At 65.3% G+C, this 115,056-nt stretch carries 103 protein-coding genes, 1 tRNA gene and 1 pseudogene (2 of these 105 only partly in view); 48 read left to right on the top strand and 57 right to left on the bottom strand.

All coding sequences use genetic code 11. The features are described from left to right. The 3 genes from D7S89_RS21680 to D7S89_RS21670 form a co-directional block, all read right to left on the bottom strand. Positions 1-1,737, bottom strand: the beginning of a protein-coding gene (locus D7S89_RS21680; protein WP_121280909.1) for a hemagglutinin repeat-containing protein. Its footprint begins 9,969 nt before the window's first position; 1,737 of the gene's 11,706 nt are visible here — the first part of the coding sequence; it begins with the start codon at positions 1,735-1,737; the stop codon falls past the left edge of the window. After that, a complete protein-coding gene (locus D7S89_RS21675; RefSeq protein ID WP_121280908.1) occupies positions 1,734-3,575 on the bottom strand; it encodes a ShlB/FhaC/HecB family hemolysin secretion/activation protein in 1,842 nt (613 codons plus the stop codon). The genes D7S89_RS21680 and D7S89_RS21675 overlap by 4 nt, the downstream gene beginning before the upstream one ends. Before the next feature lie 582 nt (positions 3,576-4,157). Then, positions 4,158-4,409: a hypothetical protein gene (locus D7S89_RS21670; RefSeq protein WP_121280907.1), complete on the bottom strand. Its 252-nt coding sequence runs from the start codon at positions 4,407-4,409 to the stop codon at positions 4,158-4,160. A 173-nt stretch (positions 4,410-4,582) separates the two neighbouring features. Between D7S89_RS21670 and D7S89_RS27555 the strand changes: the two genes are divergently transcribed. Together D7S89_RS27555 and D7S89_RS21660 are read left to right on the top strand one after the other, a co-directional pair. Beyond that, positions 4,583-4,741: a hypothetical protein gene (locus D7S89_RS27555; RefSeq protein WP_183085302.1), complete on the top strand. Its 159-nt coding sequence runs from the start codon at positions 4,583-4,585 to the stop codon at positions 4,739-4,741. Between the two features lie 70 nt (positions 4,742-4,811). Then, positions 4,812-5,132, top strand: coding sequence for a hypothetical protein (locus tag D7S89_RS21660; RefSeq protein ID WP_121280905.1), 321 nt, complete (start codon positions 4,812-4,814; stop codon positions 5,130-5,132). Positions 5,133-5,186: 54 nt separating this feature from the next. Here the strand turns inward: D7S89_RS21660 and D7S89_RS21655 are convergent, their stop codons facing one another. Continuing rightward, positions 5,187-6,578, bottom strand: coding sequence for a pyridoxal phosphate-dependent decarboxylase family protein (locus D7S89_RS21655; RefSeq protein WP_121280904.1), 1,392 nt, complete (start codon positions 6,576-6,578; stop codon positions 5,187-5,189). Between the two features lie 53 nt (positions 6,579-6,631). Then, entirely contained in the window at positions 6,632-7,906 is a 1,275-nt protein-coding gene (locus D7S89_RS21650) for an MFS transporter (RefSeq protein WP_121280903.1), read from the bottom strand. A gap of 219 nt (positions 7,907-8,125) precedes the next feature. On the opposite strand from D7S89_RS21650, the gene D7S89_RS21645 reads away from it, so the two are divergent. Then, the gene (locus D7S89_RS21645) at positions 8,126-9,220 is read left to right on the top strand and encodes a helix-turn-helix domain-containing protein (RefSeq protein WP_220702191.1); all 1,095 of its coding nucleotides are present in this window, start codon (positions 8,126-8,128) and stop codon (positions 9,218-9,220) included. A gap of 46 nt (positions 9,221-9,266) precedes the next feature. On the opposite strand, the gene msbA is transcribed toward D7S89_RS21645, so the two are convergent. Continuing rightward, entirely contained in the window at positions 9,267-11,048 is a 1,782-nt protein-coding gene (msbA, locus tag D7S89_RS21640) for a lipid A export permease/ATP-binding protein MsbA (protein WP_121280901.1), read from the bottom strand. 187 nt (positions 11,049-11,235) lie between these two features. On the opposite strand from msbA, the gene D7S89_RS21635 reads away from it, so the two are divergent. Beyond that, positions 11,236-12,039 carry a glycosyltransferase family 2 protein gene (locus D7S89_RS21635; RefSeq protein WP_121280936.1) on the top strand — a complete coding sequence of 268 codons (804 nt, stop codon included), beginning with the start codon at positions 11,236-11,238 and terminating at the stop codon, positions 12,037-12,039. 43 nt (positions 12,040-12,082) lie between these two features. Here D7S89_RS21635 and D7S89_RS21630 read toward each other — a convergent pair whose 3' ends face one another. The 6 genes from D7S89_RS21630 to dnaE all read right to left on the bottom strand — a co-directional run bounded on the left by D7S89_RS21630 (position 12,083) and on the right by dnaE (position 21,952). Then, positions 12,083-13,267, bottom strand: coding sequence for a glycosyltransferase family 9 protein (locus tag D7S89_RS21630; protein ID WP_245983117.1), 1,185 nt, complete (start codon positions 13,265-13,267; stop codon positions 12,083-12,085). A 27-nt stretch (positions 13,268-13,294) separates the two neighbouring features. Then, a complete protein-coding gene (locus D7S89_RS21625; RefSeq protein WP_121280900.1) occupies positions 13,295-14,554 on the bottom strand; it encodes a glycosyltransferase in 1,260 nt (419 codons plus the stop codon). A gap of 123 nt (positions 14,555-14,677) precedes the next feature. Beyond that, a complete protein-coding gene (locus D7S89_RS21620) occupies positions 14,678-15,823 on the bottom strand; it encodes an O-antigen ligase family protein (protein ID WP_183085301.1) in 1,146 nt (381 codons plus the stop codon). Between the two features lie 301 nt (positions 15,824-16,124). Then, positions 16,125-17,159 (bottom strand): lipopolysaccharide heptosyltransferase I, encoded by a 1,035-nt coding sequence (waaC, locus tag D7S89_RS21615; RefSeq protein ID WP_121280898.1) that lies wholly within the window; start codon positions 17,157-17,159, stop codon positions 16,125-16,127. Between the two features lie 75 nt (positions 17,160-17,234). Beyond that, positions 17,235-18,338, bottom strand: coding sequence for a glycosyltransferase family 4 protein (locus D7S89_RS21610; RefSeq protein WP_121280934.1), 1,104 nt, complete (start codon positions 18,336-18,338; stop codon positions 17,235-17,237). A gap of 35 nt (positions 18,339-18,373) precedes the next feature. Next, positions 18,374-21,952: a DNA polymerase III subunit alpha gene (gene dnaE / locus D7S89_RS21605; RefSeq protein ID WP_121280897.1), complete on the bottom strand. Its 3,579-nt coding sequence runs from the start codon at positions 21,950-21,952 to the stop codon at positions 18,374-18,376. Between the two features lie 119 nt (positions 21,953-22,071). Between dnaE and D7S89_RS21600 the strand changes: the two genes are divergently transcribed. Then, on the top strand, positions 22,072-22,953 hold the full coding sequence (locus D7S89_RS21600; RefSeq protein ID WP_121280896.1) for a sulfurtransferase: 882 nt from the start codon (positions 22,072-22,074) through the stop codon (positions 22,951-22,953). 40 nt (positions 22,954-22,993) lie between these two features. Beyond that, on the top strand, positions 22,994-23,890 hold the full coding sequence (gene gluQRS, locus D7S89_RS21595; RefSeq protein ID WP_121280933.1) for a tRNA glutamyl-Q(34) synthetase GluQRS: 897 nt from the start codon (positions 22,994-22,996) through the stop codon (positions 23,888-23,890). Positions 23,891-23,904: 14 nt separating this feature from the next. Here the strand turns inward: gluQRS and D7S89_RS21590 are convergent, their stop codons facing one another. Next, positions 23,905-24,921: a 1-aminocyclopropane-1-carboxylate deaminase gene (locus tag D7S89_RS21590; RefSeq protein WP_121280932.1), complete on the bottom strand. Its 1,017-nt coding sequence runs from the start codon at positions 24,919-24,921 to the stop codon at positions 23,905-23,907. A 184-nt stretch (positions 24,922-25,105) separates the two neighbouring features. On the opposite strand from D7S89_RS21590, the gene D7S89_RS21585 reads away from it, so the two are divergent. After that, on the top strand, positions 25,106-25,627 hold the full coding sequence (locus D7S89_RS21585; protein WP_121280895.1) for an Lrp/AsnC family transcriptional regulator: 522 nt from the start codon (positions 25,106-25,108) through the stop codon (positions 25,625-25,627). Positions 25,628-25,744: 117 nt separating this feature from the next. On the opposite strand, the gene D7S89_RS21580 is transcribed toward D7S89_RS21585, so the two are convergent. The 3 genes from D7S89_RS21580 to purT all read right to left on the bottom strand — a co-directional run bounded on the left by D7S89_RS21580 (position 25,745) and on the right by purT (position 28,928). Then, positions 25,745-27,199, bottom strand: coding sequence for a DEAD/DEAH box helicase (locus D7S89_RS21580; RefSeq protein WP_121280931.1), 1,455 nt, complete (start codon positions 27,197-27,199; stop codon positions 25,745-25,747). 274 nt (positions 27,200-27,473) lie between these two features. Further along, positions 27,474-27,689: a DUF6726 family protein gene (locus D7S89_RS21575; RefSeq protein ID WP_121280894.1), complete on the bottom strand. Its 216-nt coding sequence runs from the start codon at positions 27,687-27,689 to the stop codon at positions 27,474-27,476. A 24-nt stretch (positions 27,690-27,713) separates the two neighbouring features. After that, positions 27,714-28,928 (bottom strand): formate-dependent phosphoribosylglycinamide formyltransferase, encoded by a 1,215-nt coding sequence (gene purT, locus D7S89_RS21570; protein WP_121280893.1) that lies wholly within the window; start codon positions 28,926-28,928, stop codon positions 27,714-27,716. 166 nt (positions 28,929-29,094) lie between these two features. Between purT and D7S89_RS21565 the strand changes: the two genes are divergently transcribed. Both D7S89_RS21565 and D7S89_RS21560 read left to right on the top strand, forming a co-directional pair. Continuing rightward, positions 29,095-29,634: an META domain-containing protein gene (locus D7S89_RS21565; protein WP_121280892.1), complete on the top strand. Its 540-nt coding sequence runs from the start codon at positions 29,095-29,097 to the stop codon at positions 29,632-29,634. A gap of 48 nt (positions 29,635-29,682) precedes the next feature. Continuing rightward, entirely contained in the window at positions 29,683-33,174 is a 3,492-nt protein-coding gene (locus D7S89_RS21560; protein ID WP_121280891.1) for an FtsK/SpoIIIE family DNA translocase, read from the top strand. 217 nt (positions 33,175-33,391) lie between these two features. Here D7S89_RS21560 and D7S89_RS21555 read toward each other — a convergent pair whose 3' ends face one another. Further along, positions 33,392-33,637, bottom strand: a complete 246-nt coding sequence (locus tag D7S89_RS21555; RefSeq protein WP_121280890.1) for a hypothetical protein — start codon at positions 33,635-33,637, stop codon at positions 33,392-33,394. Positions 33,638-33,826: 189 nt separating this feature from the next. Here D7S89_RS21555 and D7S89_RS21550 point away from each other — a divergent pair, with 189 nt between their 5' ends. After that, the gene (locus tag D7S89_RS21550) at positions 33,827-35,635 is read left to right on the top strand and encodes a glycoside hydrolase family 15 protein (RefSeq protein ID WP_121280889.1); all 1,809 of its coding nucleotides are present in this window, start codon (positions 33,827-33,829) and stop codon (positions 35,633-35,635) included. Between the two features lie 265 nt (positions 35,636-35,900). Further along, positions 35,901-37,178 carry a polyhydroxyalkanoate depolymerase gene (locus D7S89_RS21545; protein ID WP_121280888.1) on the top strand — a complete coding sequence of 426 codons (1,278 nt, stop codon included), beginning with the start codon at positions 35,901-35,903 and terminating at the stop codon, positions 37,176-37,178. A gap of 111 nt (positions 37,179-37,289) precedes the next feature. Here D7S89_RS21545 and D7S89_RS21540 read toward each other — a convergent pair whose 3' ends face one another. Next, positions 37,290-37,922 carry a TetR/AcrR family transcriptional regulator gene (locus D7S89_RS21540; RefSeq protein ID WP_121280887.1) on the bottom strand — a complete coding sequence of 211 codons (633 nt, stop codon included), beginning with the start codon at positions 37,920-37,922 and terminating at the stop codon, positions 37,290-37,292. 151 nt (positions 37,923-38,073) lie between these two features. On the opposite strand from D7S89_RS21540, the gene D7S89_RS27550 reads away from it, so the two are divergent. Genes D7S89_RS27550 through nth form a run of 3 tightly spaced genes read left to right on the top strand, consistent with a single transcriptional unit; the run spans position 38,074 to position 39,719 of the window. Next, positions 38,074-38,211, top strand: a complete 138-nt coding sequence (locus tag D7S89_RS27550; RefSeq protein ID WP_183085300.1) for a hypothetical protein — start codon at positions 38,074-38,076, stop codon at positions 38,209-38,211. A gap of 2 nt (positions 38,212-38,213) precedes the next feature. After that, on the top strand, positions 38,214-39,062 hold the full coding sequence (gene rsxB, locus D7S89_RS21535) for an electron transport complex subunit RsxB (protein WP_121280886.1): 849 nt from the start codon (positions 38,214-38,216) through the stop codon (positions 39,060-39,062). 12 nt (positions 39,063-39,074) lie between these two features. Then, complete coding sequence (gene nth / locus D7S89_RS21530; protein WP_121280885.1) at positions 39,075-39,719, top strand: endonuclease III; 645 nt, start codon at positions 39,075-39,077, stop codon at positions 39,717-39,719. 64 nt (positions 39,720-39,783) lie between these two features. Here nth and D7S89_RS21525 read toward each other — a convergent pair whose 3' ends face one another. Next, positions 39,784-40,716 carry a DMT family transporter gene (locus D7S89_RS21525; RefSeq protein ID WP_121280884.1) on the bottom strand — a complete coding sequence of 311 codons (933 nt, stop codon included), beginning with the start codon at positions 40,714-40,716 and terminating at the stop codon, positions 39,784-39,786. A 205-nt stretch (positions 40,717-40,921) separates the two neighbouring features. Here D7S89_RS21525 and D7S89_RS21520 point away from each other — a divergent pair, with 205 nt between their 5' ends. Further along, on the top strand, positions 40,922-41,356 hold the full coding sequence (locus D7S89_RS21520) for a DUF1841 family protein (protein ID WP_121280930.1): 435 nt from the start codon (positions 40,922-40,924) through the stop codon (positions 41,354-41,356). A 115-nt stretch (positions 41,357-41,471) separates the two neighbouring features. On the opposite strand, the gene D7S89_RS21515 is transcribed toward D7S89_RS21520, so the two are convergent. Together D7S89_RS21515 and D7S89_RS21510 are read right to left on the bottom strand one after the other, a co-directional pair. Then, entirely contained in the window at positions 41,472-41,855 is a 384-nt protein-coding gene (locus D7S89_RS21515) for a c-type cytochrome (RefSeq protein WP_121280883.1), read from the bottom strand. Positions 41,856-41,940: 85 nt separating this feature from the next. After that, positions 41,941-42,309 carry a c-type cytochrome gene (locus tag D7S89_RS21510; RefSeq protein ID WP_121280882.1) on the bottom strand — a complete coding sequence of 123 codons (369 nt, stop codon included), beginning with the start codon at positions 42,307-42,309 and terminating at the stop codon, positions 41,941-41,943. Between the two features lie 290 nt (positions 42,310-42,599). Between D7S89_RS21510 and D7S89_RS21505 the strand changes: the two genes are divergently transcribed. The 5 genes from D7S89_RS21505 (at position 42,600) to tal (ending at position 47,728) form a co-directional block, all read left to right on the top strand. Next, positions 42,600-43,442: an AAA family ATPase gene (locus D7S89_RS21505; RefSeq protein WP_121280881.1), complete on the top strand. Its 843-nt coding sequence runs from the start codon at positions 42,600-42,602 to the stop codon at positions 43,440-43,442. 63 nt (positions 43,443-43,505) lie between these two features. Further along, complete coding sequence (locus tag D7S89_RS21500) at positions 43,506-44,102, top strand: GNAT family N-acetyltransferase (protein ID WP_121280880.1); 597 nt, start codon at positions 43,506-43,508, stop codon at positions 44,100-44,102. Positions 44,103-44,130: 28 nt separating this feature from the next. Beyond that, positions 44,131-45,306, top strand: a complete 1,176-nt coding sequence (locus tag D7S89_RS21495) for a vWA domain-containing protein (protein WP_121280879.1) — start codon at positions 44,131-44,133, stop codon at positions 45,304-45,306. Between the two features lie 69 nt (positions 45,307-45,375). After that, complete coding sequence (locus D7S89_RS21490; protein WP_121280878.1) at positions 45,376-46,599, top strand: benzoate/H(+) symporter BenE family transporter; 1,224 nt, start codon at positions 45,376-45,378, stop codon at positions 46,597-46,599. A 175-nt stretch (positions 46,600-46,774) separates the two neighbouring features. After that, positions 46,775-47,728 (top strand): transaldolase, encoded by a 954-nt coding sequence (tal, locus tag D7S89_RS21485; protein ID WP_121280877.1) that lies wholly within the window; start codon positions 46,775-46,777, stop codon positions 47,726-47,728. A 43-nt stretch (positions 47,729-47,771) separates the two neighbouring features. Here tal and D7S89_RS21480 read toward each other — a convergent pair whose 3' ends face one another. From D7S89_RS21480 to D7S89_RS21455, 6 genes are all read right to left on the bottom strand, one after another. Further along, on the bottom strand, positions 47,772-48,887 hold the full coding sequence (locus D7S89_RS21480; protein ID WP_121280876.1) for an FUSC family protein: 1,116 nt from the start codon (positions 48,885-48,887) through the stop codon (positions 47,772-47,774). A 144-nt stretch (positions 48,888-49,031) separates the two neighbouring features. After that, entirely contained in the window at positions 49,032-50,582 is a 1,551-nt protein-coding gene (mctP, locus tag D7S89_RS21475; RefSeq protein WP_121280875.1) for a monocarboxylate uptake permease MctP, read from the bottom strand. Then, positions 50,579-50,821 carry a DUF3311 domain-containing protein gene (locus D7S89_RS21470; RefSeq protein ID WP_121280874.1) on the bottom strand — a complete coding sequence of 81 codons (243 nt, stop codon included), beginning with the start codon at positions 50,819-50,821 and terminating at the stop codon, positions 50,579-50,581. The genes mctP and D7S89_RS21470 overlap by 4 nt, the downstream gene beginning before the upstream one ends. 249 nt (positions 50,822-51,070) lie before the next feature. Next, complete coding sequence (locus D7S89_RS21465; RefSeq protein WP_121280873.1) at positions 51,071-52,033, bottom strand: class I SAM-dependent methyltransferase; 963 nt, start codon at positions 52,031-52,033, stop codon at positions 51,071-51,073. 68 nt (positions 52,034-52,101) lie between these two features. After that, on the bottom strand, positions 52,102-53,646 hold the full coding sequence (locus tag D7S89_RS21460; protein WP_121280929.1) for a methyl-accepting chemotaxis protein: 1,545 nt from the start codon (positions 53,644-53,646) through the stop codon (positions 52,102-52,104). 163 nt (positions 53,647-53,809) lie between these two features. Then, positions 53,810-54,370 carry a YbhB/YbcL family Raf kinase inhibitor-like protein gene (locus D7S89_RS21455; protein ID WP_121280872.1) on the bottom strand — a complete coding sequence of 187 codons (561 nt, stop codon included), beginning with the start codon at positions 54,368-54,370 and terminating at the stop codon, positions 53,810-53,812. Positions 54,371-54,635: 265 nt separating this feature from the next. Here D7S89_RS21455 and D7S89_RS28385 point away from each other — a divergent pair, with 265 nt between their 5' ends. Beyond that, positions 54,636-55,088, top strand: coding sequence for a toxin-antitoxin system TumE family protein (locus D7S89_RS28385; protein ID WP_220702190.1), 453 nt, complete (start codon positions 54,636-54,638; stop codon positions 55,086-55,088). Further along, on the top strand, positions 55,006-55,374 hold the full coding sequence (locus tag D7S89_RS21445; protein WP_121280871.1) for an HVO_A0114 family putative DNA-binding protein: 369 nt from the start codon (positions 55,006-55,008) through the stop codon (positions 55,372-55,374). The genes D7S89_RS28385 and D7S89_RS21445 overlap by 83 nt, the downstream gene beginning before the upstream one ends. Before the next feature lie 66 nt (positions 55,375-55,440). Here the strand turns inward: D7S89_RS21445 and D7S89_RS21440 are convergent, their stop codons facing one another. From D7S89_RS21440 to D7S89_RS21405, 8 genes and pseudogenes are all read right to left on the bottom strand, one after another. Beyond that, entirely contained in the window at positions 55,441-56,223 is a 783-nt protein-coding gene (locus D7S89_RS21440) for a YkgJ family cysteine cluster protein (protein ID WP_245983115.1), read from the bottom strand. Positions 56,224-56,363: 140 nt separating this feature from the next. After that, a pseudogene (locus D7S89_RS21435) lies at positions 56,364-56,856 on the bottom strand (DNA-deoxyinosine glycosylase). A gap of 141 nt (positions 56,857-56,997) precedes the next feature. Next, positions 56,998-57,525: a hypothetical protein gene (locus D7S89_RS21430; RefSeq protein ID WP_121280869.1), complete on the bottom strand. Its 528-nt coding sequence runs from the start codon at positions 57,523-57,525 to the stop codon at positions 56,998-57,000. A gap of 140 nt (positions 57,526-57,665) precedes the next feature. After that, positions 57,666-59,864: a TonB-dependent siderophore receptor gene (locus tag D7S89_RS21425; protein ID WP_484419720.1), complete on the bottom strand. Its 2,199-nt coding sequence runs from the start codon at positions 59,862-59,864 to the stop codon at positions 57,666-57,668. Between the two features lie 172 nt (positions 59,865-60,036). Continuing rightward, positions 60,037-60,537, bottom strand: coding sequence for a DNA-deoxyinosine glycosylase (locus D7S89_RS21420; RefSeq protein ID WP_121280927.1), 501 nt, complete (start codon positions 60,535-60,537; stop codon positions 60,037-60,039). Then, entirely contained in the window at positions 60,534-61,274 is a 741-nt protein-coding gene (locus D7S89_RS21415) for a chorismate--pyruvate lyase family protein (RefSeq protein WP_121280868.1), read from the bottom strand. The genes D7S89_RS21420 and D7S89_RS21415 overlap by 4 nt, the downstream gene beginning before the upstream one ends. Continuing rightward, complete coding sequence (gene htpG / locus D7S89_RS21410; protein ID WP_121280867.1) at positions 61,274-63,166, bottom strand: molecular chaperone HtpG; 1,893 nt, start codon at positions 63,164-63,166, stop codon at positions 61,274-61,276. The genes D7S89_RS21415 and htpG overlap by 1 nt, the downstream gene beginning before the upstream one ends. A 77-nt stretch (positions 63,167-63,243) precedes the next feature. Next, positions 63,244-64,722 carry an aminotransferase-like domain-containing protein gene (locus tag D7S89_RS21405; protein ID WP_121280866.1) on the bottom strand — a complete coding sequence of 493 codons (1,479 nt, stop codon included), beginning with the start codon at positions 64,720-64,722 and terminating at the stop codon, positions 63,244-63,246. Between the two features lie 120 nt (positions 64,723-64,842). Here D7S89_RS21405 and D7S89_RS21400 point away from each other — a divergent pair, with 120 nt between their 5' ends. The 7 genes from D7S89_RS21400 (at position 64,843) to D7S89_RS21370 (ending at position 73,345) form a co-directional block, all read left to right on the top strand. After that, positions 64,843-65,544, top strand: coding sequence for a VOC family protein (locus tag D7S89_RS21400; RefSeq protein WP_121280865.1), 702 nt, complete (start codon positions 64,843-64,845; stop codon positions 65,542-65,544). A 42-nt stretch (positions 65,545-65,586) separates the two neighbouring features. Next, positions 65,587-66,510, top strand: coding sequence for a DMT family transporter (locus tag D7S89_RS21395; protein ID WP_121280864.1), 924 nt, complete (start codon positions 65,587-65,589; stop codon positions 66,508-66,510). An 82-nt stretch (positions 66,511-66,592) separates the two neighbouring features. Then, positions 66,593-67,789 (top strand): aminotransferase-like domain-containing protein, encoded by a 1,197-nt coding sequence (locus D7S89_RS21390; RefSeq protein ID WP_121280863.1) that lies wholly within the window; start codon positions 66,593-66,595, stop codon positions 67,787-67,789. A 75-nt stretch (positions 67,790-67,864) separates the two neighbouring features. Further along, a complete protein-coding gene (locus D7S89_RS21385) occupies positions 67,865-68,326 on the top strand; it encodes a RidA family protein (protein WP_121280862.1) in 462 nt (153 codons plus the stop codon). A gap of 13 nt (positions 68,327-68,339) precedes the next feature. After that, positions 68,340-69,224 carry a PhzF family phenazine biosynthesis protein gene (locus tag D7S89_RS21380; RefSeq protein ID WP_121280861.1) on the top strand — a complete coding sequence of 295 codons (885 nt, stop codon included), beginning with the start codon at positions 68,340-68,342 and terminating at the stop codon, positions 69,222-69,224. Between the two features lie 441 nt (positions 69,225-69,665). Beyond that, positions 69,666-72,017, top strand: coding sequence for a bifunctional diguanylate cyclase/phosphodiesterase (locus D7S89_RS21375; protein WP_121280926.1), 2,352 nt, complete (start codon positions 69,666-69,668; stop codon positions 72,015-72,017). A 56-nt stretch (positions 72,018-72,073) separates the two neighbouring features. Then, positions 72,074-73,345, top strand: a complete 1,272-nt coding sequence (locus D7S89_RS21370) for a chromate transporter (protein ID WP_121280860.1) — start codon at positions 72,074-72,076, stop codon at positions 73,343-73,345. A gap of 13 nt (positions 73,346-73,358) precedes the next feature. Here the strand turns inward: D7S89_RS21370 and D7S89_RS21365 are convergent, their stop codons facing one another. From D7S89_RS21365 to D7S89_RS21340, 6 genes are all read right to left on the bottom strand, one after another. After that, positions 73,359-73,892, bottom strand: coding sequence for a chromate transporter (locus tag D7S89_RS21365; protein ID WP_121280859.1), 534 nt, complete (start codon positions 73,890-73,892; stop codon positions 73,359-73,361). Next, positions 73,874-74,455: a chromate transporter gene (locus D7S89_RS21360; RefSeq protein ID WP_121280858.1), complete on the bottom strand. Its 582-nt coding sequence runs from the start codon at positions 74,453-74,455 to the stop codon at positions 73,874-73,876. The genes D7S89_RS21365 and D7S89_RS21360 overlap by 19 nt, the downstream gene beginning before the upstream one ends. A gap of 124 nt (positions 74,456-74,579) precedes the next feature. Next, positions 74,580-75,038, bottom strand: coding sequence for a CopD family protein (locus D7S89_RS21355; protein ID WP_121280857.1), 459 nt, complete (start codon positions 75,036-75,038; stop codon positions 74,580-74,582). A 52-nt stretch (positions 75,039-75,090) separates the two neighbouring features. After that, positions 75,091-77,406 carry a DNA topoisomerase IV subunit A gene (gene parC / locus D7S89_RS21350; RefSeq protein WP_121280856.1) on the bottom strand — a complete coding sequence of 772 codons (2,316 nt, stop codon included), beginning with the start codon at positions 77,404-77,406 and terminating at the stop codon, positions 75,091-75,093. A gap of 43 nt (positions 77,407-77,449) precedes the next feature. Then, positions 77,450-79,435 carry a DNA topoisomerase IV subunit B gene (locus D7S89_RS21345; RefSeq protein WP_121280925.1) on the bottom strand — a complete coding sequence of 662 codons (1,986 nt, stop codon included), beginning with the start codon at positions 79,433-79,435 and terminating at the stop codon, positions 77,450-77,452. Between the two features lie 252 nt (positions 79,436-79,687). Next, positions 79,688-81,625 carry an ATP-binding cassette domain-containing protein gene (locus D7S89_RS21340; protein WP_121280855.1) on the bottom strand — a complete coding sequence of 646 codons (1,938 nt, stop codon included), beginning with the start codon at positions 81,623-81,625 and terminating at the stop codon, positions 79,688-79,690. A 206-nt stretch (positions 81,626-81,831) separates the two neighbouring features. On the opposite strand from D7S89_RS21340, the gene D7S89_RS21335 reads away from it, so the two are divergent. Together D7S89_RS21335 and D7S89_RS21330 are read left to right on the top strand one after the other, a co-directional pair. After that, positions 81,832-82,014: a rubredoxin gene (locus D7S89_RS21335; protein WP_121280854.1), complete on the top strand. Its 183-nt coding sequence runs from the start codon at positions 81,832-81,834 to the stop codon at positions 82,012-82,014. 112 nt (positions 82,015-82,126) lie between these two features. Next, positions 82,127-82,201, top strand: a tRNA-Arg gene (locus tag D7S89_RS21330). Between the two features lie 90 nt (positions 82,202-82,291). Here D7S89_RS21330 and D7S89_RS21325 read toward each other — a convergent pair. The 4 genes from D7S89_RS21325 to D7S89_RS21310 all read right to left on the bottom strand — a co-directional run bounded on the left by D7S89_RS21325 (position 82,292) and on the right by D7S89_RS21310 (position 84,022). Then, positions 82,292-82,576, bottom strand: coding sequence for a HigA family addiction module antitoxin (locus D7S89_RS21325; protein ID WP_121280853.1), 285 nt, complete (start codon positions 82,574-82,576; stop codon positions 82,292-82,294). 16 nt (positions 82,577-82,592) lie between these two features. Beyond that, positions 82,593-82,877 (bottom strand): type II toxin-antitoxin system RelE/ParE family toxin, encoded by a 285-nt coding sequence (locus D7S89_RS21320; protein WP_121280852.1) that lies wholly within the window; start codon positions 82,875-82,877, stop codon positions 82,593-82,595. A gap of 129 nt (positions 82,878-83,006) precedes the next feature. Next, complete coding sequence (locus D7S89_RS21315) at positions 83,007-83,537, bottom strand: TIGR00645 family protein (RefSeq protein WP_121280851.1); 531 nt, start codon at positions 83,535-83,537, stop codon at positions 83,007-83,009. Between the two features lie 299 nt (positions 83,538-83,836). Further along, the gene (locus D7S89_RS21310; RefSeq protein ID WP_121280850.1) at positions 83,837-84,022 is read right to left on the bottom strand and encodes a hypothetical protein; all 186 of its coding nucleotides are present in this window, start codon (positions 84,020-84,022) and stop codon (positions 83,837-83,839) included. 197 nt (positions 84,023-84,219) lie between these two features. Between D7S89_RS21310 and D7S89_RS21305 the strand changes: the two genes are divergently transcribed. After that, complete coding sequence (locus tag D7S89_RS21305; protein WP_425470873.1) at positions 84,220-85,068, top strand: NAD(P)-dependent oxidoreductase; 849 nt, start codon at positions 84,220-84,222, stop codon at positions 85,066-85,068. Positions 85,069-85,137: 69 nt separating this feature from the next. Here D7S89_RS21305 and D7S89_RS21300 read toward each other — a convergent pair whose 3' ends face one another. Next, the gene (locus tag D7S89_RS21300) at positions 85,138-85,470 is read right to left on the bottom strand and encodes a VOC family protein (protein ID WP_121280848.1); all 333 of its coding nucleotides are present in this window, start codon (positions 85,468-85,470) and stop codon (positions 85,138-85,140) included. A 219-nt stretch (positions 85,471-85,689) separates the two neighbouring features. Here D7S89_RS21300 and D7S89_RS21295 point away from each other — a divergent pair, with 219 nt between their 5' ends. The 5 genes from D7S89_RS21295 (at position 85,690) to D7S89_RS21275 (ending at position 90,819) form a co-directional block, all read left to right on the top strand. Then, complete coding sequence (locus D7S89_RS21295; protein WP_121280847.1) at positions 85,690-86,199, top strand: YbhB/YbcL family Raf kinase inhibitor-like protein; 510 nt, start codon at positions 85,690-85,692, stop codon at positions 86,197-86,199. Between the two features lie 176 nt (positions 86,200-86,375). Further along, positions 86,376-87,734 carry an MFS transporter gene (locus D7S89_RS21290; RefSeq protein WP_121280846.1) on the top strand — a complete coding sequence of 453 codons (1,359 nt, stop codon included), beginning with the start codon at positions 86,376-86,378 and terminating at the stop codon, positions 87,732-87,734. A 234-nt stretch (positions 87,735-87,968) separates the two neighbouring features. Continuing rightward, positions 87,969-88,556: a glycine zipper domain-containing protein gene (locus tag D7S89_RS21285; RefSeq protein ID WP_121280845.1), complete on the top strand. Its 588-nt coding sequence runs from the start codon at positions 87,969-87,971 to the stop codon at positions 88,554-88,556. Positions 88,557-88,592: 36 nt separating this feature from the next. Next, positions 88,593-89,048, top strand: coding sequence for a PA2169 family four-helix-bundle protein (locus D7S89_RS21280; RefSeq protein WP_121280844.1), 456 nt, complete (start codon positions 88,593-88,595; stop codon positions 89,046-89,048). Positions 89,049-89,325: 277 nt separating this feature from the next. Next, positions 89,326-90,819, top strand: a complete 1,494-nt coding sequence (locus D7S89_RS21275) for an RNA polymerase factor sigma-54 (protein WP_121280843.1) — start codon at positions 89,326-89,328, stop codon at positions 90,817-90,819. A gap of 49 nt (positions 90,820-90,868) precedes the next feature. On the opposite strand, the gene otsA is transcribed toward D7S89_RS21275, so the two are convergent. The 4 genes from otsA to D7S89_RS21255 form a co-directional block, all read right to left on the bottom strand. Beyond that, entirely contained in the window at positions 90,869-92,290 is a 1,422-nt protein-coding gene (gene otsA, locus D7S89_RS21270) for an alpha,alpha-trehalose-phosphate synthase (UDP-forming) (RefSeq protein WP_121280842.1), read from the bottom strand. 204 nt (positions 92,291-92,494) lie between these two features. Beyond that, positions 92,495-92,716, bottom strand: a complete 222-nt coding sequence (locus D7S89_RS21265; RefSeq protein ID WP_121280841.1) for a hypothetical protein — start codon at positions 92,714-92,716, stop codon at positions 92,495-92,497. A 151-nt stretch (positions 92,717-92,867) separates the two neighbouring features. Beyond that, the gene (locus D7S89_RS21260; RefSeq protein WP_121280840.1) at positions 92,868-94,274 is read right to left on the bottom strand and encodes a sigma-54-dependent transcriptional regulator; all 1,407 of its coding nucleotides are present in this window, start codon (positions 94,272-94,274) and stop codon (positions 92,868-92,870) included. Between the two features lie 204 nt (positions 94,275-94,478). Beyond that, the gene (locus tag D7S89_RS21255; protein WP_121280924.1) at positions 94,479-94,745 is read right to left on the bottom strand and encodes a hypothetical protein; all 267 of its coding nucleotides are present in this window, start codon (positions 94,743-94,745) and stop codon (positions 94,479-94,481) included. A 276-nt stretch (positions 94,746-95,021) separates the two neighbouring features. Between D7S89_RS21255 and D7S89_RS21250 the strand changes: the two genes are divergently transcribed. Further along, complete coding sequence (locus D7S89_RS21250; protein WP_121280839.1) at positions 95,022-96,077, top strand: sigma-54 interaction domain-containing protein; 1,056 nt, start codon at positions 95,022-95,024, stop codon at positions 96,075-96,077. A 100-nt stretch (positions 96,078-96,177) separates the two neighbouring features. On the opposite strand, the gene D7S89_RS21245 is transcribed toward D7S89_RS21250, so the two are convergent. Next, complete coding sequence (locus D7S89_RS21245; RefSeq protein ID WP_121280838.1) at positions 96,178-97,524, bottom strand: ABC transporter ATP-binding protein; 1,347 nt, start codon at positions 97,522-97,524, stop codon at positions 96,178-96,180. Between the two features lie 44 nt (positions 97,525-97,568). Continuing rightward, the gene (locus tag D7S89_RS21240) at positions 97,569-99,329 is read right to left on the bottom strand and encodes an ABC transporter permease (protein ID WP_121280837.1); all 1,761 of its coding nucleotides are present in this window, start codon (positions 99,327-99,329) and stop codon (positions 97,569-97,571) included. 429 nt (positions 99,330-99,758) lie between these two features. On the opposite strand from D7S89_RS21240, the gene D7S89_RS21235 reads away from it, so the two are divergent. Both D7S89_RS21235 and D7S89_RS21230 read left to right on the top strand, forming a co-directional pair. Further along, positions 99,759-101,438, top strand: a complete 1,680-nt coding sequence (locus D7S89_RS21235; protein WP_121280836.1) for a sensor domain-containing diguanylate cyclase — start codon at positions 99,759-99,761, stop codon at positions 101,436-101,438. Between the two features lie 94 nt (positions 101,439-101,532). Next, positions 101,533-101,799: a double-stranded DNA-specific endonuclease gene (locus tag D7S89_RS21230; RefSeq protein ID WP_121280835.1), complete on the top strand. Its 267-nt coding sequence runs from the start codon at positions 101,533-101,535 to the stop codon at positions 101,797-101,799. A gap of 57 nt (positions 101,800-101,856) precedes the next feature. On the opposite strand, the gene D7S89_RS21225 is transcribed toward D7S89_RS21230, so the two are convergent. Continuing rightward, the gene (locus D7S89_RS21225; RefSeq protein WP_121280834.1) at positions 101,857-103,170 is read right to left on the bottom strand and encodes an ATP-binding protein; all 1,314 of its coding nucleotides are present in this window, start codon (positions 103,168-103,170) and stop codon (positions 101,857-101,859) included. Further along, complete coding sequence (locus D7S89_RS21220) at positions 103,154-103,876, bottom strand: response regulator (protein ID WP_121280833.1); 723 nt, start codon at positions 103,874-103,876, stop codon at positions 103,154-103,156. The genes D7S89_RS21225 and D7S89_RS21220 overlap by 17 nt, the downstream gene beginning before the upstream one ends. A gap of 225 nt (positions 103,877-104,101) precedes the next feature. Between D7S89_RS21220 and D7S89_RS21215 the strand changes: the two genes are divergently transcribed. From D7S89_RS21215 to D7S89_RS21195, 5 genes are all read left to right on the top strand, one after another. Beyond that, entirely contained in the window at positions 104,102-104,662 is a 561-nt protein-coding gene (locus D7S89_RS21215) for a Spy/CpxP family protein refolding chaperone (RefSeq protein ID WP_183085299.1), read from the top strand. Positions 104,663-105,033: 371 nt separating this feature from the next. Continuing rightward, positions 105,034-105,723: an ABC transporter permease gene (locus D7S89_RS21210; RefSeq protein WP_121280922.1), complete on the top strand. Its 690-nt coding sequence runs from the start codon at positions 105,034-105,036 to the stop codon at positions 105,721-105,723. A gap of 3 nt (positions 105,724-105,726) precedes the next feature. Beyond that, positions 105,727-106,440: an ABC transporter permease gene (locus tag D7S89_RS21205; protein WP_121280831.1), complete on the top strand. Its 714-nt coding sequence runs from the start codon at positions 105,727-105,729 to the stop codon at positions 106,438-106,440. A 19-nt stretch (positions 106,441-106,459) separates the two neighbouring features. Next, entirely contained in the window at positions 106,460-107,227 is a 768-nt protein-coding gene (locus tag D7S89_RS21200; protein ID WP_183085298.1) for an ABC transporter ATP-binding protein, read from the top strand. A 580-nt stretch (positions 107,228-107,807) separates the two neighbouring features. Further along, positions 107,808-108,899 carry a porin gene (locus D7S89_RS21195; RefSeq protein ID WP_121280921.1) on the top strand — a complete coding sequence of 364 codons (1,092 nt, stop codon included), beginning with the start codon at positions 107,808-107,810 and terminating at the stop codon, positions 108,897-108,899. A 157-nt stretch (positions 108,900-109,056) separates the two neighbouring features. Here the strand turns inward: D7S89_RS21195 and D7S89_RS21190 are convergent, their stop codons facing one another. Continuing rightward, positions 109,057-109,395, bottom strand: a complete 339-nt coding sequence (locus D7S89_RS21190; RefSeq protein WP_121280827.1) for a P-II family nitrogen regulator — start codon at positions 109,393-109,395, stop codon at positions 109,057-109,059. A gap of 83 nt (positions 109,396-109,478) precedes the next feature. Further along, positions 109,479-111,176: an NAD+ synthase gene (locus D7S89_RS21185; RefSeq protein WP_121280825.1), complete on the bottom strand. Its 1,698-nt coding sequence runs from the start codon at positions 111,174-111,176 to the stop codon at positions 109,479-109,481. Positions 111,177-111,286: 110 nt separating this feature from the next. On the opposite strand from D7S89_RS21185, the gene D7S89_RS21180 reads away from it, so the two are divergent. Both D7S89_RS21180 and D7S89_RS21175 read left to right on the top strand, forming a co-directional pair. Next, positions 111,287-112,456 carry a GNAT family N-acetyltransferase gene (locus D7S89_RS21180; RefSeq protein ID WP_121280920.1) on the top strand — a complete coding sequence of 390 codons (1,170 nt, stop codon included), beginning with the start codon at positions 111,287-111,289 and terminating at the stop codon, positions 112,454-112,456. Between the two features lie 11 nt (positions 112,457-112,467). Next, complete coding sequence (locus tag D7S89_RS21175; RefSeq protein ID WP_121280823.1) at positions 112,468-112,794, top strand: GIY-YIG nuclease family protein; 327 nt, start codon at positions 112,468-112,470, stop codon at positions 112,792-112,794. A 66-nt stretch (positions 112,795-112,860) separates the two neighbouring features. On the opposite strand, the gene ppa is transcribed toward D7S89_RS21175, so the two are convergent. Continuing rightward, a complete protein-coding gene (ppa, locus tag D7S89_RS21170) occupies positions 112,861-113,388 on the bottom strand; it encodes an inorganic diphosphatase (protein ID WP_121280919.1) in 528 nt (175 codons plus the stop codon). Between the two features lie 338 nt (positions 113,389-113,726). On the opposite strand from ppa, the gene D7S89_RS21165 reads away from it, so the two are divergent. Then, on the top strand, positions 113,727-115,056 hold the 5' portion of the coding sequence (locus tag D7S89_RS21165; protein WP_121280821.1) for an aldehyde dehydrogenase family protein. The gene runs 110 nt beyond the window's last position; only the first 1,330 of its 1,440 coding nucleotides appear in the window; it begins with the start codon at positions 113,727-113,729; its stop codon lies beyond the right edge, outside the window.

Genomic DNA, 115,056 nt, shown 5'->3' with positions numbered 1-115,056 from the left:
ATTGCTGATCTGCCCGCTCGCGTTCAGCGACAAGCCGTCCGCGTTCAGCGACACGATCCGGCCAGCCGTGTTCGTGACGTTCGCCGCCGTCAGCGTCGCACCGCCGTCTGCTTGAATGACCCCTTGCGTGTTGTCGACGCTTCCCGTCACGGTCATCGTGCTGCTGCCGGAGCCCGATTGCACCAGCTGCCCGCCCCGATTCGACAAGCTCGCCGCGTTGACATTGAGCTGCGCCGCGCGCACTTGCGCCTTGTCGTTCGTGACCGCGCCAGTGGCACCCAAGCGCGCACCGCCGCCCGCGCTCAAGGTCGCGCCCGTATGGGTGATGTTGCCGGTATCGCCACCGGCTCCGGTGGCCGTCAAGGTCGCCGAACCGTTCGCGACCGTTTGCGCCCCCGTCAGGTTCAGGCTGCTGCCGCTCGCGGTCAGACTGCCGCCCGCGAGGTTTTGTCCGGTCATGCTGCTGGCGCCCGTCGCGGTCACCGTCAGATTGCCCGTACCGATCAAATGGCCGTTCGCGTCGACGCCTGCACCGAGCCCGCCGCTCGAATCGATACTCGCGCCGCTGACTGTCGTGCTGCCCAGCGCGGCAAGCGTGCCGCTATTGGTGACGTGCCCCTGGCTACCCACGGTTGCGCTCTGCGCGGCGTACAGCGCTCCGCTATTGGACACGTCCCCGGCCGCCTGGATCTGCACGTTACCGCTCGCGCTCGTCGAGCCTGCAAGCGTGACCTTGCCCTGACTGCTCAGCGCAATATCGCCCGATTGCGCCTCGATCGTGCCGAGGCTGTTCACGCCCACGCCCGCCTCGGTCCCGACGAGCCTGATCTTGCCGGCATACATCCCGCCCAGCTGCGCGACGTCGATGGCAACAGCCGGCTGGTTGCCGTCGGCCGGCAACGCGTGTGTGCTCAGATCGGCGTGATTAACATCGTTGGCGCCAGCCACGACGTTGAGCTGCCGATTAGCCCAGACCTTGCCGTTGACCTGCACGCTGCGCGCGATCAGATCCACCTGATCGACACCGGCCGAATTCAAGCCCGCGCTACCGATCTGAATCGCACCGCCGGTGACATGGAACGCGTCGAGACTGCCCGTGCCGCCGAACACCGGCGTGCCGGTCGTGAGGATGCCGCGGCTCGTGTTGATGAAGCCGCAGCCGTTACAGAAGATGCCGGAGGGATTGGCAATGACGACCTCGGCCTGCTGCCCCGCCACTTCCGTATAGCCCAGCAGTCGGCTCGGGTTGCCGCCCACGACCTGATTGACGATGACGCGCGCGCCGTTCGAGCTCAGATACGGATTGCCGGCCACGTAGCCGCCCTGCTGCGTCTGCGTCGTGCCGGGCGAGTTGTTGAGAATGAGCCCCTGCGAACCGACGTTGTATTGCGTATAAACGTTGTTCGACAAGCCCGCGGCATTGGGCGTGGTGATCTGCACGATCGGCACGCCGTTGGCAGTCACCCCGACCACCGGCTTGTTCCCCGATGCGCCGCTTGGCGCGGCGATCACTTGCGCCTGCACCAGCACCGGCTGCATACCGAAGACACACAACGCAGCGAACGCGATGTGCTGCATGGGCAGCATGGCGAATGGCTGCAGCGGCGCACGGCCGGCTCGGCCCGCTGCGCCAACACCGGTATGACGCCCCTTGCCGAAGCTCGCCGCGGTTTCCTGAACGGCCATCCACAGTCCGCGGACAGCGTTGAAAATGACGCGATAACAAAGTCGGTTCATATTTGGAAGCTCAGGCTGAAGCCCGCGACGGGCCAGCGATTCGGGAAATGGGCCGGCTGATGGAGCGGGCCGCCCACGAACACGTCGTAGAAAACGCCTCTGATGGGGCTGCCGCGCAGCCCGACGACGGCACCGGCCAGACGCCGGCCCGCGAGGTTTTGCGCCTCGGGCCCGAAGACCTCGCCGCCGTCGACACCCAGGTAGAGCGTCTGGCCGGTACTGGCAACCGGCACCTCGAGATCGTTGCGCACGAACACGCCCTTTTCAGCCGACAGCATCGTGTTGCCGTCGAAGCCGCGCACCGTGTAGCGGCTGCCGATCGAGAAGTACTCGGTCGGATACAGCAGGCTCGGGGAGTTCTGCGCACGCAGCGTCATGCTGTAGCGCAGCGGCACGTTCGCCAGTTGAAACGGCACACTCAACGTCGAGTCGAGCGTTTCGATGTGGTAGTAGAAGGTTGGCGTCGTATCGCCCGCGCCCGGCAGATCCGCTTGCGCGCCGAACCACGGCACGCCCCAGCGATAGGCCAGCGTGCTGTCGAGCTGCGCCGCGCCGAAGAAATGCTTGTGCTGCCAGCCGATCTCGGCATAGCTGTTGTCGCGGTGTTGCACATCGAGCGGCGTGCCGTCGACGAACGATTCGCTGAAGTACTTGCCCGTGCGGAATTCGAGCGAATTCCTTTGCACCTGATTGCGATAGAACAGGTACTCGATCTTGAAGTCGACCGTCTTCGAAATGCCGCTCGACACGAAGTCCTGGAACGCGCCCGCGATCTGCTGGTGGTAGTGGTAGTGGCTGCCGGTCGCCGTGAACGTCCAGTTGCCCCAGGGAATCGAGTAGTAGGCGCTGGCGCCGCGCGTGCCGTACCGGTCGGTGTGACCGTCCGCGTCGTGGTTGTAGCCGACGTTGAACAGGTCGGACAGGCCCAGCGGGTTGTTCAGCGCGAGGTTGACGTCGGCTTGCAGCCGCCCCGTCGACTTCAGCCCGCTATCGTTGACGCTCATCGACAGCGACCACGGCTTCGTGCGTTGCACGGCGATCACGACATCGGTCTCGCCTGGCGTTGCGCCGGGCACGAGTTGCATGTCGACGTCCTGATTCGGCACGCGCTTCATCTGCTCGAGGCCCTGCTCGAGGTCGCGCAGATCGAGCAATTCCCCGGCATGCGTCGGGAACGCGTTGCGCCACGTTCCGTAGGTCGAGGTATCGGCGAACCGGATGCCCGCGACGATGCCCGGTATGACGCTCAGCGTGAGCTTGCCGCTCGACAGATCCTGAGCCGGAATCAGGACACGCGTGGTCGTGTAACCCTTCTCGAGCATCAGCGCCGACAGCCGGTGCACGATCACATTGAGCCCCTCGCGGCCGACGCATTGGCCCCGGTAGCGCTCGAGGTAGGAGGTGGCAAACCTCAGCGATCCGGGAAACAGCGGATCGGGCGACAAGGCGCGCGCGCCCGCACGCTCGACCGCGTCGCTCAAGCCGGTTGGCACGTCCAATGTGATCCGATCGATCTTGAAGCAAGGCGACTCGGCAGGCACCCGGCCATCGTCGACCGCCCCGCTCGGCGCCGCTTGCGGCAGCTGTACGTTCGGCGCATGAATCTGGTGCTGGCGTTCGGCTTCCTGCTCGAGCGCACGGCGTCGCTGCTCTTGTGCGTCGAGCGAACTCGCACTCTGCGCGAACGCCGTGGTCGCACAAGCCAGTGCCACCCAAGCGGCCAGGAAGTGGTGGTGGGCGCGCGCGCACCTGAGCGGCCATGTTCGGCCAAGCGTCAGATGTCCGTACGACACCCGTCGCTGCCCGCTTGACGCGGGATTGCGATTCTTTTTACTCATCTTGTTCTTATTGGCTATTCGCGGGCGAGCATCGGCAATGCGGCGCATTCGGCTTCAATTGCGCTGCCGTCGATCTGCCAGTCCCGCCAATACGCAACAGCCGGTGCACAGGCACCAGCCATGGCGCGACCCCATTCGCTCGAATTGGGCTAAAGCTCAGCGCCAGACGGCCTTATCGAGGCGCGGCTGCTGACCTGCCCGATGGGCATCGAGCGTGAAAGAAAGGACTAATGCGCGAGACGTGCGAAAGCTACGCCATCCCTTGCCGGGATTGGCGCGGACGCAGTGTGTCGTGTCGATGTGAATGATCTTGGCCGCTGATCGGCGCGAGCCAAGCCAAGCCTGGCGATAGTGGCAATACCACGCATCTCTCGATAACCCCGGTTGAAAGCGTTTTTTAATAATTGGGAAAGGAACCTATTGTTTTTTTAGCCTTTCTTCGCCCGCAATTTTATAGTCGCGACCACAACGAGGCAAACGATTTTTCCGCATTGCAGCATGCTTCGCTCTGCCAAGCATCGGTGTGCCGGCAATCAGGCGGCGAGGTCCGCTACGCCCTCGTCGCCACCTCGCCCGGCCCCGCTACCGCCCGTGCCATCCCCCGCGGCCCCCATGCCAGCCGCGATGACCGCCGCCGAAGCCAATGCCGATCCCGATCGACGGCCCTGCATAGTAGTAGCCCGGCGCGTAATAGGCGGGACCGTAGTACGCCGGGCCGTAGTAGGCGGGACCGTAGTAACCGTAGTCGTAGCTGTAGTACCCGGGCGGCCCCGGCGCGACCACGCAGCCGGCGAGGGCACCGGCCAGCGCCACGATGAACATTGATCTGACCATGATTTCCCCTCCTGGTCCCCATTAGATGAACTTGCGGCACACACGGTTCGGATGAAAGTTGTGTCCGCGCGTAACAGCCGTAATGCGGGCCGGATGCACGCAGGGTTGCGGCAGGCACGAACGCGCAAATCGCCTAGAATTTTTCTATGCAGGCGATTCGCAAGGAGGTTGCCATGGCCGAATCGGTGGAAAGCATGGTGGTCGGCCTGATCGTGCTCATTGCGGCCGTCATCATCGTGGCCGCGCATTACCGACGCGAGCACTACCGTGACCGATGGCTGCGCAGAACCGACGGTCATCGTTTGTGGGACCGCATGCGGCACCGCCATTAGCGACGGATGCGCCGCAACATGCGCGGCCGCGCGCGCAACGAGCGCCGCGCATCACGCATGGAGACGAGACATGTCAGACGAAGACGCCCGGTGGCGCAAAGTCGACTACGAGGGCTTCGAGATTCACGTGGAGCTGCTCATCAAAGGGCATGAGCAGGAGCCCGGGCGCAGCAGCGCGCCCGGCGATCGCTATACATACATCGGCTACGTCTGCCATCCCGGCGCTGACCCCAAGCTGCCTGGCCACGCCGTACCGTTTCATGCCGACGGCGAGGACGCGTTCGTGAGCGCCGACGAAGCCGAATATGAAGCCGTGCACGTCGGGCGCAGCATCGTCGACGGCACGCATCCTGACCTGACGGTGCTGCCGCTCGTCACCGGCGGGGTCTAAGCAACAGCACACTGCGCGCAGCAAGCTCCCCCACCCCTGACAAACACGCCGGCGTTAAAAGCCGCGCGCAGCTGCGTCGAGCGAGGCGAATACGCGCTCGACGTCGGCCTCGCTCGTGCGCCAGTTCGAGAACGCGGCCCGCAAGCCCCATGTGCCCGCGTAGACCGTCGGCGAGATGAACACGTCGCCGGCATCGCGCACGGCCAACATGTATGCGTTCACGCGCGCCTCGGACGGCTCCTCGGCCAGCGTGAAGCACGCGACGTTCAGACGCGTCGGCGCAAGCAGACGCAAACGCGGATGGGAGTCGATGCGCTCCCCGAGCAGACGCGCCGTGCGGACGTTGCGCTCGACGATCTCGGCATGCCCCGCGCGGCCGTAGGCAGCAAGCGCGAACCAGGTGGCCATCGCGCGCAGTCGCCGCGAATTCTCCGGCGTCAGATGCACGAAGTCGGGATTTTCGCCGGGCACGCCAAGGTACGCCGCGCTGTTCTGGAACACGCGCACCTGCAGGTCGCGCCGTCGCGAGAATTGCACCGCCGCGTCGTACGGCACGTTGAGCCACTTGTGCAGGTCGACGCAGATCGAATCGGCCGCGTCGATGCCGTCGACCAGATGCGCATGCTCACGCGAGAGCGCCGCGAACGCGCCGAACGCCGCATCGACATGCAGCCAGAACGTGTAGCGCGACTTGAGCGCGGCGATGGCGCGCAGATCATCGAAGTCGACGGTGTTGACGGTGCCCGCATTGGCGACGACGATCACCGGTTCGCCCTGTGCACGCGCGAGCGCCGCCTCTAACGCGTCGATGTCGACGGCCTCGCGTTCCGCGAGCGTAGCCACCTTTTCCACCGAACGGCGCCCGATGCCGAGCATCGACAACGACTTGTAAATGCTCGAGTGCGGCGCGCCCGATAGCACGCGAATCTGCGGCAGCGCCGCAAGCCCGTCCTCGGCCACGCTGATGCCGCGCTGCTCGCCGAGCCATTCCCGCGCAATCGCGAGCCCGACGAAATTGGACATCGTCGCGCCACTCACGAACACGCCACGGTGCGCCTCGGAAAAGCCGAACAACTGCCGCAGGCGATCGACGGTCTCGCGCTCGAGATCGGGCGCGCTGCTGTCGATGCCGGCCGTCGGGTTCTGGTCGTAGACACTCGTGAGCCAATCGCCGGCGATCGCGGCCGGTGTCGCTCCACCCGTCACGAAGCCCAGATAGCGCGGCCCCGCGCTGCCTGAGAAACCCGGCGCCCAGCGGGCGACGAATTCGTCGAGGGCACCGGCTGCGCCCACGCCTTGCTCGGGCAGCGGTGCCGGCGTTGCGGCGTGCGGCGCCAGGGCCACGGCGCGCGCATCGATGCCATGCAAGGTCTCGGTCGCATGCCGCATCGTGCGTGCCAGCAACGGCTCGAGGTGGGCAAGGTCGTGCGACAGCTTCTCGTACATAACGCTCCTTCGTGACGCAATGACTGCACTATCGATAAGGATGACGAACCAACTTAACTCGCTGCACGCGGCGCATCGGCCGGTTCGTGGCGCCGCACCACGAGCCAGAATGCGAGCGCGCACAGATTGATACCGGCGCCCAGCAGACACACCGCACCCCAGCCCCCGCGCGCAAAGACCGCCGTCGACGCAATCGATCCACCCGCGCAACCGAGCGCGTACATCAGCATATACGCGGCGGTCACACGGCTACGCGCGCCGGAACGCACATGGTAGATCAGACTCTGGTTCGCCACATGCAACGCCTGCAAACCGAAATCGAAGACGACGACGCCGACCGCCAGCGCCCACACCGAATGCACGCCCCAAGCGGTCGGCAGCCACGAGAACAACATGCCGGCGAGGCCGGCGCCCGAGACCCACTGCGCCCGGCCGCGGTCGGCCAGGTGTCCGGCCCGCGCGGCGCCCAGCGCACCGGCCGCGCCGGCCAGGCCCAGCGCACCGATCGCCGTATGCGACAGCGCGAGCGGCGGCGCTGCAAGCGCCAATGCCATCGGCGTCCACAACACCATCGTCGCCGCGAACTGCAGGAACGCGAGACATGCCCGCAGGCGGAGCACCCGTTCGCTAGCGAGCAGCATGAACGTCGAGCTCAGCAGATGCCGATACGATGTGGACGTGGATGTAGACACGGCCTCTCGCTGCGCTGGCCGCATCGCCGACTTAGGCAGCGTTTTCGCAAGCGCCACGGCAATCGCCAGGATCAGAGCGGCCGAGACGAAGTAGACGGCGCGCCAGCCAGCCAGATCGGCGAGTGCCCCGGACAGCGTACGCGCGAGCAGGATGCCGAGCACGATGCCACTCGTGACCGTGCCCACGACCCGGCCTCGTTGAGCCGGCGCCGCGTGATTGGCCGCGAAGGCCACGATCACTTGCGCGACGACGCTGACAAAGCCGATCGCGGCCATACCGGCAAACAGTACGTCCGCATTCGGCGCGGCACCGATCGCCACAAGCGCGAGCACCGCGAACAGCAGTTGACCGAGGATGAGGCGACGCGGCTGCCATACGTCGCCAAGCGGCACCAGCAGCACGAGCCCGAGCCCGTAGCAGCCGAGCGTCACCGTTCCGACGAGGCCGATCGCCGCCGCATCGATATCGAAAGTGCTTGCCATCGCGTCGAGCAGCGGCTGCGCATAGTAGACGTTGGCGACCGCGCAGGCGGCTGCGATAGCGAGCAGCAACACGAAACGCAGCGGCAACGACGACGCGTCGAGCGCTAATGCGGAATCAGGAATGGGTTCGGCGCAAGCCGTGCAGGAAGACATCGGGAGGGCGATCGAGCGGAAAGTCGAGAAGACACGAGTCCGACAATCTAATGCGCGTCGCACACTACCCATTAGGCATGGCGTCCCGAATACCTTGCATGGCGTCCCAACCTTGCTGCCCTTCGCCGTTCGCGCGGGCAAAACCCTTGTTGCCGACACGGCGTCGCAAGCGAAACAGACCGAGTCGTCTTATGATCGATGCTTCATCAGTCAACACACATGGCCGCATCGCGCACGAACGATGCGGTCCGTCGCCCGCCCATCATGCAATTCGACGATCCAGTCCGCCCCTATCGGTTTTCGCTCGCCGAGCATGGCGCAGACGATCGCCTCGATGCCTGGCGCGCACAGCATCAGCTGTCGGCGTTCTCGCTCGTGAGCCCGCTCGATGCGAACGCCGATTATCGGTTTTCCGGCTATAAGCTTGGGCAGATGTCGCTGGGCTGCTGGCAATACACGGCCGGCCGCGCCGACGCGCCACCGCTCGTGTATGCGCTCGATCGTCCGGCGGCGACGGCACGCCGCGACGGCTTCGACAATTACGCGCTGAATTTCCGCATGACCGGTTCGATTCGCGGCGAGGCAAGCGGCCAATCGCTCGTCGTCGGGCCCGATGAGCTCGCGATCATCGATCAATCGCAGCCTTATCGGCGCGAGATCGTGGCAGGCAACGCAATGACATTGCTGATCGCACGCGACGTGCTGCCGCCGATGCCGAAGCAGTTGCACGGCATGACGCTACGCGGCGGTGCGACGCAGCTGCTGACCCAGCATCTCGCGAACGTCTGCGCACAGATCGAGACGTTATCCCCCGCCGAGCTGCCGCACGTCGCGCAGAGCATCGTGCATCTCGTGGCGGCCGTGCTCGCACCGACTGCCGAGCGGCTCGAGCTCACGCAGGACTTGATCGGCGCGGCGCGCTTTCGCAAGGTGAAGGCGCACATCGAGGCGCATCTGACCTCGGACGCGTTATCGCCGGACAGTATCTGCAAGGCTGTCGGCGTGTCGCGTTCGAACCTGTACCGATTGTTCGAGCGCGACGGCGGCGTGGCGAGCTACATCCGGCGACGCCGGCTTGCGGCAATCCACGACGCGCTTGCGACGCCGGGCGCAATCGACCTGCGCATCTCTGATCTGGCCCACCGCTACGGCTTTACGAGCCCTGCGCAATTGAGCCGTGCGTTCCGGCAGCAATACGGCCATGCACCGCGTGACACGATCGAAGCCGCGCTCGCAACGGGTCGCACACCATCGCGCGCGACGCCGGGCAGCCCACGCGCCGACTATGGCGGCTGGCTCGCCGATTTGCGTTAGCGACGCGCCGCGCTACCCGGCGATGCCGGCAGCCAGCGCGCCTCGATCACGCAGCCTGCTGCTGATACTGAATGCGATGCAGATGCGCGTAGAGGCCGCCGTGCCGCAACAGGTCGTCGTGACTGCCCTGCTCGACGATGCATCCAGCCTCCATCACGAGGATGCGATCGGCACGCTCGATCGTCGACAGGCGGTGCGCGATCACGAGCGTCGTGCGCCCCTTCATGAGCGTTTCGAGCGCAGCCTGCACGTGGCGCTCCGATTCCGAATCGAGTGCCGAGGTGGCCTCGTCGAGAATCAGGATCGGCGCGTCCTTGTAGATCGCGCGCGCGATGGCGAGACGCTGGCGCTGGCCACCCGACAAACGCATGCCGTTGCCGCCGATCATGGTGTCGATGCCGTCGGGCATGGCGGCGACCATGTCGGCCAAATTGGCCGCGGCCAGCGCCGCTTCCACGCGGGCGCGATCGGGCGTCGAGCCATACGCGACGTTGGCGGCCACCGTATCGTTGAACAGCACGACGTCCTGGCTCACCATCGCCATCTGGCTGCGCAGCGCGTGCACGTCGTATTCGTCGATGGGCACGCCGTCGACGAGAATCTGCCCGCCGCTCGGCGCGAAAAAGCGCGGCAGCAGGTTCACGAGCGTCGTCTTGCCGCTGCCCGAGGGGCCCGCCAGCGCGATCATTTCGCCAGGCGACGCCTTGAACGACACGCGATCGAGCGTGGGCCGATCGACGGCGCCATAGGTGAACGTGACGTCACGGAACTCGATCTCGCCGCGTGCATGGGTGAACGTGCGCGTGCCGCCCGCCGGCTCGCGCGGCTCGTCGATGAGACCGAAGATCAGCTCGGCGGCCGTCATGCCGCGCTGCAGCGGCTGGTTCACGTCGATCAGATGCTTGAGCGGCGAAATGACGAGCAGCATCGACGTCACGAACGCTACGAACCCGCCGACCGTCGTCTGGTTGTTCGCCGACTGCAAGACGGCGATCGTGATCACGATCGCCAGGGCGACCGACGCGAGCACCTGCGTGAGCGGCTGCGCAAGGCCGCCCGCGACCGTCATCCGCATCGCGTAACCGCGCAGGCGATGGCTCATCGCGGTGAAGCGGTTGATTTCGTACTGCTCACCGTTGTGCACTTTCACGACCTTGTAGCCGCCCACCGTCTCCTCGACGATGTACGACAGCTCGTTCGTGAGCGTTTGCTGCTCGCGCCCGAGCCGGCGCAGACGGCGATTGATCTTGCTGACGAGCCAGCCGATGCCGGGCAGGATCACCGCAACGATCAGCGTGAGGCGCCAGTTCAGGTAGAACAGGTAGCCGAGCAGGAAGATGACCGTCAGCGAATCGCGCACGAGCGTGATCATCACGCTCGTGAGTACGCTGAGGATCTGATTGACCTCGAAGACGATCGCGTTGATGACGGTGCTGGCCGTTTCGCGCTGGAAGAACGACGTGCTCGTGTGGATCATGCGCTCGAACATGTCGAGCCGCAGTTGCAGCAGGATGCGGTTCGATACGTAGGAGAGCAGATAACCGGACGCGTACTGCGAGATGCCGCGCACGAGCGCCAGGCCGATCACGGCGAGCGGCACATACCATTTCGCGTGATTGCTCGCGTTCGCGCCGAAGCCTTTGTCGAGCAGTGGCTTGAGCAGAGCCGGAATACCGGCGTCGGTCGCGGCGCTCACGCCCATCGATATGACGCCGAGCACGATGACCCAGATGAGCGGCTTCACATATGGCCAGAGTCGCCGCATCACCGAAGACGCCGACGTTTGCTCGCCGCCTATCGCCTTTCTCAAAGTAGCTGGGGTTTCCAAGACATTTCCACGATTCACGTTGCGACGAATTCCAACGCGCGCCGGCCGGCACGCGCGCATTCGCGCGCAAAAAAAGTTGTTCATTATAGTAGCGGTCCGCCTGCGCGCCGTTCGGCGTGCACCGGAGCACCGCTGACGCAACCGGTATACTCGCCCCTCTGACGAACTGAGTGACCGCTTGAGCACCTTGCCGCCCACCCCATCCGATTCCTCAGGCCGCCCCACGCTCGGCGTGGCCATCATCGCGCTGAACGCCCAGGCGCGCCTCGCGCAATGTCTGGAGGCCCTGTCGTTTGCGGACGAGATCGTCGTCGTCGACGCGGGCAGCGTCGATGCAACCGTCACGCTCGCGCAGGCACACGGCGCCCGCGTGATCGCGGAACCCCAGTGGCCCGGGTTTGGTCCCCAGAAGAACCGCGCGGTCGCCGCGCTCGACACCGACTGGATCCTGTCGATCGATACCGACGAAATCGTCACGCCCGAGCTCGCTGCGTCGATTCGCGAGGCCCTGCGCGCGCCGCGCACCGACATCTACGCCGTCGATCGGCTCTCGAGTTTCTGCGGCCATTGGGTCCGACACAGCGGCTGGTATCCGGACTGGATTCCGCGTCTGTTCAAGCGCGGCACGGCGCGATTCTCCGACGACCTCGTGCATGAGCGCCTCGTCTTCGATGGCCCCACCGAGCGGCTGACCGGCAAGCTCCTGCACTACTCCTACGAAGACTTCGAAACGGTAGTGCGAAAGCTCGACGCCTATTCGAGCGCGGGCGCACGTCAACGCTTCGAAGCCGGCAAGCGCGGTGGCGGCCTCGGCCGCGCGCTTGCGCGCGGGTTCTGGGCGTTCGTGCGCACGTATTTCCTGAAACTCGGCTTTCTCGACGGTCAAGCGGGGTTCATGATCGCCACGTTCAACGCGCAAACCGTCTATTACCGCTTTTTGAAGCTGGGGCTGGCCGCGAAGCAACAAACGCAGGCGCACTCGCCTCGCTGACAGGTGCGAGCGCGGCGCATGAAGCACGACGCCGCGCGTGCGGCTAGCGAGCGCGACGCTCGAGCGCCGAGACGTCGATCGGCGTAGCGGCGGCGGCTCGCGGTGCCTCGGCGATGCCCAGCAAGTCGGCAGCCGCGGCGATCACACGACGCGTCTCGAGGCCGGTCAAGCACTCGCTGAAGCTATCGACATACCGGTCACAGCCTTCGAGCTTGCACGGCACGCACGCCCCCTCGCCTTGCAGCAGATAGACGTTGCCGCGACGGCCGGAGCCTTGGAGCGGCCACGGCGCATCCCCTGCCGGCCAGCGATCGGGCCACGGCCCCCATCGCACGGGATTGGAAGGACCGAACAACGCCAGCGTGGGCGTGCCGCAAGCGGCGGCGATGTGCGTGACGCCCGTATCGGGACCGATGTAGAGCTTCGCGCGACGGATCGTCTCGGCCGTCTCGCCGAGCGTCAGCTGCCCAACGAGGTTCAGCACCGGCTCACCGGCCGCTTCCACGACCTGCCGTGCGTACGCCTGCTCGGCAGGCGCCGGCCCGCCGGTCAGCGCCACGGCAAACCCTTGCGCCCGCAGCCATGCGATCGTCTCGGCCCACCCTTCTACACGCCATTGCTTGTACGTATACATCGGATAGGGATGCAGCACGACGAGCGGCTGCTCGCGCGAGATGCCGGGCACGTTATCGAAGCGCGCGTCGAATCGCGCGCGCGAGGCAGGATCGTCCCCGATACCGGGCGCCACCACTTGCCCGACGGGCGCAACGCCCACGACGTCGGCAAGCGCGAGCACGCTGGTCACGGTATGTGCCACGCGATCGTCGTTGATGGCGAAGCGATTGAGCATGAAGCGCGCAAAGCGCGTCACGCGGGTCCAGTCGAGCAGCCCCACGCGCTTGCGGCCAGCGAACCACGTGTAAAAGCGCGCGCGATCGGACGGAATGGCCGCACACGCGAGATCGTAGCGACGCCATATGCGTGCGGCGTCGGCCAGACGCTCGCCCATGCGGGCACGCTGCGCGACGACGATCACGCGCCGGATGTCCGGGTTGTGCTCGAGCACGCCCTCGGTGCCGCGAAACACCAGCATATCGATTTGCGCGTCGGGCCACTGTGCCTTCAGCGAGCGCACGAGCGGCGTCGTCAGCAGCACATCGCCGATACGGCGCGTGCAGACGACCAGAATGGTTCTAGGTGGATGGAGAAACAAAGGGCGAGTCGTCACGATCACCAATGAAATTGCGTACCCGCGTTATTGTATTTGAGCCGCCTCGGCCGGCATTCGCGCAGCGGGCCGCACCCCCAGCTCGCGCGCGAGCGCCAGCATGCGTTGGTTGGCACTCGCCGGCGCAAGGCTCTCTACGTGTCGCAGCGCATTGGCCCGCACGTCGGCTCGCACTGCCGGATCGGTCAGCAGCCGCTCCATCGCCTCCGCCATCGCCCCGACGTCGCCAACGGGAACGAGCATCCCGGCCTTGCCACCGTTCAGCAGATCACGCGGCCCCGTCGGGCAATCCGTGGAAACCACCGGCGTGCCCAGCGCCATCGCCTCGGCCAGCACCATTGGGCACCCCTCGTAACGGCTGCTGAGCACGAGCATCTCGGCTTGCCGGACATAGGGAAACGGATTCGAACAGAAACCCAGGAAGTGCACGGAGTCGCGTAGCCCCAACTCGGCCGCCTCTCGCTCGAGCATCGCTTGATCCGGCCCTTCTCCGATCAGCACCAGATCGGGCACGCTCTTGCAACGCCCTCTCAACTGAGCGTAAGCATGAAGCAGCGTCTTGTGATCTTTCTGCCCGGCATCCAGACGCGCGACCGACACGATGAACGACGGTGCCGGCCGATCGATCGCTGCCTCGGCGCGTTTGCGGATCGCCTCGACGTCGATCACATTGGGCAACTCAACGACACGGACCTTGCGCGCGGCGAACAGTTGCTCGGCCTCGCGCCGCATCGCCGGCGCCAGCACCGCGACGGCGGCATAGCGCGAGAACTGTCGCACGCGCCGCGCCACATGGGCGTCGTCCTTGCCCGCCAAGCGTGCCGAAAAGCTGTAGTGGCTCACGCCGAACCAAGGCACCGGGCCGCGCCCGGCGATGTGCCGGAACGTGAAGTCGAAATCGCAGACGAGATCGAAGTGACGCGCAAGCCGCAGAAACCGGCGCGCGACGAGCGGCCGGATCACGGTGTGAGTCGAAAGCTTGTGCGCGATCTTTTCGCCCTTGTGCAGCTTGCGATGCCGCTCACGCTGGTGCAGCTCGCTCATCCACGGGGAGGACGCCAGGATGTGAATCGGCACATCCGACGGAATCGAATGCGCTCGCCAGAACGCAAGCGCGTCGGTCGGATACGTCACCGCCAACGCCGGCTCGAACAACTGCCTGTCGAGCCGGGTCAGCCACGCAATCAACGCCGTTTCGGTACCGCCACGGCCGAAATCGTCGATGTGGAAAAGAATACGTAGCGGTCGATGCGATTCGCCAGCAGTTGACTCGGGATTGCGATTCATCGGTGTGGTCGGTGTGGTTCTTGGTTTTGGCCGCTTCTACGAGACGGCTCGGCGCGTATGGCAAATCATTCTCGGGTCTCGAGACGGCACGCCACTGTGCGCGCCTCGAGCGTCAAAAGACCGTCAAGCTTCCCCGATCTCACGCTTGCGGGCCTCGATCCACGCGAGCAGTGTCGCCGTCGTCAGCGCGAAGAACGCCGTATTCATCACCAGCGTCAACACATCGATCGTCAATCCGAAGATGACCGTGCCTCCCACCAGCGTCATGCCCATATATGACGCGGTAGCAATATCCGCATCGGCGCTGTTCCGATTGCGCCAGAACGGCAGGAAGGTCCCCGCGTACAGGAAGAGCAATGCCGCCACACCGATGGTTCCTGTTTCGGCCAGGACCGAGAAGAACTCGCTGTGCGCGCGCCCGTTGATGATCAACGGAGACCCTTCCCCCTGCTTGACGAGACTGCGCGTGGCCGACTCGAGGCCGCCGCGTCCGACGCCGAGCAACGGGTGACTTGCATACAGGCGCAATGATGCGCGCCACAGGCCGAACCGCACCCCCGTCGACGTATCGGCATCGCCGTGCTGCAAATCCTGCAAGTCGGTGTGGAATGCTGCGACGCGCTCACGCACGACGCTCGTGCTCGCCAACGCCCCAGCGCAGACGAGCAGCGTGCTCGCAAACGCCATGCGCGCGCGGGTGCTTGCCAGCCAATGGCGGCCACCCACCGCGGCCCAGATCAAGAGCGGCAACGCGATCCAACCGCCACGCGCCCCCGATGCATACGACGCGTAGCAGCCGCCGAACAACGCCACGAGCTTGATCGTGACTTCGGCCCAGTGCGCATGCGTGCCGCGCCGGATCGACGCGACGGACAGAAAGCCCAGTACCAACGCGGTGTCGCCGAACGGAATCGGATTCGTGTATGGGTTGCCGACACGCTGCACGCCGTAAGCGACTGCGGGGTGCGCCATTTGATAGAACACCCATCCGCCGCACCACAGCGCACCGGCTACGCATCCCCACTGCACGAGCCGCAGCTGGCGCGAATCGAGCGAAGCGAGAAAGAAAAAGCTCGGCACGACGAGCGCAAGCCGCAACAACGGGTCGAGCGCCGGGAAATTGCCGATCCTTAGGACAACGATCTGAAACAGCACGAGGCATGGCAAAGCGAGCAGCGCAGCCACGAAAGTACGGTGCTGACGATACAACTCCGCCACACGCGCCCAGTGCGATTTGTCACGCAGATAAACGAGGGCCAGAGCAAGCACTACAAAGAAGCAATAACCGGTGCCGCCCCTCAGTGACAGCATCAAAGCCGGCGACAAGACAAGCGCTGCTGTTGTGACAAAGCCAAGCATTCGGATGGTACGCATTAAATCAAAAAAACCCGGGTCGATCGAAAAAAGCTCACGGCGGCAGTCCGGCAATTTTCGGCTCAGCCGACGAACCAACTATCCCAAGAAACACGCAATTATAGCCGGCCCGCCCGCGTCCAAATCATTGATAGGCCTGAAGAAATCTAAACGGCGCGTTACAGCGCCATCCCTACCGGCTCTGAGGCAAAGCCGCTCAAGCCGCGCTCAAGCGGTCCTGCGGACTGGGTATGACGCCGGGTTGTGCGGCGCGAGCCGCGACGTCGACAGGCCACACGGTCTCGATTGCCTCGCACACCTCGGCGACGCTCGGTGCGGCCCCGTCGTCACCGACCGAGACAGACCGACCAGGCATACCGACGCCGAAGTGCTTGCGTGAGGTGGCGGTGAAAATCATGACCGTCGGCTTGTCGAGCGCACTGGCCAAATGAACGAACCCTGTATCGGTTCCGACGACGAGCGCGCACTGATCGATATGCTGTGCGACTTCCTCGACGCGCAGCCGAGGCAGGACGATTGCATCCGGGATCCCTGCGGCGATCGAGACGGCCTCGGCGTGCTCACTCTCCGATCCCCATGGCAACGCGACGCGCATTCCCCTTTCGATCAGGTGGCGGCCCACTTGATGCCAGCGCTCGACCGGCCATTTCTTGGCCTCTCCTGATGTCGCATGAAACAGCAGCGCGAACGGACCGCCCCGCGCCACCTCGGGAAGCGCGACCGGTTTCGGGATAGCGAGGTCGAAACGCGGGGCGCCATCGACGACGTAACCCAATGCGCCGGCGACGCTTTTGCGCATGCCCTCGCACGCGCCAACACTGCCGTCGCGCGGCGCGAAGCGACGCGTATAGGCAAACGCGGCCCCCTGCTCGCCGAGGTCGTTCGAGCGATAGCCGTAGCGGCGTCGCGAACGTGCGAGAAACGCAATGATCGCGCTCTTGTAGACACCATGGACGTCGATGACGGCGTCATACTTGACTCGCCGCAGTTCGGCGATCGATGCGGCTATCGCCTTCAGATCCGCCCCACCGCGCTGCTTCTTATAACGTCGCAGCGGTGCGCACAACACCCTGGATACACCAGGATTCCAGCGGGGAACGTCTGCACAAGACGCATCGGCGGCCCAATCGACTTCGATGCCGGGAAACGCGCGATGCAGGTCAGCAACGAGCGGCTGCGCCAGCACGACATCACCAAGCGACGTCACTTTGACGATAAGAACGCGGTTCATGGCCCGTCCAAGATCTTTTATGAAGCAAAAGGGTGTGCACATCGCACGGTATTGCCGTGCAGCGTTATCACCAGGCTAGCTCGAGCTCACCGGCGAATGGCCTGCACGCCGCTCCAGGTCGATCCGGCCGGCGAGCGCGAGCAGCGCGTCGACGTGGCCAGCGACGCTGACATCATAGTTGACCGATTGCCCGCTGAGTTGAACTTCGCTGCCGGATTTGTTACGGCGCAATGCATCGACGGCGCGCGTGAGCGTCGCATGCAAGTCTTTCGCATCGTTTGGCGCGAAGACGAACTTGGCATGATCGGCAATGGCGTCGCAACAGCCGATATTCGCGGACAGAACGACCGGTGTTCCACACATCACCGACTCGATGCCGACGAGACCGAACGGTTCGTACTTCGAAGCAAGAATCGTGAAGTCGGCGGCGCGATAGCAATCCTCGATGTCCTTGACGTAGCCAATATAGCGGATGCGCGAGTTCGTCGATTCGACGGGACGCCCGGCCACGGCGACGACGACGGGCAGCGTCGTCGCGCGCAGCGCTTGCTCGATGAGCGGCAAACCCTTGCGTTCGTGGCTGCTCGAGGGGAACAGCAACACGATCTCGTCGTCGGCGAAGCCGAAGCGCCGACGCAGCGCGGACCGCACGCCCGGCTCGCACGGCGTGAAGCGCGCACGGTCGACGGGCGGATACAACACACGAATCTTGGCGTCGTCGACGCCGTAGAGGCGCATCAGCTCTTCGCGCATCTGCATCGAGTGCGCAACGACCACGCTGGCGCGCGCATATTGCCGGCTCTCGAGTGCAATCTGCCAGGCGTCGGAGCGCTTGGGCGCGCGGCCGACAGCAGCGAGAAAGCCCCGATGCGTGCCGCCGCAGATCGCAAGCTCCGAAGCATCGACCCGGTTGCAGCCGATCAGCACGTCGACGCCCGCGTTGCGCCGCATCGCGCGCAAGCGCCACGAAAACCAGACATCACGGAGCTTGCCCGGCAAAAACGAAACCAGGATACGGTGCGGGCGCACGAGCTGGCTTTCAGGCAGTTCGCGATCGAACTGGCGAGCGAAAAAAGCAGGCTCGACCCCGCGCGCGGCAAGCCCACGCACCAGATCCATCGCGTAACGCTCCAGGCCGCCGCCATGTTTGAGCGCGTTGGCCGAAATACCGATCTTGATCTGACCGACTACGTCGCTACGGTCGAGAGCGGGATTCAATAGACGATCTCCACCGCACCGCCCGCGAACGCACTGCGCAATTGCGCGAGCAGCTCGTCGGACGGCCGCACCCGCCAGGCGTCGCCGAGGCGCATTTCGCCTTGCGCACGCGCGTTGGAATAAGCAATTTGCACCGCGAGTCCATTGGGGGTCGGCGCCGCGGCACGCTGTCGGCCTGCGTCGCCGCCCCCTGCCCCTGCACCGCGCCCGGCTCCGCGCGGCCCGACGGCGGCGGGCGCCGGCACATTTTCCGGCACCTCGGCCGTTTTCGCGACGTGCGGCTCGAGCACACGCTTGAGCGCGGCAGCGTCGGCGTTGCCGTTCATGCTGACCTTCACCGCTTGCGCATAACGGCTACGCGCACGTTCAAGGTCCATCACCGTGTCGACGGTAAAGCGAATACCGCCCGTGAATGCATCGTTGCGCGCCTGTCCTTGCACGACGATCAGCTCGTCTTCCTTGAAGATGGCTTTGTGCGCCTCGAATTGCTCGTTGAATACCGTTACTTCGCACTGCCCCGTGCCGTCGTCGATGAGCGCGATCAGCATCTTGCCGCGCTGAGTCATCTGCGTGCGCAGCGAGGCGATGATGCCGGCCACGAGCTTGTCTCGCCCTTCCTTCAAATCGACGAGCTTCGTCCGCGCGAAGCGGCGCACCTCGCCCTTGTAGGCATCGAACAGGTGGCCCGACAGATAGAAGCCCAACGCGGTCTTCTCTTCCTGCAGCTTGCGCTTTTCGTGCCATGCCGGCTCGTCGACGAGCTCATGCCCCTGCGACGGCGCATCGCCCATGTCGAAGAGCCCCGCCTGCATGGCGTTCGCGCTCGCCTGATCGGCCGCTTCCATCGCCAGCGATACCGAGGCGATCAGCTGGGCGCGATTGTCGTGCAGTGGATCGAACGCGCCCGAGCGGATCAGCGCCTCGATCGTGCGTCGATTGACGACGCGCCGGTCGATACGCGAGCAAAAATCGAACAGATCCTTGAACGGGCCGTCCTCGCGCGCGCGCAGAATCTCCTCGATCGCGTTCTGGCCGCTGCCCTTGACCGCACCGAGGCCGTAGCGAATCGTGCGCGACGGCTTTCCGTCCGGCTCGGCAACCGGCTCGAAGCGGTAGGCCGAGCGATTGATGTCGGGCGGAAGCACGGCGATGCCGTTTTCCTTCGCACAGCAATCGTCGTAGAGAATCTTGACCTTGTCGGTGTCGTCCATCGCCAAGCTCATGTTGGCTGCCATGAACTCGGCGCGGTGATGCGCCTTCAGCCACGCCGTGTGGTACGCGAGCAGCGCGTAGGCGGCCGCGTGCGACTTGTTGAAGCCGTAGCCCGCGAACTTCTCCATCAAGTCGAAGATCTCGTCGGACTTCTCGCGCGTGAGGCCGTTCTTCGCGGCGCCCTCGGCGAAGATCTCGCGATGCTGGGCCATCTCTTCGGGCTTCTTCTTGCCCATCGCACGGCGCAGCAAGTCCGCGCCGCCGAGCGAGTAGCCGCCGATGATCTGCGCCATCTGCATCACCTGCTCCTGATAGACCATGATGCCGTAGGTCTCTTTCAGAACAGGCTCGACGCGCGGGTCCGGAAACTCGACGATCTCGCGGCCGTGCTTACGCGCGCAAAAGCTCGGGATCAGGTCCATCGGGCCCGGGCGGTACAGCGCCACGAGCGCGATGATGTCCTCGAAGCGGTCGGGCTGCGCGTCCTTCAGCATGCCTTGCATGCCGCGGCTTTCCAGCTGGAACACGGCGACCGTGTTCGCTTTCTTCAGGATGGCGAACGAAGCGGGATCGTCGAGCGGCACCTGCGCGAGCGACCAGTCGGCCTTCGACGGATCGAGCCGGCGGATATAGCGCTCGGCCCAGTCGAGGATCGTCAGCGTCGTCAGGCCCAAAAAGTCGAACTTCACGAGGCCGACCGCTTCCACGTCGTCCTTGTCGTACTGGCTCACGACGCCGCCCTCGTCGCCCTGCATGTAGAGCGGACAGAAGTCGGTCAGCTTGCCCGGGGCGATCAGCACACCGCCCGCGTGCATGCCGACGTTACGCGTGAGCCCTTCCACGCGCTGCGCGAGTTCGAGCAGCTGGTGCACTTCGTCTTCGTTGTCGAAGCGCTCCTGCAGCAGCGGCTCTTCCTTCATCGCGTCGGCAATCGTCACATGCTTGCCGGGCTTGAACGGGATCAGCTTCGCGACGCCGTCCGTGAACATGTAGCCGAGATCGAGCACGCGGCCGATGTCGCGCACCGCGGCCTTCGCGGCCATCGTACCGAACGTCGCGATCTGCGACACGGCATCGGCGCCGTACTTCTCCTTCACGTATTGAATGACGCGGTCGCGCCCGTGCTGGCAGAAGTCGATGTCGAAGTCGGGCATCGACACGCGTTCCGGATTCAAGAAGCGCTCGAACAGCAGGTTGTAGCGCAGCGGATCGAGATCGGTGATGCCGAGCGCGTACGCGACGAGCGAGCCGGCGCCCGAGCCCCGGCCGGGCCCCACGGGCACGCCGTTGTTCTTGGCCCAGTTGATGAAGTCCGCGACGATCAGGAAGTAGCCCGGAAAGCCCATCTTGGTGATCGTGCCGCACTCGAAGTCGAGCCGCTGGTAGTACGACTCGCGCTGCTTCGTGCGCTCGGCTTCGTCGGCATACAGCTCGACGAGACGCTTCTCGAGCCCTTCTTTCGACAACTGCACGAGGTAGTCGTCGAGCGACATGCCGTCGGGCGTCGGAAAGAGCGGCAGCTTCGGCTTGCCGAGCTCGAGCGTCAGATTGCAGCGCTTGGCGATCTCGACGGTGTTCGCGATGGCCGACGGGATGTCGGCGAAGAGCGCGGCCATTTCGCTCTGCGTGCGAAAGTTCTGCTCGGTCGAGAAGCGCTTCTGGCGACGCGGATTCGCGAGGATGTCGCCTTCGGAAATGCAGACACGCGCTTCGTGCGCGGTGTAGTCGTCAGCCGTCATGAACTGCACGGGGTGCGTCGCGACGACGGGCAGCTTGAGCGCGGCCGCGAGCTCGACCGCTTGCTGTACGTACGCTTCGGCACCGGGCTGGCCGCAGCGCTGCAGCTCGATGTAGAACGCATTGGGAAAGCGCTTGGCCCAACGTTCGGCGTGCCGCTTGGCCGCTTCGACGTTGCCGGCCGCGAGCGCAAGGCCGATGTCGCCCTGTTGCGCGCCCGAGAGCGCGAGCAGCCCTGCGCTGAGCGGCCCCTCGAGCCATTCGATCTCGACCTCGGCACGGCCGCGGTACTGATTCGTGAGCCAAGCTTTCGTCAGCAGCTCGCACAGGTTCAGATAGCCGCGGCGATCCTTCACGAGCAGCAACACGCGCGAAGGCTTGTCGCGATCGGCCGGATTGGTGATCCACACGTCGCAGCCCGCGATCGGCTTGATGCCCTTGCCGCGAGCTTCCTTGTAGAAACGAACGAGACCGAACGCGTTGGCAAGATCGGTCAATGCGAGCGCGCCCTGGCCGTCTGCCGCGGCGGCCTTGACGATATCGTCGAGGCGCACGATGCCGTCGGCGATCGAGAACTCAGAGTGGACGCGGAGATGGACGAAGCGGGGTTCTAGCATGGGCGATATTGTACATCCGCCCCTTGTGCGCTCCCGCGAGAAAAAGGGGGCGCGCCTCGTTTGCGGGATAATATGCGTTTTCCGATTTTTCGCGCCGCGAACCCCTCGCGCGCCGACCGCATTACATCATGAGTATCGTCAATCTCGCCGCCTATCAGTTCGTCACGCTCGAGGCCATCCAGGAATGGCGTCCGCTCGTCACCGAGCGCTGCGTGGCCCTCGGCCTGCGCGGCACGATCCTGCTCTCGCCCGAGGGCATCAACCTGTTCATCGCCGGCGCGGCCGACGCGACCGACCAATTCATCGACTACCTGCGCCACGACCCGCTGTTCGAGGGCAAATTCGCGCAGCTTCAGTTCAAGGTCAGCCATTCGCCGACGCAGCCGTTTCGCCGCATGCTCGTGAAGCTCAAGCGCGAAATCATCACGATGAACAAGCCCGCGATCAAGCCCGAGCTCGGCCGCGCACCATTCGTCGATGCCGCCACGCTCAAGCGTTGGCTCGATTGCGGCCAGGACGATACGGGCCGCCCCGTCGTCATGCTCGATACGCGTAACGCGTTCGAAGTCGACGTCGGCACGTTCGACAACGCAATCGACTACCGCATCACGAAGTTCAGCGAGTTTCCGGCCGTTGTCGAAGCGAATCGCGGCGAGCTCGAGGGCAAAACCGTCGTGTCGTTCTGCACGGGCGGCATTCGCTGCGAGAAGGCCGCGATCCACATGAAGGAAGCCGGCATCGAGCACGTGTATCAGCTCGAGGGCGGCATCCTCAAATACTTCGAGGAAGTGGGCGGCGCCCACTATCACGGCGAGTGCTTCGTGTTCGACTACCGCACCGCGCTGAATCCGCAGCTCGCGCCCACCGAGACGACGCAATGCTTCGGCTGCCGCGCCGTCGTCACGCTCGAGGACCAGCGCTCGCCGCTTTACACGCCGGGCAAGACCTGCCCCGCCTGCCACCCGCAACGCGACTCGGCGCCAACGGCACGCACGGCGCAGGCCGCCTGACGCGCCCAACATGCTCGCCGGCCTCGCCGCTCGCCACGGCATTTCGGGCTATCGCGGCCGCTTCGCGCCGTCGCCGACCGGGCCGTTGCATATCGGCTCGCTCGTGGGCGCGCTCGCGAGCTATCTCGATGCGCGCGCACACGGCGGCGTCTGGCTCGTGCGCATCGAGGACATCGACGGACCGCGCACCGTCGCCGGCGCCGATCGCGCAATCCTCGCGACACTCGAGTCCTTCGGCATGCGGCCCGACGAACCGCCCGTGTGGCAGAGCACGCGCACGGCCGACTACGAGCGGGCGCTCGAACAGCTCGAAGGCGGCGCGCTAGTCTATCCGTGCGGCTGCACGCGCAAGGAAATCGCCGACTCGCTCGCTCACGCGCACGCTCGCCATACGACGCTCGCCTATCCCGGCACATGCCGTCAAGGTCTCGGCGGCAAGCCCGCACGCGCCTGGCGTCTACGCGTGCCCGATGGCGACGCGGCCATCGTCTCGTTCGAGGATCGATGGCAAGGCCGGCAAACGCAAAATCTCGCCACCGAAGTCGGCGACTTCGTGCTCAAGCGCGCCGACGGCCAGTGGGCGTACCAGCTCGCGGTCGTCGTGGACGATGCCGACGCCGGCATCACGCATGTCGTGCGCGGCGCCGACCTCATCGATTCCACCGCGCGACAGATCTACCTGCAGCGCTGCCTTGCCGTGCCCACGCCCGCCTACTTGCATGTCCCCGTCGTGCTCGATGCGCACGGCGAGAAACTGAGCAAGCAAACGGGCGCGACGGCACTCGATGCGAGCCGCCCGCTGCCGGCTTTACTCGCCTGCGCACGCCATCTGGGCCTGCCGCTCGCCAGCAGCGACACGGCCTATCCCTCGCTCGAGACGTTCTACGCCGACGCCACCGCGGCCTGGGCCAGGCGCTTCGCGCCACACGCGCGCTGAGCAGGTCGCCGGCCTCAACCGTTACGAAAGAGGAAGCTATAAGCGCTCAGTGCAGGCGCGCCGCCCAGGTGCGCGAACAGCACGCGCGAGCCGGGCGGAAATTCGCCGAGCCTGACCTTGTCGATCATGCCGTGCATCGATTTACCTTCGTAGACCGGGTCCGTCAGCATGCCTTCGAGCCGCGCGCACAGCCGGATCGCCTCGAGCGTGCCTTCGTTCGGCAGTCCGTATTCAGGGCCACCGTAGCGTGTATCGAGCACGACCTCGCATTCGTCGATCGTGCGCCCGAGCCCGACCAGCTCGGCCGTGCTCGCGGCGATGTGCGCAATTTGCGCACGCGTGGCATCGGGCTTGGCCGAGGCGTCGATCCCGATCACGCGCTCGGCGCGCCCGTCGGCCGCAAAGCCTACGATCATCCCCGCCTGCGTGCTGCCCGTCACCGAACACACGACGATGTAGTCGAAGCGAAAACCGAGCTCGGCTTCCTGCTGGCGCACCTCCTGCGCAAAGCCGACGAAGCCGAGCCCACCCAGCCGATGCTCGGAACAGCCGGCCGGGATCGCGTACGGTTTGCCGCCGGCCGCGTGCACGCTGTCGATCGCGTCCTGCCAGCTGCGGCGAATGCCGATGTCGAAGCCATCCGGCACGAGCCGCACGTCGGCGCCCAGGATGCGCGACAGCTCGATGTTGCCGACGCGGTCATAGACGCAATCGTGATAGTTGACCCAATTCTCCTGCACGAGCACGCACTTCATGCCGAGATGCGCGGCCACGGCCGCGACCTGCCGCGTCTGGTTCGACTGAATTCCGCCGATCGACACGAGCGTGTCGCATCCTTGCGCGAGCGCGTCGGGCACGAGGTATTCGAGCTTGCGCGTCTTGTTGCCGCCGAACGCGAGCCCGCTATTGCAGTCTTCGCGCTTGGCGTAGAGCTCGACCTTGCCGCCCAGATGCGCGCTCAAGCGCTTGAGCGGCTGGATCGGGGTGGGACCAAATGTCAGGGGATAACGCGGGAATCGCTCGAGATTCATGACGGGCTCCGGGTAGACGACGAAGGCGCTCGGCGGCGCCTCTCGCGCCAGCCCCGAGCAACGGGATGCGACGAGAAAATGATAGAAAATCGGAGACGAAATGAGCTTGCGAAACAAAATAGCGTGGCGTAATTTTGCTCGATCTCGACGTCACTCCGATTAACGAACGTTCATCGATACGCTCATGTGCGCAACAAAATTACGCACGCGCCGCGATAATCGCGCTGAAACCGCCGCCGCATCGCCCGCACAGCTCGATCGCATCGACCGCGCGATTCTCAAGCAGCTTCAGCACGACGCGTCGATCTCCAACGTCGATCTGGCGGGCAAGGTGAAGCTCAGCGCGCCGGCGTGTCTGCGGCGCGTGGAGCGGCTCAAGCAGATGGGATTGATTCGCGGTGTAGTCGCGCTGCTCGAACCGAAAGCGCTCGGCGCGGGCATGCTCGTCGTGATCGGCATCGTGCTCGATCGCTCGACGCCCGAGGCGTTCGCCGCGTTCGAAGCGGCGGCGCGCACCGTCTCGGGCTGCATGGAATGCCACGTGGTCACGGGCGAATTCGACTACTTCATGCTCGTGCGCACGCGCGACAGCGACAGCTTCAACCGGCTGCATGCCGAACAGTTGCTGTATCTGCCGGGCGTACGGCAGATCCGCACGTTCATGGTGCTGAAGGAAATTCTGTCGACGACCGAACTGCCGCTTTAGCGGGCTCGGCGCGATGCGAGGCACGGGCCGAGCACGTGGCGTGCGCTTGACCAGCAGCGATCGGGCGAGGCGCACCGGCTTGTGGCGCGCCTTCGCCTGATACGGGCGGAAGGAGGCTTACGAAGAAGACGACGGCGTCGAATTGCGGCGCGGCATGCCGAAGCCGCCGAGCAGCGCCGCCAGCGGCTGCTTCGACGCCGGCTTGGCCGGCACGGTTTCGGACTGTTGCGGCTCGTCGTGCTTGCGCGCCGACGGCGACGGCTCGTACGGCTTCAGGAAAAAGTCGTCGATCGGCGCATGCGGCGCACGATGCGGCGTGCGCTCGTAGCTGCCCACCCGGCGACGCCCGCCAGCGCGTTCGTCGCGATCGCGGCGGCCGCGCTCATCGCGGTGTTGGCGCGCCGGCGAATCGACTACCAATTGCTGCACGTCGAGCGGCCGCTTGATCAGTTTTTCGATGTCGGCCAGTTGCTTGCGCTCGTTGTGGCTGCACAGCGACAGCGCGTCGCCCGATGCGCCCGCACGTCCCGTGCGGCCGATACGGTGCACGTAGTCTTCCGCATTGAACGGCAAATCGAAGTTGATCACGGCCGGCAGCTCGGCGATATCGAGTCCGCGCGCGGCCACGTCGGTCGCGACCAGTGCTTCGATCTCGCCGCGCTTGAACGCGTCGAGCGCCTGCATGCGCTCGCTCTGCGACTTGTCGCCGTGAATGGCCGATGCCACCACGCCGTCGCGCTCGAGCTGACGCGCAAGGCGCCCCGCGCCGATCTTGCTGTTGCAGAACACGATCACCTGTTTGAGGCCGCGCTCGCGGATCAGCTGCACGACGGCGCCCTGCTTGTCGCCTTCGGCCACCTCATAGACGATCTGCGTGACGTTGGCAGCCGTCGAGTTGCTGCGCGCGACCTCGATCGTCTGCGGATTGCGCAGGTAGGTCGAAGCGAGCTTCTTGATCTCGGGCGAGAACGTCGCCGAGAACAGCAACGTCTGACGCTCCTTCGGCAGCAGGTTCAGGATGCGCTGCAAGTCGGGCAGGAAGCCCATGTCGAGCATGCGGTCGGCCTCGTCGAGCACGAGGATCTGGACCTGTCCGAGGTTCGTGGTCTTTTGCTGGACATGGTCGAGCAGACGCCCCGGTGTGGCGATCAGGATCTCGACGCCACGGCGCAGCTCGGCCGATTGCGGGTTCATGTCGACGCCGCCGAACACCACCGCGCTTCGGAGCGCCGTGTGTTTCCCATACGACTGCACGTTCGCGGCGACCTGGTCGGCCAGCTCGCGCGTCGGCGTGAGGATCAGGGCGCGTACCGGGTGCCGTGCCGGCGAAGCACTCGTGTTCGCTTGCGGCAGCAGACGCTGGATGATCGGCAGCGAGAAGCTGGCCGTCTTGCCGGTGCCCGTCTGGGCGGCGCCCATGACATCGCGGCCGGACAGGACGACCGGGATCGCCTGCGCCTGGATCGGGGTCGGCTTGGTATAGCCCTGCTCCGCGATGGCTTTCAGGATGTCGGCGGCAAGGCCGAATTGCTCGAAGCTCGCGATGGTGGGCGTGACAGCAGGATCAGACATGGTGGCGTTCGCTAAAAGTGCGCCGCTAGGGCGTCGCGTCGTTCGCGCGGGCAGCAGCACCGGCGCGGCGCACAAAGGCATCGACAGGAAGGCTCGAAAGCCTGGGACCCCGCAAGATGCGCGGAAGGACCTGCCATGCCGCGCGCGCAACGCGTGGCCGGCGTAAGGCGGCTCATGCGCCGCCAACAAAGGCCGGTATTGTAGCACTGCGAGACCGCACGGACCGTGCCTGCGTGAGGCGGCGCACACGCAGGCATCATGCGGCTCGGCGGCTTTAGGGATCGATGACGTCGGCGCATGCGTCGGTCGGCGCCGCCGCCACATGGCCGACGAGCGGCACCATCTTGAGGCCCGCAGAGGCCACCCGGCAGGGGGCCGCCGCCACACCGCAACCGCTGACGCCGAGCACGGCGGCGAGCGCCGTCAACGCCAGCGCGAGCCGCGCCGCCCTGCGAGCCTTACAGGTACGGCTCGCCAACTGTTCGCTCATCGCTTCGCTCCCTTTGCGTTGCGCTCAGCGCGTCGACACGGGCCGCACGGCCGCCGCCGCGGCCAGCGCGCGCTCGCGCGCTTGCTCGATATCGCTGCCCGTCGCCACCGCTACGCCCATGCGGCGTTTTTTGAAGCTCTCAGGCTTGCCGAACAGCCGCACGTCGGCGCAAGGCACCGCCAGCGCCTCGCGCACCCCCTCGAACGCTATGCCCGCCTCCTCGAGGCCGCCATAAATGACCGCCGAGGCGCCCGGCGCCAGCAGCGACGTATCGACGGGCAAGCCCAAAATCGCACGCGCGTGCAGGTCGAATTCGGACAGCCGCTGAGAGCGCAGCGTGACGAGGCCGGTGTCATGGGGACGAGGGCTCACTTCCGAGAACCACACCTCGTCGCCCCGCACGAACAGCTCGACGCCGAATACGCCGCGCCCGCCGAGGGCCGACGTGACCTGGTGCGCGATCTCGCGCGAACGTTCGAGCGCGAGCGCCGACATCGGCTGCGGCTGCCACGACTGCACGTAATCGCCGGCGACTTGCAGGTGGCCGATCGGTTCGCAGAACGAGGTCTGCACCCGACCGCTCACCGGATCGACGGCGCGCACGGTCAGGAGCGTGATTTCGTAATCGAAGCGGATGAACCCTTCGACGATGACGCGCCCCACGTTCACGCGCGCACCGGCCGTCGCGTACTGCCACGCGGCGTCGATGTCGGCCTCGCGCTCGATGACGGACTGCCCCTTGCCCGACGACGACATCACGGGCTTGACGACGCACGGATAGCCGATGCGGGCGACCGCGGCCTTGAATTCGTCGAACGATTCGGCGAACGCATACGGCGACGTCGGCAGGTTCAGCGTCTCGGCGGCCAGACGGCGAATGCCCTCCCGGTTCATCGTGAGCTGCGTGGCGCGTGCGGTCGGAATGACTTCGGCAAGACCCGCGGCTTCGATCTCGGCGAGCGCATCGGTGGCGATCGCCTCGATCTCGGGCACGATCAGGTGCGGCTTCTCGGCGGCGACGAGCGCGGCAATGGCAGCGCGATCGGTCATGTCGATCGTATGCGCACGGTGCGCGACCTGGTGGGCCGGCGCGTTCGGATACCGATCGACGGCGATGACCTCGACGCCGAGCCGCTGAAGCGCGATGACGATTTCCTTGCCGAGCTCGCCCGAGCCCAGCAGCATCACGCGCGTGGCCGAGGGTGTGAGCGGTGTGCCGATCCGTTGACCGATCTGCATGACGTTGCCCCGTTATCAGAAGTTGGAAGTAAAAAGAAGGCGCGATGCTAGCACGCAGCCCAGAGCCGGACGCTATGCCAAACGAACGATGCGCATGCCGCTCGCGTCCGGCAAGCGGAGTGCGTTACCCTTACGCCTTCCGTGATCGAGCAACAAGGAACAACGCATGTCGAATCCGTCCGTCGCCCCGCAGCGTGCGGCCTTGCATCGGCGCGTGGCAGCGTGCGGCGCTGCACTCGCCGTCGCCCTGCTGATCAGCGCCTGCGCGATGCCGACGCATCCCGATTCGGAAGCGCCGCCCAGCGATCCGTTCAATCCCGCCGCGACGCAACTGCTCGACGATACGAGCTGGGTGCTCGCGAGCTGGCAAGACGCGAACGGGCAAGCGCGCACGGTGCCCGCTGCCGACGCGCAAGGCGCCCTCACGCTCGCGCTCTCGACCGCCACGGGCGAGCGCCGCGCGAGCGGCTACGCGGGCTGCAACCGCTTCGGCGGTGCATACCAATTGAAGAGCGGCAAGCTGTCGATGGGCCCGCTGATGGCCACGCGCATGGCATGCACCGGCACGAGAAACGAGCTCGAGCGCGCCTATCTCGATGCGCTCGCGCACATCGGCAAGGTCGGCGTGCAGATGCGCGAGCCGCAGCAACTGGACATCGTGACGAGCGACGGCGCGACGCTGCATTTTGCGCGCGCCACGCAATGAACGCGCACCCATACCCTGCAACACCCTAACCAAGACGCCTTGTAAAGCATGCATACGGTAGTTCTCGGCTGGTTCGGCGTCTCGGCCGTCTGGTTCATTCCCCTCCTGTGGCGCCTCGTGAAAGCGGCGCTGCCCGGCGGCGCAGGTCTGCGCGGCCCGGGCACGATTCGACTGTGGCTCGGCTTCGCGTGCGTGCTCGCCGCGAGCACCACGCTCGAAGCCGCGCTGGGGCATACATCGAGCAATGGACTCGGCGCCGCGCTGCTGACGATGACGAGCGGCGTGCTCGGGCGCCTCGGCAGCGCGCTCGTGATGCTGGCCCTGTGGCTCACGAGCCTGCCTTGGCTCGTCGACTTCCGCTGGCGCGACGCGCTGCATTGGGCCGACCGCGCATTCGGGCTCGGTCTCGGCATCGGCCCGAGTGTCCCGAAGGCAAACAGCGTCAGCGGCAGCCGCGACGACGATACCCGTGCGCGCGCCCCCGCCGCGCTTGCACCGGCGCGCACGACGACCGGCAACCCGATGGCCCCCAAGACGACGGGCCGCTACGCGCGGCCGACCGTCTGGCGCCCGCCTGCCGTGTCGCGAGGGACGTCGGCGAAGGCCGCCGACGCTGCGCCCGCTGCCCCTGCCGCCCCCATCGCGTCCGCGAACCCCATTACCCGCCAAGCCTACGTGCCGCCCGCGGCGGCGCCAGCGCGGCGGACGAGCAATGCACCGGCATCCGGTTTCGCCGCGCCGCGCGCGACGCAGGACACCCGGACCGCAGCCGCGGAGCCAGCCCGTTCGCCGATGCCGTCGCGCCCGGCGGGCGTCCAACCCGTGAAGCCCGCGCCATCGCCGAGCCGGCCTTATGTTCCGCATGCCCAGTCGCCGGCCTCGAGCGTCACGGTGCGCGGAGCACGTCTGCCGAGCGCGCCCGTCATCGCACCCGTGCCGGCCTCGCACGTCACGCCGCCCACCAGCGTGCAGGAAACGCTGCGCGCCATCGAAGCCAACACCGCACAATGGACCGCGCTGGCCGGCGTGAGCCTTGCGCGGCGCGGCACATCGGTACCGCAAGCGCTGGTGGCGGCGAGCCAAACGCAGCATGTGCAGCCTGTCGAAGCGGTATCGGCCACCGCTGCAGCCACGACGGGCGCCACTGCCGGCGATACACCAGCGGTCGAATCGCTGCCGTCCTTCGTCATGCTCGACGACGATCACGCGCCGCTGCCCGCTGCGATCGAAAGCGCACAGCCTGTGGAAGCAGACGACGCAGCGGCATTCGATGCTGTCGGGACGCACGCGGGCGACGCGGTCGAGGAAAACGCCGCGAAGGTGGACATCGCGGCGCCCGCCGACCAAGCACCCTGGCTGAACGACACTGCGCCAGAACCCGCCGAGCCGGTTGCGATTGCGCCCTCAGCGGAGGCGGCAATCGAAGCCGATGCCGAAGAAGCGACGCACGTCGCTGCGCAGGGGGCGACACTCGATCCGGACGACGGCGACGACGATGCGTCGCCCGCATTGCCGACTTCTTCGCCCATGGCCGACCATCATCCGGCCGCACCAGCACCAGCGCCGATAGCCGCCGCGCCAGCTGACACGCCAGTCCAAATAGCCACGTCCGTGCCCGCCGCATCGGCCACCGCCACAGCCGCCCACGAACCCGCGACGCCCACGGCAACCTGGCCTCCGCGCCCGGACCCAGCCTCCGTGCTGATCGAATTCGTGAGCGCGCCGCAAACGGCAGAAGAACCAGCGCACATACCGTCGGCGGCGCCACTTGCGCCCGCCGCGAGTGCGCCGTTGCCGACGACGCCCTCCCCTGCCGTGGCAGTTGTCCCCACTGCAGTAGTACCCGCCGCAGTCCCGTCGATGCAACCGGTCGCTCCTGCGCACATCGAAACGCCCGTTGCCGAGATCGGAACGGTGCCGACGCCCGACACGGCAGACACCACAGCCCAAACGACCCCGAGCGCCCCACCCGCTCCCCCCGAGGCCGAACCGGAGGCGCGCGGCACGTTGCGCGGCCATGCACCGACCGAATTCGCTTTCCATGCACCGTCCGCCTCGCCCGTCGAACTGCCGACGCTCGATCTGCTGGAACAACCTTCGCCGGATTGCGAACCGATCCCAGAGGAACAGCTCGCCCAGACCGGGCAACTGATCGAGCAGCGGCTGCAGGAGTTCAAGGTGCCCGTGACGGTGGTCGGCGCCTCGGCCGGCCCCGTGATTACGCGCTTCGAGGTCGAACCCGCGCTCGGCGTGCGCGGCAGCCAGATCGTCAACCTCATGAAGGATCTTTCGCGCGGCCTCGGCCTCACGTCGATCCGCGTGGTCGAGACGATCCCGGGCAAGACCTGCATGGGTCTCGAGCTCCCCAATGCCAAACGGCAGACGATTCGCCTCTCCGAGATCCTGGCGGCCGACGTCTACCGCCACTCGCGATCACACCTGACGCTCGCGATGGGCAAGGACATCACGGGCAACCCCATCGTGACCGATCTGGCCAAGGCACCGCACATGCTCGTCGCCGGGACGACGGGCTCGGGCAAGTCGGTCGCGATCAACGCGATGATCGTCTCGCTGCTGTTCAAGGCCAAGCCCGAAGACGTCCGGCTCATCATGATCGATCCGAAGATGCTCGAGCTGTCGGTCTATGAAGGCATCCCGCATCTGCTCGCGCCCGTCGTCACCGACATGAAGCTGGCCGCCAACGCGCTGAACTGGTGCGTCGGCGAGATGGAGAAGCGCTATCGGCTGATGTCGGCCGTCGGCGTACGCAATCTGGCCGGCTTCAATCAGAAGGTGCGCGACGCCGAAGCGGCCGAAAAGAAACTCACGAACCCGTTCTCGCTGACGCCCGAAGCGCCCGAGCCGCTCTCGACGCTGCCGCTCATCGTCGTCGTCATCGACGAACTCGCCGACCTGATGATGGTCGCGGGCAAGAAGATCGAAGAGCTCATCGCGCGGCTCGCGCAAAAGGCCAGAGCGGCCGGCATCCATTTGATTCTCGCGACGCAGCGTCCATCCGTCGATGTCATCACGGGGCTCATCAAGGCGAACATCCCGACGCGCGTGGCCTTCCAGGTGTCGTCGAAGATCGATTCGCGCACGATCCTCGACCAGATGGGCGCCGAATCGCTGCTGGGTCAGGGCGACATGCTGTTTCTGCCACCCGGCACAGGCTACCCGCAGCGCATACACGGCGCGTTCGTCGCCGACGAAGAAGTGCATCGCATCGTCGAGCATCTGAAGCAGTTCGGCGAGCCGCAGTACGAAGAAGGCATCCTCGACGGTCCCGCCGGCGAAGGCGCGGCGCAGGATCTGTTCGGCGATGCGCCCGACGCCGAAGCCGACCCGCTATACGACGAGGCCGTCGCGTTCGTCGTGCGCACGCGCCGCGCCTCGATTTCGGCCGTGCAGCGGCAGCTGCGCATCGGCTACAACCGTGCGGCGCGGCTCGTCGAGCAGATGGAAGCCGCCGGGCTCGTCTCGTCGATGGGCATCAACGGCACGCGCGAGGTGCTGGCACCGCCAGGCCCTGAGCAGTGACGCGAACGGTGTGCGCGGCGGGGCATGTTCCCGCCGCGGCTCAGAACGTAGCGGCCCAGCGCCGCGATGCGCCCGAAATGGGCACCGCGCCCCTCTAGGCCGGTAGCGTCGAGCCGGCGCTTGCGCTGACGCGCAGGCTCCCTTGAATGTGGGGCACGAGTCGTGCCGCGTCGGCATCAGGACTCAGGCACGCGCTCGAGGGCCAGCGGCGCGGCGTTCAACCATTCATGAGCTGGTCGAGCCGCAGCTTGCCCTGCAATGACAGGCCGCCGACCGCATAATGACCGTCACCGTCGCTGTGACGTTTGAAACAGGCGCGCTCGATCAGGAACGCCGCGGCCGTTTCCATGCCGTTGCGCGACAGACCAAGCGAATGAGGATCGAGACGAAGCAGGACATCGTCGCCCAGCTCGCGTGCTGCGGAGAGAATCTTGATGCAATCGACCTTTGACGGACTCAGCATGATGGCGTCAATCCTCGCAATGGTTGGACATTACAAGCGTATTGAGGGCCCGATGCGCGACAGGTTGGTCGTTGTGGTTGTTGACAGCGATTGAGGCGCGCACGGCCGAAATTCCCCGCAGCCCGATTGTAGCCAGCGAATTTAGGCGGTGGCAACGCCCGTTCGTTCGCACCCCGTTAGGTGAGAGTCATGCCCGCGCTCATCGAAGACTATGCCCTCGTAGCCGATGGCCATACCGCCGCCCTCATCTCGCGCGACGGCGCCGTCGACTGGCTGTGCTGGCCGCGCTTCGATTCGGGCGCGTGCTTCGCCGCCCTGCTCGGCACGCCCGAGAACGGCACCTGGCGCATCGCGCCCGATGTCGCTACGGCGCCGCGCACGACGCGCCGCTACCGCGGCGATACGCTGATCCTCGAAACCGATTTCGAGACGCCGGAGGGCACCGTCACCGTCATCGACTTCATGCCGCCCCACAACGGCTGGTCTTCGCTCGTGCGCATCGTCGAAGGCAAGCGCGGCCGCGTGCCGATGCGCATGCTGCTGACGCTGCGCTTCGATTACGGCTTCTCGGTGCCCTGGGTCACGCGGCTCGCGCACGGGAGCGGCATCCGCGCCATTGTCGGGCCCGATACCGTCGTGCTGCGCACGAGCGTCGCGCTGCGCGGCGAGGACATGCACACGGTCGCCGAATTCACGGTGGCCGAAGGCGAGCGCATCCCGTTCACATTGGCCTATTCGCCGTCGCACGATCGGCTGGCGCCCGCCAAGGACCCGTTCGACGCGCTCGCGCGCACAGAAGCGCACTGGCACGCGTGGACCGCACGCTGCCCCGTCGCGGGCCGCTATGCGGCGCCGATCCGCCGCTCGCTGCTGACCCTGAAGGCGCTCGCCTACGCGCCGACGGGCGGGATCGTCGCGGCGCCCACCACCTCGCTGCCCGAGCGCGTCGGTGGCACGCGCAACTGGGACTATCGCTATTGCTGGCTACGCGATGCGACGATCACGCTGCTCGCGCTGATGCGCTGCGGCTATTACGACGAAGCGCGCGCGTGGCGCCTATGGCTCGAGCGCGCGCTGGCCGGCTCGCCCGAGCAGGTGCAGATCATGTACGGCGTGGCCGGCGAGCGCCGGCTGCCCGAGACCGAAATCGACTGGCTGCCCGGCTATCAGGGCGCCCGCCCCGTGCGCGTGGGCAACAATGCGGTCGGTCAGCTGCAACTCGACGTGTACGGCGAAGTGATGAACGCGCTGCATCTGGCGCGCGTAGGCGGGTTGCACGCCGACGAAACGGTCTGGTCCGTGCAATGCGTGATGCTCGAGCATCTCGAGCGAATCTGGGCCCAGCCCGACGAAGGCATCTGGGAAGTGCGCAGCGGCCGTCGTCAGTTCACGTTTTCGAAATTCATGGCCTGGGTCGCGTTCGACCGCGCGATCCGCTCGGCCGAGCAGTTCTCGCTACCGGGGCCCCTCGCGCACTGGCGCGAGCTGCGCGAGCGCATTCACGCCGATGTCTGCGCTCGAGGCTGGAACGCTAAGCGCGGCGCTTTCACGCAGGCCTACGGCAGCGACGAGCTCGATGCGAGCCTGCTCTTGATGCCGCTCGTCGGCTTCCTGCCGCCCGACGACGCACGCGTCGTTTCAACGGTCGCCGCAATCGAGCGCGACCTGCTGCAGGACGGCCTTGTGCTGCGCTACCTCACGCGCGAAGTCGACGACGGACTGCCGCCCGGCGAAGGCACGTTCCTCGCGTGCAGCTTCTGGCTCGTCGACAACCTTGCGCTACAAGGCCGGCTCGACGAGGCGCACGAGATGTACGAGCGCCTGCTCGGCCTCACGAACGATGTGGGCTTGCTGTCGGAGGAATACGACGTCCGAACGCGACACTTCGCCGGCAATTTTCCGCAGGCGTTCTCGCACGTCGCGCTCGTGCATACGGGGCTGAACCTGATGCGTCACGAACAGGCAATGACGCACGTGACCGGCCATCCGCCTGCCTGAGCCGGCAGCCTCCGCCGCCGCGCCGATTGATGCGCCGCGCGCATGCGACCGCCCCCTATGAAAACAGCCTGATAACGGCCACGGCAGGCATTTCCCGTATGCGGGAAAATACCCTCCATGGTGGGGATTTGCTGCATTGCACCCTGACCGGTTTGTCCTTTATCATCGATCGGCATTACCGGCCCAAAGCAAACGTCGAACGTCGAACCGGCACGCCGAGCGCCGCACCTCGCATGCCCTTCCCCACCCGCGGGAGCCATTTATCATGCTTTATCAGTTTTACGAATTTCAGCGCGCGCTCTTGAATCCGCTGACGGCCTGGGCGCAAGCCGCCTCGAAATCGTTCGCGAACCCGGCGAGCCCGTTTGCCTACGTGCCTGGCGCCACACGCTACTCGGCTGCTTACGAATTGCTTTACCGACTGGGCAAGGATTACGAAAAGCCCGAGTTCGACCTGCATCAGATCGTCAAAGACGGGCACAACATCCCGATCATTGAGCAGACGATTATCGAAAAGCCGTTCTGCCGCCTGCTGCGCTTCAAGCGCTTCGCCGACGACAGCGAAGCCGTCGCGCAGCTCAAGGACGAGCCGGTCGTACTCGTCTGCGCGCCGCTCTCGGGCCACCACGCCACGCTGCTGCGCGATACGGTGCGCACGCTGCTGCAGGATCACAAGGTCTACATCACCGACTGGGTCGATGCCCGCATGGTGCCGCTCGAGGCAGGCCCGTTCCACCTCGACGACTACGTCGCCTACATCCAGGAATTCATTCGTCACATCGGTGCGCGCAATCTGCACGTGCTATCGGTATGCCAGCCGACGGTGCCCGTGCTCGCGGCCATTTCGCTGATGGCAAGCCGCGGCGAGGACACGCCGCGCACGATGACGATGATGGGCGGCCCGATCGATGCGCGCTGCAGCCCGACTTCGGTCAACTCGCTGGCGATGCAGCACTCGTACGAGTGGTTCGAAAACAACGTCATTCACACCGTGCCGTCGAACTATCCGGGCGTCGGCCGTCACGTCTACCCGGGCTTCCTGCAGCATTCGGGCTTCGTCGCGATGAATCCTGAGCGACATGCGGCTTCGCACTGGGATTTCTATCAGAGCCTGCTGCGCGGCGACGAAGAAGACGCCGAGGCACACCGCCGCTTCTATGACGAGTACAACGCCGTGCTCGACATGGCCGCCGAGTACTATCTCGACACGATCCGCATCGTGTTCCAGGAGTTCCGTCTCGCGGAAGGCACCTGGGAAATCGACGGCGAACTCGTCCGCCCGCAGGACATCAAGAACACGGCGCTGTTCACGATCGAAGGCGAACTCGACGACATCTCCGGTTGCGGTCAGACGCGTGCCGCGCACGAGCTGTGCACGGGCATCGTCGAAGACGACAAGCGCCACTTCACGGCCGAGAAGTGCGGCCACTACGGCATCTTCTCGGGCCGCCGTTGGCGCACGATCATCTATCCGCAGCTGCGCGACTTCATCCTCGAGCACAACAAGGAAACCAAGCAGCAGCGCGAGCCCGTCGAGGCTTGAGGTTTCGCTGTTCCCACGCGTTCTCACGCATGAGGGCCGCATCCAGATCCATGCGGCCCTCATGTATCCATCTCTATCGCTACGTGCGCGTACGACGTCGCCGTCAGGCCCTCAACGCCGCATCAGATACGCCAGCAACAGCTCGGTGTTCATGCGAACCATCTCGGCCCGCTCGGTCGGCTCGCTGAAGTCGCGGCCCAGTGTGGCTTCGAGCGTGAAACGATTCGAGATGATGTAGTAGCCGAGCCCCGACAACGTCACGTAAAAGCGCAGCGGATCGACATTCGCGCGAAACAGTCCCGCGCGCTGCCCTCGCTCGAGAATCGACGCGAGCGTCGCGACGATCGGCGAAATCATTTCGCGAATGCGTGTCGATTTCCGGATATAGCGCGCCTCATGCAAGTTCTCGTTGTTGATGAGGCGCAGCAGGTCGGGATGATCGCGAAAGTAGTCCCACACGAAATGTGCGAGCCGTGTGATCGCTTCGACGGGTGCGACGCCATTCAGATCGAGCGCTCGCTCGGCTTCGGTCAAGGCGCTGAATGCATGCTCGAGCACAGCTGTAAACAGCTGCTCTTTGCTGCCGAAGTAGTAATACAGCATGCGCTCGTTCGTTTCAGCACGACGGGCGATCTGGTCGACGCGCGCGCCGAACAAACCACCATTTGCAAACTCTTCGGCTGCCGCAAGCAGAATGCGACGCCGGGTGCCTTCGGGATCTCTTTTGATTTTGAGCTGATTCATGGTGGCCTTTGCTTTGTGATCCGCGTTCCGGGTACGCGAGTCGGCCCTCCTTGAACCTTACGCCGGCTGCGTGTGACGGGCGCGCCCTATGCGGGAAACACCCTTGAGCGGTCATGCGAAAAGCGCTTCGATTATGGCACATGGATGACCGATGGCAATCGGGGAAATCGGCGATAATGCCGGCTTTATCCGTATTCGAGTTTCTGAGCGGTCGCATGCCGCCAACGCATTGGCCGGCGCGCTTTCGGCGGCCGGTCGTGGGCATCGCTTGCTCGCCCGCCATATCTGAACGTGACCGATAGAAAGACCCTCGCGGATCGCATCGAAGATCTGCTTCCCCAGACACAGTGCACGAAGTGCGGCTATGCGGGCTGCCGGCCTTATGCCGAAGCGCTCGCCGACAGCACGGCCGGTTACAACCAGTGCCCGCCCGGCGGCGCCGAAGGCGTCGTGCGGCTCGCAGCCTTCCTCGGCAAGCCCGTCGTGGCGCTCAATCCCGCGAACGGCGCCGAACGGGCGCGACCGCTGGCCGTCATCGACGAAAAGCTATGCATCGGCTGCACGCTTTGTATGCAGGCCTGCCCGGTCGACGCGATCGTCGGCGCGCCCAAACAGATGCACACGGTGATCACCGAGCTGTGCACAGGCTGCGACTTATGCGTAGCGCCGTGTCCCGTCGATTGCATCGAGATGGTGCCTGTCACGGGCGAGGCCACGGGTTGGCAAGCTTGGACGCAACAGCAGGCCGATGCGGCCCGCACGCGACACGAGCTGCGCCTCGCCCGCCAGCGACGCGAGCGCGAGGCAGCCGAAGCGCGTGCCGCGGCACGCCACGCAAGCGCCGGCTCCCGTGCCGCAGGAGCCGAGGCTGGGGCAACCGCCACCGAAGCCGCTGCCGAAGACGATGCCAGCGCGAAGAAGCGCGCCATCATTCAAGCCGCGCTCAAACGTGCACGCCAGAAGAAAGAAGCGCTGGCCGCGCAAGGCGTGACGCCGAAGAACGTCGCCGAAGTGAGCCCCGCGGTGCAGGCGCAGATCGATGCAGCCGAAGCGCGCCGACGTCGGCTCGGCATGGCCGGCGAACCCGATGCGCCGGATACCGGCGAGCCCTCCTCCCCCAAACCGACCGACGACCGCTGACACGAGCGCCGCATGAACGCGAACAAACGCCGCGCCATCTACGAGACGCTGCAGAGCCTGAACCCGCATCCGACGACCGAGCTCGAATACACGACGCCGTTCGAATTGCTGATCGCGGTCCTGCTGTCCGCGCAAGCGACGGACGTCTCGGTCAACAAGGCGACCCGCAAGCTCTACCCGGTCGCCAATACGCCGCGCAAGCTGCTCGAACTCGGCGAAGCCGGCCTGGCCGAGTACATCAAGACGATCGGGCTTTACCGCACCAAGGCGAAGAACGTCATTGCCACCTGCCGCATCCTGCTCGAGCAGTACGGCGGCGAAGTGCCGGCCGATCGCGAAGCGCTGGAGGGTCTGCCCGGCGTCGGCCGCAAGACGGCCAACGTCGTGCTGAACACGGCATTCGGCCAGCCGACGATCGCCGTCGACACGCATATCTTTCGCGTCTCGAACCGCACGGGCCTGGCGCCCGGCAAGGACGTGCGCGCGGTCGAAGAGGCACTGGAGAAGTTCACCCCGCCCGAGTTTCGCCACGATGCGCACCATTGGCTAATCCTGCACGGGCGCTACGTCTGCAAAGCCCGACGCCCTGAGTGCTGGCATTGTGCAATCGAGCCGCTGTGCGAGTACAAGCCCAAGACGCCTCCGCCTGAGCTGTGAACCCCGGCATGCTCCGCCGCTCGCCCGCGGGCGAGGGCCAAGCGCGATTGCCTATTGCTCTTGGCTATTGATTCGCCTCGAGCGAAACCTCGTCATCGTGCGCGCCGCCGCCCGCGCGCACGAGCCATAGCACGGCAGCGAGAATCGAGGCGCCGCCCAACCATTGCAGCGGGCTCAGCCGCTCGCCGAGCAACAGTGAGGCCAGCGTCACCGTCACCACGGGCTCGAGCGTCGAGAGCATCGAGGTGCGCGCGGCACCCAGCCGCGTGAGCCCGGCGAAGAACGCGAGCATCGCCGTAACCGTCGAGACGAGCGCGATCGCCAGCATCGCCATCCAGGCACCGGCCGTCTGCGGCAGATGCGGCGGCGCACCGGCCAGCGTGCGCACGAGCGAGACGGTGCAGAACACCGCGGCCGCGGCCAGGCACACGACGGCCGTCGTCGCGAGCGGATCGATCCCGCGCGTCACCCGCGCACCCACGACGATGTAGATCGAATAAACGACAGCGGCCGCCAGCCCGAGCGCGATGCCGAGCGGCTCGCCCCGCCCGCCGCCCACCATGAGCGCCGAGCCAGCCAGACACAGCACGAGCGCGGCGGCCTTGACCTGCGTGAGGCGTTCGCCGAGCCACCATGCGGCCAGCAGCGTGACGAACGCCGGATACAGATACAGCAGCAAGGCGACGAGGCTGGCCTGCGCGTGTTGCAAGGCGACGAAATAGCACAGCGACTGCCCCACGTAGCCGACCCCGCCCATTGCGACAATTGGCCACAGGGCACGCCCCCGCGGCCAGGCCACGCCGCGTTGCTTCGCCACAACACTGAGCACCACGCCGCAAATCAGAAAGCGCAACGTAAGCAGGCCGAGCACGTCGGTGCCGCCCGCATAGGCAAAGCGGCCGAAAATGGCCATGGCTCCGAATGCGCTGGCCGACAGCGCAACGAGCAGCGCACCGCGCACGACCTCGGCACGGGATGAGGCGGAAACGGAATTCATGGGCAAGCGGGAGAGGCTTAAAGGGACCGAAAGTCTTCCTGTCGAGCGATTCTAGCGGCAGCCGCCGGGGCTATGCACGGTGCATGAAGGCGGCAGCGTAAAATGACGCCTTAGCGCGGCGTTTCACCGGTTTCACCGGCTTATCCGTTTCGTCCGCATGGCCTGCCGCCGATCGCGGCCGTTTTTGAAAGACCTGATCCTGCCGATGTTCAATCCGAGCCGCGACGAAGTCCGACGCTTTTTCATCGACACCTGGCGCAAGCAGCGCAAGGGCGAGATTCTCACGCCGCTCGAAGCGATCGCGGCCGACTGGATCGTCGAGCACCCCGAATACCACGCCGAGCTCGCTGACGAGCAAGGGGCGACGACGGCCGAATACTCACCCGAAGACGGCCGCACGAACCCGTTCCTGCACCTGTCGATGCATCTCGCGATCAGCGAACAACTCTCGATCGATCAACCGCCCGGCATCCGCGCGGCACACGAGCGGCTCGCGGCGCGGCTGGGCTCCACGCACGATGCCCAGCACGCGATCATGGAGTGCCTGGGCGAAACGATCTGGGAAGCGCAGCGGACCAACACCCCGCCGGACACCGACGCCTATCTGGCCCGCATCGAGCGCCGCGCCTCACGCGACTGACGCGACGGACGAGCCAGTCCCAGAACGAAACACCCCGCACGAGGCGGGGTGTTCTGTTTGGGAAGGCTTGAAGGCCAACCGTTGCGCAGCGAGGCCTGGCCTCGCTACACGGGAATCACTTCTTCTCGACGAGATCGCCCTTGAGTGACTCGACGTAGGCGCCAATGTCCTTCATGTCCGACGGCGACAGCGACTGCACTTGCGCCTGCATGATCGGGTTGTTGCGACCGAAGCGAGGGTTGGCCGTCCCCATCTGATACTGACGCAGCGCGTAGAAGATGTAATCGGCGTGCTGGCCCGCGAGCTTCGGATACTCGGGGCTCACCGGCTTGTTCAGGTTCGCGCCGTGGCATGCCGCGCAGTTATGGCTTTCGACGAGTTCCTTGCCATTGTCCACGCTGGCCGCCGCAGCCGATTGCGAAGCGACGAACGCACCGAAGACGAGCGCTGCGCCCGCAGCCTTGACGACCGTACGGAGTGCCTGAGCAGGCTTGTTCATGAATTCTCCTATCCCGCGAAACGAGGTGGCTGAAAGCAACCAACGACGACGGTCACTTTTCCTGAAAGCAACCGGCAACGAGCGGTCACTTTTCGGGATTATTTTGGGAAGTCGGCGTTTGCGCCGCGTAATAAGCCGCGATGTCGGCGATGTCCTGATCGGTCAACGTCGTGGCGATCGCATGCATCGTGTCGAAGTGGCGATCGCCCTTCTTGTAGCCGTACAGCGCGTTTTCGAGGTACTTCTGGTTTTGTCCGCCGAGGACGGGCACGCGATAGACCTCGGGGAAGGCCGTCCGATAGCCGGGGATGCCGTGGCAACCGATACACATCGCGACCTTACCCTGGCCCGCCTTCGCGTTGCCGACGACATCGGCCGCCTGCGCGCTCACCGCGAATCCCGCGAGCACGGCGAGCGCTGCGGTCACGACATGTTTGCCGACGAAAGAGTTCATAGCTTGTAACCTGGCTTGAGGGGAAACGAGCGCCCGAAAGACCGCCACGGGCAACGGCGCAACGCCGTTCTAGTTGTCAGAGTTGCCACGAGAGGCCAAAAAAGCGCGGCAATTGTACCGCGCGGCTGCGCCGGGCGTCCACCGGGCCCGGCCCCTGCTTGCGGCCGGCTCCCCGTCTCCTCGGCAGCCGCCCGAGACGCGGACGACAAGCCCCGGACGATACGCTGGACATCGCAAGGCGGCCATGCCTTCTGACTTATACTGGGCTTTTTTTGAGAGAGCCTGCCGCCATGCGTTTCGAAGGTTCGTCGCAATACGTCGCCACCGACGATCTCAAGCTTGCCGTCAATGCCGCCATGACCCTGAAGCGCCCGCTGCTGATCAAGGGCGAACCGGGCACCGGCAAGACCATGCTGGCCGAGCAGGTCGCAGCCTCGCTCGACATGCCGCTTTTTCAATGGCACATCAAGTCAACGACGAAGGCACAGCAGGGCCTGTACGAATACGACGCCGTGTCGCGCCTGCGCGATTCGCAGCTCGGCGACGCGCGCGTGCAGGACATCGCCAACTACATCGTGAAAGGCGTGCTGTGGCAGGCGTTCGAGTCGGACGTCCCGTCGGTGCTGCTCATCGACGAAATCGACAAGGCCGACATCGAGTTTCCGAACGACCTCCTGCGCGAAATCGACCGCATGGAGTTCCATGTCTACGAGACGCGCGAAGTCGTGCGCGCCCGGCACCGTCCGCTCGTCGTGATCACGTCGAACAACGAGAAAGAACTCCCCGACGCGTTCCTGCGCCGGTGCTTCTTCCACTACATCAAATTCCCCGACCCGGCGACGATGCAGCAAATCGTCGACGTGCACTACCCCGACGTCCGCGCCGATCTGCTGCGCGCAGCGCTCGAAAGCTTCTTCGAGCTGCGCAACGTGTCGGGCCTGAAGAAGAAACCGTCGACGTCCGAACTGCTCGACTGGCTCAAGCTGCTGATCGCCGAGGACATTCCGGCCGATGCCCTGCGCTCGCCCGACCAAAAGCAGATCGTGCCGCCGCTCGCGGGTGCGCTGCTGAAGAACGAACAGGACGTGAGCCTGTTCGAGCGGCTCGTCTACATGAATCGCCACAACCGCTGACATCGCGCTCAGCCGCGGCCCCACGGCATCACGGCAGTACCCACCAGGAAGGAAACCCCCTGCATGAATCGATGGATCGAACCTGTCACATTGCAAGGCGAACACGTGGTCCTGGAGCCGCTCGCGCTCGAGCACGAAGCCGGACTCGAGCACGCCGCCGCCGATGGTGAACTGTGGAAGCTGTGGTTCACCAGCGTGCCTGCGCCCGGCCATGCGCGCCGATACATCGAAACCGCCCTGCAGATGCGCAAACAGGAAGGCGCGATGCCGTTCGTCGTGCGCGAAGCCGCCTCGAACGAAATCGTCGGCTCGACGCGCTATTGCGGCGTCGATCCAGCGAATCGCCGGGCCGAGATCGGCTATACGTGGTACGCCAAGCGCGTGCAGCGCTCCGCGGTGAACACCGAGGCCAAGTTGCTGCTCCTGCGCCATGCGTTCGAGTCGCTGAAGACGATCGCCGTCGAATTGCGCACGAATTTCATGAACCACCGCTCGCGTGACGCCATCGCCCGGCTCGGCGCAAAGCAGGATGGCATCCTGCGCAATCACCGGATCGGCCCCGACGGCGTGCTGCGCGATTCGGTCGTGTTCTCCATCATCGAATCGGAGTGGCCGGCCGTGCGCGCGAATCTGCTGCTCAAGCTCGGCCGCCCACTGTGACGCTTGTCACTTTCGCAAGGACGACGGCATGCTGATCGACTTCTTCTACACGTTGCGCGCTGCGCAGCTTCCGGTGTCGGTGAAGGAATACCTGACGCTGATCGAGGCGCTGCGCGAACGCGTGATCGCGCCGTCGCTCGACGAGTTCTACTACCTCGCCCGCCTGACGCTGGTCAAGGACGAGCGCTACTTCGACAAGTTCGACCAGGCGTTCGGCACGTACTTTCGCGGCATCGACAAGCTCACCGAGGCCGCCTTCGACATCCCGCTCGATTGGCTCGAGAAGCGCCTCAAGCGCGATCTGACGCCCGAAGAAAAGGCGCAGATCGAGGCGATGGGCGGCCTCGACAAGCTCATGGAGCGCCTCAAGGAGCTGTTCGAAGAGCAGAAGGAACGCCATCAGGGCGGCAATCGATGGATCGGCACGGGCGGTACGTCGCCGTTCGGCAATGGCGGCTACAACCCTGAAGGCATCCGCATCGGCGGCGAATCGAACGGCAATCGCACGGCCGTCAAGGTGTGGGAAGCGCGCGCCTATCGCGACTACGACGATCAGGTCGAGATCGGCACGCGCAACATCAAGGTCGCGCTGCGCCGCCTGCGGCGCTTCGCCCGCGAAGGCGCGGCCGAAGAACTCGACCTGCCCGATACGATCCGCAGCACGGCCGCCAACGCCGGCTGGCTCGACATCAAGATGGTGCCGGAGCGGCACAACACGGTGAAGGTGCTGATGCTGCTCGACGTCGGCGGCTCGATGGATGACCACATCAAGCGCACCGAAGAGCTGTTCTCGGCCGCCAAAGCCGAGTTCAAGCATCTCGAGTTCTATTACTTCCACAACTGCGTCTACGACTTCCTGTGGAAGAACAACCGCCGCCGCCACGCCGAACGCGTGCCGACCTGGGACGTGCTGCACAAGTTCACGCCCGACTACAAGCTCATTTTCGTCGGCGATGCGACGATGAGCCCTTACGAAGTGCTGCAGCCGGGCGGCTCCGTCGAGTACAACAACCCGGAGGCCGGCGCCGTCTGGCTGCGCCGCCTGGCCGACAAGTTCCCGCACCACGCGTGGCTCAATCCCGAGCCCGAAGGCCTATGGGAATACCGGCAATCCGTCGCGGTCATCCGTCAGTTGCTCGGCACGCGCATGTATCCGCTCACGCTGGCCGGCCTCGAGACAGCCATGCGGGTGCTCAGCAAGTAAGCAGCGCCGCCGTCGGAGCGATCCGTCCCCCCGCTACCCCTTTCCCCCTTTAACCGCCGTTACGCCACGATGAATCCGCCCTCGACACGCGAGCTTCGTTCGCCGCCGCCGATGCGCCACCCGCTGCTGCGCCCCTTTGCCGATACCTCGCTGCACGCGGTCGTCGCGGGCTTCGTCGCGATGATGACCGGCTATACGAGCTCGCTCGTACTGATCTTCCAGGCCGGCCGCGCGGCCCATCTGACCGATGCCCAGATCTCATCGTGGATCTGGGCCATATCGATCGGCATGGCCGTGTCGACGATCACGCTGTCGCTACGCTTTCGCTCGCCGATCGTGGTGGCCTTCTCGACGCCGGGCGCCGCGCTGCTGATCGCCTCGCTGCCGCACGTGCCGTACGCCGAGGCCATCGGCGCATACATCGTCAGCGCGGCGCTCGTGACGGCCATCGGCCTGACAGGCTGGTTCGACGCGCTGATGAAGCGTGTGCCGGCCGGCATCGCCAGCGCGCTGCTCGCGGGCATCCTGTTCGAGATCGGCATCGAAATCTTTCATGCCGCTCAGGTACAAACGATGCTCGTGCTCACGATGTTCTTCGTGTACCTGGGCGTCAAGCGTATGGCGCCACGCTATGCGATCGTGACGACGCTCGTCGTCGGCACGGCCATGGCCGGCGTGCTCGGGCTCATCGACTTGACCCGCTTTCACGTGACGCTCGCCAAGCCCGTCTTCACGATGCCGAGCTTCTCGCTCGCGGCAGCCGTGAGCCTCGGCTTGCCGCTGTTCGTCGTCGCGATGGCCTCGCAGAACATGCCCGGCGTCGCCGTGCTGCGCGCCGACGGCTATACCACGCCGTCCTCGCCGCTGATCGGCACGACCGGCGTGATGTCGCTGCTGCTCGCGCCGTTCGGCTCGCACGGCGTCACGCTCGCAGCGATCACGGCCGCGATCTGCACCGGCCCCGAAGCGCACGAGGATCGGTCGAAACGCTATACGGCCGCGCTGTGGTGTGGCCTGTTCTATCTCGTGGCCGGCATCTTCGGCGCAACGATCGCCGCGCTGTTCGCGGCACTGCCCAAGGCGCTCGTCGTCTCGGTCGCGGCGCTCGCGCTGTTCGGCTCGATTCAGAGCGGGCTCACGAACGCGATGAGCAACGCGCGCGAGCGCGAGGCCGCGCTCGTCACGTTCATGGTCACGGCGTCGGGCCTCACACTGGCCGGCATCGGCTCGGCGTTCTGGGGGCTCGTGGCCGGCGTCGTCACGCAGGTCGTGCTGAACGCCCGGCGCCCATGAAGACGCCCGCCCGGCAGGGCAACGGCAAAAAACACCTCGACGCGTTTTGCATTCGACGCGTTTCGCATCACGGCCATAGAATAGGCGGTGTCGGTCACGGCGCTGCCTGCCGCACGGCGCCGTTCGGCCCCGCTTTTCCGTTTCCTGCTATGGCGCTCAGCGCCCACTATCTGCCATGACCAATGCTCTCGACCAACTGAAGCAGTACACGATCGTCGTCGCGGATACCGGCGACTTCCAGCAACTCGCTCAATACAAGCCACGCGACGCCACGACGAACCCGTCGCTGATCCTGAAGGCCGTGCAGAAAGACGCGTACAAGCCGCTGCTCGAGAAAACCGTGCGCGACCACGCGAGCAAGCCGGCGGCCGCGATCATCGACCATCTGCTGATCGCCTTCGGCAACGAGATCCTGAACATCATCCCGGGCCGCGTATCGACCGAAGTCGATGCGCGCCTCTCGTTCGATACACAACGCTCGATCGACAAGGCACACGAGCTCATCAAGCTGTACGAGGCAGCCGGCATCGACCGCAGCCGAGTGCTGATCAAGCTCGCTTCGACATGGGAAGGCGTGCGCGCGGCGCAAGCGCTGCAAAAGGAAGGCGTGAACTGCAACATGACGCTGCTGTTCGCGCCCGTGCAGGCCGCGGCCTGTGCCGAAGCCGGCGCCAGACTGATCTCGCCGTTCGTCGGCCGCATCTACGACTGGTACAAAAAGCAGGCCGGCGCCGACTGGGATGAGGTGAAGAACGGGGGCGCCAATGATCCGGGCGTGCAATCGGTGCGCCGCATCTATGCCTATTACAAGAAATTCGACTACACCACCGAGGTGATGGGCGCTAGCTTCCGCACGACGAGCCAGATCGTCGAGCTCGCCGGCTGCGATCTGCTCACGATCAGCCCCGAGCTGCTGCAAAAGCTGCACGACAGCACCGAGACGGTCGAACCCAAGCTCTCACCCGAAGCGCTGGCGGGCGAAACGATCGAGCGGCTCGCGATCGACGAAGCGTCGTTCCGCTATCAGCTCAACGACGATGCCATGGCGACCGAGAAGCTCGCCGAAGGCATTCGCGCGTTCGCAGCCGATGCGGTGAAGCTCGAAAAGCTCATCGACGCACTGCGCTGACGCGGCTCGCGAACCGGCCCGCCGCGACTTGAGGTTGGCGGCGTCAACGTCGCGCGCGGGCCGACGATTCGAGTCGCCGCACGGCCGGCGACTCGCGCCGCTCGATGTTCCACTGTGGCTCGATTTCGGCCACCAGCGCGTACAGCCGTGCCACGAGTTCACCGAAATGTTGCGACACCCATTCCGAGCCGCCCATGTCGGGCGTGGCATGCGGCACCGCGTCGACCGGTGCGGCGAGCGGCTGACCTGAGCCGAAGCGCAAGGCGCGCGCCAGCCTCAAGAGCGTCGCGCGCACCTCGCGCTCACCCGCATCCGCTTCGCGCACGGGCCGCACGCCGCCCGCGGCTTCGGCCCGCGCAAGCGCCGCACTCGCCATCATCTCGAGCGCGCTCAGCAGCGACCGGTTCAGCCGGGCAATCGCCTCGAGCTGCTTGACCGACAGATCGACCTCCTTCGACACCGACGCCATCAGCGCGCGCAGCTTGACGAGTCTCTCCCCCATTTTCGCAAATGCCGCGAGCTGCGCCTCGGGATCGATCGGCGCGCCTCTCGCTAGGCGCACATAGGTGTGCGCGTAATCGCGCAGACTGCGCGCGAGCAAATAGCGCCACGAATACGTCGCATACAAGGGCAGCGCGAACGAGAACGCGAGTGCGATGACGATGCCGATCGCGACGTTCAACGCACGCCACAGGCCGCCGTCGATCGAACTGTCGCCGTGGCCGCCGACGATGATCATCGTGATCGCCGTCAGCAGCGCCACGTAACCCGACGCACCGATCGCGTAATAGCCGCAGATGCCCGCGATGATCGACATCAGCACATAGGTGAGCGCAGCCGAGCCGAGCCAGCGCATCTGTACGATCAGCAGCAGCCCCAGCAACGCGCCGAGCAGCGTGCCGATCGCGCGGTCGGTCGCTTTCTTGCGAATGTTGCCGTGATGCTGCAAGCCGCCGATCACGACGAGCACGGTGACCGACGCCCATAGTCCGTGCGGCACGTCGATGCCGGTCGTCACGAGAATCGACACGAGCATCGCGAGCCCTACGCGGATCGCGTGGAGCCGTTGCGCGTTGCGATAGCGGTAGTACGGCGAAACGAGCACGCGCGCGAGCGGTGCCACGAGCAAGCGAAGGCGGGAAGTCAGGGGCGGAGCCATAGCGACTGATTGTCGATCATCTCGGCGGGCGCGTCGATATGGCGTTTTTTTGGGGCGAGATACACGGCGCGGCGGATCCGCCAAATAAAAAAGGCGTTGCCGCGCACTCGCGGGGCAACGCCTTCCTGGGGCAGCTCGAACCGATCAGGTTTCGACGGCGTCGAGATAATCCTCGGGCCGCGTGCTGTCCTCGGAGGCGCTCATGCCGAGCGCACGCACGATCACGCTGACGACGATCGCCACCACGACGTTCACGGCGAGCGACCACAGCGCCGCATAGCCGGGAATCGCGTAGCCGCCCAGGTGCAGCGCGTAGATCGAGCTCTTCAGGTTCTGCGAAGCCGCCATCCAGGTGCCGAAACCAATCCCGACGGCCCAGCCCACGAGCAGACCGCGATAGTCGAGCTTGCGCGTGTACAGGCCCAATACGATCGCGGGCAGCGTCTGGATGATCCAGATGCCGCCGAGCAGCTGCAGCTGAATCGCGTAGGTGAGCGGCAGACCGAGGATGAACGCCACGGCGCCAACCTTCACGATCAGCGACACGAGCTTGGCCACGTTCGTTTCCTGGTCATGCGTCATGTTGCGATTCACGAACTCGCGATGGATGTTGCGCGTGTACAGGTTCGCTGCCGCGATCGACATGATGGCTGCCGGCACCAGCGCGCCGATGCCGATCGCCGCGAACGCGACACCGACGAACCATGACGGGAAGAAGTGCAGGAACAGCGCGGGCACCGCGAAGTTCGGGCCGAACGCCTTGAAGTACGGGGCGAATTCGGGCATGTCCTTCACACCGGAGGCCAGCGCCATGAAGCCCAGCAGCGCGAGCAGGCCGAGCACGAGCGAATACGCGGGCAGCATCGCCATGTTGCGGCGGATCGTATTGCCGGATGACGACGACAGGATGGCCGTGATCGAGTGCGGATACAGGAACAACGCGAGCGCCGAACCCACCGCCAGCGTCGCATAGGCGCTATAGCCGTTCAGGCTCGTGGCATCGGGCGCCTTGAGCAGCAGCTTGGCCGGCGGCACTGCGCTGAAGATGTGGCCGAAGCCGCCCATCTTGGCGGGGATCACGACGATGGCGACGCCGATCGTGATGTAGATCAGCAGGTCCTTGACGATCGCGATCATGGCCGGCGCGCGCAGGCCCGACGTGTACGTGTAGGCCGCGAGGATCGCGAACGCGATGATCAAGGGCAGATCGCCGACGAAGCCGGTCGTGTCGAAGCCGAGGCCGCCGATCACCACTTCGATGCCGACGAGCTGCAGCGCGATGTACGGCATCGTCGCAACGATGCCCGTCACCGCCACTGCGAGCGCAAGCATGCGGCTGCCGTAGCGCGCGCTCACGAAGTCGGCGGAAGTCACGTAGCCATGCCGCTTGGCGACGCTCCACAGCTTCGGGAACACGACGAACGCGAACGGATAGATGAGGATCGTGTAGGGCAAGGCAAAAAAGCCCGTCGCGCCCGCGCCGAACACGAGCGCGGGCACGGCCACGAACGTGTAGGCCGTGTAGAGATCGCCGCCGAGCAGGAACCATGTGACGATCGTGCCGAAGCGGCGGCCGCCGAGGCCCCACTCCTCGAGATGGGCGAGATCGCCGCGGCGCCAGCGCGCTGCGAAGAAGCCGAGGATCGTCACGCCGATGAAGAACAGGATGAAGACAAAGGTTGCCGTGGCGTTCATCGTGCACCTCCCTGGCCCGTGCCCGTCTTCGAACGCGGCTTGGTCTTGAAGTACACGACCGCGGTGATGACCGCGCTCACCAGCACCCACAGCAGCTGATACCAGTAGAAGAACGGAAAGCCCCACAGCTGCGGGTCGATCTTGTTGTACGACGGCACCCAGATCATCGCGATCCAGGGTAGTACCAGCAACCAGAGCCAGCCCTTGGCGGCCCGGTTCGCGTCGGCATCATGCGCCATGACGTCTCCTCTTTACTCTTTTTCGAAACTTCGACCCGTATCGTGACCGGCCTGCTCCGACACAAACCGCGCCGCAGCGAGCTTTCCGGACATTTTCATCAAGCCCCAAAAGAGTATAAGAGTGCGCGAGCGGCGGTCAAGCGGGGCCGACCCAGGGCTCGAGCGTCCCAGCCGCGCGCTCCCTGAAAGCACGACGGGGCGATGCCGCCAAGCGGCACCGCCCCGTATCCCACGCTCGCGTGCGTTGCGTCAGATCGCGAACGTGTCGCCCGACTGGCTCAGCGAGGCGCGCAGGCCCGTCACCCACTTGCGCGCGGGCAGGCCCAGCTTCTCGTCGATCAGCTTCGCGCGCCGTTGCAGCGTCGCGAACGGCACCTCGAGCGCGGGCCCCGAAAACGCCAGTGCGACGCGGTTGCCTTCATGCACTTCGGGCAGCGCGATCACGCGGCCGTCGAATGCCGCCGTCAGGTGCTTCATGTTGCGCACGAAGCTCGGGTGATCGCCGAACAGGTTGATCGTCACGACGCCTGCCCCGGTCAGGCATGCGCGCACGGCGCGATAGAACGCCACCGTGTCGTGCACGGGACCGCGCGCAGTCGCGTCGTAGAGGTCGATCTGCAGCGCGCCGATCGTGCCGTGATTGGCGCGGTCGTGCACGAAGTCCCAGGCATCGGTTTCGTGCACGGTCAGCCGCGCATCGTCGGGCGGCAGCGCGAACATCGTGCGCGCCGCGACGACGACGGCCGGATTCAACTCGACGGCCTCGACATGCGCGCGCGACAGGAAGCGATGCGCGAACTTGGTCAGCGCCGCCGCGCCGAGGCCCAGTTGCACGACGCGCTTGGGTGTCTCGAGAAACAGCAGCCACGCCATCATTTGCTGCGCGTATTCGAGCTCGATGTGGTCGGGCTTCTTGAGGCGCATCGCGCCTTGGACCCATTCGGTCCCGAAGTGCAGATACCGCACGCCGCCCTCTTCCGAGAACGTCACGGGCGCGAAGCGCGGCTTGCGCGGCATCTCGATGCGCGGTGCATCGTCAAGCTCGGCGGCCTGTGCGGCACGCTTGCGCTTGGGCGCGGCACGCTTGGCTTCGGTTGCGAGTTCGGCTTGCGCTTCGGTTTCGGCGCGACGGGAAGACTTCTTGCGGGAGGGAGTGCGGGACTTGCTGAAAGCGCGCGCTTCGGCCGAAGCGCGCTTGATCAAATCGGTCATGGACAGTTATCGCGTGAAATGCTCTAGGGTTGAATGCGCCCGAGAGCATAGCATTGACGACTGCCCAATCAGCGGAACACGCTGACCGCGTCGACAAGCCGCGTGGCCTGTTGCTTGAGGTTCGTGAGCGCAGCCGTGCTCTGCTCGACGAGCGCCGCGTTCTGCTGCGTGATGTTGTCGAGCTCGCTGACCGCGCGGTCCACTTGCACGACGCCGGCACTCTGCTCGGTCGTGGCCGAGCTGATCTCGGCGATGAGATCCGAGACGCGCTTCACTTGCGCGACGATGTCGTCCATCGTGCGCCCCGCGTCGTCGACGAGCTTCGAGCCCGACTCGACCTTTTCGACGCTCGCATCGATGAGACTCTTGATCTCTTTCGCCGCATTGGCGCTGCGCTGCGCGAGGTTGCGCACCTCGCCCGCCACGACCGCGAAGCCGCGCCCTTGATCGCCGGCGCGCGCGGCTTCGACGGCCGCGTTCAGCGCGAGGATGTTGGTCTGGAACGCGATGCCTTCGATCACGCCGATGATGTCGACGACCTTGCGCGAGCTGCCGTTGATTTCGTTCATCGTGTGCACGACTTCCGACACGGCACGCCCACCCTCGACGGCCGCCGCGCTCGCGTGGGTCGAGAGCTGGTTCGCCGCCGATGCCGTTTCGGCGTTGCTCTTGACGGTCGAAGTCATCTGCATCATCGACGAAGCCGTCTGCTGCACGCTCGAGGCTGCCTGCTCGGTGCGGGCGCTGAGGTCCGTATTGCCTTGGGCGAATTCGTTGATCGAGGTCTGCACGTGGCGGATCTGCTCGCTTACGTCGTCGACGAGCCAACGGAACATGAGGCCCAGCTGATTGATCGTGCGCAGCGTCATGCCGATTTCGTCGACGCGATCGACTTCGGCGCTCTGACGGCCCTCGCCCGAGGCGACCTTTAACGCATGCGCGCGCACATGCTCCAGCGGCGCCGCGATCTGCACCTCGAGCCAGAACGACACGAGTGCAGCGGCAACGGCCGCCGCTGCACCGAATCCAGCGAGCGCAAGGCCCGACTGGCCCGAGGCCCAGGCCGCAAGAATCAGCATGGGCACGAGTGCAATGAGGCCGGAGCGGATGCGCCAGCGCACCGACATCACCTTCAGCGCGTGCGTCCAGGCCAGCCAGCCCGAGCGCAAGATCAGCCCTTTGTGAAAGCGCTTCGCACCCGCGCGGCCTTCGCGGAAGTCGCGATACAACGCCTCGGCCGCTGCAATTTCTTCGCGCGAGGCCTTCGTGCGCACCGACATGTAGCCGACCGGCCGGCCGTTGCGTACGACCGGCGTCGCGTTCGCACGCACCCAGTAGTGGTCGCCGTTCTTGCGACGGTTCTTGACGAGTGCTGTCCACGGCTCGCCGCCCTTGAGCGTCGACCACATGTCGGCGAACGCCTCCTTGGGCATGTCCGGATGCCGCACGATGTTGTGCGGCTCGCCCTGCAGCTCCTCGAGCGCAAAGCCGCTGACTTCGACGAACGCCGCATTGGCATACGTGATGTAGCTTTGCGTATCGGTGGTCGACATCAGCGTGTCGTCGTCGGACAGTTCGTATTCTTGGCGGGTGACGGGGCCGTTAGTGCGCATCGATCGAGGCTTCCTGGGAATGAGGTGCTGCCGCGCGGTCATCGGCTTGGCGGCGCATGCGTGTCTTTCGAATGATTAACGGCTCGCGCGCGGCAATTCTTTAGATGAATACGTTCGACTCAGTCGCGCAACCATCGCTCGCACATCACCTCAGTGGTACGCACTAGCGCCCAAACCGCATCACGGTGCCGGTATTGGCCAACACATGCCCCTTTATCGCCGCCTGTAACGCATCGCGTGTCAGCCCAGCCGCGAGGGCATCAGGCTCGAGGTCGAGCGCGTAGATCTGCGCGATATAGTGATGGGCGATCTCGCCGACCGGTGGGCACGGCCCGATGTAAGCCGCCTGCCCCCTGACGTTGAGGCCCAGATGCGCGCCAACCGGGGGTTCGCCGCCCGCTGCAAGCGACGTCGTCGAAGCGGGAATGCCATACATCACCCAATGCACGACGCCCAAGCCTTTCGCACCGTCCGGATCGAAGATCGTAATCGCGAAGCTGCGCGTGCCGGCGGGTGCATTGCGCCATTGCAATGCCGGCGACACATTGCTGCCACCGCAATTGTTCTGGCTCCCCGCATGACTCAGAGCGAGCGTGCCGCCGTCGGGCAGATCCGGTGAAGTCAGTTCGAACGCGTCTGCAGCGTACGCGGCCGTACCCTGCAGCAAGAGTGCGCACAGGCTCGCGCCAAGCACATGCCGGATTGCATTTGCGTTGCTTTTCATCTCGCGCGTCCTTTTCCAAATGGAACAGTGACGCCAGCCTACCACCGGCTACCGCATGTTTGCGCGACGTAGCGTAGTGTCACGGAGTCCATGCCAAGCAGTTTCACCACTCCCTCGTTAGCATCTGGCGATTTCACGAATCTGCGCATACCCGTGTAGCGCGGTGTGTCGGCGAATGACAGACGGGATCGATACTGCAACGGTTTCTGCACGGACGGTCTCGGAGCGAGTCGATTGATAAGGTTATGATCCGGTGATAACATTCATGCAACCGAATGGGCGCGATCCCGGCCTGGATACGCTGCTCTACCTCGATGGGGAAACGCTCGTCCTGGATTCCAGCGGCAAATGTTGGGTGAAGTTTGAGGTGAAACAGTGCGCCATGACAGCGGAGCGTCCTCAGCGGCTTCGGTATTCGCTCACGCTTCATGACGAGTCGGGCTCTCGCCTCTTGGGCTTCGATAATGCGCATCCAATCCGTGAGGGCTCAGGACCGGGGGCGCGTACGCGCATCGAATATGACCACAAACACCGTGGCCCCCAGGTTCGTTTCTATGTCTACGAGGACGCCGCGACATTACTGGCGGACTTCTTGATCGAAGTCGAAGCGATTCTCAAGAGAAGGAGCAGTCAGCATGAGTACAGCCAACGTCTTGAAGGTCGGGATTACATCATTGGAGCAATACAAGGCTCGGACGATGGCAATCGCCCGGGGTGACTATGTGCCCGGCCCCGACGAACCCAAAGTGTGGTTCCAGTCACTCGAAACGCTGGCACAGGTGCTTTCCGACAGAAACCGGTCCCTGCTTGCGCTGATCGCAGAGACAAAGCCAGCGTCACTGAGCGAGTTGGCCGAACGCTCCGGTCGCGCGAAATCCAATCTCTCACGAACGCTTCGGACAATGGAGCGATACGGGCTCGTTCATTTCGAAGAAGGCGAGGGTCGAGAAGTGGCGCCGCGCGTCAACTACTCGGGCGTGGAGTTGGAACTGTCGTTTGCATGATGTCCCTCGGCAACGGTAGAACGTCGGGATACAGACTGTCACGGTCAGTTTTGCCCTGCACCCGGCTCAGACGTCTGCCGCAGCGCCTTGAACCCCGACATAGCGGTAACCGTCACCCGGCTGCCCATTATCCAGTTCACTGAGCGCACCGACCTTCGCCAGCGTATCCACCGTTGCGCGTCGATTCGAAATAAGCGTCCACGCCCCGTTATCTGTACCCGGGCCATTGCCTGCCTGCGTATCGAGCAACGCTGCGAGTAACTGCTCCCGAGGCGGCGAGACGATCAAGAAGCCCTCGTTGGCGACCGAGGCCTTATCGATATGCAATCGCTCACAAAGCGCGCGCCTGTCATTGACCTCATCCTCGGCGGCGCGCCGGCTTTGTTCGATTGATACGCGCGTTGCAGAATCGACCAATACGCCGCCAACGGCAAAAGGCGTCCGGACCTGCCATGCGTCGGATGGACAAAGCTTATGCTCTTGCTGCAGGCGAATAAATGGATTGATCTCCGCCGGATAAACGCGGCAAACGAACGGACGCTCTTCGTAAATGCCGCACCGCATATCGTCGCCCAGGTTGGGACAGGCACCCGCGAATGATGCCGCCAGCGTCACCGCCACTCTGATCGGCAAGGTGCCGCTGCTGGCAGCGAACGTCCTCCTTCGCTTGTATCCGGCAAATGCGTTCGTCGAATCGGGTTCCACTGGCCACGGCGTCGCTTCGCACAACACGTCCACCTGTCCGCCACGCCCCAGCCACTTCCGAGCCTCGGCAAGCGTAACCGGCAGAAGGAGATCGTGGCAGCACCTGCCGCACATCGTGCACTGAAAATTGATGTTGTCCGACAAGTGGGATTCCCTCTGTTTTGGGTCTACTGGGGGCGCGCAAGCTATGCGGCTGCACCCCGGAGACTCGTGCTGATGCGACCCCGCTCCAAGCCTCGAGCGAACGCACCTGTGCAATCGCTGCCATACACAGGGTTATCCGTCTAAATGTCCCGCAGTCTACGCCAGCCGGCCAATTTCTCTTCGTATGAAATGGCTGCGTACGCCGGGCTGCTCGACGGCAAACGAACGAGTTGATATCGTTCCGCCTTCTCACCTAGCACCTTCATTCCGATTTTGGCTGCAGTCCCACCATTGAAGGCTATGGCAACCAGATTCGGCAGGGTTTCGACAAGCGAGATCAGGTCGTTGCTGGCATGGTTACGGATACGACTATCCAAGCTACCGATGCGTTGAGCTTCGGCCACGACATCCCACAATCCGATGCGATGTTCGAGCAACGTATCGAGACGCGCCGGATATTCCATACCGATCAAGTCTCGTTCGATCACGTCCCCCACCAACTGCCAAAATTTGTTTTGCCGATGCGCGTAGTACTGCCCTTGTGCCAGCGAAGCCTCGCCGGGCGAGGCTACCGAGCACGAGCACGCGCGTCTGCGCATCGACGACGGGCGCGAAGGAGCGCTTGAGGGTCACGATGCGGGCCGTTTCGGCGCGCCACCCGAAGTGGACGGCAGAGATGGCGAGGATTGTGCGGGATGCGCATGATGCACCGCTCGCGCCGGACGGCCGCCGCGGTCGTGCGGGACAGGCAGGGCAATCAGCCAAAATCGACTATCAGCTTGGCCGGCGAAACTCGTTTTCCACCCAGCTCGCGGCACTGGCCTTGCTGAGCTTGAAGTTCACCGCCACCTGCACTTGAGCAAGCTGCTCGCCAAAGGCATCGAGAGCAGTCAGCAGCGCGTAAGGCTCGTCCTCGTCGGGAACGATGTCCAGCGTGATCTTCAATTCGCCATCGCCCGTTGCCGCCGCCACCGTCAGGCTCTTATGCAGTTGCGCGCGAAGCTGCTGCTCGTGCCGGCGCAATACCTCCGACGCCGTTTTCACCAGCGTATTGAATGCCGAAGCATCGAGCGGCTTCGGATCCTTCTTGTTGCGGCCCATCGTCCATGGACCGACAAGCGCCGGCTCCGGCTCACCGTCCCTGATCATTTCGACGGCCCACCCATCGTCGTCCTCGTTCTTGATTACACGCGCGGTCCAGCCGCTGTCGCGCCACAAACCGTCCTCGTGCAGCGTTTCAGGGATCTCCCTGTCATGGAGATCGGTGGCGGAGTCGGATGAGGGAAAGGATGTATCGGTCATTGCGGGTTCACTGATTTCGTCCGGTGCATTCGGCACAATGCATGCGATTCTATCCGCCCGGCAAGCGGTAAATGCGGCGCAGTGACGAACGGATAAGGCAATCTCTCAAGGACGCTTCGGACACTGGCGCTGCTGCAGCGTCACCAGTTGTATTTGGCGCTGGCCAGCACGGTTCGCTCGTTGCCGAATGCGCAGACCGCATACGACTGGCAACCGCTGATGTACCGACGGTCGAACAGGTTTGCCACGTTCAGTGAAAAACGCCAATAGCGAGTGGCATAGTGCAGCGCCGCATCGTACAGCGTGTAGCTCGGGATCGTCAGCGAGTTGTCCGGCGCCCCCGCCGACGCGCTCTGATAGCGGATCCCGCCGTCGATGCCGAATCCCGCGAGGGCCCCGGTATGCCATGTCCAATCGGCCCACAGCGACGCCATCTGGCGCGGCCGAGCAATGTCGACAGGCCAGTTGTTCAGCGACGCGCCGTTCGCCTTGATGTTCTTTACGTCTTGATAGACGTACGACGCGATGATCGACATCTCGCGCGTCACGTTTCCGACCGCGCTCAGCTCGATGCCGCGCGAACGCACCTCGCCAGTCTGCACGGAGAACGTGCCGATCGGATCGAGATTCGTCGGCGCCGGTGTCACGACGTTCGTCTGGTTGATCTGGTAGGCGACCGCGCTCAACATCAGGTTCTTGCCGAGCGGCTGCCAGCGCAGGCCTGCCTCGATCTGCCTGCCACGCGTTGGCTGGGGCAATCCGCCACCGAACATCTTCACACCGATGACCGGATCGAATGAGGTCGAATAGCTGACGTACGGCGATAGGCCGTAGTCGCCGCGATACGTGAGGCCGACGCGGCCCGAGAACGCACTGACGTCCTGGTTCGCCTGGGTCCCGGCCTCGCGGTCTTCCTGGCGCAGGTTGACCCAATCCTCGCGGCCACCCAGCGTCAACGTCCAGCGGTCCCATTTGATCTGATCTTGCGCGTAGGTACCGACCGTGTTCATCTCCGTGTACAGATCGGGGTGGCCCAAGGACGTCGGGCCCGAGAAGATCTCGCTCGTGACCGGCGTATAGACCGGATCGTAAAGGTTCAGGTTCGGCGCCAGCGCGAGCCACTCGCTGTCGGTCGTCGTCTGCCGGTTGTACTGCAAGCCGAGCAGCACCGTATGCTCGAGCGGCCCGGTGCCGAAGCGCGCCTGTACGTTGTTGTCGATATCGAAGCGGCTGTAGTTGAGTTGGAACAGTCCTGCGTAACGCCTTATGTCGGTCGTGCTGCCCTTGGCCAGGCCGGCGCCGAAGACCGATGCATCGTCAAGCGACAGGTGCATCCAGCGTACGTCCTGGCGCAACGTCCACGTCGAATCGAGGTTGTGCGAGAACTGGTAGCCGAGCGACCACTGTTTCTTCCGGTAGTCGTTGAATGTCGGGACGCCGGTGTAGACGTCGTGCGTGAGCTGTCCATTAGGGTTCGGCAGTACGGTGCCCTGCGCAGGTAGGAAGTTGTGTGAAAAATCGTTCCAGTCCTGCAGATAGGTCGTCGTGAGGGTCAGCGAGGTATCGGCATCCGGCCGCCAGCGCAGTGAAGGCGCAAGCGCGACGCGCTGGTCCCCATTCGGGCCTGTCTGTGCGTTGCCGTCGCGGGTAACGCCGACGAAGCGGTAGGCATACGTGCCGTCGGAGTCGAGCTTGTCGCCGATATCGAACATCGTCTCCTTACGCGCGTAGTTGCCGATCTGCACCCCAGCCTCGCGCACGCGCTGGCCGTCGGCCTGCTTCGTCTGCACATCGACGATCGCGCCCGGATCACCAGCCCCATACAGCACCGACGTCGGCCCACGTAGCACCGTGACGCTATTGATCGCATACGGGTCAACGCGCCAATCCGCGATGGTCGTCGTATTCGGCGCTTGCAATCCGTCGACGAACAGAGCCGGCTTGAAGCCTCGTAGCATCGCATACAGGTCCGAACGGTTGTCGGATCCATACGAGGCGAAGCCTGGTAGGTAGCGCAGCGCCAGATTGAGGTCGGTGGAGCCCGTCATCTCGATCTGCTGCTCGGTGACGACGTTGATCGTTTGAGGAATCTCGGTGATCGGCGTATCGGTCTTCGTGCCCGTTACGGTGCGCTTACCGACGAGCCCGACTGATGGCGCGTTCGCCACGCCGTTCACCACGATCTCCGGCAGCGCGGCACCCGTCGCTTGCGTATCGTCCGCGGGTTGCGCGGTCTGCGCGTATGCATGGCCAGCGGCCGTGGCACAAAATATCGCGCCAGCAGCGATCGCACGTCCGCCTTTCGTCGCGCCACGCTGCGTGGCTAGGGTCAATTGCACCGAAGGGACGAATACCCTCTCGCTTCGCTGGCTGGAGGGGTCCTGCAATTTCACGAGTTTCAATGCGGGATTCGCTTCTATCGAATGCGTTCATGAACATAGCGGGTGTGGCCTTGTGGAGGCGTGCAGCCGCGGACAGGCGTCGGCGCGACGCCCGATGCAGGGACGGAAGCTATTCCCGCAACCACTGCCGCAAAGCTTCCCATGCGCGCAATTTGTCGGCGTAAGGCACAGCCGCATAGGCAGGGCTGCTCGACGGGAGCCTGATGAGATCGAGCGACAGGCGGGTCTCGGCCAAAGCGTGGATCCCGATCTTGGCCGCCGTGCCGCCGTTGAAGGCAACAGCCGCGAGATCCGGCAACCCAGCCACGAGCGCCGCAAGATCGTTCGGCGCATGATCGCGAATTCGGCTGTCGAGACTGCCCTCGCGTTTCGCCTTCTCGATCACGTCCCATAGCCCCACGCGATGCTCGAGCAGCGCTTGCAGCCGCGCCTCGTATTCCATGCCGGGCAGCGCTTCGCCGATCACATCCCCGATCAAATGCCAGAACCGATTCTGCCGATGCGCGTAGTACTGCCCTTGTGCGAGCGAAGCGTCGCCGGGCAGACTGCCGAGCACGAGCACGCGTGTGCGTGCATCGACAACGGGCGCGAACGAGCGTTTGAGCGTCACGATGCGGGCCGTTTCGGCGCACCGCCCGAAGCGCACGGCAAGGACGACGAAGATGGTGTGGGATGCGCAGGATGGACCGGGCGCGCCGGCCGGCCGCCGCGGTCGTGTGGAATCGGGAGCACAGGCGGACGCGGTGCTCCGCTTCCCTCCTCTCGGCCACCCTCGCGCCGCTGCTCGGCCAGATGCGCCCACAGCGCGGGCAACATGCATTCGGTCACCATCAACGGCGCACCGTGGCGCACGAACACCGAGCGCCGAGCCAGCAACGCATGCGGCACGTTTATGGCGATTTCACGGCGTGCCAGCACGTAAAGCGGATGACGCGCCGTGAGCTGCGCGCTCACGAGAACCGACCGCGTGACGCTGCTGTCGCTATAGAGCAATTCGGCGAGCGGACGCGTGCGTAGCCGCCGCATCGCCTGCCAGGTGTGGCGACTCGCCGCGAGCGGCGTGACGCTGTGCGCGGCGACGTACGGCACGCCATTCACTTCGAGCACGATCTCGCGCACCCATACGGGCGCACGTGGCGCGATGCCGAGCGCCGCCGCTTCGTCGCGCCACGCGAGCGCGACGGCCTCGCGCGTGACGCGCAGGCGCACGAGCCCCAACGAACGCAGGTGCGCGGTCAGCGAGCCGCCGCGCGTGAGCCAGTCTTTCTGATCGAACGAAAACGCAGGATGCGGCGTGGCGCGCCAAGCCGCGCCGGCCGCATCGAAACGCAACAGCGCAGCGTGCATCAGCGCGCGAGCAGCAGCGCGTTGGTGCGCTTGACGAAGGTGGCCGGATCGTCGAGCGCGCCGCCTTCCGCAAGCAGCGCCTGATCGAACAGCAGATGGCACCAGTCGCCGAAATCGCCCCGCTCCGGCGCGAGCGCCTTCACGAGCGCGTGCTCGGGATTGACCTCGAGGATCGGCTTGAACTCGGGCGCCTGTTGGCCGGCCGCCTTCAGCATGCGCTGCAGATTGCCGCTCATGTCGCCTTCGTCGGAGACGAGGCACGACGGCGAATCGGTCAGGCGGAAGGTCAGGCGCACGTCCTTGGCCTTGTCCTTGAGCGCTTCCTTCATCTTCTCGACGAGCGGCTTCAGCGTCTCGCCGATTTCCTCGTGCGCCTTCTTCTCTTCGTCGTTGAACGCGTTCAGGTCGAGGTCGCCACGCGCGACGCTCGCGAGCGGCTTGCCGTCGAACTCGGTGAAGTACGACAGCGCCCATTCGTCGACGCGATCGGTCAGCAGCAGCACTTCGATGCCCTTCTTGCGGAACACCTCGAGATGCGGGCTGTTCTTCGCGGCCTGCCACGTGTCGGCGCTCACGTAGTAGATCTTCGTCTGCTCGGGCTTCATGCGCGCCACGTAATCGGCCAGCGACACGTTCTGTTCGGGCGAGTCGGTATGCGTCGTCGCAAAGCGCAGCAGCTTGGCGATGCGCTCGCGGTTCCCGAAGTCCTCGCCGAGGCCTTCCTTGAGCACCTGGCCGAACTCGTTCCAGAACGTCGCGTACTTGGCCTTGCCTTCGTCGGTCTCCGCGTTCGCGAGATCCTCGAGCATCGACAGCACACGCTTGGTCACGCCCTCGCGGATCGCCTTCACGTCGCGGCTTTCCTGCAGGATTTCGCGCGACACGTTGAGCGGCAGATCGCTCGAATCGACGACGCCCTTGATGAAACGCAGGTATTGAGGCAGCAACTGCTCGGCGTCGTCCATGATGAACACGCGCTTGACGTAGAGCTTCAGGCCGCCCTGACGGTCGCGATTCCACATGTCGAACGGCGCGTGCGACGGCACGTACAGCAGCTGCGTGTACTCGCTGCGGCCTTCGACGCGGTTGTGCGTCCACGCGAGCGGGTCCTGGTGATCGTGAGCGAGGTGCTGATAGAACTGCTTGTACTGCTCGTCGTCGATCTCGCTCTTGGAACGCGTCCACAGCGCGCTCGCCTGATTGACGGTCTCGTCTTCGTCCTTCTCCACCATCTCGCCCTTCTCGGCGTCCCACTCCTCGTGCTTCATGAGGATCGGCAGCGCGACGTGATCCGAGTACTTGCGGATGATCGATTTGATGCGATATGCCGACAGCAGCTCGTCTTCGCCTTCGCGCAGGTGCAGCGTGATCGTGGTGCCGCGTTGCGCGCGTTCGATTTGCTCGACCGAGAAGTCACCCTCGCCCGCGCTGACCCAGCGCACGCCTTCCGCAGCCGGCAGCCCGGCGCGGCGCGACTCGACGGTGATGCGATCGGCGACGATGAAGCCCGAGTAGAAGCCCACGCCGAACTGGCCGATCAGCGCCGCGTCCTTTTGCTGATCGCCCGAGAGCTTGCCGAAGAACTCCTTCGTGCCCGAGCGCGCGATCGTGCCCAGGTGCGAAATAGCCTCGTCGCGGCTCATGCCGATGCCGTTGTCGTCGATCGTCACCGTGCGCGCGTCTTTGTCGAACGACACGCGAATGCGCAGGTCGGGATCGCTCTCGAACAACTCACTCTTTTCGATCGCCTCGAAGCGCAGTTTGTCGGCGGCATCCGATGCGTTCGAGATCAGCTCTCGCAGGAAGATTTCCTTGTTGCTGTACAGCGAGTGAATCATCAATTGCAGAAGCTGCTTGACTTCTGCCTGAAAGCTCATGGTTTGTTGGGCCACGGTCTCGAGTTCCTTTTCGTGAATAGCGATGACGGTAAAGCGCGAGGCGCTGACGCTGATATGCGCCGAACGGGCGCTCAGATGGGGGCGGCAGCCGGCGTTTTCAAGGGCCGCGCGGCGCGATGCGTGTCGAGATACCGGGCCAGAAAGCCCGGCAGGGCCGGATCGCCGCAATTCGCGACATTGAAGCGCATCCAGGTGGTCGGCGATTGCTGCGGCGAAAACAGACTGCCGGGGGCGAGCAAGAAGCCGGCCTCCTGCCCGTAAGCCGCGAGCGCATCGGCGTCCACGCCCGTATCGACCCACAGGAACATGCCGGCGGCCGGCATCGAAAACAGCGTGAAACCGACCGCCTCGAGCATGCGCGCGCATTGGTCGCGCACGCCGTCGAGACGCGAACGCAGACGCTCGATATGGCGCCGATAGTGACCTTCGGTCAGCACCTTGTACAGGACACGCTCGTTGAGCTCGGGCGTCGTCATGCCGATCAGCACCTTCTGGTCGGCGATCGCCTGCGCGAGCGCTGGGCTGCATGCGACGAAGCCCACGCGCAGGTTCGCCGTCAGCGTTTTGGAGAAGCTGCCCAGGTAGATCACGCGCTTGAGCTGATCGAGGCTCGCCAGGCGCGTGACCGGATAGCTGGGCGGGCACAGGTCGCCGTAGATGTCGTCCTCGACGACGATGAAGTCGTACTCTTCAGCCAGACGCAGGATGCGGAACGCCTGCGCCGGAGACAGCGACGTGCCGGTCGGATTCTGCAGCACCGAGTTGATGACGAGCATGCGCGGCCGCCAGGTCTTCACGAGCGTCTCGAGCGCGTCGATGTCGGGGCCGGCCGGCGTGTAGGGCATGCCGACGAGCCGGGCGCCCTGCGCCGCGAAACGGCCGAACATCTGAAACCAGGCCGGATCGCCGACGATGACGGTATCGCCCGGCTGCACGTAGAGGCGCGCGATGAGGTCGATCGCCTGCGTGATACCGGACACCAGCACGAGCTGCTCGGGCGCGACACCGATCTCGAACTCCTGCAGGCGCGTCTGCAGTTGCTGGCGCAGCGGCAGGAAGCCCTGCGCGGTGCCGCAGCCGAGCCATTGCGCCCCGCTTTGCCGGCCCAGCGTGCGCAGCGCGCCGGCCACGAGTTCGCCGTCGAGCCAGCGCGCCGGCAGATAGCCGAGCCCCGGCCCCTTCTCGGGGCTGCCCGTGTGCAGCGTGTTACGCAGCAGCCAGGTGACGTCGATGGCGGCCGGCATGCCCGCCGGCCCCGACGCGCGACGGGCCGGGTGCTCGGCAGCGGCGCCGGCGCGCTCGCGCACGTAAAAGCCGGAGCCGCGCCGCGAATCGAGGAAGCCCTGCGCCACGAGCCGTTCATAAGCCTCGACGACAGTGAAGCGCGACACGCCTTTGTCCTCGGCCAGCTTGCGGATCGAGGGCATGCGCATGCCGGGGCGGAATACGCGCTCTTCGATGCGGCGCCGTGCCCACTGTACGAGTTGTTCGACGAGCGTAAGCGACGATGCGCCGTGCGGTGCAGGGATCAAATCGAGCGGAACGGACATGGAGACCCACCGAACTGTACCGAAAAGTATCGCAGCGATTGTACCGTTACTGTGCAGGTCACGCCGATTAAAGTGAATGCGACAATCCGTTCCCGTCGACTCATTGAGCCCTTTTCCCGTATGAAGAACGTTCCCGTGCTCGAACTCGATCATCTCGTCGTCGCGGCTCGCACGCTCGACGAAGGCTCGCGCTTCGTCGCCGACACGCTCGGTGTCGAACCCGTTGCCGGCGGCGCACATGCCGCGATGGGCACGCACAACCGCCTGCTGGGCCTGTGGGGCGGCGCCTACCTCGAAATCATCGCGATCGACCCGCAGGCCGAAGACAGCGCCGGGCAAGACCCGAGCCAACGCCGGCCGCGCTGGTTCGCGCTCGACGAGCCGGCCATGCAGGCACGCCTCGCGCACGGACCGTTTCTCGCGCACTGGGCCGTGCGCGTGCCGCGCCCCAAGGATCTCGCGCGCTGGCAGTCGCAATACCCGCAACGCATTGCGCCCGTGATCCCGATGGCGCGCGGCGAGCTGACCTGGCGCATCACGGTACCGGGCGACGGTGCGTTCCCGAGCTGGCAAGGCGCGGGAGACGGCGTCGTGCCGACGCTGATTCAGTGGGACACACCGCAGCACCCGAGCGAGCGCCTGCCACAGACGGGCCTCGCGATCAAAGCACTGAAGGCCCGCCACCCGCGTGCGACCGCCGTGCGCGAGCAACTCGACTGGCTCGGTTGCGCGCATCTGATCGAGCTCGACGAAAACGACGCGCAAGCGCCCGCACTCGTCGCGCAAATCGAAACGCCGGCCGGCGTGCGCGAGCTGCGCTGACGCCCCCTTTCTTCCCGCCCCACCGCAAGGAACTCGTCCGTCATGAAGTCGCGCGAATCGCAAGGCATGCTGCTCGGTCTCGTCGGCGTGATCATCTTTAGCCTCACGTTGCCGATGACGCGCATCGTCGTGCAAGAGTTTCACCCGCTGTTGAACGGCCTCGGCCGCGCGCTGGTCGCCGCCGTGCCGGCCGGCGCGCTGCTGGCGTGGCGTCGTGAAGCGTGGCCCACGCGCGCGCAGCTCAAGAGTCTTGCGGTCGTCGCGCTCGGGGTGATCGTGGCGTTCCCGGTATTCTCGGCTTGGGCGATGAAAACGGTGCCCGCGTCGCACGGCGCGCTCGTGAACGGCCTGCAGTCGCTGTTCGTCGCGGTCTATGCGGCCTGGCTCTCGCATGAACGGCCGTCGCCGGCGTTCTGGGCCTGCGCGGCGCTCGGCAGCGCGCTCGTCGTCGGCTATGCGCTGCACGCAGGCGGCGGCTCGCTGCAGCCGGGCGATGCGCTGATGCTCGGGGCCGTGGCCATCGGCGCGCTCGGCTATGCCGAAGGCGCGCGGCTGGCCCGGCAGATTGGCGGCTGGCAGGTGATCTGCTGGGCGCTCGTCGTGGCCGCGCCGTTTCTGGTGCTGCCGGTCGGCTGGCTCGGCTGGCAGCACCATCTGCAGCACCCTGGCCCTGTCGCACTCAAGACCTGGCTCGCGTTCGGTTATGTGACACTGTTTTCGCAGCTCATCGGCTTCTTTGCCTGGTACGCAGGCCTGGCGATGGGCGGCACGGCCCGCGTGGGCCAAGTGCAGTTGTTGCAGATTTTCTTCACGATCGCCTTCTCCGCCGTGTTTTTCGGCGAAGCCGTCGCGCCGTCCACTTGGCTGTTCGCGGCCGCCGTCATCGCCACCGTCATCGCCGGACGCAAGGCTTCTGTAAGATCCGGTGCAGCACCGATGCCCGCAGCGTGGCGACTAGAGCGATAATCACAGCTTCGCCCTGCCAATGGGCCTTGCCGTTTGGCCTTTCACAGCCAGCCCCACCACCGAGAAATAAGGAGACGTTTTTATGGATCACAGCGACCTGCCGCATAAAGACTGGCAACTTTCGGAGCGCGCGCGCAAGCTCACCAGCTCGGCGATCCGCGAGATCCTGAAAGTCACCGAACGGCCCGAGGTCATTTCGTTCGCAGGCGGACTGCCGTCGCCGGCCACGTTCCCGGCCGAGCGCATGCGCGAGGCGGCCGATCGTGTCCTGCGCGATGCGCCGGGCGCGGCACTCCAGTACAGCGCAACCGAAGGCTATCTGCCGCTGCGCGAGTGGATCGCCGCGCGCTACTCGAAGGACGGCGTGCAGATCCGCACCTCGCAAGTGCTGATCACGACGGGCTCGCAGCAGGCGCTCGACCTGCTCGGCAAGGTGCTCATCGATGCAGGCAGCCCCGTGCTCGTCGAAACGCCGACCTACCTCGGCGCGCTGCAGGCGTTCTCGGTGTATGAAGCGAGCTACGTGCAGGTGCCGACCGACGATAACGGTCTGATCCCCGAAGCCCTGAGCCCCGCGCTCACACAAGGCGCGCGGCTGTTGTACGCGCAACCGAATTTCCAGAACCCGACGGGCCGCCGCCTGTCGCTCGAGCGGCGCCGTGCGCTGGCCGAGTTCGCCCGCACGAGCCCGTTCCCGGTCGTCGAGGACGATCCGTACGGTGCGCTCGACTACGCGGGCACGCCGCTGCCGACGATGCTGTCGATGGCACCCGACCACATCGTGCACTGCGGTTCGTTCTCGAAGGTGCTGGCCCCGGGCCTGCGCCTCGGCTACATCATTGCCCCCGAGGAGCTGCACTTCAAGCTCGTGCAGGCCAAGCAGGCCACGGACCTTCACACGCCGAGCCTCACGCAGCGCATCGTGTATGAAGTCGTGAAGGATGGCTTCCTCGACGAGCAGATCCCGAAGATCCGCGAGCTGTACCGCGACCAATGCGAGGCCATGCTCTCGTCGCTCGAGCGGCACATGCCCGAAGGCGTGACCTGGAACCGCCCCGAAGGCGGCATGTTCGTCTGGGCGTCGCTGCCCAAGCACATCGACACGATGAAGCTGCTCGAGGCCTCCATCGAACAGAACGTCGCGTTCGTGCCGGGCGGCCCGTTCTTCGCGGACGAAGCCGAAGCGCACACGCTGCGCCTGTCGTTCGTCACGGTGCCGCCGGCCCGCATCGACGAAGGCGTCGCGCGTCTCGCCGCGCTGATCCGCGAGCGCCTGTAATCCCCTCTCCCGCCCGGCGCGCGCGAAGCAGCGTGCCGGGCTCCCCTCTACCTTCTTGATACTTAAAGGAAAGTCATGGCTCACAACGTCTACGACAAGCTGAAGGAACTCGGTATCGAACTGCCGACGGCCGCCACGCCAGCCGCCGCCTACGTGATGTCCGTCCAGACGGGCAACACCGTCTTCCTCTCGGGCCACGTGGCGAAGAAGGACGGCAAGTCGTGGGTCGGCAAGCTCGGCGCAACCATGACGACCGAGCAAGGCCGGGAAGCCGCCCGCGCGGTGGCGATCGACCTCATCGCCACGCTGCATGCACACACGGGCGACCTGAACCGCATCAAGCGCATCGTCAAAGTCATGAGCCTCGTGAACTCGACGCTCGAATACACCGAGCAGCACCTCGTCACGAACGGCGCATCGGAGCTGTTCGGCGAAGTGTTCGGCGAGGCCGGCAAGCATGCACGCTCGGCCTTCGGCGTCGCCCAGATTCCGACGGGCTCGTGCGTCGAAATCGAACTGATCGCCGAAGTCGCTTAAGCGAGCGAAGCCAGTGAGCGCACGCCAGGTCCGCTTCAAGCAAGTCGACGTGTTCTCCGCTGTGCCGCTCAAGGGCAATCCGCTTGCCGTCGTGTTCGACGCAGATGGGCTCAGCGACGACGAGATGCAAGCGTTCGCGCGCTGGACGAACCTGTCGGAGACGACCTTCATCTGCAAGCCGCGCGATCCGGCCGCCGACTACCTGGTACGCATCTTCACGATCGACGGCGAGCTGCCGTTCGCGGGGCACCCGACGCTCGGCACGGCGCATGCGCTCGTCGAGAGCGGCTATCGTCCTCGTACGGCGGGCCGGCTCGTGCAGCAATGCGGCATCGGGCTCGTCGAGATCGAGGATCGCGATGCGGGTGTGCGGGCATTCGCCGCGCCGCCCGCGCGGCTCACGCCGCTCGCCGAGCACGAGTACGACGCGCTGCGTGCTGCCTTGCGAACCGACCAGATCGATTTCACGACACCGCCATGCGCGATGCATAACGGCGCGCGCTGGTTCGCCGTACGCTTGAAGTCCGCCGCGGCGTGCCTTGCACTGAAGCCCGATCTGGCCGCACTGGCCGCGCTCGTGCGCCGCACGGGCATGTCGGGGCTGGCCGCCTATGGCCTGTACGCCGAGGGCGGTCCCGCGACGTTCGAAGTGCGCTGCATCGTGACGGGCCGTGGCGCCAACTGCTACGAAGACCCGATCACCGGCAGTGCCAATGCCGGCCTCGCCTGCCTGCTGACGGCGTACGAGCGCCGCCCTGGGCAGCGTTACACGGCACGCCAGGGCACCGTACTCGGGCGCGACGGCCGGATCTTCGTCGACTACGACGACGCCACCGGCAAAACGTGGATCGGCGGCGCCGCCACGACGATCGTCGACGGCACCGTGCGCCTGCCCTGAAGGCGCATCGCGTCGGCGTATTGCAACAAATGCATGCGCCGGCGCTTTCCTTTCACGCAAAACACACAAAAAAACGCAAAACTAAAACGGGTTGCACAAAAAGCGCCAGCGCATGCATCCATGCGCCTAGACCTCTCCCTCCAATCGCGGAAAGCCCCGCCCAGCCTTGCTGAGCGAGCGCTTGATGCCGGCCGGCGCATGCTCGATGACGGAACCGTGCCTGAATGGACAAACGTTTACCCGATAAACGGACGCTATCTTAATTTTTATCCATTCAGTAATATCCTCGGATGAGGAGTGAGCGCCACAGAGCGATCCGGCGACGTCCTAAGTTATTCTTTGCGCCGCCGTCTTTGCACGATGCTCGCCCATGCAGCCCATAACGAATCCGCGCCACTCGAGAAACCTGCAGTCCAGCCCGTCGACCATCCGCCGCCCCCGATGAACTTCGCCCGGCTCCATTCCACCCGTGACACACGCGCGAAGCACGGCGCCGCCGGCTCGCGCCGCCGCGCGCTGATCGCGATCCCCGTGCTCGGCGTGCTGGTGCTCGCGTTGTTGTGGACGGTGATCTCGGCCCGGCTGTCGGTCGAGCGCGACACGACCTACCGGGAAGCGACGGCCTCGGCCGCGATCCTGTCCGCCGCGCTCGAGCAGCATACGGTCAAGGCGATTCACCAGGTCGATCAGATCACCCGGTTCGTCAAATACGAATTCGAAAAGAATCCTGGCCGTTTCGAGCTGGCCGGCACCGTCGAGAAAGGCGTCGTGCAAAGCGACACGCTCGTGCAGGTGTCGATCATCGACGAGCACGGCATGCTGATCGCCAGCACGGCCGAGCCCAATCCGGTGCCGATCGACCTGTCCGATCGCGAGCACTTCAAGGTGCACGAGCACGAAAACGACGACCAGCTTTACATCAGCAAACCGGTGCTCGGCCGCATCTCGCATCAGTGGACGTTGCAGATGACCCGGCGGCTCAATCACCAGGACGGCTCGTTCGCGGGCGTGGTGGTCGTCTCCGAGGACCCGAGCTACTTCACGAGCGACTTCTACAACAACGCGGCGATCGGCAGAGACGGCGTGATCGCCGTGATCTCCGACAACGGCGCCGTGCTCGCGCGCCGCACGGGCGTGGCGCGCAGCCCGGCCGGCGCGTTCTCGGCCAGCGGCGTCTATCCGATCTCGGAGCATGTCTCGGGCACGCAGACCGACCCGATCGACAGCGTCAAGCGCATCGTCTCGTACCGCCACATCGACGGCTATCCGATGGGCGTGCTCGTCGGGCTCTCGCAAGCCGAGGAGTTCGCCGACTACAACCACACGCGCAACGTCTATCTGCTGATGGCGAGCTTCATTTCGCTCGCGATGCTGGGCTTCTTCGCCGTCGCGACCGGCCTGATCGGCAAGCTGCTCGGGCGCGAGCGCGAAATGACGCACCTCGTCGAGTACGATCTGCTCACCGGCTTGCGCAACCGCTATGCGACGCTACAAAGCCTGCGCCATGACGTGAGCGACCCCGGCAACGTCGGGCGCCTCGCGATCCTGTTCATCGACCTCGACAACTTCAAGACCGTCAACGACACGCTGGGCCACAACGCCGGCGACATCGTGCTGCAAATGACGGCGTCGAGGCTGGCCGACGCGGTCGGCGGCGCCGGCGTGCTCTCGCGCATCGGCGGCGACGAATTCGTGGTCGTGCTCAAGGGGGGCGACGTCGAACGTCAGGCCGTGCAGCTCGCCGAGGGCGTGCGCGAGATCTTCGAACAGCCGTTCGACGTGCGCGGCACGTCGTTCGTGCTCCATGCGAGCATCGGCATCGCGCTGTACTCGGTCGCGAGCGAAAGCGAAATCGACCTGCTCAAGAAAGCGGACCTCGCGATGTACAGCGCGAAAGACGCCGGCAAGAACTGCTACCAGTTCTACTCGCCGCATTTGTCGCATCGCGCCGATCACCTCATGCAGTGGGAGCAGCAGCTGCGCGTGGCACTCGCCGAGCGCCAGCTGTTCCTCGTCTATCAGCCGAAGATCGATCTCGCGCGCCGCTGCATCACGGGCTTCGAAGCGCTCGCGCGCTGGAACCATCCGCAGCAGGGCGTCATCTCGGCGAGCGAGTTCATCCCCGTGGCCGAGTCGACGGGCCTCATCGTGCCGATCGGCGACTTCGTGATCGAAACGGCCTGCAAGCAGCTCGCGGCCTGGCAGCGCGACGGCTACGAGACGCTGTCGCTCGCCGTCAACATTTCGGCCGTGCAGTTCTGGCGCGGTGATCTGTACGAGACGATCTCGCGCGCCATCGAAGATACCGGCATCGCGGCGCACCGGCTCGAGCTCGAAATTACCGAAACCGCGATGATGGAGTACCCCGAGCTCGTCTCGGAGAAGATCGTCGCGCTCAAGCGGCTCGGCGTGGGCATCGCGCTCGACGACTTCGGCACCGGCTACTCGTCGCTGTCGTACCTGAACCGCTTCTCGGTCGACACGCTGAAGGTCGACCGCTCATTCGTGCAGGCGATCCCGGCCGATCGCAGCGTGTGCGTGATGGTGTCGGCCATCGTCAATCTTGCGCGCTCGCTGGGGCTGACCGTCGTCGTCGAAGGCACGGAAACCGAAGAACAAATCGCGTGGCTGTCGGCGCTCGGCAACATTCAAGCGCAAGGCTTCCTCTTCTCTCGGCCCGTACCGGCCGAGGGCATACCGGCGCTGCTCGAGCGCTTTGGCGTCTGCGGCACACGCGAAGCCCTGATGGGCAATACGAACCGCAACTATAAAACAAGCGGACAGTCCGCATAGCCGGCGCCGGTGTCAGGGCGCTCGACTTGCGACATGCCGCGCGAGGGATCGAGCCGATGACCGATGCAAGAACCGAACGCCGGCGCAGCGCGCCGGCGTTGTATGCCGCGCATGCCCATGCGCATGAAGCGTCCCCCCAGGAAGCCGCAACCACGCATGAGAGGCCCGAATCGCTTTGGGCGCTCTTTCGCATCGTGTTCGGCTTGTCGGCGGTCTCGTGGGGCGGCCTCGCGCTGATGGCGCAGCTCGAAATCCACTATGTCGATCGCGAGCGACGCTTCACCCGCCTCGAATTCTCCGATCTCGTCGCGCTGGCCTGGATGGTGCCGGGCGCCGTCAGCTGCAACGTGGCCGTGCAGGTGGGCCATGCGCTGCGCGGGCGCGCCGGCGCATGGATCGCGGGCCTCGCGAGCGTGCTGCCGTTCTTCTGCACGATGAGCGCGTTCGCGGTCTTCTATCACACCGCATTCGTGCGCAGCCTCGCCTCTCCCGCGTTGCTCGATCACTTCGCCGTCGTACTCGCCGCGCTCATTGCGCTGACGTGGTATCGCCAGATGCGCTCGCTCGTGCGTGGCCCGCTCGAATGGGGCGCGGCGGTTCTCGCCTGTGCGGTGCTGCTGTACACGCACAACGCGGCTGCGTTCGTGCTGCTGCTGGTCAGCGCGTTCGCCAGCGGCTGGTTCGCGAGCCGCTCGCGCGACGGGCACCTCGAGTTCTCGCTGAGCCTCGCCGACAAGTTGCTCACGCTCACGTTGACGGTGCTGATCGCGCTGTTCGCGATGCCGCTGTCGACGCATTACCAGGTTGCGCTGATCTGGCCGCGGCTGGCCGGTGCCGGCATGACGCTGTTCGGCGGCGGTTTCTCTGCTTTGCCGGTATTGAAGACGCTGTTCGTGACGTCCGCGCTCGGTGTCTCGGCGCACGACTTCACGCTCGCGTTCGCACTGTCGCCGGTCTCGCCGGGGCCGCTGTTGAACGTGGTGCCGTTCCTCGGCTATTTGACGCAGGGTTGGCTCGGCGCCGTCAGCGCGACGCTCGCGCTGTTCGTGCCCTCGGGCGTGCTGATCGTGCTCGCGCGGCGCCACCTGCATCGGCTCGAAGCCAATGCGCGCTTCGAGCACGGCATGCGCGTGCTGCGCGCGGCGACGACGGCGTTTCTCGTGACGGCCGTCGTGCGCGTCTGCGAGCATGTGCCGTTCAAGCCGATCTACCTATGCACGGCGGCGTTCGCGCTCGTGTGTCTCGGGCGGTTCAAAGTGCCCGTGTATGCCGTGTATGCGAGTGTCGCGCTCGTGTATGGGGTTGCGGTGGCGTTGGGGTACCGATAGCGGGACGAGCCCCTCAGGCAAAGCCGAGCACGCCCAACACCGCCCCCGCCCCGATCAACCAGAGCGGGTTCCATTGCGTCCGCAAGCCGACGAACACCGTCGCGAGCGTCAGCGCGATCGTCGTGACCGAATGATCGACGGCCTGCGCGAGAATCACGCCCGTCGCGGTCAAGAGCCCGATCGTGACCGGCGCGAGCGCGCGGCGGAACACGATCATCCAGCGCGCGTCGCGATGCGCGCCCGTGTAGTGCTCGAAGCCGATCGCGATCAGCGACGACGGCCCGCACATCGCGATCGTCGATACGACCGCACCGGCTATGCCAGCCACCTGCCAGCCGAACAACGCGACGAACAGCACGTTGGGCCCCGGCGACGCCTGTGAGATCGCGAACAGCGCGGCGAACGTCGGCTCGGCAATCCAGTGATGTTCCTCGACGAGGAACCGATGCATCTCGGGCAGCACGGCTGTGGCGCCACCGAACGCCATCATCGAGGCGAGCGCGAAGCGCCAGGCCAATTCGATCAGCATCATCGCTGCGCCCTCCATTCGGTGAACAGCGCCAATGGAATCAAGACCAGCATGGTCCAGCCGAGCGGTAGATGCAGCAACCCTATCCCACCCAGCGCAAGCAGCCCGAACACGAGCGCACGCACAGTCCGCGGCTGGCTTTGTGCGAGCTTGATACCTGTCACCAGCACGAGGCCTGCCGCCACGGCCGTCATGCCGCGCAGCGCCCCTTGCACCGCCGCGAGCCCGCCGAAGCGGTGATAGAGCGCGCCGAGCGTCAGCACGATCACGAACGGCACGCTGATCAAGCCACCCAGGGCCGCCAGCGCGCCACGCCAGCCCGCGTGGCGATAACCGATGATGACGGCGATGTTGCAGATGTTCGGGCCGGGTAGGATCTGACCGATCGCGAGCAATTCTGCGAACTCGCGGTCACTGAGCCAGCGGCGCCGGCTCACGAGGATTCGGCGGGCCCATGGCAGCACGCCACCAAAGCCGTACAAACCCATCTCGCAAAACGCGCGAAACAGGTCCGCTGGCGCGAGCGGCGAGTGGCGGGAAGAGGTTGGGTCGGGTGCGGGTGCGGAAGAATCGGCGGGCATGGCAGACAGGCTCGGCTACAAAACACCGAGTATCGCGCGCCGAGCTTGCAAATCGCTTGGGACCTCGCACGCGCGTGACGTACGCGGCGTGCGAGACAGGCGGGCTCCGCCCTTCCGCTCCGGATCAGAAGCCGCGCGAGAGCACCGCCGAACCGATCGCGATGACCGAAAACACGAGATTCAACGCCACGAGGCGGCGCATCGTGTCGACGGCACGGGCACCGTCGGGCCACTTCTGCGCCTGCACGGCACGGCGGATACGCGGAAACACGGCGAACCGCACGTGCCCGTACGTCAGCATCATCAAGATGCCGAAGCCGGCCATCACGTGCACGGGCCATGGCGCATGCGCGCCGCCGAAGCGCGCCATCATGAAGCCGCCTGACGCGAGCACGACGATGACCGAGGCGCCGACCCAGTTGAAGAAGCGCCCGAAGACGGCCTCGATGAGCGGCAGCCGCAGCTGCGGCGACACGTCGGCGAGCGAGGGGCGCAAGCAGAACTGCGCGAACACCATGCCGCCGACCCACACGGCGACAGCCGCAAGATGCAGAAACAAAGCGACGTTCATGACGATCGACATGCGGATCTCCGAAACGGATTCGAATGGGACAGCGGACGTACAGCGGGCCGCATCAGCCCAACGCCGGACGCAGCGCGCCGACCTTCAGGCGCGTGTCGGGTGCACGACCACGGCGAGCGCGCTTGCCCACGTGCGGCGCCAGCGCGTCTCGGGCCAGCAGTTCTTCCTGCGGCTTGCCGCCACGTCCCGTGCCAAGGAGCATGACACCGGCCGACCCGATCGCGAGCGCCTGCACCAACGCTTCCTTCTCGTCGAGCATCATCAGCGTGATGCCGCGCCCGCCCGCGCTCAGCGTCTTCATTTCGTCGATGCCGAACACGAGCAGGCGCCCGGTGTTCGACAAGCACGCAACTTGCGTCGCATTGGGCAGCACCGGCATCGGCGCGAGCGGCGTCACCCCCTCGTCGATCGTCATGAACGACTTGCCGCCCTTCTGACGGCTCACCATATCACCGACCTTCGCGATGAAGCCAAAGCCGTTGCCCGAGGCCAGCAGCAGCGCTTGTTCGGCACTGGCCGCATAGTAGTGCAGCAGGCGGGTGCCCGCTTCGAGCTCGATCATCGACGTGACGGGCACACCATCACCACGCCCGCCCGGCAGCATCGCGACAGCCACGGAGTAGACGCGCCCCGAGCTGCCCCACGCGATCAGCGTATCGGGCGTACGGCACTGGAACGCGGCGTAGAGGCTGTCGCCGTCCTTGAACGAGAAACCGGCGGGATCGAGCCCATGGCCCTTCAGCGCGCGCACCCAGCCGCGCTGCGACACGACGACGGTCACAGGCTCGTCGACGACACGCGCCTCGAACGTCGCGCGCTTTTCCTGCTGGATCAGCGTGCGGCGCTCGTCGCCGTACTGCTTCGCATCGGCTTCGATTTCCTTGATGATCAAGCGCTTCATCGAGCTCTCGTTCGCGAGCAGCTCTTCGAGCTTGGACTTCTCCTCGCGCAGCGCTTCGAGCTCCTTCTCGATCTTGATCTTCTCGAGCCGCGCGAGCTGCCGCAGGCGAATCTCGAGAATGTCGTCGGCCTGCCGCTCCGACAGTCCGAACGCGGCGATCAGCGCGGCCTTCGGTTCGTCGGACTCGCGAATGATGCGGATCACCTCGTCGATGTTCAAGAAGACGATCATCCGCCCTTCGAGGATATGGATGCGATCGTCGACCTTCGTCAAACGGTGACGTGTGCGCCGCGTCACCGTGACGAAGCGGAAGCCGATCCACTCCTTGAGGATGTCGGCCAGCCCCTTCTGACGCGGACGGCCGTCGGCGCCGATCATCACGAGGTTGAGCGGCGCGTTCGATTCGAGGCTCGTGTGCGCGAGCAACGAGTGGATGAATTCGGTCTGGTCGATGCGGCTCGACTTCGGCTCGAACACGAGCCGCACCGGCGCGTCCTTGCCCGACTCGTCGCGCACGGCATCGAGCAGCGCCAGCAGCGTCTGCTTGGTCTGCAGCTGCTCAGGTGTCAGCGCCTTCTTGCCGAGCTTGATCTTCGGGTTCGTCAGCTCCTCGATTTCCTCGAGCACCTTCTGGCACGACGTATTGGGCGGCAGTTCGGTCACCACGAGCTGCCATTGGCCGCGCGCGAGCTCTTCGATCTTCCAGCGCGCCCGCACCTTCAGGCTGCCGCGGCCCGTTTCGTAAGCGGCCGAAATTTCAGCCGCGCTCGAGATGATCTGCCCGCCGCCCGGAAAATCCGGTCCCGGCACATGCTCCATCAGTTCGGCATGGGTCATGTTCGGATGGCGAATCATCGCCACAGCGGCCCCCGCGACTTCGCGCAGGTTGTGCGACGGCATCTCCGTCGCGAGACCCACCGCGATGCCCGATGCGCCGTTCAGCAGCAGGAACGGCAAGCGCGCCGGCAACAGCTTGGGCTCCTGGAACGAGCCGTCGTAGTTCGGACCGAAGTCGACGGTACCCTCGTCGATTTCGTCGAGCAGCAGCTTCGCGATCGGCGTGAGCCGCGCTTCGGTGTAGCGCATGGCCGCCGCGCCGTCGCCGTCGCGCGAGCCGAAGTTGCCCTGGCCGTCGATCAGCGGATAGCGCATCGAAAAATCCTGCGCGAGCCGCACGAGTGCGTCGTAGGCCGACTGGTCGCCGTGCGGATGGTACTTACCGAGCACGTCGCCGACCACGCGCGCCGACTTCACGGGCTTGGCATCGGCAGCCAGGCCCATCTCGTTCATCGCAAACAGGATCCGACGCTGCACGGGCTTTTGCCCGTCGCTGACGTCGGGCAGCGCACGGCCCTTCACGACGCTCACGGCGTAGTCGAGATAGGCACGCTCGGCGTAGTGGCCGAGTGTCAGGGAATCGCCGTCGGGCACGGTGGCCGGGGCGAACAGATCGTCTTGTTGAGCCATCGAGTGTGGTGTCCGTATTCAGGAGACAGGGGCGACGCGCGCGTCAGATATCCGCTTCGACGTCGTTGCCCTTCTCTTCGAGCCAGCTGCGACGCGCGGCCGCCTCGCCCTTGCCCATCAGCATCGTCATGCGCGCGACGGTGCTGTCGTAATCGAGCTCGCCGAGCGCAATCGGCATGAGCCGGCGCGTGTCGGGGTTCATCGTGGTGTCCCACAGCTGCTCGGCGCTCATTTCGCCGAGGCCCTTGAAGCGGCTGATCGACCACTGCGACTCGCGTACGCCGTCCTTCGCGAGCTTGTCGAGAATCGCCTCGAGCTCGCCCTCGTCGAGCGCGTACAGCTTCTGCGCAGGCTTCTTGCCGCGCGCGGGCGCATCGACACGGAACAGCGGCGGGCGCGCCACAAACACATGGCCGCGCTCGATGAGCTGCGGGAAGTGCTTGAAGAACAGCGTGAGCAGCAGCACCTGGATGTGCGAACCGTCGACGTCGGCGTCCGACAGGATGCAGATCTTGCCGTAGCGCAGGTTCGAGAGATCGACCGTATCGTCGGGGTTGTGCGGATCGACGCCGATCGCCACCGAGATGTCGTGCACCTCGTTGTTCGCGAAGAGGCGATCGCGCTCGGTTTCCCACGTATTGAGCACCTTGCCGCGCAGCGGCAGGATCGCCTGGTATTCCTTCTCGCGGCCCATCTTCGCCGAGCCGCCAGCCGAATCGCCTTCGACGAGAAATAGTTCGTTGCGCGAAATATCGGTCGTCTCGCAATCGGTCAGCTTGCCAGGCAGCACAGCCACGCCCGAGCTCTTGCGCTTTTCGACCTTCTGGCCTGCACGCGTGCGGGCCTGCGCCTGCTTGATGACGAGTTCCGCGAGCTTCTTGCCGTGCTCGACATGCTGGTTGAGCCACAGCTCGAGCGCGGGTTTCGTGAACGAGGACACGAGCTTGACCGCGTCGCGGCTGTTCAGGCGCTCCTTGATCTGCCCTTGGAACTGCGGATCGAGCACCTTGGCCGACAGCACGAACGAGACGCGCGCGAACACGTCCTCGGCCAGCAGCCTCACGCCCTTGGGCTGCAGGTTGTGCAGTTCGACGAAGCTCTTGACGGCCTGAAAGAGACCGTCGCGCAGACCGAGCTCGTGCGTGCCGCCCGCGGGCGTCGGAATCAGGTTCACGTACGACTCGCGCTGAAGCGGGCCTTCCTCGCTCCAGGCGACGACCCAGGCTGCACCCTCGCCTTCCGCGAAGGCATCCTCGTTCGCACGCGCGCTGTCGGCGTAGCGTTCGCCCTCGAACAGCGGGATCAGGAGCTCGCTGTCGGCCATGCCTTCGAGCAGATAGCCGCGCAGGCCGTCGTCGTACTTCCAGCTCTGGCGCTCGCCATTCTTCTCGTTCACGAGAACGACTTCGACGCCTGGCAGCAGCACGGCCTTCGACCGCAGCAGACGTTGCAGTTCGCCGAGCGGCAGGTTCGCCGAGTCGAAATACTTGGGATCGGGCAGCGCGGTCACGCGCGTGCCGGAACGCTTGGCGCCGCGCTCAGCGGGCTGCACTTGCAGCGGGCGCACGACGTCGCCGTGCGCGAAGCCGAGTTGCGCGCACTTGCCGTCGCGCCACACCGTCACGTCGAGCCGCGACGACAGCGCGTTCGTCACCGACACGCCAACGCCGTGCAAACCACCCGAGAACGTATAGGCACCGCCGGCAGCCTTGTCGAACTTGCCGCCCGCGTGCAGCCGCGTGAACACGATCTCGACGACCGGCACGCCTTCATCGGGGTGCAGGCCGAACGGAATGCCGCGGCCGTCGTCCTCGACGGATACCGAGTGGTCCGCATGCAGCGTCACCGTGATCTTTCGGCCGTAGCCACCGAGGGCTTCGTCGGAAGCGTTGTCGATGACTTCCTGAATGATGTGCAGCGGATTCTCGGTGCGCGTGTACATGCCCGGCCGTTGCTTGACCGGCTCGAGACCCTTTAGCACCTTGATCGAGGCCTCGCTATAGGCGGGGCTGGTCTTTTTCGTGGACATCGTGTCGTCTAGGTCATCGTTGTCCACAGCGCGTGTGGATATCCGCGTGGACAAAGCGTTGAAAGTTCAAAAAAAGCGAATCGAAACAACGGGCGCAGCCGGCGTGCGTGCGAAGCGTGCATCGCGCGCAAGACGCAGCAAGCCGGCGCGACCTGGTCGCGGCGTATTTTACTGGTTTCGATCTCGCGGGCAATGCGGGTTCATGCCGTGCACAACGCCGCGTGCGAACGGCGGCAGGCGCACGGCAGCAGGTCATTTGCGCTTGGCTTCGAGCGCTTCCCAGCGCTCGAGCGCGGCAAGCAGCTCTTCGTCGATCGCGGCATACCGTTCGGTCAGGCGCGCGCCTTCCTGCGCGTTCTTCGCGAAGATCGAGCCATCCTCGAGCTGCGCGCCAATCGTCTTTTGCTCGGCCTCGAGCGCCGCAATTTGATCGGGCAGCGCCTCGAGCTCGCGCTGCTCCTTGAACGACAGCTTGACCGTGCGCTGTGCATTGCGGCCGCTGGCGCTTTCCTTCGGCGCGACCTCGCGCGCAGGCTCCTTCGGTGCATTCTTGGCGGCTGCCTCTTCCGCGAGACGCTGCGAACGCTCGCTCTGCACCTGCCAGTCGGTGAAGCCACCGACGTATTCGCGCCACTGGCCCGCCCCTTCGGAGGCGATCACCGAAGTCACGACGTTGTCGAGGAACGCGCGGTCGTGGCTCACGAGCAGCACGGTGCCGTCGTAGTCGTCCAGCAATTCCTCGAGCAACTCGAGCGTCGGGATGTCGAGGTCGTTGGTAGGCTCGTCGAGCACGAGCACGTTCGCCGGCCGGGCGAACAGCCGCGCGAGCAGCAGCCGGTTGCGCTCGCCGCCCGAGAGCGATTTGACCGGCGAGCGTGCACGCTCGGGCGCGAACAGGAAATCGCCGAGATAGCTCATCACGTGCTTGCGCTGGCCGTTGACCTCGATCCAGTCGCTGCCGGGACTGATCGTATCGGCGAGACTCTTCTCGGGATCGAGCTGCGCGCGCATCTGATCGAAGTAGGCCACCTGCAGATTCGTGCCGACGCGCACGGTCCCTTCGTCGGGCGCGAGCTCGCCAAGGATCAGCTTGAGCAGCGTCGTCTTGCCGGCGCCGTTCGGGCCGACGAAGCCGATCTTGTCGCCGCGCATGACCGTCGTCGGGAAACGATCGACGACGGTGCGCCCGCCGTAGCGCTTCGTGACGTCGACGAGCTCGGCGACGATCTTGCCCGAACGCTCGCCCTGCCCGACGTCGAGCTTCACGTTGCCCTGCACGTTGCGCCGCTCGGCGCGCTGTTGGCGCATCTCCACGAGCCGCGCGACGCGTCCGACGCTGCGCGTGCGCCGGGCCTCGACGCCCTTGCGGATCCAGACCTCTTCCTGTGCGAGCAGCTTGTCGAACTTCTCGTTCTCGATGCGTTCGACTTCGAGCTGCTGCGCCTTGCGCGTCTGATACGCCGAGAAGTTGCCCGGATAAGAGAGCAGCCTGCCGCGGTCGAGCTCGACGATGCGCGTGGCGACGCGATCGAGAAACGCGCGATCATGCGTGATGAACAGCAGCCCTGCGCGCGAGCCCACGAGCAATTCTTCGAGCCAGCGGATGCCATCGAAATCGAGGTGGTTGGTCGGTTCGTCGAGGAGCAGCACGTCGGGGTCGACGACGAGCGCGCGAGCCAGCGCGACGCGCTTTTGCATGCCGCCCGAGAGCGTGCCGACGCGCACCTCGCCGGACAGGCTCAGCTGGGCGAGCGTCGTCGAGACGCGTGTGCGCCAGTTCCAGGCATCGGTTGCATCGAGCGTCGATTGCAACGCGTTCATGCGCGTGAGCAGCGCGTCGTGTTCGGGGCCTTCGGGCGTCTGCGCGAGTGCGTGCGCGACCGTATCGTATTCGTCGAGCGAGGCCCGCGCACCCGTCAGTCCCTCGGCGACGGCGTCGAACACGCTGGCCTCGCCATCGAACTCGGGCTCCTGTGGTACGTAGACCGTCGTGAGGTCCTGCTGGCGCGTGACCAGCCCGTCGTCGTGATGCATGAGGCCGGCAACGATCTTCAAAAGCGACGATTTGCCGGCGCCGTTGCGGCCGATCAGGCCGACACGCTCACCGGCTTCGAGCGAGAAATCCGCGTGGTCGAGCAACGCGACGTGGCCGAACGCGAGTTGCGCATCGGTGATGGAATAGAGCGACATGAGGGAAACGCGTCTGCGCTTGAGAAGCAAAGCGCTCATTGTACCGGCCGCGCGTAAAGCGGCCTGGCTAGCCGATTGGGTAAAATCGCGGGTTGCACGCGAGAACGTCGCTTGTCTGCGTCTGCACTGCGACAATTCGCCAGATCATTGAATCGGGCGAGCGACGTTACCGTATCGAGTTTTGAGATGAATAAGGGTAGGACGCTGTGAGCGAAGTCATCGAGTACAAGAGCTGGATCTGCCTGATCTGCGGCTGGATCTACAACGAGGAAGAAGGTCTGCCCGGCGAGGGCATCCCGGCGGGCACGCGTTTCGCCGAGATCCCCGAAGACTGGCGCTGCCCGCTGTGCGACGTGGGTAAGACGGAGTTCAGCGTCGTCGAATTCTGAGTCCGGGACGGGGAATTCCGAGTTGGCTCGCCGTGCGCGACATCTTTGCTATACTCTGCCGCGCCAGCGCACCCGGGCCTGCCACTTGTTGCAGCCCGGCCATTCAGGTCCACTCCCCGTAGTTCAATGGATAGAACAAGTGCCTCCTAAGCGCTAGATACAGGTTCGATTCCTGTCGGGGGGACCAGCCAGATAAGGCTTTCATCGACCGCCGTGACACGTTTGTGATAAAGCGTGCTACTGCTCAGGCGGCGTCGTGGAGCTACCGCTCCCACATTCAGGCAACCGCTAACGGCCGCAAATCCGACATGTTGGTCCTGGCGGCCTCCTCCAGATCGTAATCTGCCTGCAAGCCAAGCCAGAACTGCGGCGTAGTGCCCAGCACGATAGCCAGACGCAGCGCCGTATCCGCCGAAACAGCCCGAGCGCCGTGAACGATCTCGTTGATCCTCCGCGGCGGCACCTTCATGGCCCGAGCCAACCCATTCTGACTAATGCCCATTGGGAGCAGAAACTCCTCGTTGAGCACTTCGCCCGGATGGACGTTGGAAAGCTTCTTCATGACCTGGTCCTCAGCCTCAGTGGTAGTCGACGATTTGCACGTCATGCGCATGACCGTCGTCCCAGCGGAAACACACACGCCACTGGTCGTTGATCCGAATGCTGTACTGCCCGGCGCGATCCCCCTTCAGCGCTTCGAGCCGATTCGCCGGTGGAATCTTCAAATCGGCTAGCTCGTGGGCATTGTTGAGCATCCGCAGCTTGCGCCGAGCGACCTGTTGAATGTCTGCGGGCAACCGTCTCGACCGCTGGCCAGCCCAAATAAGCGCTGTTTCCCTGTCAACAAAGTTGTGGATCGCCATAAGTGATTATGACGCGTCGCGTTATATAACGCAACACGTCATAGCCATAGAAAGTTAGACCCGTCATTTCAGCAATGTACGGAGCCTACTTTGCTCTGCAGGCAGCAAAACGGGACGATCGCCCCTGGCTCAATGCTTCTCCGCCCGCGCCGCGACCCAATCCATCAGCGCAAACAGCAACCCCGAGCCGACGAACGTCAAATGCAGCAGGACGAGCCAGCGCACGCGCACCTCGTCGAGCGGCACGTCGGGCTCCGTCAGCGTCATGAACGCGCGCAGCAGCGAAATCGCCGAAATCGCCACGATCGAGCCGATCAGCTTCATCTTGAGCCCCGAGAAATCGAGCGTACCCATCCAGTCCGGCCGGTCTTCGCTGCTGCCCGTGTCGATCTTCGACACGAAGTTCTCGTAGCCCGAAAACATGACGATCACGACGAGATTGCCCGCCAGCGACAAGTCGATCAGCGTCAGCACAGCCAAGATGATCTCCTCCGGACCGGCCACGAACAGGCGCGGCACCACGTGCGTCAGATCGCCGACGAACGCGACGAGCAGCATCACGAGCGAAAACACCAGCCCGAGATAGAACGGGGCCAGCAGCCAGCGCGAGTTGAACAACAAACGTTCGAGCAGTTTTTCGATCACTTTTCGTTGGGGCATAGAGAGCGGTTCACTTCATTCTTCGTTGACGGATCACGTCGAAACGATGGCCGCCGCGCCTTGCGCGCAAGCATGCTGCATATCACGAGCGAATTCGTTTCAAGTCAGCGCATTGTAAACGTCGCCGCGGTACTGCCGCCCCCTGTTGCAGGCTCGCCCTATGATCCGACAAATCCTGAGCCGATGTGCTGCTCCGAGTCCGTAATCGCGCACGCAGGTACCCCGCGCGTGCACACGGTAAGGCAACCGACGAACCGCAACAGCCTCGCCGGTAAGGAGAAAGGAAAAAGAAAGCGGCCTCAATGACGCCGATGCATCCAGTCGAGCCAGTGATGCTCGCCGACCCAGTGCGCAAGATCGTGCAACGGATGCTCGGTCTGATAACGCGTGGCCAGCGCGAGCGCGACGCCGACGAACACCGCGAGCCCCAACATGAAACCGACCGAATCGAGCATGATGACCTCCGCCGTCATCGTGATGCTCATATTCTAGCCACGCATGCAGCACCTGCGAATGCCGGCCTGCGCACGCACCACTGCGGATTTACCCGCATCGCTGACATAATTGGCGCACCCCACCCCACTTCAGTCAAAAAGGAACCGCTGTGAGCGATGCATCGTCTTCTCCCGCTCCTTCCGCCCACGCCACACCGCGCCGCGTCGCATTTCTGGGCCTAGGCGTCATGGGCTATCCGATGGCAGGCCACCTCGCGAAAGCGGGCCTGGACGTCGTCGTCTACAACCGCACCTATGCGAAAGCCGAGCGCTGGGTAGCCGAATACGGCGGCCGCGCCGCCCGCACGCCGCGTGAAGCCGCGCAAGGCGCCGAGCTCGTGCTGGCCTGCGTCGGCAACGATGATGACCTGCGCAGCGTCGTGCTCGGCGAAGACGGCGCATTTGCCGGTATGGCCGCAGGGACGACGTTCGCCGATCACACGACCGCTTCCGCGAACGTCGCGCGCGAGCTAGCGGCCGTCGCGGCCGGACGCGGCCTCGCATTCATCGACGCGCCCGTCTCGGGCGGTGAAGCGGGCGCAAAGAACGGCAAGCTCACGATCATGTGCGGCAGCGACGATACTGGCGCGTTCGAGCGCGCAGCCACGGTGCTTGCGCACTACGCGGTGGCCGTCACGTGCGTGGGCGCGGTCGGCGCGGGCCAGCTCACGAAGATGGTCAATCAGATCTGTATCGCCGGCGTCGTGCAGGGCCTCGCCGAAGCGATCAACTTCGGGGAGCGCGCGGGACTCGATATGCCGCGTGTGCTCGAAGTCATCGGCAAGGGCGCCGCCGCGAGCTGGCAAATGGACAACCGCGGCAAGACGATGATCGAGGACAAGTTCGACTTCGGCTTCGCCGTCGACTGGATGCGCAAGGATCTTGGCTTCTGCCTCGATGAGGCCAAGCGCAACGGCGCTTCGCTGCCGCTCACGGCGCTGGTCGACCAGTTCTATGGCGACGTGCAGCAGCTCGGCGGCAGTCGGTTCGATACGTCGAGTCTGATCTGGCGTCTGCGCAAGCTCGCCGGCAAGTAAGTCGACAGCGCCCGCCCGGCCGCGCACCTGCGTGGCCGGGCGGGTGCCAGCCTCGTCGCATGGCGCAGCTCAGCGCCGTACCTGCGCATCCGCATAAACGGCGACGCCATAGGCCTCGACGATCCGCTCATCCTGTTCCCGCGTCGAAAAGCGCTCCCACTCGATACCGTTCACATCACGTGTGCTGCTGTAGCCCGTGACGCTATCGTCCTCGAAGCCGACATGACGCAGCTCGCCCGCGCGCGACGGCATCTCGTTGATCGAGAAGTTCAGCAGATCGGTACGCCACATCGCGTATTTGCCCGGCACGACCGCCGTCGGCGGTTGCCCGAGACGTTCGCTGTAGTCGACGATCGACGCCTGCAAGTCGGCGACGGCCAACGCGATGTGAAAGCGCTTCATCTGAACACTCCTTTGACGTGTGACGGACACGGAAACGGCCATCGTAGCGAGGCGTGAGGCACCCAAACAGTTGCGCGGCCATACCGGTATTTGCGCTAACGGGCTGGGTGCGCAGGCACGCCGAACAGCGGCAATACCGGTGATACACTCGGCTCGCTCGCCGCTTTGCGGAGCATCGAGGTCCACCGCAGAACCCGTTTCGAAACAAGGAGGCATCCGATGGCTGATTTCCGAGTCTGGTCCGACGACTTTCCCAGCAACGGCTTCATGCCCAAGGCACAGGAATTCAACGACAAGTCGTTCGGCGTCGACGGCGATGGCGGCAGCCTCTCGCCGTCGCTGCAATGGGAGGCGCCGCCCGAAGATGCGCTGAGCCTCGCGCTAACCGTCTACGATCCCGACGCGCCCACGGGCAGCGGCTTCTGGCATTGGGTCGTCGTCAACATTCCCGTCGATGCGCGCTCGTTGCCGCTGGGTGCGGGCAAGGCCGACGGCAGCCTGCTGCCGGCCGGCGCGCTGCAAGTGCGCAACGACTACGGCACACAAGGCTTCGGTGGTGCAGCGCCGCCGCGCGGCGACAAACCGCATCGCTACCTGTTCCGTCTGCATGCGCTGAAGGTCGCTCATCTGCCGATCTCAGCCGAGACCACCAACGCGGTGGCGCGCTTCATGATCCATCTGAACGAGCTCGACTCCACCACGTACACGGGCCTATACGAGCTCAAATAACGGCAGCGACACCAGCAACGTCACGCCTGCCCGCGCGCGCTTGCATTCGCGCGCGGCGTGGCGTGGAACACCCGTTGCGCTCACAACCAGCGGGCAGGCACCACAAGCGTGCTCGAGGGTTGCGCGCTTAGAATGCGAGACATCCGCCGCTACCTCGCTTGCCGCGTATCTCCCCGATGGAAGTAGAACAAGGCCTTCCCGTTCCCCAGCGCTACGGGGCAATCGTCGTGATCGCGCTCGGCATCACGCTCGCCGTGCTCGACAGCGCCATCGCCAACGTCGCCCTCCCCACCATCGCACGCGATCTGCGCGCCACCGCGGCGGGCTCGATCTGGGTCGTCAACGCCTATCAATTGTCGATCACGATCTCGCTGCTGCCGCTCGCCTCGCTCGGCGATCGCATCGGCTATCGTCGTGTCTACATGGCCGGGCTCGCACTGTTCACCGTGGCGTCGCTCGGTTGTGCGCTGGCTGGCTCGCTGTCCGCGCTCGCGCTCGCGCGCGTGGTCCAGGGCTTCGGCGCCGCCGGGATCATGAGCGTGAACACCGCGCTCGTGCGCGCCATCTATCCTCCTGCACAGCTCGGACGCGGCGTCGCAATCAATGCGATGGTCGTCGCCATCGCCTCGGCCGTCGGGCCGACCGTCGCCTCGGCGGTGCTCGCGCTCGCCTCCTGGCCGTGGCTGTTCGCGATCAACGTGCCGATCGGTATCGCCGCCGTGGCGGGCGCCGTGAAGGCACTGCCCTCCAATCCCGCCCACGATGCCCCTTACGATTACCTGAGCGCGGCCATGAATGCGGTGGTGTTCGGTCTCCTGATCTTCACGATCCAAGGCCTGGGCCACGATGAGCCGATCGGCTATGTGCTCGCCCAAGCGCTCGTCGTGCTCGCGGTCGGCTACGTGTTCGTGCGCAGACAGCTCACGCAGCGTGCGCCGCTGCTGCCCGTCGATTTGCTCAGGATTCCCGTGTTCGCGCTGTCGGTCGCGACGTCGGTCTGCTCGTTCTGCGCGCAGATGCTCGCGTTCGTCTCGCTACCGTTCCTGCTTCAGGGGACACTCGGACGCACGCAGGTCGAAACCGGCTTCCTGATCACGCCGTGGCCGCTCGCGATCGTCTTCGCGGCACCGCTCTCGGGCGTGCTGTCCGACCGTTATTCGGCCGGCGCGCTCGGCGGCATCGGGCTGCTCATTCTGACGGCCGGGCTCGTTCTGCTCGCCACGATGGGCGCCCATCCGGCCGCCACCGACATCGCCTGGCGCATGGCCGTCTGCGGCGCCGGTTTCGGCATGTTCCAGTCGCCGAACAACCGGCAGATGCTGTCGGCTGCGCCGCGCGAGCGCAGCGGCGGTGCAAGCGGCATGCTGGGCACCGCGCGGCTGACCGGCCAGACGCTCGGCGCGGCACTCGTCGCCCTGATTTTTGGGGTCGCGCCCACGCACGGCCCGACGATCGCCCTCGAGACGGCCGCGGCCTTTGCTGCCGTGGCGGCGGCCGTAAGCCTGCTGCGCATGCGCACCAACCCTATCCGATAAGCATCAGCAGCCGTGGCGCTGCATTGCAGCCACGCCGAAAGCATCGATCATGCCGCGCGCGGTAATGCGCATCCGACTCCCCCCTTCCTTCCCCGGACAAACCCCAGCGCGCCGCACTTGCGGCCGGCAACGCAGTCCAACGCATAGCCCGCGGTGCGCGACGCCGCCTGCGCCACCCGGGCACTTCGCTTCTTTCTTATGGCTTACGCGCAAGACAGCCGTTAAGGAGTCGCCATGTCACTGATCGTCGCAGGACGCTTCACCACGTTCTCCGCTGCCGAAGCCGGCGCCCGGCAGTTGTTCGCCGAAGGCTTCATCGAGGAAGACGTCACCCTGTTTTTCGTGAACCCGCGCGGGCAACACGCACATGTGGCAGCCGACAGCCTGCATGCCGCGCCGTTCGTGCTCAATCCCGTCAAACATCCCGGTCGCGGAGCGATCGTCGGTGCAGTGGCCGGCGCCGTGGTCGGCGTCGCCGTGTTTGCCGCAACATCGAGTTCCGTCGTCGTCGCCATTGCCGCAGCGGGCGTGGGCGCCTACGTCGGGGCCATGCTGGGTGCCACCGTGCACAGACGCATGAGCACGTCGCCGAGCGTGAGCGAGGTCGCGCAACACGCCGTTCACCGCGAAACGCGCGATTCGGGTGTGCTCGTGGCCGTGCATGTGTCGCCCGACAACCAATTGCGCGCGGCACAGGTGCTCGCGCACGCCGGGGGTCAAGCCATCGAGCGGGCGAACGGACGCTGGCAGCAAGGTCGCTGGGCCGACTTCGATCCGACCACGCCGCCCGTGCCGCTCGAGGTCAATCAGCGCGAAGCCTGACGGTGACCCGCGCATCGAGGACATTGAGGAGCTGGAATGGGAAGCCGGTTGATTGCAGTACTCAACGACCTCGCGGAAACGTCGAAGGATAGTGAGCGCGACTTTCGCAAAGCAGCCGGCGAGACGCTCAGCCGGCAGCTCAGGCCGCTGTTCACGAGCCGGGCGAATGACTGCTCGCACGATGCGCTCGAACTGGGTGACATCGTCGCTCGCCTGGGCGGACGACCGCATACGCACGGTACGCTCACGGGCGCGCTGCATCGCGGCTGGCTCGACTTGCGCACGGTGTTCGCGGCGCGCGACGACCGCGAGATCATCGAAGAACGCACAAAGGGCGAGGAGCTCGCTCGCAAGCACTACCGTGAGGCGCTCGACGAAGACTTGCCGGCCGATGTGCGGCTCATCGTCGAGCGTCAATATCGCGGCGTGCTGTACAACCACGCGCGGCTCGACGAGTTGCGCGTGCGTTACACGCTCCCGCTCAATCATTAGGATAACGAATGGGGTGACCGTGAACGCAGCCGCGCTCCCCCTCCTCCGGTAAGGTGCTTCCCCCAGTTGCAACACGCGGACCGTGCCGCACGCGGGGTCGCTCCCTGCTTTCTGCGCGACCCCGCGTTTTTTGCACTGCACCCTGTAAAACATGCCGCGCATTGCCTTGCGCCGACCAGCAGACAATGGGCCAAGAACGTATTCGACACGCAAATGGCAGCGACTGGTATGACGGTTGCTTAAACAAACGGGAAACTGACTTCCCAGGACAACCGCCATGCCACCCACTCTGGAACTGCGCAACAAACAACACGTCGCACTGACGCCTCGGCTTCAGCAATCGGTGCGGCTGCTGCAGTTGTCGTCGCTGGAGTTCGAGCGCGAGTTGCGGCAGGCCCTCGACACCAATCCGTTCCTCGAACCCGACGAGCCGCTGACGGAAGATCCGGCGGCCACCGTAAACGGCGCGCATGAATCGCACGCAACGATCGATGCGGGAGGCGACGTCGCGCCTCCCGCCATGGCCGAGCCGACGGACCGCTACGACAACCTGGCCGGCGCCGATACCGCGCCGGCCACCGTCGGCGACGACGCACCCGGAGATTTCGCCCAGGACTGGTCGACGCACACCGCCCCGCGCCATCACGGCGATGGCGACGACGTCGACCCGGGTGCCTGGGCCCATTCGCAACCGACGATGCACGAGCATCTGCTCGATCTGCTGCACTTGTATCCGCTCGGCGAGCGCGACCGCGCGGCTGCTCAGATCGTCATCGAAACGCTGGAAGACGACGGCTATCTGCGCGAATCGCTGGCCGACCTTGCCACGGCGTTCCCGACCGCTCCGCCGCTGACCGAAGCGGAGCTGCGCGTGGCGTTGCGGCTCGTGCAGACGCTCGATCGACCCGGCGTCGGCGCCCGTTCGTTGTCCGAATGCCTGAGCCTGCAACTCGATGCGCTGCCTGCCGACACCCCGGGACGCGCCTTCGCGCTCGAGATCGTCGAGCACCATCTCGAGCGCCTCGCGCGCCGCGAGCATGCCGAATTGCAGAAGCAGCTCAGCTGTTCGGCACAGGCGCTGCGTACGGCCTGCGCACTCGTGCGCAAGCTCGATCCGAAGCCAGGCCAACACTATGCGCGCGTCGACGACAACTATGTGATCCCCGATGTGATCGTGCGCCGCGAGAAGCAGCGCTGGGTCGCGACGATCAATCCGGCCGTGTTGCCGCGTGCGCGCATCCATCGCGTCTACGTAGAGCTGTTCTCGCAATCGGCGGGCCGAAGCGGCTCACCGCTCGCGCAACAGTTGCAGGAAGCGCGCTGGCTGCTGCGCAATTGTGCGCAACGCTTCACGACGATCCAGCGTGTCGCCCAATGCATCGTGTCGTATCAGAAGGCGTTCTTCGACTACGGCGAGATCGCGCTGAAACCGCTCGTGCTGAGCCAGCTGGCCGATGAGCTCGGCCTGCACGAATCGACCATCTCGCGCGCCTCGGGCAACAAGTACATGGCCACGCCGCGCGGCATCTTCGAGTTCCGCCACTTCTTCCCGCGCGAACTCGCGACCGAAACGGGTGGGCGCTGCTCGGCCGCGGCCGTGCGCGCGTTGATCAAGGAGATGATCGAGCAGGAAGACCCACGCCATCCGCTGTCGGATGTGAGCCTCGCGCAGCGGCTCTCGCAAGACGGCATGATCGTTGCCCGCCGCACGGTCGCCAAGTACCGCAACCTGCTCAAGGTGCCGCCGGCACCGTTGCGGCGCCAGCCATAACGGACATCACGCGAGCCGCTGCGGACTGATTACCTGCCGACCCTGCCGCTTACGCCGCAATATCGGCAAGCTTGACGGCCTTGCGCGTCACGGAGGCTGCCGTGGCGACGTGACGCAAATCGTCGAGGAATGCGTCGCGCCACGTCGACAGATCGTTCGCCCGCAGCCTCGCCATCATGTCGGCATACCGCGCCTGACGCTCCTTGAGCGGCATCGCCAGCGCACGCGCGAGCGCATCGGCCATCTGTGTCAGATCGAACGGATTGACGACGAGTGCACCGGGCAGTTGCTCGGCGGCGCCCGCGAACTGCGACAGCACCAGCACACCCGGGTCGCTCGGGTCCTGCGATGCGACGTATTCCTTGGCAACGAGATTCATGCCGTCGCGCAGCGGCGTCACGTAACCGACCTGAGCAAGCCTGAACAACGACATCAGCAGATTGCGCTCGTAATTGCGGTTCAGGTATTGAATGGGCGTCCAGTCGAGCTGCGCGAAACGGCCGTTGATACGTCCTGCTTCGCCTTCGAGCGTCTGACGGATGCGCTGATAGGTCTGCACGTCCGAGCGTGTCGGCGGAGCAATCTGGACGAGCGAGACCCGTCCGTGCAAGCCGGGCGAATGAAGCAGCAACCGCTCGAACGCCTGGAAGCGCTCGACGAGCCCCTTCGAGTAATCGAGCCGATCGACGCTCATGATGAGTTGGCGCCCGCGTGTCGCATCGCGCAGCGCCAAAACAGGCTTGCGATGAGCGTACTGCTCGGCCGCCTGCGCGACCGCATCGGGATAGATGCCGATCGGATAGGCGCCCACCTTCAGAACACGGCCGAACGCCTGCATCATGCCGTCTTCGCTGACGCTCCCAAAGCCCCCGCGTTCGACGTAGTCGACGAACGACTGACGGTCGGACTCGGTTTGAAACCCGACGAGGTCATAGCTGCACAGGCATTTGACGAGCTCTTCGTGCGGCGGCACCGTGCGCAGCATCTCGGGCACCGGAAACGGAATATGCAGGAAGAATCCGATGGGGTTGGTCACGCCGAGATTGCGCAGCGCGCACGCGAACGGCAGCAGGTGATAGTCGTGCACCCAGATCATGTCGCCAGGCTCCAGCATCGCAGCCAATTGCTTGGCGAACGATACGTTCACGCGCAGATAGCCGGCGTACTCCTGACGATCGTAGCGCGACAGATCGGTGCGATAGTGGAACGTCGGCCATAACGTGGCGTTCGAGAATCCTCGGTAGTACTGATCATAATCGCGCCGCGTCAAGCCGACGGTCGCGTAGGTCACGCTGCCCTGCTTCTCGATCGAGGGTGGCTGCGCGTGCCCGACGATCTCGCCGTTCCACCCGAACCAGACGCCGCCCGTCTCCTTCAAAGCGTCCAGCACGCCTATGGCAAGCCCTCCGGCAGCCGGACTGCCCTCCTGCGTCGGCGCAACGCGGTTCGACACCACGATTAGTCTGCTCATTGCGGCACTACCTCTTCGATTGGCTTCTCGCATGACGGGGAAAATCCACCGCCGATTGCTTCGACATGCAAGTGCCGTGCCGCATGAGTGCGTCGCGTGTCCTGTAAGACACCGACGCGGCACCTGTCGCACGACCGTATCAGGCCGCGCGATCAGTTCGCTCGGGTGTCGTCTCGCGAAAAAAGACCTCGCGAAAGGGAAAGATCAGGCGTCCTGCTCGGAGCCGAGATCGCGTTGATACTCGATCCCTTCGCGACGGGCCCCGCCTTGGTTGTGCTCGCCGTCAGGCGGCGTGTCGGGCGCCACGCGGTTTTGCGCGGCCGGATCTTCGGAGATCGGCGGCGGCGTCATCCCCGGGACGATGCCGTTTTTTGCTTCGCGCTTCGACGACCGGCGCGCAGAGCGCCGCAACGCTGGGTGTCTCATGGAAGCCTCCGACAGAAGGCGAATGCCCGGCGGGCAACTCAAGAACTAAGTCTAGGATGCCGAGCACACGTTCGCGCGGTAACAATTGCGCCAAATTTGTAACGCGTACCGTGCGGCATTCATCGGATGCCTATGAAAAGCGTCATGCCGCTCACTTGCCGGACGCCGTTGCACCCGGTTCGCCAGTCGCGGCAGCCTCGCCGCCCGTCTGCTTCGCCTCGTCGCCATATTCGACGAGCCGGTTGTAGAGCGTCTTCAAACTGATGCCGAGAATCTCGGCCGCGCGCGTCTTCACGCCACCGCATTGCTCGAGCGTCGCGAGGATCAGTTGACGGTCGGCTTGCGCGAGCGAGGTACCGAACGGAATCGTCACGGCCGTGCCCGTCGACGGTTTGGACAGCGAGATCTGCAGCGGCACCGCAGCCGTCGTATCGGCTTGCTCGCCGGCCATGATGTAGGCACGCTGCACGTAGTTCTTGAGCTCTCGCACGTTGCCAGGCCACGGGTATGACAGCAGCATCTCCTTGGTCGCAGACGGGAACGCCTTGTGTGTGCCGCCCCGCTCGTTGTGCTCGTCGAGAAACGACTGCGCGAGCAGCCACACGTCGTTGCCGCGCTCGCGCAGCGGCGGCAGGCTGATCGGAAACACGTTCAAGCGGTGATAAAGATCGAGCCGCAGCTTGCCTTCGAGCACGGCCTCTTCGGGATCGCGGTTCGTCGCGGCGATCACACGCACGTCGGTCTCGATCTCCTTGGTCGTGCCCACGCGCATGAACATCCCGGTCTCGAGCACCCGCAGGAATTTGACCTGCAGCTCGGCCGGCATCTCGGTGATTTCGTCAAGGAAGATCGTGCCGCCGCCGGCGCGCTCGAAATAGCCCTTGTGCTGACGATCGGCACCCGTAAACGAGCCGCGCTCGTGTCCGAACATCTCCGACTCGATCAGGTTAGGCGAGATCGCGCCGCAATTGACGGCCAAAAACGGATGCTTGCGCCGCAAGCTCAGTTCGTGGATCGTCTGCGCCGCCACTTCCTTGCCGGTGCCCGACTCGCCGACGAGCAGCACCGACGCAGCCGTCGGCGCGACCCGCCCGATCTGGTCGTAGACCGATTGCATGGCTGGCGAGCCGCCCAGCATGAGGCCGAAGCGGCCCATGCGCCGCAGCTCGCCGCGCAGCGTGCCGATCTGTGCCTTCAGGTCGCCCGCGCGCGGCAGCCGGTCAAGCACGGCCTTCACGCGCTGCATGTTGATGGGTTTGACGAGATAGTCGGAGGCACCCATCTTGAGCGCCGTCACGGCCGACTCGACGGTCGCGTGACCGGTGATGACGACGATCTCGACGCCTGAGCGCGGATCCAGATCTTCGAACAAATCGACGCCGCTGCCGTCGGGCAACTGCAAATCCGTGAACACGACGTCCGGCGTCTGCCGCACCAGCTGGATGCGCGCCTCGCGCAGATCGCCGGCCGTCGCCGTGGTCAGGCCGTCTTCGGCGATGATCGCTACGAGGGCTTCGCGGGTTTGGGGGTCGTCGTCGACAATCAGCACATGAGGCATCGGAACTCTATCGTGTCGTTTATCAGGGTTGAGCGAATGCACTCGAGCGCACAGTCGCCGGCGCGCCGGGCTCTCGGCCTGCGCACTCGATCAGTTGCATCATTGTGCCTGCGCTTGTGCCTCTCGCGCTTGCCGGCGAGCCACCCACGCTACCGGCCACTACTTTGCACGGCTTGCCAAGCCTGTCTACATCGACGACAGACCCTAGGCGCCATGCGGAAAATGCCACGCGTCGTGCGTGCTGCCTGCACGGCCCGCTCCGTTCGGCACGATGCCGGGTGGCGTACCAGCTTCCGACATGGCAGGCGCCGTTTGCGAGGCGGAGGTCACCGCGCCGCCCTCGCCCTCCCAGCGGTTCAACTCGCTAACGAGCCGGGCCTGCGACGCGCGATGCTTCTGCGCCCAGCGCCATGCGATCAAGCCGCCCACCGCGACGAGCGCACCGAAAAAGCCGATTCTGGGATGAGCCATCGTATCCCCCTCGCATTGGTTCGAAACGAATGACGAATGCCGCCCGAAATACGGACGATCAGATAGCCGGTCAAACGATCGGATCGATTCGGCGGCGGTGAGTTCCGCAACGTGCGGCAGCATGCTCCCACACGTTGCGCGCCAGCCCCTGTCATGGCGAGCCTGCGGCGCGGCGGACCCGACGCATGGTTAAATAGCTGTTTGCGATTAGCGAAGCGCGCCGTCGGGCATGAGCCCCCCCTCCACCGGCGAGCGTATTCTCGGGACTGCGAGTACATGACCGCATCAAGCGATTACGACACCCCCGCCACGGCGCCGGACAACGGCGCCTCGCAACGGCTCGAGAAGAGCCTCACGCGCAATGCGGCAGGGCTCGAATCATACGGCTTGCTGTATGGCTCGTCACAGGTGATGCTCGAGCTCTATGCGCAGATCGAACGCGTGGCCGCCACGGATGCTGCGGTATTGATCGTCGGCGAGTCGGGCACCGGCAAGGAGCTCATCGCGCGCACGATCCACGACCGTAGCGCGCGCAAGGACGGCCCGTTCGTGGCCGTCAATTGTGGCGCGATTCCGGACAGCCTCATCGAAGCCGAGCTGTTCGGCCACGAGCGCGGCAGCTTCACGGGCGCTGTGCAGGGCCGCGCCGGCTACTTCGAGCACGCGAACGGCGGCACGCTGTTTCTCGACGAAATCACCGAAATGATGCCCGTGCGGCAGGTCAAGCTGCTGCGCGCGCTCGAGACCGGCACCTTCTATCGCGTGGGCGGCTCCGAGCTTCAGCGCAGCGACGTGCGCGTCGTGGCCGCGACCAACCGTGATCCGCTCCTGGCCGTGAAGGAGAACGGCTTGCGCGAGGACCTCATGTACCGGCTCGCCGTCTTCCCGCTACGCGCACCACCGCTACGCGAACGTGAAGGCGACCGCGAACTGCTCGCGCAACACTTCCTCGCCGAGCTCAACGCACAGGAAGGCACGAACAAGGCATTCGGCAAGCGCGCGAAGGAGACGCTGCGCACTTACTCGTGGCCCGGCAACGTGCGCGAGCTCAAGAACAGCGTCTATCGCGCCTTCATCCTCGCCGAGAAGACCGTCGAGATCGAACACCCGCGTCTGGCCGCACGCTCGAAGAAAGCCGTCACGCAAGGCGATGCGATGAGCATCTGGGTCGGCACGCCGCTCGCCGAAGCACAGCGCCAGATCATCCTCGGCACCCTCAAATTCTGCGGCGGCGACAAGCGGCGCGCAGCCAAGGCGCTAGGCGTGAGCCTGAAGACGCTGTACAACCGGCTCGGCGCCTACGAGGACGAAGACGATTCCACCGACGGCTGATCGCCGATCCCGCTGTTCCTCGACGCGAAGCGTGCAAACAAGAACGCCCGGGTGAATGAACACCCGGGCGTTCTACTGCAGACAAAGGCCTTCGGTCGTCTTAGGACTCGACGTCTTCGAGACTGAAGATTTCGGTCTGGTCGTTGTACGAAAAGATCTCGCCGTAACGCCCCCAGTTGATGACGGCATCGAGCGTTTCCTCGGCGGCGCTGTCGGACAGGAAGTCCTCGAGCTCCTGCTCGAAGCGCACGCGCGGCGCGCGATGGCCGGGCCGTTCGTTGAGCACCTTCTTGATCCGCGCGGCAAGGGGCACGTGACGCAGCAGATGCTCGGCGAACATCATCTTGCGCTCCTGCGTGCCGAACTCGGCGAACACGCGCGCGGGCGGCGTGAGGAAGATGTCGCCTTCGCGCACGTCGGCAAAGCCGAGGTGCTGCAGCACTTCGGCGATCGGGAACAGATCGTCGACTTCGAGGTGCAGCGTGCGCGCGATCTCGGGCATGTCCGCACGACCGTGATACGGCGGCGCGGCCAGCGTTTCGATGAGACCGGCCATGAGGTTCGTCGACACGCTGGGCAGCCAGCTGCCGAGTTCGAGCCCCTTCTTGGTGGCCTCGTCGGTGCGGCGCGCCGTCATCTTCGCGTAGATGTCGTCGACGAGGCGCCGGAACGCCGGGTCGAGCCGGTTGCGCGGATGCTTGAACGGCACTTTGATTTCGGCGATCACGCGGCCCGGGTTCGACGACAGCACGAGAATGCGGTCGCACATGAACACGGCTTCCTCGATGTTGTGCGTGACGATCAGCATCGACTTGATCGGCATGCGGCCTTGGGTCCACAAATCGAGCAAGTCGGTACGCAGCGTCTCGGCCGTCAGCACGTCGAGCGCCGAGAACGGCTCGTCCATCAGCAGCAGCGTCGGGTCGACGACCAGCGCGCGCGCGAAGCCCACGCGCTGACGCATGCCGCCCGACAGCTCGCGCGGGTAGGCGTTTTCGAACCCATCGAGACCGATCAGGTCGATCGCGGCGAGCGCCCGCTCGCGCCGCTCGCGCGCGCCGACGCCTTGGGCCTCGAGCCCCGCCTCGACGTTCTGCAACACCGTGAGCCACGGGAACAGCGCGAACGTCTGGAACACCATCGCCACGCCTTCGGCCGGGCCCGAGAGCGGCTTGCCGAGATAATCGACATCGCCCGCGGTCGGCTCGATGAGCCCGGCAATGATACGCAGCAGCGTCGACTTGCCCGAGCCCGAGCGGCCGAGCAGCCCCACGATCTCGCCTTCGCACAGCGAAAGATTCACGTCGTCGAGCACGAGCAGCTCGCCTTGCGCCTTGGAAAAGCCGCGGCGTACGCTCTTCACGTTCAGGACATCGGCGCCGATGCGCGGCACGGCCGCGGCGCCTTGCACTGCGGCGGCGGTCAGATCAGCTTTCGGATTTTGCATTGCGCTTCACTCTTGATCTTGAATGACCTGTCAGGGAAAGCTGCTCAATCGAGCCGCAGCTTCGCTTCGGCATAGTTGTACAGAGGCCGCCACAGCACGCGATTGAACAGCGTGACGAACAGCGACATCACGGTAATGCCGAGAATGATCTTCGGAAAATCGCCGGCGGCGGTCGTCTGAGCGATGTAAGCACCCAAGCCATGCGCCATCACCTTCGTATCGCCCCATTGCACGAGCTCCGAGACGATGCTCGCGTTCCATGCGCCGCCTGACGCCGTGATCGCGCCCGTCACGTAGTAGGGGAAGATGCCGGGCAACATGATCTGGCGCCACCACTGCCAGCCTCGAATGCGGAAGTTCGTCGCCGCTTCGCGGAAATCGTTCGGATACGCGGAGGCGCCGGCGATCACGTTGAAGAGGATGTACCACTGTGTCCCGAGCACGATCAGCGGCGAGAGCCACAGATCGGGATTCAGGTGGAAGCGCACGATCACGATCACGAACACCGGGAACAGCAGGTTCGCGGGAAACGCCGCGAGGAACTGCGCGAGCGGCTGGATCTTCTCGGCGAGGGCCGGCCGCAGGCCGATCTGTACGCCGAGGGGCACCCAGATCAGCGACGACAGTGCGATCAGCATCACCACGCGCACGAGCGTGAAGAAGCCGAGCAGGAACACGTGGCCGACCTCGGCTCCGGTGACGCCCGTGCGCACGTAGGCGACGACGCGCCAGACCACGTAGAGGGTGCCGACCAGCACGAGCAGGCCCCAGAGGATGTCGCCGACGATCGACGATTTTTTGTTGCCCTGCTGCAGGGGCAGGGCAAAGCGCACGGCGTTTCTCAACGGCACGCGCAGCGGCACGCGCGCCAACCTGGCGAGCACCCAGCCGGCCGGCACGAGCAGCTGATGAATGAGGCGCGTGCGGCGCACGAGATCGAGCACCCACGACTCGGGCGCGTTGCCCGAGCTCGTCGTCTCCATACGGAACTTGTCGGCCCAGGCCACGAGCGGGCGGAACATGAGTTGATCATAGGCGAGGATCACAAGCGTCATCGCCAGGATCACCCAGCCGATCGCAGCGAGGTTCTTGTCGGAGATCGCCTGCGCCAGATAGGCACCGATACCGGGCAGCGTGATCGTGCTGTTGCCGACCGTGATGGCCTCCGAGGCGACCACGAAGAACCAGCTGCCCGACATCGACATCATCATGTTCCAGATGAGCCCGGGCATCGAGTACGGCACTTCGAGCTTCCAGAACCGCTGCCAGCCCGTCAGGTGGAAGCCGCGCGAGACTTCGTCGAGATCGCGCGGCAGGGTGGTCAGCGACTGGTAGAAGCTGAACGTCATGTTCCACGCCTGGGCCGTGAAGATCGCGAAGATCGCCGCGAATTCGGCACCGAGCACCCGATTCGGAAACAGCGCCAGGAAAAACGTTACGGTGAACGAAATGTAGCCGAGCACCGGCACCGACTGCAGGATGTCGAGAATCGGGATCAGCACCATGCCGGCGCGCCGGCTCTTGGCCGCGAGCGTGCCGTAGACGAGCGTGAACACGAGCGAGGCGACCATCGCCGCGAGCATGCGCAGCGTCGTGCGCAGCGCGTATTCGGGCAGGCTGGCCACGTCGAGCGAGATGACCTGCGTCTTGAGCGTGGAGATCGGCGCCATCGTCTGATGAAAGCCGATCGCGGTCATGGCGATCAGGCAGATGATCAGCGGGAACGCGACGAAGTCCCACCGGTTCGGCAGCAGCCGCCAGGCGGAGGCATTGGCCGTGCGGTTCAGATTGAAGCCGAGATCCATCAGGCACCCTCCGCGGCGGTCGGCGAAAGCACGGCCGCGCGCAGGCGGCCCGTGTCGGAGCAGGAGCCCGAAGCGGCTGGGCGATCCGGAAGACGGGATGAAAGCATGACGAAGCGAATAGGTGCGGTAACTCGTTAACTACGAATGATTGACGGCAAAGCGATCCGGCTCAGCTGCTTCTTTCCAGACGGCACGACACTACTACAACCTATGTTTCAGGCACAACCGCGCGGCACACGTTGCAAGGGCGGGAATCAAGAAAAACCCCAAGACGTGTCCAAACCGCCCCGGCATTACCGATAATGCGCCTCGTGGTCGGTCGACACGCCCCCATCGGGAACGTGATCGGCCCCTCGCGGCCCCCGCGCGCGATATGTCGCTCGCGGACGAGCCGCCAGCAACAGTCGGACGTAGAGACGTAAAGAGTCGATGAACAAGGCAACATCGCACCGGGTGATCTCGCTCGTCAGCTTCATGGCGGCCGCGCTCGCGTGCTGGATCGTCGCGGGCGCCGTGGCCGACCGCACCGCGCAACACGAACTCGACGACGCCATGCGCGTCGAGGGGCAACTGTCCTCGGCCACGGCCGATGCGATGGTGCAGATCATTGCAAGCGACCTCGCGATGGCGCGTGCAATCCCCGAAACGTTGGCCCAGACGCGCACGATTCAGCATGTGCTCGCGCAATCGCGCAATTATGCCGTGAAGCGTGCCGGCGGGGAATCCACCCGGCGCGCCGAGCTGCTCGGCAACCCCGAGCTCGCCGCCACTGACGCCTTCTTGCACGACGCGCAAGGTTTTTCGGGGCTCGACAACCTCTGGCTCGTCAATCCGAACGGTCTCTGCATCGCCTCGAGCAACGCGCGGAGCGCGCAGTCGTTCGTGGGCCTCGATCTGTCGACGCGCGGCTACCTGCGCAACGCGCTGCTCGGCTCGTTCGGCCAGGCGTACGGCATCGGACGCAAGAGCGCAGAGGCCGGCATCTTCTTCGCCTCCCCGGTGTACGAGGACGGCATGCTGGTCGGCGCGATCGTCGCCAAGGTGGGGCTCGGCCGGCTGCGCCACTGGGTCGCGGCGCCGGGCTCGTTCGTCGCCGACGAGAACGGCGTCGTCATCATGGCCCGCGACAGCGCGCTCGAGGGACGTCGGCTGCCGCAGGCACGCATCATGCAGCTGAGCGCAGCCCAGCGCATGGACGGCTACCAGCGCGACACCTTCGCCGTCCTCGACATCGAACCGCTGGCCCGCCGGCTCGAAGGCAACGCGCCATGGGTGCCGCCCGCGCTCGCCGCGCAGCTGTTCGAACTGCCGGGCACGCACGTGCCGTCGCTCTACGCTGCGCGCGGCGGGCTCAATTCCGGCCTGTCGGCCCATCTCGTCGAACCGCTCGTCTCCTGGCCCGAACTCGAGCGCCATCGCCGTTTCATCAAGTGGCTCGCGTTCGCGCTGATCTCCGGCGCGGCGCTGCTCGCCTATGTCATCGCGGCGTCGTACCGACGCGAGAAGCGCCATCACCGCGCCGCCCGCAGACTGGCGGCACAACTGCGCGCCACCAATACGTTGCTCTCGGCCGAAGTGCGCGAGGACGTGCTCACGGGCGCCCTGACCCGCCGCTACTTCCTGAGTCTGCTGCGCCAGGGCATCGAAACGGCGCGCGCCCGCGGCGAGCCGCTATGCCTGGCCATCGCCGATCTCGACCATTTCAAGCAGATCAACGACCGCTTCGGCCATACGGCCGGCGATCGCGCACTCGAGCACTTCGTCGCGCTCTGCCGTGACGAGCTGCGCGGAAACGACACGATTGGCCGGCTCGGCGGGGAAGAGTTTGCGATCCTGTTCACGGGGACCCCGTTGGCGGACAGCATCCGCGTCGCCGAACGTTTGCGCGAACGGCTCAAGACGCATCGCTCACCCCATCTACCGTCCGAGGTACTCGTGAGCGTCAGCATCGGCGTGACGGAACTGTCGCCCGCCGATACGCTCGAGCGCTTGTTGAGCCGCGCGGACTGCGCGCTGTATGTAGCGAAATCGGCGGGGCGCGATCGCATCGAAGCATTGCCGCGCGATGACACGCAGACCACCCCCGACGACTTGCAGGCCGTCTCGTAGAAAGAGCACGTCTTGCGCGGTGGATCCCAGAGAGCGGGTATCATCGGCTTTCCGTGGCGAGAAGCTACCGATCTACCTGGAGCCGGAGGTGCGCATGAAGGGAAATCTGGTCATCGTCTGTCGCGACCCGGACGCCGACGCGTTCGATCAACTGATGGCCGAGTACGGCGCCTTCCAGACGAGGCTGTCGTCCACGACCTGGTATCTGAAGCTCGATGCGGCCCCTGAGGCCGTACAGGAAGAGATTCTGGCGCGCCTCGGCAAGTACACCACCCATTACATCTTCGAGGCCGACAGCGTCACCTACAACACGGTCGACAGCGAAGCGGCCGCCGCGCTCGACGCGCTGTTCGCCGAGTAGCGCGAGCAAGGCGGTGGACGGCAGCGGCCGCCGTGCCGCCCGCTTGCTATTTGCCGGTCACCAGACGCTTTCGGATTGCGCTTGCGCGCGGGCCGGGGTCTCGAGCGGGAACGTCATGGCGACGCGCAGGCCGCCGCCGTCGGCGTTGCCGATCTCGCATGCACCGCCCTGGCGCCGGACGAGCCGCTCGACGATCGCGAGCCCGAGCCCGCTGTGGCCGTTGCCGCCGCGCGCCGGATCGAGCCGTACGAACGGCCGGCTCGCGTTGATGAGATCCTGCGGCGCGATGCCGGAGCCGTGATCGCTGACGCTCAACTGCCAGCCATGCGGGGTGCGGTCGGTCGCGATCACGACGGGCGGCGCGCCATAGGCATGCGCATTGTCGAGCAAGTTGGACAGGATCCGATCGAGCGTCGCGGCAGGGAGACAGAAATCGGCGCCAGCCGCAAGCTCGGTCCGCACGGGCTGCGCGCCCGGGGCCACGGCCCGATAGCTGCGCGCCATCCGCTCGCATTGCGCGTCGACGCCGACGGGCTCGCTACGATCCGCACCGCCATGCGCGAACGCCAGGAATTGTTCGACGATGTGCGTCATCGAGTCGACGTCGCGCACCACGCCATCGCGCAGCTTGATGTCGTCCATCATCTCGGCGCGCAGCCGCATGCGTGCCAGCGGCGTCTTCAGGTCGTGCGCGACGCCCGCGAGCATCACCGAGCGGTCTTTCTCGGTGCGCGACACTTCCTGCACCATCTGATTGAAGCCGTGCGTAAGCGCGCGCAGCTCGCGCGGACCGCGCTCGGGCACGGGCGGCACAGGCTGGCCGCGGCCGAACCGCATCACGGCCTGGGCCAGCGCGGTCAGCGGCTGCTGCAGCCGCCATGCGACGAACAACGCGCACATGACGGCCAGCGAAAAGATCGTGCCGAGCCACACGAACATGAGGTCGCGCGGCCTTGGATGCAGCGACAGCATCGGTACGACGATCCATTGGCGGTCGCCGGCTTCATGCACCCACAGCATCGGCGGACGCCCGGCTACGCCCACGCGCACGACCGAGCCCGGCGGCATGCGGTCACGCACCTCGTCGACGAACTGTTTGATCGGATGCGGCAGATCGGCTTGCGCGGACGGTACGTCGGGGCTCGCCGGATCGACGAGACGCACACGCGAAGGCAGCGGCAGATTCGGCGTATGCGCGACGTGCTGGCGCACCGCATCGACGAGGAACGTCGCCTCTTCGACGGCGTAGCGCGTCTGCGCCTGGCTGCGCTCGACCCGCATGAGGATGAACCACGCGAAATGCGAGATCAGCAATACCGCGACGACGAGCAGCGCCAGCCGCCCGAACAGCGAATCAATGGGTCTGCGCATTCGGTTCGCCATTGGGCACGAACACGTAGCCACGCCCGCGTACGGTCTGGATGAAACGCGGCAGCGACGGATCGGATTCGAGGATGCGCCGCAGACGCCACACCTGCACGTCGATGCCGCGGTCCGTACCGTCGTACTCGGGGCCGTGCAGCAGTTCGAGCAGCCGCTCGCGCGTCAGCGTGCGCATGGGATGGTTGACGAAGATCTTCAGCAGCGCGAATTCGCTGCCCGACAGCGTGACCGGCCGGCTGTCCTGATACAGCGTGCGTGTCTGGAAGTCGAGCTGAAAACGCCCGAACGAATAAGGCTCGCGCTGTTCGGGGGCGGCCGAGGGCACCGTGCGCCGGCGCCGCAGCACGGCCTGCACGCGGGCGAGCAGCTCGCGCGGGTTGAACGGCTTGCCGAGGTAGTCGTCGGCGCCGAGCTCGAGGCCGACGATGCGGTCGACGTCGTCGGCGCGCGCGGTCAGCATGATCACGGGAATGTCGTCACCGGTGGCGCGCAGCCGGCGCAGCGCGGTGAGCCCATCGACGCCGGGCATCATCAGATCGAGCACGATCAGATCGGGGCGCTCGCGCTCGAGCCGGCGCTCGAGCGCGCCCGCATCGTGCAGCACCGATACCTCGATGCCCTGCTTGACCAGATATTCGCGCAGCAAGTCGCGCAGCTCGGCGTCGTCGTCGACGACCAGGATTTGAGTAGCCATGGGCGAAGTTTAACGCGAGCCGCCCACGCCCCAACGTCGCGCGCCGCTCAAAGGGTTACCGGACGTTACTGCCAAAGCCGCGCGTAATCCGCTGTAAACCGGCTCACCGCGACCGTAACACGGACCTGATACGCACCGTCCTAGTCTAGTGCTCAATCACCGATGAGGTCTGTGTCGTATCGCACCCCCTCGCATCGTGTGTCGTTTTCCTTCCAGGAGAGTTCGATGACTTCGATTTCACGCACCTCGTCGCGTTGGATGGCCGCCGCCACGGCGGCGCTCGCGCTGACGTTCGGTTCCGCCTACGCCGCTGCCCCCGGCAGCCCGGGCGCTCCGGCAGGGCCCGGCGGCTGGCATGAGCATGGCGGCATGATGATGATGCCGATGGGCAAGCAACTCGAGCAGCTGCACAGCCAGCTCAAGCTCACGCCGGCGCAGGAGCAGCAATGGCAAAGCGCGCTCACATTGATGAAGCAGAACCATGAGGCCGAGCGCGCCAACCACGAGAAGCTGCATCAGCGCATGGAGACGCTGTCGCAGCAGAGCGTGCTCGATCTGAACGCGATGCACGCCGCGCATGAGGACTTCGAGCAACAGAACCACCAGTTGCGCGAACAGACGACGGCGGCCTGGCTGGCCCTCTACAACGGGCTCGACGACCAGCAAAAGATGACGGTCAGCACCTCGTTCAAGCAGCATCTCGCCCAGATGCGGGCCCGTCACGAGAAGATGCACCAGTTCTGGCAACAGCACGGCGGGGCCGGCGCGGCCGAACCCAAGCCGTAACACGAGCCTCGCCAGCCATCCCCACCCCTGCCTGCGACGCCGCACGCCATCCCGGCCGCGGCGTCGCACCCATCGCAGCACCATGGCGCCGCATGCGCGCGCCGGCCCGCACCCCGCTTTCGTCTGACCACCCCCGGGTTCGCAGCACTAGCGCGCCCCCCGGCTTCGGGTAAAATGCTGCCCTTTTCGCCCCCTGCGGCCTCGCATGGGCGCAGCAATCCGGCAAGACGCGCGTCGAGCGCGCGAGCGCTCATGGGCTCGTGCATGCCGACGGCATCGACCCCGATCTCGCGGCACGCCATTTTTGGCAGCCTGGAATTTTCGCGGCGCGCACCCTGTCGTGCGCCGTCAAGGACTGCACACTTCCTACCATGTCTCTTCAAGGCTACGGCCCGCTGCTCTTCGCCGGCACCTGGCAGACCATCAAGCTCGCGCTGCTGTCGCTGGCGCTCGCATTCGTGCTCGGCCTCCTCGGCGCGGCGGCGAAGCTCTCCAAGAACCGGTTCGCGCATGGCGCAGGCACCGTCTACACGACGCTGATCCGCGGCGTGCCCGATCTCGTGCTGATGCTGTTGCTCTTCTACAGCCTGCAGATCTGGCTCAACAACCTGACCGACCTCATGGGCTGGGATCAGATCGACATCGACCCGTTCGTGGCCGGCATCGTCGTGCTCGGCTTCATCTACGGCGCGTACTTCACCGAGACGTTCCGCGGCGCGTTCCTGTCGGTACCGCGCGGCCAGCTCGAGGCGGGCGCCGCGTACGGCATGACGGCCTGGCAGACGTTCTCGCGCATCATGTTCCCGCAGATGATGCGCTTCGCCCTGCCCGGCATCGGCAACAACTGGCAGGTGATGGTCAAGGCAACGGCACTCGTCTCGATCATCGGCTTGGCCGACGTCGTGAAGGCGTCGCAGGATGCCGGCAAGGGCACACTGCGCTTTTTCTTTTTCACCTTGATCGCGGGCGCCATCTATCTCGCGATCACGACCGTATCGAACCTCGTGCTGCTGTGGCTCGAGAAGCGCTATTCGATCGGCGTCCGCAAGGCCGAGCTATAAACGATGATCGAGCTCATTCACGACTACTGGCGTAACTTTCTGTTCACCGACGGCTATCGGATCACGGGCCTGGCCATCACGCTGTGGCTGCTCGTCGTGTCGATCGGCATCGGCTTTTGCCTGTCGGTGCCGCTTGCCGTCGCACGCGTCTCGCGCAACAAGGTGCTGTCGAGCGCCGTGTGGTTCTATACCTACGTGTTTCGCGGCACGCCGCTCTACGTCCAGCTGCTGCTTTGCTACACGGGTCTCTACAGCCTCGACGTCGTGCGCTCGCACGAGCTGCTCAACGCGTTCTTCCGCGAAGGCATGAACTGCACGCTGCTGGCCTTCACGCTGAACACGTGCGCCTACACGACCGAGATCTTCGCCGGCGCGATCAAGGCCACGCCTTACGGCGAGATCGAAGCGGCGCGCGCCTACGGCATGTCGAAGTTCACGCTGTACCGCCGCGTCATCCTGCCGTCGGCGCTGCGCCGCGCGCTGCCGCTGTACAGCAACGAAGTGATCCTCATGCTGCACGCGACGACGGTCGCCTTCACGGCCACCGTGCCCGACATTCTCAAGATCGCGCGCGACGCGAACTCGGCGACGTATCTGTCGTTCCAGTCCTTCGGCATCGCCGCACTGCTCTACCTCGGCATCTCGTTCGCGCTGGTCGCCCTGTTCCGCCGCGCCGAGCAACGCTGGCTCGCTTATCTGCGCCCGCAAGGCAAGTAATTCCTCAATGACTTCTCCGATGCACAAGCTTTACATCGACGACCTGCACAAGCACTACGGCAACCACGAAGTTCTGAAAGGCGTGTCGCTCAAGGCGAACGCCGGCGACGTGATCAGCGTCATTGGCTCCTCGGGCTCCGGCAAGAGCACGATGCTCCGCTGCATCAACTTCCTCGAGCAACCGAGCGCCGGGCGTATCTTCGTCGACGGCGAGGAAGTACGGACGCAGAAGGACAAATCCGGCGCACTGCGCGTGTCCGATCAAAAGCAGCTGCAGCGCATCCGCACGAAGCTGTCGATGGTGTTCCAGCACTTCAACCTGTGGTCGCACATGAACGTGCTCGAGAACGTGATCGAGGCCCCCGTGAACGTGCTGAGCTTGCCGCGCCGCGAAGCCGAGGAACGCGCGCGCATGTACCTCGAGAAGGTCGGCCTGGCGCCGCGACTCGAGAAGCAATACCCGTCGCACTTGTCGGGCGGTCAGCAGCAACGCGTGGCGATCGCGCGCGCGCTCGCGATGAACCCCGACGTGATGCTGTTCGACGAGCCGACGTCGGCGCTCGACCCCGAGCTCGTCGGCGAAGTGCTGAAGGTCATGCAGAAGCTGGCAGAAGAAGGCCGCACGATGATCGTCGTCACGCACGAGATGGGTTTTGCGCGCAACGTGTCGAACCATGTCGTGTTCCTGCATCAAGGCCACATCGAAGAAGAAGGCCACCCCGACGAAGTATTCACCCACACCAAGAGCGAACGGCTCAAGCAATTCCTATCGGGCAGTCTCAAATAACGGACGACGACCGGCGCGACAGCACACGCACCGATCCGATCGGCAACAAACAAAAAGGCGCATCAGCGCCTTTTTGCTTTTATGGCTCGAGCTGGCATGGCCAATTGCCGTCGCCGGCGCCATGACCGCTTATGCAATTCAGTTCGCATATAGCAGCCAAATATCAGCGTCAATACTGAAATTCCTTTACGCCATTCGCCACATAGTGTGTGTCCTTTACGGGGCAAGGCTTTTCGGCAATTTTGACGCATCCGTGCCACCCACTTCCAACATATTGCTATGGCAATTCCGAGACACCCTCTAGCGAGACTACGATTTCTTTCGCCAGCAATGTGTATTTTTGCTAAATTAGTAACCAAAGTAGCAAAACGCAGTTCAGCAAATGTAGTTTTACTTCAAACGAGGAGACACCGCTCGACGAGCGGTCCGGACCAGCAGCACGGAGCACCGCACAACGGCCCCGCTCCCGCCGCACCTTCCGTTGGGCTCTCCCTGGACACTGAATTCCCGCTCGGGCGATATGCGCCCGAGCGCTATTCGCAGTAGTGGCCTCACTTTTTGACAGGGTATGGAGGAGAAGATGAAGAAAGCATTGCTCGCGGCGGCACTGATGTCTGCCGGCGTAATTGCACACGCACAGAGCAGCGTCACGCTGTACGGGCGTATCGATGCAGGCCTCGAATACATGAGCGGCCTGAACAACGGCAACGGTGGCTCGACCTCGCGCTGGCGCGCGGAGAGCGGCGACTGGGGCACGAGCCTGTGGGGCTTGAAGGGCTCGGAAGACCTCGGCGGCGGCACCAAGGCAGTATTCCAGTTGGAAGGCGCGTTCAACACGATGACCGGCAGCCTCGGCAAGACCGGTACGATCTGGGATCGCTGGGCCACCGTGGGCTTCGCGAACGACAACTACGGTACGTTCCTGCTCGGCCGCGAACTCTTCATCTCGAACGGCGTGTGGGACTTCGACCCGTTCGGTCAGTCGAACTGGTCGTCGGCTTCGCTCGTGCGCGGGCGCAACTGGCAACACTCGGCCAACAACATTTCTTACCAGTCGCCGAAGTGGAACGGCTTCGACCTCTACGGCCAGTATGCGCTGTCGAACTCGACGAGCTGGAACGGCAACGGCACCACGGCGCAAGGTCGTTGGGCTGGTCTGCAACTGACCTACACGTCGTCGCTGTTCCAAGTGCGCGGCATTTACGACGAAATCCGCAATCAAGCGAACGGCACGCTCAATGGCAGCGACGGCGCGTTCTCGTTCTCGCGCGAATACACGGCTGCGGCCAACGTGTTCCTCGGCCAATTCAAGATCCAAGGCGCGTATCAGGCGATCCGCACGTCGGGTGCCACGGGCGTTGCACTCGGCACGCCGACGACGCTCGATCACGAATGGGGCGGTGTGACCTGGCAAGCGACGCCGGCTCTGGCCGCGATCGCAGCCGTCTATCACGTGAACGGCAACAACGGCGCCGGCAACGCGACGATCTATACGGTCGGCGGCACCTACAACCTGTCCAAGCGCACGCTGCTCGACCTCCAGATCGCCACGGCTCGTAACAGCAAGAATGCGAACTTCGGCCTCGAAGCGAACGGTGTGTCGGACCCGGACAACCCCCTGCCTGGCCACAGCCAGTCGGGCGTCTACGCCGGTATCCAGCACCTGTTCTAAGCGGACCGCGTAGAAAAAAACACAGCTTTACAACCAGTTTCACGCTGCTGCGAGAGGCGCGTATCGGTGCGGTGTCCCGTCAGGGCATCGCACCTTTTTTTATTTTCGCCCGCCGCGCCGTACCCACGTCGCGCCAGCGGGCGTCCTGCCCTGCCGCTTATACGGCCGCTTCGTTCTCTTCGCCCGTGCGGATGCGGATCACGCGTTCGACGTCGGTCACGAAGATCTTGCCGTCGCCGATCTTGCCCGTGCGCGCGGCACCGATGATCGCGTCGATGACCTGATCGCACTGCGCGCTCGCGACGACCACCTCGATCTTCACCTTCGGCAGAAAATCGACGACGTATTCGGCGCCGCGATAGAGCTCCGTGTGCCCCTTCTGGCGCCCGAAGCCTTTCACTTCGGTGACGGTCAGCCCGGTCAGCCCCACTTCGGCCAGCGCCTCGCGCACTTCGTCGAGCTTGAACGGTTTGATGATTGCAGTGATGCGTTTCATGTCTTGCCTCGTTGAGTCGTTCGGAGGGAGTTCAGGCGATTCTACGCCGCGCGGGCCACCCGCCCCTCGCGGCGTCCAGCACCTCACTCGAGCGGTTCGGCGTAGCGCGAGGTGATCGGGTAGCGCCAGTCGCGCCCGAACGCGCGAGGCGTGACGCGAATGCCGATCGGCGCCTGACGGCGCTTGTACTCGTTGAGCTTGATGAGCCGCGTCACGCGCGCGACATCGGCGCGCGCGTAGCCGGCCGCGACGATCTCGGCCAGCGATTTGTCCTCTTCCATGTACATGCGCACGATCGCGTCGAGCACGTCGTACGGCGGCAGGCTGTCCTGGTCCGTCTGGTTCTCGCGCAGCTCCGCCGACGGCGCGCGCGTGAGGATGCGCTCGGGGATCACGTCGCGCTTGGCGAACTGTGCGGCCTCGTTGCGATAGCGGCACAGACGGTAGACGAGCGTCTTCGCGATGTCCTTGATGACGGCGAAACCACCCGCCATGTCGCCGTACAGCGTGCAGTAGCCGACCGCCATCTCGCTCTTGTTGCCGGTCGTGAGCACGAGCGAGCCGAACTTGTTCGACAGCGCCATCAGCAGCGTGCCGCGAATGCGCGCCTGGATGTTCTCTTCCGTTGCGTCCTCGGCCAGGCCCGCGAACTCGCTCGCGAGCGCGCCGCGGAACGCCTCCATCATCGGCGCGATCGCGATTTGGTCGTAGCGGACGCCGACGCGGCGCGCCATGTCGGCCGCGTCGAACGTCGAGATGTCGGCCGTATAGCGCGACGGCATCATGACCGCACGCACGCGCTCGGCACCGAGCGCATCGCTGGCGATCGCGAGCACGAGCGCCGAATCGACGCCGCCCGACAGGCCGATGATCGCGCCGGGGAAGCCGTTCTTGCCGATGTAGTCGCGCACGCCGAGCACGAGCGCCGCGTACACCTGCGCTTCGAGCGACTCGGTCGGCGCGATGTCGCCCAGCTGGGGACGGGGGCCGTCGAATTCGACGACCGCATGCCCTTCGACGAACTGCGGCATCTTCGCGACGATCCGGCCGTCGGCATCGAGCACGAACGAGCCGCCATCGAAGACGAGCTCATCCTGCCCGCCGACCATGTTCACGTAGACGACCGGCAGTCCCGTCTCGGCGATGCGCGCGCGCAGGACGTCGACGCGCGTCGCTTCCTTGTTCAGGTGGTAGGGCGAGGCGTTCGGGATCAGCAGGACCTGCGCGCCGGCCGCTTGGGCGAGCTGCGCGGCCGAGGCGTGCCAGGCGTCCTCGCAAATGATGACGCCGTACGTGACGCCGTCGAGCGTGAACACGAACGGCTTGGCGTCGGTGGCGAAGTAGCGCTTCTCGTCGAACACTTCGGTATTCGGCAGGTCCTGCTTCACATACGTGCCGACGATGTTCCCGTCGCGAATCAGCGACGCCGCGTTGTACGTGTCGACGGGCGGCAAGCCACGCTCGATGGGCCGGTTTGCATTACCATGACCGCTCGCCGTTTCGGCCACCTCGCGATGCGGATGGCCGACGAGCACGTGCAGCCCGGCGAACGGCTTCAGTTGCTCGGCCAGATCGGCGAGTGCCGCAGCGCTCGCCTGGTAGAACGCGGGGCGCAGCAGCAGGTCTTCGGGCGGATAGCCCGACAGGGCGAGTTCCGGTGTGACGAGCAGTTTCGCGCCGTCGCGGTGGGCCGCGCGCGCGGCTTCGACGATCTTCGCGGTGTTGCCGGCGAAGTCGCCGACGATGACGTTGAGTTGGGCGAGAGCGATTCGGGTTTTCATGGGCGAATGAGCGGCCGGCTGCTTATCTGCACCCCGGCGATGCCTCGGCGTAAAACGAATGACGCGCGGCAACGAATGCGTTGCCGCCGGTTGCAAATACGGTCGAACAGTTGAAACAGGAACGCATCGATTATCGCATGGGCCTCCTCACCTCACCTTCCGAGGTCGACGCGGGCCAGTGGAACGCACTCGTCGCACAGGAGGCGCAGCCGACACCGTTTCTGCGCCACGAGTTCCTGAGCGCGTTGACGGCTACGCAATGCGCGACCGAACGCACGGGCTGGGCGCCGCGCTTTCTGACGCTGGTCGATACGCGGACCGACCGGCTCGCCGCCGCGGCGCCGCTGTACCTGAAGAGCCACTCGTACGGCGAGTACGTGTTCGACTGGGCCTGGGCCGATGCCTATCAGCGCAACGGCCTCGACTACTATCCGAAGCTCGTGTGCGCCGTGCCGTTTACGCCCGTGCAAGGCGCGCGCCTGCTCGCGGTCGACGAGCACGCGAGGCGCCAGCTGGCCGCCTCGCTGGTGGCGCTGGCCGAGCAGTCGGACGTCTCGTCGCTGCACGTGCTGTTTCCGACCGAAGACGAAACGCAGGCGCTGACCTCGCTCGGCATGATGCGCCGCGAAGGCGTCCAGTTTCACTGGCTCAACGACGGCTACCGCCATTTCGACGACTTCCTCTCGACGCTCGAGCAGAAAAAGCGCAAGAACATCCGCGCCGAACGGCGCAAGGTCCACGAAGCCGGCGTCACGTTCCGGCGCGTACGCGGGCAGGACGCGACCCACGACGACTGGCGCTTCTTCCACCGCTGCTACAAGCAGACGTACCGTGAGCACTTTTCGTCGCCGTATCTGAACCTCGAATTCTTCCGCACGATCGCCCAGACGATGCCCGAAAACCTGCTGCTCGTGATCGCGGAGCGCGAGGGGCGGCCCATTGCGAGCTCGCTCGTGATCTACCAGCGCGACGCGCAGACGGGCGGCACGTTGTACGGCCGTTATTGGGGAGCGCTCGAACACGTGCCGTGCCTGCACTTCGAGACGGCCTACTATCAACCGCTCGAGTTCTGCATCGAGGAGAAACTGGCCGTGTTCGAAGGCGGTGCGCAAGGCGAGCACAAGATGGCACGCGGCTTCATGCCGACCGTCACGCGCTCGGCGCATTGGCTCGCGCACCCCGCGTTCTCCGATGCGGTCGCACGCTTTCTCGAGAACGAAGCGAACCTGATCCACGCGCACGTCGACGAACTGCGCGAACACGACCCTTTCAAGCGGTGACGGCCTGCGCCATGTCCTGGTTTCTGTATCTGATCGAATGCGCGGACGGCAGCGTCTATACGGGCATCGCAACCGACGTGCAGGCACGCTACGCCAAGCACGTGAACGGCACGGGCGCCCGCTACACGCGCTCTCGCAAGCCGGTCGCGCTGCTCGCGACCTTCGAGCTGGCCGATCGCTCGAGCGCGTTGCGCGCCGAGTACCGGGTCAAGCGGCTGGCGCCCGCACAGAAGCGCGCACTCGCGAGCGGCGCACTGGCGCTCGACACCGTGCTACTGCCGGTACCAGAAGCGAGCGAGGATGCCGAGCAGCAGGCCATCGTCAGCGAGCAGGCGTAAAAAACCGCGCGGCCCTCTCAGGCTCGCGCGGTTTCGGATACCACCACGGGCAACGCGTGACTTCGGTTACTTCTTGAAGTTCGCAACGCCTTCGGTGATTTCCTTGTGAGCAGCGTCGATGCCGGCCCAGCCCTCGACCTTGACCCACTTGCCCTTCTCGAGCGCCTTGTACTGCTCGAAGAAGTGCTTGATCTGGTCCTTCAGGTACTCGGGCACGTCGTCGATCGACTTGATGCCGGCCGTCATCGGGCACAGCTTGTCGTGCGGCACGGCGACGAGCTTCGCGTCGACGCCCGACTCGTCAGTCATTTGCAGCATGCCGACTGCACGCGCACGCACCACGCAGCCCGGAATCAGCGGGAACGGCGTGATCACGAGCACGTCAACGGGATCGCCGTCACCCGACAGCGTCTGCGGGATGTAGCCGTAGTTCACCGGGTAGCGCATGCCGGTGCCGATGAAACGGTCGACGACGAGCAGGCCCAGTTCCTTGTCCGCTTCGTACTTCACCGGATCGCTTTGCGCCGGGATTTCGATGATGACGTTGAAGTCGTGCGGCAGATCCTTGCCCGCGGGGACGTGATTGAAGCTCATGGCTCTCTCTTGACGGAATGGAAACGGGAAAACGAACAGGCCGGCTTGCCGCCGGCCGAGACGCCCGAACGATCGAGCGCGCCGCATCTGATACGCGTGCCTCGATGCCGGACCGACACGATGCGCGCCATTATAGCGGAGCCCGCTTTAGGCACGGCCAGCTCGGACAACAGCGGTTCCACGCACCCATTGTCCAATTCCTGGTGCCGTCTCTCACTTGCGTCGCGAACGGGGCCATAATCGATGCTGGTTGCATTGGCCAGACCTGACGAGGGCCGGCTCACGCCAAGGAGGCCCATACCAGGCCCCGGTTCCGATCGATCGCAAGGAGCCTTCCCATGCAAGAAGCGATGCATTTCATCGGCGGCGACTGGGTCCCGCCCGGCAGCCGCGAGACGATCGAGGCCGTCGATCCGTCGGATGGTCAGCCGTTCGCCCGCCTCGCGCGCGGCAACGCCGACGACGTCGATGCGGCCGTGCGCGCGGCCCGCGCAGCCTACGAGGGCGCATGGGGCGACACGAGCGCCGTCGAGCGCGGCCGCGTTCTTGCTCGTCTCTCGCAGCTCGTCGCTGAACACCGGGAAGCGTTGGCGCAGCTCGAATCGCGCGACACCGGCAAGCCGCTGCGCGAAGCGCGTGCCGATGCCACGGCGCTCGCGCGTTACTTCGAGTTCTACGCCGGCGCGGCCGACAAGCTGCACGGCGAAACGCTGCCCTATCAATCCGGCTACACGGTGCTGACGATCCGCGAGCCGCATGGCGTTACCGGCCACATCGTGCCGTGGAACTATCCGATGCAAATCTTCGGCCGAAGCGTCGGCGCCGCGCTCGCCGCCGGCAACGCATGCGTGGTCAAGCCGGCCGAGGACGCCTGCCTGTCGCTGCTGCGCATCGCCGAACTGGCCGCGCACGCGGGCCTGCCGCCCGGCGCGCTCAACGTCGTCACAGGCTACGGCAGCGAGGCCGGCGCCGCCCTCGCGCGCCATCCCGGTGTCGACCATCTCTCGTTCACCGGCTCGCCATCAGTCGGTGCGCTCGTCGCGCAGATGGCGGCCGAGCACCATGCGCCGGTCACGCTCGAGCTCGGCGGCAAGTCGCCGCAGATCGTCTTCGCCGATGCCGACCTCGACGCGGCCCTGCCGTCGCTCATGGGCGCCATCGTTCAAAACGCCGGCCAGACCTGCTCGGCCGGCAGCCGCGTGCTGATCGAGCGCACGATCTACGAGCCGCTGCTCGAACGGCTCGCACGGGCGTTCAGCCAACTGCGCGCCGGGCCGAGCCGCTCCGATCCCGATTGCGGTCCGCTCATCAACGCCAGGCAGCAGCAGCGCGTCGCGCAGTTTCTGGCTGAGGCCGAACGCGACGGCATCGCCTGCGCAGCACGCGGCACGATCGCAGCCGAGGCCCCCGCGGACGGCTTTTATCAGGCGCCGACACTGCTGCGCGATGTGCCGCGCACCCATCGCATCGCGCGCGAGGAAATCTTCGGTCCGGTGCTGGCGGCCCTGCCGTTCGACGACGAAGCCGATGCGCTCGCGCTCGCGAACGGCACACCGTATGGGCTGGTCGCCGGCATCTGGACACGCGACGGCGCACGCCAGCTAAGGCTCGCGCGGCGCGTACGGGCCGGCCAGGTCTTCATCAACAACTACGGCGCGGGCGGTGGCG

The organism is Trinickia fusca (genome assembly GCF_003628145.1).
GTDB lineage: Bacteria > Pseudomonadota > Gammaproteobacteria > Burkholderiales > Burkholderiaceae > Trinickia > Trinickia fusca.
Note: the sequence above shows the minus strand (reverse complement) of the source record. Positions and strands in the feature narration are given on the sequence as shown.

Bases quoted from the DNA above. Each gene is read 5' to 3' on its own strand.
- D7S89_RS21675 (WP_121280908.1), bottom strand. From the start codon at position 3,575: ATGAGTAAAAAGAATCGCAATCCCGCGTCAAGCGGGCAGCGACGGGTG.
- D7S89_RS21670 (WP_121280907.1), bottom strand. From the start codon at position 4,409: ATGGTCAGATCAATGTTCATCGTGGCGCTGGCCGGTGCCCTCGCCGGC.
- D7S89_RS27555 (WP_183085302.1), top strand. From the start codon at position 4,583: ATGGCCGAATCGGTGGAAAGCATGGTGGTCGGCCTGATCGTGCTCATT.
- D7S89_RS21660 (WP_121280905.1), top strand. From the start codon at position 4,812: ATGTCAGACGAAGACGCCCGGTGGCGCAAAGTCGACTACGAGGGCTTC.
- D7S89_RS21655 (WP_121280904.1), bottom strand. From the start codon at position 6,578: ATGTACGAGAAGCTGTCGCACGACCTTGCCCACCTCGAGCCGTTGCTG.
- D7S89_RS21650 (WP_121280903.1), bottom strand. From the start codon at position 7,906: ATGTCTTCCTGCACGGCTTGCGCCGAACCCATTCCTGATTCCGCATTA.
- D7S89_RS21645 (WP_220702191.1), top strand. From the start codon at position 8,126: ATGGCCGCATCGCGCACGAACGATGCGGTCCGTCGCCCGCCCATCATG.
- D7S89_RS21625 (WP_121280900.1), bottom strand. From the start codon at position 14,554: ATGAATCGCAATCCCGAGTCAACTGCTGGCGAATCGCATCGACCGCTA.
- waaC (WP_121280898.1), bottom strand. From the start codon at position 17,159: ATGAACCGCGTTCTTATCGTCAAAGTGACGTCGCTTGGTGATGTCGTG.
- D7S89_RS21600 (WP_121280896.1), top strand. From the start codon at position 22,072: ATGAGTATCGTCAATCTCGCCGCCTATCAGTTCGTCACGCTCGAGGCC.
- D7S89_RS21590 (WP_121280932.1), bottom strand. From the start codon at position 24,921: ATGAATCTCGAGCGATTCCCGCGTTATCCCCTGACATTTGGTCCCACC.
- D7S89_RS21585 (WP_121280895.1), top strand. From the start codon at position 25,106: ATGTGCGCAACAAAATTACGCACGCGCCGCGATAATCGCGCTGAAACC.
- D7S89_RS21580 (WP_121280931.1), bottom strand. From the start codon at position 27,199: ATGTCTGATCCTGCTGTCACGCCCACCATCGCGAGCTTCGAGCAATTC.
- D7S89_RS21575 (WP_121280894.1), bottom strand. From the start codon at position 27,689: ATGAGCGAACAGTTGGCGAGCCGTACCTGTAAGGCTCGCAGGGCGGCG.
- purT (WP_121280893.1), bottom strand. From the start codon at position 28,928: ATGCAGATCGGTCAACGGATCGGCACACCGCTCACACCCTCGGCCACG.
- D7S89_RS21565 (WP_121280892.1), top strand. From the start codon at position 29,095: ATGTCGAATCCGTCCGTCGCCCCGCAGCGTGCGGCCTTGCATCGGCGC.
- D7S89_RS21560 (WP_121280891.1), top strand. From the start codon at position 29,683: ATGCATACGGTAGTTCTCGGCTGGTTCGGCGTCTCGGCCGTCTGGTTC.
- D7S89_RS21555 (WP_121280890.1), bottom strand. From the start codon at position 33,637: ATGCTGAGTCCGTCAAAGGTCGATTGCATCAAGATTCTCTCCGCAGCA.
- D7S89_RS21550 (WP_121280889.1), top strand. From the start codon at position 33,827: ATGCCCGCGCTCATCGAAGACTATGCCCTCGTAGCCGATGGCCATACC.
- D7S89_RS21545 (WP_121280888.1), top strand. From the start codon at position 35,901: ATGCTTTATCAGTTTTACGAATTTCAGCGCGCGCTCTTGAATCCGCTG.
- D7S89_RS21540 (WP_121280887.1), bottom strand. From the start codon at position 37,922: ATGAATCAGCTCAAAATCAAAAGAGATCCCGAAGGCACCCGGCGTCGC.
- D7S89_RS27550 (WP_183085300.1), top strand. From the start codon at position 38,074: ATGGCAATCGGGGAAATCGGCGATAATGCCGGCTTTATCCGTATTCGA.
- nth (WP_121280885.1), top strand. From the start codon at position 39,075: ATGAACGCGAACAAACGCCGCGCCATCTACGAGACGCTGCAGAGCCTG.
- D7S89_RS21525 (WP_121280884.1), bottom strand. From the start codon at position 40,716: ATGAATTCCGTTTCCGCCTCATCCCGTGCCGAGGTCGTGCGCGGTGCG.
- D7S89_RS21520 (WP_121280930.1), top strand. From the start codon at position 40,922: ATGTTCAATCCGAGCCGCGACGAAGTCCGACGCTTTTTCATCGACACC.
- D7S89_RS21515 (WP_121280883.1), bottom strand. From the start codon at position 41,855: ATGAACAAGCCTGCTCAGGCACTCCGTACGGTCGTCAAGGCTGCGGGC.
- D7S89_RS21510 (WP_121280882.1), bottom strand. From the start codon at position 42,309: ATGAACTCTTTCGTCGGCAAACATGTCGTGACCGCAGCGCTCGCCGTG.
- D7S89_RS21505 (WP_121280881.1), top strand. From the start codon at position 42,600: ATGCGTTTCGAAGGTTCGTCGCAATACGTCGCCACCGACGATCTCAAG.
- D7S89_RS21500 (WP_121280880.1), top strand. From the start codon at position 43,506: ATGAATCGATGGATCGAACCTGTCACATTGCAAGGCGAACACGTGGTC.
- D7S89_RS21495 (WP_121280879.1), top strand. From the start codon at position 44,131: ATGCTGATCGACTTCTTCTACACGTTGCGCGCTGCGCAGCTTCCGGTG.
- D7S89_RS21490 (WP_121280878.1), top strand. From the start codon at position 45,376: ATGAATCCGCCCTCGACACGCGAGCTTCGTTCGCCGCCGCCGATGCGC.
- tal (WP_121280877.1), top strand. From the start codon at position 46,775: ATGACCAATGCTCTCGACCAACTGAAGCAGTACACGATCGTCGTCGCG.
- D7S89_RS21480 (WP_121280876.1), bottom strand. From the start codon at position 48,887: ATGGCTCCGCCCCTGACTTCCCGCCTTCGCTTGCTCGTGGCACCGCTC.
- mctP (WP_121280875.1), bottom strand. From the start codon at position 50,582: ATGAACGCCACGGCAACCTTTGTCTTCATCCTGTTCTTCATCGGCGTG.
- D7S89_RS21470 (WP_121280874.1), bottom strand. From the start codon at position 50,821: ATGGCGCATGATGCCGACGCGAACCGGGCCGCCAAGGGCTGGCTCTGG.
- D7S89_RS21465 (WP_121280873.1), bottom strand. From the start codon at position 52,033: ATGACCGATTTGATCAAGCGCGCTTCGGCCGAAGCGCGCGCTTTCAGC.
- D7S89_RS21460 (WP_121280929.1), bottom strand. From the start codon at position 53,646: ATGCGCACTAACGGCCCCGTCACCCGCCAAGAATACGAACTGTCCGAC.
- D7S89_RS21455 (WP_121280872.1), bottom strand. From the start codon at position 54,370: ATGAAAAGCAACGCAAATGCAATCCGGCATGTGCTTGGCGCGAGCCTG.
- D7S89_RS28385 (WP_220702190.1), top strand. From the start codon at position 54,636: ATGCAACCGAATGGGCGCGATCCCGGCCTGGATACGCTGCTCTACCTC.
- D7S89_RS21445 (WP_121280871.1), top strand. From the start codon at position 55,006: ATGAGTACAGCCAACGTCTTGAAGGTCGGGATTACATCATTGGAGCAA.
- D7S89_RS21430 (WP_121280869.1), bottom strand. From the start codon at position 57,525: ATGACCGATACATCCTTTCCCTCATCCGACTCCGCCACCGATCTCCAT.
- D7S89_RS21415 (WP_121280868.1), bottom strand. From the start codon at position 61,274: ATGCACGCTGCGCTGTTGCGTTTCGATGCGGCCGGCGCGGCTTGGCGC.
- D7S89_RS21405 (WP_121280866.1), bottom strand. From the start codon at position 64,722: ATGTCCGTTCCGCTCGATTTGATCCCTGCACCGCACGGCGCATCGTCG.
- D7S89_RS21400 (WP_121280865.1), top strand. From the start codon at position 64,843: ATGAAGAACGTTCCCGTGCTCGAACTCGATCATCTCGTCGTCGCGGCT.
- D7S89_RS21395 (WP_121280864.1), top strand. From the start codon at position 65,587: ATGAAGTCGCGCGAATCGCAAGGCATGCTGCTCGGTCTCGTCGGCGTG.
- D7S89_RS21390 (WP_121280863.1), top strand. From the start codon at position 66,593: ATGGATCACAGCGACCTGCCGCATAAAGACTGGCAACTTTCGGAGCGC.
- D7S89_RS21385 (WP_121280862.1), top strand. From the start codon at position 67,865: ATGGCTCACAACGTCTACGACAAGCTGAAGGAACTCGGTATCGAACTG.
- D7S89_RS21375 (WP_121280926.1), top strand. From the start codon at position 69,666: ATGAACTTCGCCCGGCTCCATTCCACCCGTGACACACGCGCGAAGCAC.
- D7S89_RS21370 (WP_121280860.1), top strand. From the start codon at position 72,074: ATGACCGATGCAAGAACCGAACGCCGGCGCAGCGCGCCGGCGTTGTAT.
- D7S89_RS21365 (WP_121280859.1), bottom strand. From the start codon at position 73,892: ATGGAGGGCGCAGCGATGATGCTGATCGAATTGGCCTGGCGCTTCGCG.
- D7S89_RS21360 (WP_121280858.1), bottom strand. From the start codon at position 74,455: ATGCCCGCCGATTCTTCCGCACCCGCACCCGACCCAACCTCTTCCCGC.
- D7S89_RS21355 (WP_121280857.1), bottom strand. From the start codon at position 75,038: ATGTCGATCGTCATGAACGTCGCTTTGTTTCTGCATCTTGCGGCTGTC.
- parC (WP_121280856.1), bottom strand. From the start codon at position 77,406: ATGGCTCAACAAGACGATCTGTTCGCCCCGGCCACCGTGCCCGACGGC.
- D7S89_RS21345 (WP_121280925.1), bottom strand. From the start codon at position 79,435: ATGTCCACGAAAAAGACCAGCCCCGCCTATAGCGAGGCCTCGATCAAG.
- D7S89_RS21340 (WP_121280855.1), bottom strand. From the start codon at position 81,625: ATGTCGCTCTATTCCATCACCGATGCGCAACTCGCGTTCGGCCACGTC.
- D7S89_RS21325 (WP_121280853.1), bottom strand. From the start codon at position 82,576: ATGAAGAAGCTTTCCAACGTCCATCCGGGCGAAGTGCTCAACGAGGAG.
- D7S89_RS21320 (WP_121280852.1), bottom strand. From the start codon at position 82,877: ATGGCGATCCACAACTTTGTTGACAGGGAAACAGCGCTTATTTGGGCT.
- D7S89_RS21315 (WP_121280851.1), bottom strand. From the start codon at position 83,537: ATGCCCCAACGAAAAGTGATCGAAAAACTGCTCGAACGTTTGTTGTTC.
- D7S89_RS21310 (WP_121280850.1), bottom strand. From the start codon at position 84,022: ATGAGCATCACGATGACGGCGGAGGTCATCATGCTCGATTCGGTCGGT.
- D7S89_RS21305 (WP_425470873.1), top strand. From the start codon at position 84,220: ATGGGCTATCCGATGGCAGGCCACCTCGCGAAAGCGGGCCTGGACGTC.
- D7S89_RS21300 (WP_121280848.1), bottom strand. From the start codon at position 85,470: ATGAAGCGCTTTCACATCGCGTTGGCCGTCGCCGACTTGCAGGCGTCG.
- D7S89_RS21295 (WP_121280847.1), top strand. From the start codon at position 85,690: ATGGCTGATTTCCGAGTCTGGTCCGACGACTTTCCCAGCAACGGCTTC.
- D7S89_RS21290 (WP_121280846.1), top strand. From the start codon at position 86,376: ATGGAAGTAGAACAAGGCCTTCCCGTTCCCCAGCGCTACGGGGCAATC.
- D7S89_RS21285 (WP_121280845.1), top strand. From the start codon at position 87,969: ATGTCACTGATCGTCGCAGGACGCTTCACCACGTTCTCCGCTGCCGAA.
- D7S89_RS21280 (WP_121280844.1), top strand. From the start codon at position 88,593: ATGGGAAGCCGGTTGATTGCAGTACTCAACGACCTCGCGGAAACGTCG.
- D7S89_RS21275 (WP_121280843.1), top strand. From the start codon at position 89,326: ATGCCACCCACTCTGGAACTGCGCAACAAACAACACGTCGCACTGACG.
- otsA (WP_121280842.1), bottom strand. From the start codon at position 92,290: ATGAGCAGACTAATCGTGGTGTCGAACCGCGTTGCGCCGACGCAGGAG.
- D7S89_RS21265 (WP_121280841.1), bottom strand. From the start codon at position 92,716: ATGAGACACCCAGCGTTGCGGCGCTCTGCGCGCCGGTCGTCGAAGCGC.
- D7S89_RS21260 (WP_121280840.1), bottom strand. From the start codon at position 94,274: ATGCCTCATGTGCTGATTGTCGACGACGACCCCCAAACCCGCGAAGCC.
- D7S89_RS21255 (WP_121280924.1), bottom strand. From the start codon at position 94,745: ATGGCTCATCCCAGAATCGGCTTTTTCGGTGCGCTCGTCGCGGTGGGC.
- D7S89_RS21250 (WP_121280839.1), top strand. From the start codon at position 95,022: ATGACCGCATCAAGCGATTACGACACCCCCGCCACGGCGCCGGACAAC.
- D7S89_RS21245 (WP_121280838.1), bottom strand. From the start codon at position 97,524: ATGCAAAATCCGAAAGCTGATCTGACCGCCGCCGCAGTGCAAGGCGCC.
- D7S89_RS21240 (WP_121280837.1), bottom strand. From the start codon at position 99,329: ATGGATCTCGGCTTCAATCTGAACCGCACGGCCAATGCCTCCGCCTGG.
- D7S89_RS21235 (WP_121280836.1), top strand. From the start codon at position 99,759: ATGAACAAGGCAACATCGCACCGGGTGATCTCGCTCGTCAGCTTCATG.
- D7S89_RS21230 (WP_121280835.1), top strand. From the start codon at position 101,533: ATGAAGGGAAATCTGGTCATCGTCTGTCGCGACCCGGACGCCGACGCG.
- D7S89_RS21225 (WP_121280834.1), bottom strand. From the start codon at position 103,170: ATGCGCAGACCCATTGATTCGCTGTTCGGGCGGCTGGCGCTGCTCGTC.
- D7S89_RS21220 (WP_121280833.1), bottom strand. From the start codon at position 103,876: ATGGCTACTCAAATCCTGGTCGTCGACGACGACGCCGAGCTGCGCGAC.
- D7S89_RS21215 (WP_183085299.1), top strand. From the start codon at position 104,102: ATGACTTCGATTTCACGCACCTCGTCGCGTTGGATGGCCGCCGCCACG.
- D7S89_RS21210 (WP_121280922.1), top strand. From the start codon at position 105,034: ATGTCTCTTCAAGGCTACGGCCCGCTGCTCTTCGCCGGCACCTGGCAG.
- D7S89_RS21205 (WP_121280831.1), top strand. From the start codon at position 105,727: ATGATCGAGCTCATTCACGACTACTGGCGTAACTTTCTGTTCACCGAC.
- D7S89_RS21200 (WP_183085298.1), top strand. From the start codon at position 106,460: ATGCACAAGCTTTACATCGACGACCTGCACAAGCACTACGGCAACCAC.
- D7S89_RS21195 (WP_121280921.1), top strand. From the start codon at position 107,808: ATGAAGAAAGCATTGCTCGCGGCGGCACTGATGTCTGCCGGCGTAATT.
- D7S89_RS21190 (WP_121280827.1), bottom strand. From the start codon at position 109,395: ATGAAACGCATCACTGCAATCATCAAACCGTTCAAGCTCGACGAAGTG.
- D7S89_RS21185 (WP_121280825.1), bottom strand. From the start codon at position 111,176: ATGAAAACCCGAATCGCTCTCGCCCAACTCAACGTCATCGTCGGCGAC.
- D7S89_RS21175 (WP_121280823.1), top strand. From the start codon at position 112,468: ATGTCCTGGTTTCTGTATCTGATCGAATGCGCGGACGGCAGCGTCTAT.
- ppa (WP_121280919.1), bottom strand. From the start codon at position 113,388: ATGAGCTTCAATCACGTCCCCGCGGGCAAGGATCTGCCGCACGACTTC.